Source organism: Cohnella nanjingensis, from assembly GCF_014212125.1.
GTDB classification, from domain to species: Bacteria; Bacillota; Bacilli; order Paenibacillales; family Paenibacillaceae; genus Cohnella; species Cohnella nanjingensis.
Genome location: NZ_JACJVP010000001.1, coordinates 346,029 through 461,371, shown reverse-complemented (window position 1 = coordinate 461,371; position 115,343 = coordinate 346,029). Strand labels below are relative to the sequence as shown.

Genomic DNA, 115,343 nt, shown 5'->3' with positions numbered 1-115,343 from the left:
GGTTCTGTTCTTCGCCCTCTTCCTAGAGATGCTGGCACTGCCGCTCCCCGGGGAACTTTTGATGACTTATGCGGGACTTATCATCTTCCATGGTAAATTGAATTGGCTGCTATCCGTAGTTGCCAGCGGATCGGGAGCGACGCTCGGGATGACGATCGCTTATTGGATCGGGTATCGCTTGGGCCATCCGTTCTTCGAGAAGTACGGCTCGCGGATTCACTTCGGTCCCGATCGGTTGAACCGCTTATCGAGCTGGTTCAGCCGCTACGGCAACAAGATACTCATCATCGCTTATTTCATACCGGGCGTTCGCCATCTGACCGGCTACTTCTCGGGGATGACGAGGCTTTCGTTCCGTCATTACGCGGCTTACGCGTATTCGGGCGCCTTCTTCTGGGTCTTCGTATTTCTTACGCTAGGCAAGCTTCTTGGACCCAAATGGGAGCAGTATCATCATGCCATCAATCGATATTTGATTATCTTTGGGCTCATCAGCGCAGCCGTCTACTTACTCGCAGCTCTCTATAAAAAGAAACGTGTTCAAATCCAAGCTCGAATCGGATCGTTACTGGATAGGGGCATTCGGCATTTTCACTCCATCGCCAAGGTTAAGCTTATCATTCTAGCGGCGAGCTTCTTGTTCATCGCTTTATTTTCCGTCATGATCGGTCTGATCGAAGATTACTTGGCGCACGAATTTACCCGATTCGACGAGGTATCCTCCTATGTCATCGTCAGGCTGTTCGATGCCTGTTGGCTCGATGCCATGACGTGGATGGCGCGATTCGGTTCTTATCCGCTGCTGATGCTGCCGATTATCCTAACGGGGATCTGGATCGGATTCAAGGGCAAGGACCGACTGCTCGAGTACGCATTCTTTGTCATTGTCGTTATCGGCGGCGAAGGGTTGGACGAAGGATTAAGACTGTTGTTCCATCGAATGGGCGCCGGCGGAAGCCAGTTGACCTTTCCCAGTGCGCAGGCGCTCATGGCTCTGACGATTTACGGCTTTGCGGCCTACTTGCTGGTTCGCCACCATGGCGGCCACAGACATCGCATACTAGCGGTACTTGCCGTTGCCGCATTGTGCCTCATGATCGGAATCGGCTTGATTTGCTTGGGAATAGATGATCCGAGCGATGTTGCAGCCGGATATGTATTCGGCGGCATGTGGATGACGCTGAATGTAGCGTTGCTGGAAACGTTCCGGTTCATGAGAAGCAATCGTTTATAAGCCCCGAAATAACAGACCTGCCCAAAAAACCTCGCCATTATGCCATATCCGATGGTTAGGCATTCGCGGTGACAAGCACCCGCCTCCTTTCATATGTTGTACCAAGCGAGGTGGGAGCTCTTCATGAACTATCGAAGCCGTACAATCCTAAGCAAATGGACAAAAACAAGATGGCTGATGACGCAAGGAGATTTACGCAGGCATATCCCGCATACAAGACTTTTTCGTCGAAACGACTTAACCTCGATGCTTTCCCGTCATTCGACAGTCTACTTTAAACCTACGAACGGTTCCGGCGGGGTTAACATTATTCGGATCAAGAAAAAATCGCAGGGATACCAAACGCAATTGAAAGCCGTCAAATCGTCTTACGCGTCGATGGATGCCTTGTATCGTAAGTTAAACCGATTTGCGAACGGCAGGTCCTATGTGCTGCAAAAGGGGATTCAATTGGCCCGTACCAACGGCAATCCTTTTGATATCCGCGTCATGGTCCAGAAGACAAAGGAAGGAAAGTGGATCAGCACGGCGGTGTTCACCAAGATAGGGCGGCCGGGAAAGGTAGCCACCAATTACAATCAAGGCGGGCGAATCGGATTTTTTGGACCAACGATGGCGGGCGCCGGTTATAATGATGCCGCAACGAAACGAATAGAAGCCGAGCTGAAGCGAATGGGGGTTGAAGTCGGTCGAATCTTCGATCGTCATCAAAAGGGGTTTAGAGAGTTAGGTTTGGATGTGGCTATAGATGTCTCGGGCAAGCTGTGGATCCTGGAGGTGAATACGAGGCCCCAAATCTACCCCCTGAAGAACATGAAGGATCAGACCCTATATCGGCGCATCCTAGCCTATGCCAGACCATATGGAAGAACGAGATAGTTGGCATTCGTTGCCATGAGAACAATAAGATCGCTCCGCCTCGGCGAAGAGGCGGAGCGATCTTGGCGTTGATAGCGTTATGCGCACGATGCGGAGATCTTCTATGCATTCTGGAAAAATTCTTTGGCCTTCGCTACGAATACTTTGCGTTCTTCCGTGAGGTCATCCTCGTAAAAGATCGCTCCGACAGGACAAGCGGCTTCGCACGCGCCGCAATCGATGCAAGTATCGGCATCGATGAAGAACTGGTCGGCACCCTCCTGGATGCAATCGACGGGGCATACGTCCTGACAATCGGCTGCTTTCTCATCAATACAGGCTTCAGTGATTACAAATGCCATGATATCCACTCCTCCTGTTATGAATCACGCTTGCGAAGGGTTGTTTCACTACTACATTAGCGGATTTTCGGCATACATTCAACAGATATTGATGGAAAATATTAACGCGATCTCAGGCATAATTGGATGAGTTGCGTCAACATGCGGCGGCTTGGAGCTTGATCGTCGCGATCGCGTTGCCTTCGACGATGTGTTGGGACGATGACCTAGCTGAATGAGGCTGCTACCCTATATCAGTCGGTCTCCTTCGGCTTCCGCGCGATCAAAACGATCAATTCGACGAGAAGGATCGGAAGCGTTACCCGGGCAGGGTAGGCCAGATAGCGAGGGTCCCAGACCGGCGAGAACTTCTCCTTGTAACGGCGAAGTCCTTTGAACCCGTACCAGTAGCCCCCGTATTCGTATACCCGATTCGCAAGCTTCTCCTCACGCATGGCTGAACGCGCTTCGCCCACGCTGGATAGGGGAGCCATTCCCAGATTGAAGACGGCATAGCCTTGGTCCCGCGACCATTCCAGCAAGCAGATGAACAGGAAGTCCATCGTTCCGTTAGGCGTGCCGCGCAGGTGGCGCATCAGGTCGACGGATATCGTTTGAAGTCCGTCATAGCTAGGCGCCAACGAGGCGAAGGCGACGATTCGCCCGTCCGGATCAAGGAGAACCGCAATCGGCGACGTTTGCAGATAAGCGGGATGAAACCAGCCAAGCGAAAAACCTTTTTCCCGGCGTCCGTTCAACCAGTCGTTAGAGATCAGGCGAAGCCGTTCCAGCAGAAGCGAGTCGTGGGGCGGCTGCATGACGTCCAATCGATAACCTTCGCGTTCGAACCGGTTTTTAACGGTGCGGAGATTCGCGTTTGCTTTTCCGGATAACGTGAAGGTCGACAGGTTCACCAGCGCTTCCTCGCCTAATTTGAAAAAGCGGTAGCCGTTCTCGTGGTAAATCGGCAAATTCGCCGGCATTACCTGATAGAACACCACCTCCAAATCGTATAGATCGGCGTACCGACCGCATTCTTGGATGGCTTCGCTAAGGTCGGCGGGATCGCCGATGGGGTCGCCAAGAATCACGAATTTGTTGCGGATAACCGAATAGGGGAAGAGCACCCGATTGTCGCAAGCCCAGAAGAAGCTTTTATCGCCTGCAAACAGCACATGCGTGAGCATATTGCCGTTCGTTTCGCCCAACAACATACGAAGCTTTTCCAGTTCGGCTTGGGATGCTCCTCGTTCAACCAGACGTTTGGGCCGAAGAAGGAGCGCGAGCGACAAGGCCAGCCAGGTCATGCCGAGTCCCGTGACGACGGCTATGGTCTGCTCGGTCGGTCTAAGTATCAGATGAAGCGGAAGATTCGGCGGCAGTTGGTTCACGAATCGCGGCTGCGTGCCTGAGGCGATCAGATCGTACAGGTAGGAAATGACGAGCGTCGCGATCGCCCATGCCGCCGTGCGTCCCCGGCCGATCGGAGCGGCGACCCGATAATATCGCGCTCGGGATACATACAGCAGAAAGGCGACGATCAGAAGAAAGATCGCTTCCTCATAGTCGAAAGCTTTGGCGAACGTAAACAATGCTCCGGCTCCCAGCAAGCCCAGGGTCCACTGGTAAGCCCGTCTGAGCCGTCGGGAAATGCCCCAAGAAAGAACGATCAGAATCAAACCGATAATGACGCTTAGTTGATGGGATAATCGCATGATGGGCGCGGATAACAGTTCCTCGGCGAAACGAAGCCGATAGAGGAGTCCGGGCGTCGCCGCCGAGAGCAGCAGGACGGCTCCGGAAATGAAGACCAGTTTGCCGAGCGCCCATGCGCCGAATTCGGATATCCAGGCAAGCTCGCCGGGAAATTCCCAGAACCGCTGCCAGCCGTTCAGCGCCCCTTCCACGATCGCGGAGCCTGTCTCAGACCATTTGCGCCGGTCGCTTGCAAACTCGAATACAGCCATGACCAGACCGATGAGCCATGGCACCAGATAGTACAGGATCCGGAACAAAACGACCACGGCTGCGGTTTTCTCAGGCGGATAGCCGAGCGCCTGCAATCCGAACAGCGCGACCAGATCGAAGCCGCCAATGCCGCCAGGCGCGAGGCTCACGAGCCCGGCAATGGCTGCAACCGTATAGATCCCGAGTCCCGCGCTAACGGAAAGACCCGGAAGCAACGTAAAGGCAATCATCCAGAACGCGATTCCGGAGAACAGCCACTCCGCCAAGGAGGCGCCGACGGATGCTGCAATGGTCGCCGTATTCATCCGCGGCAGGTCGCGGTTCAGCCACTTGGCGTAAAAGGGCGTGCGCTGGAACAGGAAGTAACCGGGCAAGTAGAGCGCGAGCGCCCAGACGGCATAGATCGTCCAAGGGTGCGCTCGGGTGATCGTCCCTATCGGAAGCAGACCGACGAGGTCGGCCCAAGCCAAGAGAGAAATGCCGGTTATCGTTATCGTCGAAAGAAAAGCGATGGAGGCGGTAATCGTCTGAACGGAGATCCCGCGGCTGCGGTAAAGGTACATCCGCAGAGCCGCTCCGGCTATGCCGGCGAACCCGATAACGTTATTGGACGTGTTCGCGATCCATGCGAAACGAAAAGTCGTCCAATAGCCGATCGGAAGTCGGAAATGGCGCCGAAGCACGAACTCGTAACCGCTGACCGAACCGACGGCGGCAAGCGAAGCGGCGAAAAGCAACAAAAGCCTGGACGGCTGCAGATGTCGGATCACATGCATCGTGGCCCGCCAGTCAATGCGCCGGAACTCCGCCTGACCTTCCCAAATGATGAGGCCGACGATGGCGATCGGAATCAAGATTTGTACGATTTTCAAACGATACAGCGCCGTTAGGAGCTGAATCGCCTTCAGGCTGCGAAGCGTCTTTTGCATTCCCGCCATTTCCGGTTCTCCTTGATCATCGTGACTTCATTACCAAGTATGCCCATACCAGGTCTTGATTAATAAAGAGAAACGGAGAGCGGAAGCGGACGGCAAGACCAAAGAAACGCGATGCGGGACACACGCGCGGGGCGAACTGACGGTAGGTTTCTATCTTTTTTGCAGGATTTTTCAAGACTGTCCCGAAAGAGTAAGGTGAAAGCTCATAAACATTCAAAAGCGATCAAGGAGTGAATTCATTGACTTTAAGCGTAGGCGTGATCGGTACAGGGAACATATTCAGATTCGCGCATCTGCCGGGATGGACTTCCCATCCGGAAGTAGAGATCGTCGCGTTCTGCGACGCCAATCGCGCCTCGGCCGAGAACATCGCCAGAGACTACCCCGGCACGAAGGTGTTCGAGGATTACCGCGATATGCTCGCGGATCCGTCGATCGATATCGTCGGCATCAGCACGCCGAACCTGTACCACTCGGAGATCGCCATCGAAGCCTTGCGTCATGGCAAGCACGTCTTCTGCGAGAAGCCGGATGCGATCAACCCGATTGAAGCGCAGAGGATGGCCGACGCCGCCCGCGAATCCGGCAAGCTGATGATGACGATGCGCAACAACCGATTCGCCGAATCGGCGCAATTCATCAAACGGTTGATCGAGCAGGGCCAGCTGGGCGAGCTGTACACGGGACGCTGCGGGTGGATTCGGCGCCGCGGCATCCCCGGACGAGGCGGCTGGTTCACGACGAAGGCGCTGTCCGGAGGCGGACCCCTGATCGACCTCGGCGTGCACATGATCGACATGGCGATGTGGCTGAGCGGCAATCCGAAGCCGGTGACCGTGTCGGGTTCGACGTATCGCAAGTTCGCGGATCGGCCCGATGCTTTCGGCCGCGTCCCTGAGGGAACCTTCGACGTCGAGGACTTGGCGGCCGGGTTCATCCGATTCGACAACGGGGCCTCGCTGCAGATCGAATTCAGCTGGGCTTCCCATATTCGGGAAGAGCAGAAATTCGTGGAGTGGAGAGGGACGGAGGGCGGCTTCAGCTTGGTGAACGACCAGCTTCGCCTTTTCACGGAAACCGCGGGCACGCCGATCGACCAGCAGCCTCATTTCGGAGCAAAGGAGACCGCGCAGCACACGGCGAACATCCACCACTTCATCGCGTGCGTGCTTGGACGCGAACAGCCGATCCTCACGCCGGAGCACGGCGTGGACATGATCAAGATCCTGAGCGCGATCTACGAATCCGCGGAACGCGGGCGCGAGGTCGTCCTCTAATCGGATGGCGCGAAACGCGATCAGCATTCATCGACACACCCCCGTCAGGTACGCTGCAGCGCGTACGGACGGGGGTGTGTTCGTTGGGCGCGATACCGCCTATGATCAACTCTTTCTGGCGAGCAGAGGGAAGCGCGGACCCGCGATCGGCCGATCCTTCTCCAATCCCGCGCCGTCCGTGACGACATGCGGATCGCCGCTGTACGTAACGCCGTCCGGCGCGTAAATGATCGCCAGCACGCGCCTCGGGCGGTCCGTCGCGTTGGCATGTGCGTAATGGAAGGTCAAGCCGTCGTGGAAGGTGCAGCTGCCCGCCTTGAGCGGCACGACGACCGGCTTGTGCGCATCCGTCTGACCGCCCTCAACATAATCGAATATATTTTGAGGACTCGCCAGATCGATCCCCTTCAACTTGCCCAGCCGGTTGGACTTCGGCACGAAGGCCATGCAGCCGTTGCGTTCGTCGACGTCGTCGAGCGTCAGCCAGAGCGACATCATGCCGGGATTCGCTTCGTTCACCGGCCAGTAAGGCGTATCCTGATGCCAAGGCGTCGCCTTGGAGTCGCCGGGCATCTTCCAGAGTCCATGATCGTGGAACAAACGCATGCCGGCTGCGCCGGTCAGCAGTCTCGCGGATTCCGCGAACCTGGGGTGGGCGGTATATCGGCCCAAGCCCGCATGGTCTCGCCACAGGTTGACTTTCTGGTTCAGCACCCGGTAGTACAAGCCGCCCTGCTTGTCGGTACGTACGGCGCGTTCGCCGTCGCTCTGCATCGCTTCCTCCAAATATTCGCGAAGCTCGGCCAGTTCCGGCGAAGTAATCATGTTGTCGACCTGCACGAACCCGTTCTCCCGGTAGAAGTCGATATGGGCTTGCGTGATCGGCGTTTGTACTGCGGTTTGATCCGGCATGTTGATCTGCCTCCTTGTGTTTGGCTATAAACCAAGCATAATAGGGAGGAGGGTTCCCTTGTATGGAGAGAAGTTCGGAATATTTGTAAAAAGGTCGAAAAATAAGGAGCGCTTACATGGAAGGGTCGCAGAAGATCGACTACAGGCTGATGTCGCCGTATGTTCGTTACGTGCATGAAGTGGAGATCGCCGCGGGCGCCCGTACGCCCGATCGGCATATTTACGATTACGAGTTTATATTCGTCGTCAGCGGGGAAGGACGGCTGCGGCTCGGCGAGCGCGTCCACGAGATGAAGGGCGGCGATCTGTTCTATATCCGGCCTCACCTCAGCAATGCGATGGAAGTATCGGGGGCGCGTCCGATGGACTGCTTCGCCGTCCATTTCGACTTTATGTATCTGGGGGAAGGCCATGAGTTCTCCCCTTACGCGGTCTACCTGGGGCAGGGACTCGATGAAGGCGTCGGCCGCCTTCGCGAGCGGCCTTCCGTCGAGCCGTCGGAGATGGACATTCCCGAGGCGATCGCCGTAAGCGACGTTAAGGGCTTCTACGAAGCCTTCAAACAATTGAATTCGTACTTTCGCCGGGACGGCATCGGGGCGCGGCTGCAGCTGAAGTCCGCGATGCTGCGCCTGCTATCGCTCGTCTACGAGGAGCTCATGACGCGGGAGGGCGTGCGTATCGGACACCCGCAAGCGGATACGGTGCTTGAGGCGATCCAGTATATGGAGGCGCATTACGCGGAGCGCATCGACGCGGCCCTGCTTGCGGCGCGCGCGCGATTCACGCCCAAATACTTCGGTACGCTGTTCAAGCAGGCGACGGGCACGACGATCTCGTCATATCTGCTGCGCCTGCGCATCGAGCGCGCCAAGCAATTGCTGGCGCAGCGCAAGCTGTCCGTGGAGGAGATCGGAGCTCGCGTAGGGATCGGGGACATCTATTATTTCAGTAAGCTGTTCAAGAAGTCGGAGGGCATGTCTCCAAGCCGCTACGCCGCGTCGGTCGCTTGGCCGTCGGTTTGAAACTGCCAGTCAAACTATTCCAGCAATTGGGATACCCTTGCGGGGGCGAGTATTTCACGAGAATTTAATACAATGGAGGAGTATGCCGAAAGGAGTGTGGTTTATGGGTTTCCCGCCTCAGCAACAAAGCAAACCCGGCATCGAATCAATCATGACACCCCGACCTATATTTGATAACCCCAACTACAAACCGGCCGGTAAACTTATGAATAAGGTAGCCCTCATAACTGGTGGGGATAGTGGAATTGGGAGAGCTGTCGCTGTCGCCTTCGCAAAAGAGGGCGCAGACATAGCAATCTCATACCTAGATGAACACAGCGATGCACAAGAGAAAAAGTTCTACGTCAATCAGTACGGGCGTCGGTGCATGACCATCCTAGGCGATATTGGATATGAGCAACCCTGCCAACAAGCTGTAATGCGAACGATTCACCAATTTGGCCGTATTGACATTCTCGTGAACAATGCCGGTGTATTGTACATAAGGAAAAGTCTACTAGATGTAGATTCGAAGCAGCGAGCAAATACTTTTCACACAAATGTTTTTTCGCAGTTTATTTTGACGAGAGCTGCTCTGCCATACATGAACTCAGGGAGCTCAATCATAAATACAACATCCGTTAGTGCCTATCAGGGAGAGCATGAGGCAATTGACTACTCATCATCAAACGGAGCCATTGTTTCATTTACACGTTCGCTGTCACTATCACTGGTATCGCAAGGGATTCGAGTCAATGGTGTGGCCCCAGGACCAATCTGGACTCCATTAATTCCATCTTCCCTACCTCCGGAACAGATTGTCACTTTTGGAGACAATGTTCCCATGAAACGAGCCGGTCAACCGTTCGAGGTAGCACCTGCATATGTATTCTTGGCCTCTGATGATGCATCATACATATCAGGGCAAATTCTACACGTGAATGGAGGGGAAATTGTAAACAGTTAATCCAAATTAACTTATCTCCCGCTATGAGGAATCACTTTTTTCTTGTCAAACAGGAGAGATCCTGATGAGAATACATCTGAAAAGCACACAGGACAGACCAAGAGAGCGCGATCCCAGCCTAACAACCGATGTTCCATTCGGCCATGCCTAAGGAAGCCGCGAATCGCGCGGCTTCCTTGCAGTTATAATTCGGAAGGCAAACCGTGAAGGTACATTTTCAAACCATCGGAATGTCGAAGCAATGCATCCATCGTTTTGGCGTGGGGCGTTTTGTAAATGACGGGGTAATCCATTTCTTCGTATCGTTTGCGAATGGGGAAGGCCAACTTTTCTTCTTGCAAGGAGAACTGGGCATCGACGCCACATTTATTTCCGCGCGCATCTAAGCGAATCCATTTGGAAATCGACTTGAGATAAACGGCATTTAACGCATGGATCACATAGCCGGTATCCGGCGTATCTCCCAAAGTCAGCCGTTGATAGCAGAATCCAGCCGGGATCCCTTGCCGTCTTAACAGCGCGCACAAAAGATTCGATTTGGCATAGCAAATGCCTTCCCGGAAGAACAGAACTTCGGAAGCTTTGCGCGTAATGCGCGAACTTTGAATATCCCAGGAATGAGAGATGCGGTCGCGAACATATTCGAACGCGGACTTCACATATGCCGTTTCATTTGCCGATGGGCTGTACAGCTCGGCTGCTTTGGCCGTTATCAGAGGATGGGTATAATCCACTTCTTCGCTCTCTTCCAAATAATCGCCGAAAGCTTGGGACTCGCATATCCAATTCATCTCATTTCCCCCTACGTAGCTTAACGACGGAATAGATATCGATTATTATGCATTATAATGTATATAAATACAATAGAGGATACGCGTCAGACGCCGGAGCGATCCGGCGTTTTTGACGTTCGGTCGCATGCGAGCGGGACAAGCCCGATGACCAGTGGAATCTAACTACGCGCACTGGCGCATGAATGAGAGGAGTAATGTCGCAATTTTGTAGTCCTGGATATACCATTTTTATAATGCGGATTCCACTGAGATTATGCTAAATTATTGGATACATCCGAGACGGAAACCCGGAATTCCGAACGACAAAGGGGGTGAAAATAAAGCAATCAGTCCGCCTAACTTGAAATGAAAACGCATACAAAGAAAGGGTGATCGTTTTGTTTTCCTTATTGGTCGTGGAGGACGAGCGTTGGATTCGGCGAGGAATCTGCGAAACGATCGACTGGACGACGGAAGGCATCCGATTGACGGGCGAGGCTTCGGACGGGGAAGAGGCCATGCGTATCCTAGCGCGTCATTCGCCGGATATCGTCATTACGGATATCGTCATGCCCGGGATGGACGGCATTACGTTCCTGAAAAACTTGCGGGATCAGAAGGTGGATTCGAAAGTGATCATCATGAGCGGTTACAGCGATTTCGAATATGCGAGAAACGCGCTTAAGAACGGAGCGTTCGACTATGTGCTCAAACCGATTCACGAGCATAATTTGCTGGGCGTCATTCGGCGCTGCGTGCAAGAGCTGAAGCACAAGCGGCAAGCGGAATCCGAGCTTCATGGGCTCATCCGGTCTGCGCGCGAAACGCTGTTCCTCGCCCGGCAGCGACTGTTCGAGATGATCCTGCTGAGGAAGGAGCCATACTCGCCCGGTTGGATCGCCGAGCAAATGAAAACTTTGCAAATCGACCTCCATCCGACTCGAACCCGCACGTTCGCGGTGAAGATCGTGGATTGGGGTCGGAAAGCGGAAACCGACCGGGATCGCGCGCTTATTCTGTACGCGCTCTGCAATATGCTCGAAGAAACAGGCAGGCGATTCGGGCCGGCCGTGGCATTCCCGGTTCACCATCAGACGACCGCCGGAGAAGCGGAGTTGGCGATGCTTCACTCGGAGAGCGATCCGCATGGCAGGCAGGAGCCGGCGATTGTCTCCGACCTGCCGCGGCTGATCGACCAAGCGGGTCTAATGCTCGGCGTGCGAATCAGCATCGGTTATTCCGGGGAAGCGCATCTGAACGGGCTGTCCGAGATGTTCGAGGAGGCGCTGCAGGCGGCCGCATTCTGGTTTTACGATGGAGGGGGAAGCTTGTGCGACGCCAAGCGTCTTGCGTCCGCACTGCAGGCCGATATCCCCTATTACGGTCCTGCCGCTTGGGACCGCCGGTTCGTGTCCGCGATGAACGTCGGCGATCTCAAACTGCTCGAGCAGCTGGTTCGGGAGCTTGCCGAGCATATGTACGCGCATCAAAACAAATGCCTGCCTCTGACGATCCGCAGAGGACTGAAGCTGCTCTTTGAGAACGTCAATCAAAAAAGCGATGCGTTCCATCGTCGAAAACAAACCGATTCAACCGTCACGCTGGACCTGCCGCCATGCTCCTTGGAAGCGTTCGCAGACGTTCTGCTGGAGACGGTGTCGCGCGCGCTGCAGGACGATCGTCCGTCCCGCAGCCGCAAATGGATCGTCGAGCGCGCGCTTCAGTACATCGAGAGCAATCGGGATCACACGGTGACGATGAATGACGTTGCGGCGCACCTCTATTTGAATCATTCGTACTTCAGCAAGGTTTTTCATGAGGAAATGGGAGAAACGTTCAGCAAATACGTCCTTCGTTCGCGCATCGAAGCCGCGAAAAGGCTGCTGAAGGAAACGCCGCTCAAAATCTATGAAATCGCCGGCCAAGTCGGCTATAACGATATCCGCCATTTCACGAAAATATTCAAGGAATTCGAAGGTTTGACCCCGATGCAATATCGGGATTACGGCATATGAGAAGGGGACCCGGACATGAAATGGCTGCCGAAGTTTCAATGGACCTCCGTAGGGCACCGCTTGTTTCTGCTATGCTTCGTGGGCATCTCCGTCTGTATCGCAATGATGGGTTATTATTTCTACGACAAATCGACCCGCATCATCCAGGACAAGGTCGGCTCCATCACGCAGCAGACGATTCAGCAATCTGGCGAGCGTCTCGATCTCATCATGGAGGAATACAGCACGAGATCCTTTTATCTGCTGGGGAGCAAGAAGCTCCAACAAGGCATTAAGGACGATTTCACGGACAACTACGACCGGGAGGCGACGAACAAGGACATCGGCGAGTTTATCGCCAATATGCTCAATTCCAAAAACGATCTCATCAATCTCTATCTATTCGGCGAGGAGGCGAATTCGTATAAGTACGCCACGGGTTATGCCCCGATTCCCAGCGCGACGGATGCCTTGCGTTCGACGGAGTGGTACCGCGACATCGTCCAAGGCGAAGGCAAGGTCGTCTGGTTCGGGATGCGGCATTCGCTCGTCCCGAAGCCATGGGCGGACGAGAGGTGGCAGGGACCGGTATTCTGCTTCGGCCGAGCGATCAAGGACATGAACAATTTGAACCAGATCATCGGCGTCATGCTGATCGAGATCGATCCGGCGACCATACTGTCGCAAATCAATCTCGGCGAGGTCGGCAGCTCCATGATCGTCGACGAGCGCCATCAGATTATCGGAGAGCGGGATGAAAGCCGCCTTCTGGAAACGATACCATTCACTTTGTCCGATCGGACGACCTCCTTCGAAATGAAGAAAATCGGCGAGGAACGAACGATGGTGACGCATACCCGGCTCTCGAACGGCTGGAATCTCGTCGGGCTCATTCCCGCGCATGCGCTCTTACGCGAATCGAAGGTGCTGGGCTGGTTTACGTTCTACTTGGCCGCCGGCTTCATGGCCGTCGCGCTTGGCTACGCCTTGTTCGCGGCGTGGCAAATGAACATGCCGGTGAAGCGTCTGCTTCAAGGCATGCAGGAAGCGAGAAACGGGAATTTCGATATTCAAATTCTCGCGAACCGAAAGGACGAGTTCGGCCTGTTGTCGCGCGGGTTCAATACGATGATCGCCAGAATCAAAGGGCTAATCGACGAGCTGTACATTCAGCAGCTGCTGCAAAAAGAGCTGCAGCTGAAGATGTTCGCCTCCCAAATCAATGCGCATTTCTTGTACAACACGCTTGATTCCATTCACTGGATCTCGAAGATTCATAAAGTGAATGAAATCAGCACGATGATTTTTTCGCTTTCCAGCTATTTTCGGATCAATCTGAGCGAAGGCAGGGAATTCGTGAAGGTCGGCGAGACGATCGCCATGATCGAGCACTATTTCGAGATTCAGAAGATCCGGTTCGGAGATCGCATCGCCTGGTCCTTAACCGCCGACCGCGAACTGCTGCATTGCGAAGTGCTGAAATTCGCGTTTCAACCGATCGTGGAGAATGCGATCTTCCACGGGATCGAGAAGAAGAAGGGGAGCGGACGCGTGGACGTCGCGTGGAAGCGGTCGGGGGACCGGCTGCAATTCGTCGTCACCGATGACGGCGTGGGCATGCGGCCGAATCAACTGAACGAAATTCGCGAGGTGCTGCGGGAGCACGAGTCGATTCGGGCGGGGAGTAATTTCGCGATGAAGAACATCAGCTCGCTCCTGAAACTCACCTATGGGCAAGAGTACGGTCTGGAAATCGAAAGCGAGTGGGGAGCGGGAACGCGCGTAACGATGCTGCTGCCGTTCGTAGAATCGCAAAAATAACAAAAAGGAGCATGGTAAAAACAAAATCGACCTCCCTCACATCCCAATTGAACACGCTTACTATTAAGGAGAATCAACCAATTTCAAGGGAGGCTCCCTATGACAAAACGGAATTTGATTGTTAGCCTTGCTGCCGTAACCCTGGCGTCCGTCATCGCCATGACGGGCTGCAGCAGCGGAAGCGCCGGCACCGACGCGGCGAACGGAAGCCCAACCGATTCCGGGAACGTCGTCGGCGGCGATAAGGAGGAGACCGTCAACTTTTGGGTGAACTGGGGCGGCGATTTCAAGAAAGATTTCCAGAAATACGTGATCGACGAGTTCGAAAAGAAATATCCGAACATTAAAGTGAAAATGACGTATGTCGAAGGCACGGACAAGCTTCTCACCTCGATTGCGGGAGGGAATCCGCCGGACGTGGCGCAGCTCGACCGCTTCATGGTCGGATCCTGGGCCGCGAAAGGTTCGCTCGAGGATCTAACTTCCCTGGTCGAGCGGGATAGCATCAACAAAGACGATTATTATCCCGCGGTTTGGGCGGAAGCCAACTATAACGATAAGACGTATGCCTTGCCGTGGGGGACGGACGACCGGGCGATGTATTACAATAAAACGCTGTTTAAGGAAGCGGGGCTCGATCCGAATAAGCCGCCGACCACGATCAGTGAATTGGACCGGATGGCGGAGCAAATCTTCAAAAAAGGCGGCAACGGGAAATACGATCGGGTCGGCTTTATCCCGTGGATGAGCCAAGGCTCTATATACACCTACTCCTGGAACTGGGGCGGGAAATTCGAAGACAACGGACAACTGACGCTGAACGATCCGCAGAACGTCAAAGCGTTGGAATGGATGGCCGGATACGCGAAGAAATATAATATCGCCAACCTGTCGAGCTTCTCGAACGCGATGGGCCAGACCGGGCTCAATCCGTTCTGGACGGGCAAGGTGGGCTTCATCGTCGACGGCAACTGGATCTTGAACGATCTGGCGAAAACGAAGCCCCAGTTCGAATGGGGCGTCATCCCGGTCCCCGCGCCGGACGGTCACGAGCCGACGACCTGGTCCGGCGGCTTCTCCTACGTCATGCCGAAAGGCGCGAAGCACAAGGAAGCGGCGTGGACGCTGATGAAATTCATCGCCGGCTATGACGGAACGCTGCTATGGGCCAAGCGTCCGACCGCGGGCAACGACATTACGGCGATGCCGCGGGTAAACAGCGAGCTGAAGATGGACGAAAACCCGAATTTGAAGGTGTTTCTCGACCTGATGCCGAACGCCAAGTTCCGTCCGGTTACGCCGGTCGGACAGAAGATGTGGGACGAATTGTTCCGGGTGCAGGACTTGGCCATTAACGGCAAGGGCGAGCCGCAGGCGCTGCTCGACGAAGTGAAGAAGAACATCGATAACGAACTGTCGAAAATAACGAAATAAAACGGTAAAGGCGCCTGCGGCATCAGCGGATCACAGCGTGCGAGCCTTTCGGCTTCAGCCGGAGGCGCCTTTCCAACCGGGAGGATCGATTCAAATGGCCGCGAGCGAAAATGCGGGAACGACGCTGAAGGTCTTGCCGGAAAAGAAGCCGAAGTCCTCTTCGTACAAGAAAAAAATGACGCTGTACGGCGTTTTGTTCGCTTTGCCATGGATACTGGGCATCCTGCTGTTCAGCGCTTATCCGCTCCTCATGTCCATTTATTACAGCTTCACAAGCTACAGCATTCTGGATTCGGGGCAGTGGGTCGGGCTCGGCAACTACAAAGAGTTGATGGGGGACAGCACGTTCCGAATCAGCATATACAACACGCTTTACTATACGTTTATTTCCGTGCCGCTCAACATCGCCGTCGGCGTCGGGCTCGCGCTCTTGCTGAATACGAAGATACGGGGGCAGGGCGTCTACCGGACGCTGTTTTTTATCCCCAGCCTCGTACCCGCCGTCGCGACGACGATCATCTGGCTGTGGCTCCTTAATCCGCAGTTCGGGCTCGTCAATTATTGGCTGGAGCAGATCGGGATCTCCGGTCCCCCTTGGCTGGGCGACGAGCGTTGGTCCAAACCTTCGCTGATTCTCATGAGCTTATGGGGAGTCGGCCAGGCCATCATTATCTATTTGGCCGGACTGCAGGATATTCCCCAGGATTATTACGACGCCGCGGACGTCGACGGTGCGAACACGATGCGCAAGCTCAGGCATATTACGCTGCCTCTCATGACGCCGGTTATCTTCTTCAACCTGATCATGGGCGTCATCGGCACGATGCAGAACTTCGTCCTGCCGTACACGTTGACGAACGGAACGGGCTCGCCCGCCGACTCTCTCATGTTTTACGTGATGTATCTATATCAGAATGCATTCCTGTACTTGAAGATGGGCTACGCTTCCGCAATGGCGTGGATCCTGTTCCTGATCGTGCTCGTCCTGACGATTCTGATCTTCGTCACGCAAAAACGCTGGGTGCACTACCAGGGGAAGGAATGAGGAACGATGAGAAACCGCAGTCTCCGCATGACCAAGAACGCAGCCGTTCATTTCTTTCTGCTGGTGTTCGGCATCTTTTTCCTGTCGCCGTTCCTGTGGATCCTGTCGACCTCGCTGAAGCCGGACGACGAGCTGTTCCTCTGGCCGCCGAAATGGATTCCGAGCACGCTGATGTGGAGCAACTTTCCGGATGCGATCAGCTATTTTCCGTTCTTCACCTATCTGGGCAATACAATGACCATAACGGCGCTCGCGACCATCGGCATTCTGTTCTCCTGTCCGCTAGTCGCTTATAGCTTAGCGCGCATTCCGTGGAGGGGCTCGAAGCCGCTGTTCGGCGTTACGCTGATCGTCATGATGCTCCCCTATCAGGTGACGATGATACCGATCTTCATCGTGTTCAAGCATTTGGGCTGGGTCGGGACGAACGTTCCGCTATGGCTGCCGGCCTTTTTCGGGGCGCCGTTCTATATTTTTTTGCTCCGTCAATTTTTTATGGGCTTGCCCAAGGAGCTGGAGGATGCGGGACGCATCGACGGCGCTTCGGAGCTGCGGATCTACGGGCAGATTATGCTGCCACTCTGCAAGCCCGGCCTGCTGACGGTGGCGCTGTTCCAGATTATCGGCAGCTGGACGGACTACCAGGGACCGCTCATCTATCTGTCGGACGAGGCGCAGTATACGCTCATGCTCGGGCTGTCCTCGTTCAAAACGCAGCACGGCGCGGAATGGCAGTTGATGATGGCGACCAGCGCCATGATCACGCTGCCGATTATCGTTTTGTATTTCGTCGTTCAGAAGGCGTTTATCCGGGGGATCACCTTCTCCGGAATCAAATAAGGAAGCGAAGGGGGCTTCAAGCAGGGATAGGCGTCTTATGCCGAGGATCCATGAAGTCCGCGTAAATTGCGGGCTTCTTTTCTGACGCGACGGATTGATGAAGGATCTATTTTAAATCTTGCTAGCATCAGGCTGAATCAGAAGAATGGATCCGCGGGGAGACGGGATCGGATCGGCAATAGGGGCGATAGATAGCGCGATGTCCTTTTGTTGGTTTGCCAAATGATTGGCCATGCGCTAATATTTATGCAAACGTTAATTCAGATGGAGAGAGTCCAATGCCGATTACGATAAAAGATATTGCTTCGGAATTGAACGTATCGGCCACGACTGTATCGAGAGCGCTCAAAAACGATGCGCGCATCTCTGTCGAGGTCAGGGAAAAGGTAAAGAAATCAGCGGCGAAAATGGGGTATCGGCCCAATCTGATGGCTAAAAGCCTCGTCAGCAGCCGAACGGACGCGATCGGCTTGTTGGTTGACAATCTGTCATGGTCCTTCTTCAGCGAGCTGGCCGAACGCGTCCAGAATGCGGCGGAAAAGCACGGCTATTCGGTCTTTATCTACAGCAGCCAGAAAAGCGCCGGGCTTGAGAAAGCGGGCGTCGAGCGCTTCATGTCCAGAGGCATTGACGGCCTCCTCGTTTACGCGACGGAGAAAGAGGAGAACCGCGCCTTTTATTCGGAGTTAGATAAGCTAGGGATTCCAGTGTTGTTTTTTAACCACTTCCTCCGGATGGACGTGAACTGCGTCACGACGGACGATTACGACGGCACCATTCAGGCGATTCGGCATCTGGGGAGTTTGGGGCACCGGCGGATCGCTTACGTGGGATCCGGAGAGGAGAGCTCGTTCAAGCAGCAGCGGCTTGCGGGCTACAGAGACGGTCTCAATGAGCTGGGGGTGGAAGCTTCGCCACATTGGATCGGACTGGAGGAGGATGACCCGGCATACGGCTACCGGAAGGTCAAAGCCTGGCTGGCGGCGCCTGCGGACGAGAGGCCGACAGCCGTCTTCGCGCAGAACGACATGCTTGCCTTTGGCATATACCGTGCCGCGGCGGAGGCGGGTCTTCGCGTGCCGGACGATTTGTCCGTCATCGGCTTCGACGACTTGGATGTCTGCCAGCTGATGCATCCTCCGTTGACGACCGTGAGAATCCCCCTCAAGCAGTTGGCCGAAGCGGCTATCCGTTTCATGCTGGATCGATTCGCAGCCGAGGCTGGCGGAGAAGCCGTTCGGTTGAAGACGACGCTGAGCCCAAGCCTTATCATTCGCCAATCAACAGCGCCGCTGAAGCAATAATCGTATAGCCAGAGCAGCCCTTCGGGGCTGCTTTTTTTATGGACTCAAAAAATGTTTTGACAATTATAGTCGATTAAATTATATTTTTTATGCGAACGTTCGCATTAGATTAACAAAAGGATCTCAGGTAATTATTCTTATGATTTAGAATTAACGTTTTCGCAATGGGAGGTTTGAAAATGTCTAAAAACAAGATTCGCGTCGCCGTACTGGGGCTGCACAACCACTACCACATCTACCCGATGGCTCATTATATCTCGCAGGGAGACGTCCCGGAGATCGTATGGGCCGGTATCTACGACGAGCGAACGCAGCAGGCGCATCAATTCGCCCGGCAGTATGGATTAAGAAAAGCGTACGAGACGAGAGAAGCGCTGTTCGCCGATCCCGAGGTCGACGCGGTGCTCGTGATGAGCGACACCGGCGCGCATGAGCAGGACGTCATCGACTGCGCCAGACATGGTAAGCACGTCTTGCTCGATAAGCCGATCTCGATCACGACCGATCAGGCGGAGCGGATGATCCGCGCGGCCGACGAAGCGGGCGTCGTCCTCATGATGGCCTACTTGATTCGCTACCTGCCGCCTTACATCCGCGCCCGGCAATTGATCGAAGAGGGCGTCATCGGCAAACCGCTCACGATGAAGATCTCCATCCGGTGTCCGCTCTATTTCATCACCGATTCCCCCGATACGAAGGAGCCCGGCTGGTATGTCGATCCGGCGCGCGGCGGTTACGGCGGGTTCAACGATCACGGCATTCACTATACCGACATCATGCGGTACTTGCTCGGCAGCGAACCGGTCAGCGTGTTCGGACAGGTGGCGAAGCTGAAGCACAAGGAGCTGGAGGTCGACGATTACGGCGTATGCGTCGTGAATATGGACGGCGGCGAGATCGTTACCATCGAGAGCACCTGGCACGCGCCGGGCTGGTACGCCCCGATGATCAGCCAGGAGGAATGCCTGATCGTCGGCACGGAGGGCGAGATTCAGATCCATTATCAGAAGAGCCCGCAGATGGAAGTGTCCGGCAAGGGCATCGAAGGCCGGCAGTACTTCGACTGGCAGGGAGACGATCGCTACGAGGTGTGCTACAGAGACTGCCTGAACGACTTCGTCGCAGTCGTGACCGGCGGCAAGACGGACTACGTTAGCGGCACGGACGGATGGAAGGCGCTGCGCGTCATTGAAGGCGCTTACCGCTCTTCCGAGAGCGGCAGCCTCGTCACTTTGACCGGCGAAAAAGAGGGGGAAACGGCATGAATCAAGTACGCATCGGCATTATCGGCGCGGGCAGAATCTCGCACGTCATGAGCGCGGCGCACGCGCAGGTGCCGGAGTCCAAGCTGCAGGGCGTGTTCGACGTCGCGCGCGGCGCCTCGGAGCGGCTCGCGGACAAGTTCGGCATCCCGCTCATCTTCGAAAGTTATGAGGAGATGCTCGCCTCGGACGAGATCGACGCCGTGCTCGTCTGCACGCCGACATTCCTGCACGAGCAGATCGTCATCGACGCGGCGAACGCCGGCAAGCATGTGTTCTGTCAGAAGCCGATGGCGCTCACCGTCGAGCAGTGCGAACGGATGAACGACGCGGCGCGCCGGAACGGCGTCATTCTCCAAGTCGGCTTCATGATCCGCTTCACGCCGCCGTTCGTCGAAGTCAAGGAGCGGCTGGACAGCGGCGAGATCGGAGACATCATCGCGATCCGTTCGGCTGTCTTCGGCTGGGAGCCAACGGGAGATTGGTTCTACGATCCGAACCGGGGCGGCGGGCTGCTGATCGATACGATCATCCATACGTTCGATCTGTTCCGCTGGTATGCCGGAGATGCCGCGACGGTGTACGCCGACGGGGGCGCCTACGTCTTCGAGGGCGCCCGTCGCCACGGCACGCCGGACAACATCATGTGCGCGCTGAAGTTCAAGAACGGCGCGATGGGCAGTATCTACGGCAGCTGGTCAAGCGGCTACGGCGACAAGACGCTGGAGATCTACGGCACGAAGGGCTCCTTCTTCATCGACCTGATGGAAGCGCAGGGAGGCCGCGCCTTCATCAAGAAATCGGCCGACGGCTCAGCCGGCGGAGGCGGCGCGGAAGGCTGGAGCAACCTCGGCGTGCTGTGGAAGTTCGGCTACCAGCAGGAAGCCCGGCAGTTTACGTACAGCATCTTGGGCAAGACGGAACCGTCGGCGACGGGGACCGACGCGGTCGCCGCGCAGAAGTTGGCGATGGCTGCGGACGCGTCGATCCGTTCGTCCCGGATCGTCGAGCTGTAGAGGAGGGACGGCATGATCGGAATAGGCGTAGTCGGAGCCGGCTTCTGGTCGCGGATGACCCATCTGCCGGCGTTCCGTACCATCGAAGGCTTCGAGCTCATGGCCGTGGCGTCGGCGAATCCGTCCAATGCCCGCCAGGCCGCCGAGCAGTATCATGTCCCTGCGGCGCACGATGACTACCGTACGCTCATCCGGGATCCGAACGTGCAGGTCGTCGACATCTGTACCCCCAATCATCTGCACGCGGAGATCGCGCTGGCCGCGTTCGCGGAAGGCAAGGACGTCATCTGCATCAAGCCGCTGGCAACGAACGTGAAGGACGCCTATCGCATGGTCAACGAGGCGGAGAAGCGGGGACGCAAGCTGTTCTATGCGGAAAACGTCCCCTTCATCCCGGCGCTCGTCCGGCTGAAGGAGCTGGCGGATGGCGGTCTATACGGATCTCTGTTCCGCTACAAAGCCTGCGAAGGCATCGGATCGCTGCACGCCTCCTGGTTCTCGGACCCCGAGCGCGCGGGCGGCGGCGCGATCATCGACATGGCGGTGCACGGGCTTTCCTTTCTCCAATGGATGGCGTCAGGCAAGAAAGCGGTCCGAATCCATGCCGAGGCGGGCACCTTCGTGCACGATCAACAGGCGGAGGATACGTCGGTCATCGTAATCCGGTTCGACGACGGCTCGATCGGCCAGACGGAGGACAGCTGGTCGCTCGCGGGCGGATACGATTCCCGGTTCGAGATTTTCGGCACCCGAGGCCACGCCCTGGCAGATCTGCTGTATGCCCATCCGATCCGGTCCGTCGTCGGCGGCGCGGCGGAGGGCGGGGCGACGGTGTCGCAGCTGCACCCGGTCGACGAGCACTTCGTCAAAGACGGCCACCTGAACTTGCTGACGCACTTCCGCGACTGTCTGAGAGCCGGCGCGGCCTGCCGGTCCTCGGGAGCGGACGGCTACGAGATCATGACCTGGGTCGACGCCGCTTACCGGTCGGTCAGGTCGGGGGCGCCGTCCATAATTACAACTTAATACGCCTTCATCGCGGCAAACGCATTCAAAGGGAGGACTTACCCATGAGCAAGCTTCGCATTGGCATGATCAGCTTCGAGCATGTGCACGCCGACTTCCGTTCCAAGGCGCTGAGCGAGATGGAGGACGTTGTGATCGCGGCCGTCGCGGACGACGACCGCGCCCGCGGCGAGGCCGCTTCCGCGCGCTACGGCGGCGATTACTATTCGGATTACAGACAGCTGCTCGAACGCAAGGATTTGGACTTCATTTTTATTCACTCGGCCAACGGAGATCACCTGCGGATGGTGCTCGATACGGTGTCGGCCGGCAAAAACCTGTTCTGCGAAAAGCCGATCGCCACGAGCGCGGCGGATGCCCGGAAGATGACGGAGGCGGTCGAACGCGCCGGATTGCGGGGCACGCTCGGCTTCTGCAGCCGCTTCATCCCGGAGGCGGAGCGGGCGAAGGAGGTCATCGACAGCGGTCTGATCGGCAAGATGATCGCGCTGCGGGCGGTGATCGGTCTCGCGGGCATCCGGGAGATCGGCTGTCCGGACTATATGACCGACTGGATGACCGATCCGGTCCGCGGCGGCGGCGGCGCGCTCATCGACGAGGGCGCGCATGCGATCGACCTGCTGCGCTGGTACGCCGGCGACATCGCGGCGGTGTCCGCCTTCACGGCAAACAACGCCAAGCCGCAGCTGAATGTGGAGGATAACGCGGCGACCGTGCTGCAGTTCGCGAGCGGAGCGCTCGGCACGCTGAATACGCTGTGGAGCCTGCACGTCGACGTCGGCATGCGCAATACGCTCGAGCTATACGGCACCGAGGGGACGATCTCGCTCGAGCTGACGAGCAAGCATCCGAAGCTGCAGGTGTACTCCGAGCATCTCGGCGGGCAGGCGAACGGCAGCTGGTTCGAGCCGCATATCAAGCCCAAGGATGCGGAACCGCACGACTATCAGAGCTGGCCTACGCACGCGCAGCACTACAAGCGCGAAGTAACGGATATCATCGCGTGTCTGCGGGAGGACCGTCCGTTCCGCGCGAGCTTCCGCGACGGACTTCACGTCGCGCAGGTGACCGAAGCCGGATATACGTCCGCCAAAGAGAGAAAAACGATCGCCATCGGTTAAGGGAGCAGTGGAGAGCCCAACAAAGGGAGGCTTTGTCCATGAAAAAGAAACCGCTTCAAATCGCCCTGACGCTCGCCGCCGCGGCGATGCTGGCTTCCGCTTGCAGCGGAGGCAACGAAAATGCCGGCGCGTCCGCTTCGTCCGGCTCCGGCAAGGTTACGCTGACGGTCTCCAGATGGGCCGGCCCGCATGCGGACGACCAGAAAGAGATGCTGAAACAGTTCGAGAAGGAGACCGGCATCGCCGTCAAGATGGACGACGTCGATTACGGCCAACTGCAGCAGAAGCAGACGCTCAATTTGTCCGGCAAGACCGGCGAGTACGACCTCGTCTGGGCGCAGGAGATCTGGATTCCCGAGTACGTCAAAGCCGGATACTTGCTGCCGATCGACGAATACGTCAAGGATGACAGCCTGAATCCGAAGGCATTCGACTTCGCCGACTACAACCCGAATCTGCTGAAAATCGTGACGAGCGACGGCAAGCTCTACGGTCTTCCGACCTTCGTCCAGCTGCCGCTGATGGTCTACAACAAGGAGCTGCTGACGGCGGACGGTCTGACCGCGCCGAAGACCTGGGAGGAGACGCTCGCGATCGCCAAGTACTACCACGACAAGGGTACCGGCATCGCGCTCCCGGCCAAGCAAGGACAGGCGGCGGTCGACGTGTTCGCGTCGCTGATCCGCTCGAACGGCGGAGACTATCTCGGTACCGACGGCAAGCTGAACCTGGCCAGCCCGGAGAACGTGGCGGCGGCGCAATTCTGGAAGGATCTGAACGCCGTCTCCATGAAGGGCAGCTCGACCTGGCACTTCGACGAAGTGACCAAAGCGGTGCAATCCGGCCAAGCGCCGATCGGCATCACGATCTCGGGCCAAGTAGGCGGGCTGGAAGACGAGAACGTCTCGCAAGTCGCCGGCAAGATCGGTTACGCGCCGCTCCCGTACGCCAAGCAGCCTTACGGCACGCTGTCCGTCTGGAACTGGTGCGTGGCGGCGGACAGCAAGCATCCGAAGGAAGCATACAGGCTCGCCGCTTGGCTGACGAGCAAGGAGACGGAGAAGGCGATGAGCTTGAAGGACGGGCAGGTCGCGGGACGGCAATCCTTGTTCAGCGATCCGGAGCTGGTCGCCAAGTTCCCGTTTTTCCCCGCGATCGGCGAGTCGATGAAGCAGGCCGATACGCAGCCGCTCAGCGCGAACGCGCCGAAGCTGATGGATAAGCTGCAGACGGCGCTCTCCGCCGTCGCGGTCGGCCAGTCCGATCCGAAGGCGGCGCTCGAGCGGGCCCAGCGGGAATTGGCGGACGCCTTTCAATAGTTGAGGCGGGAGGCGCAGGCTGCCCGTCGGCCTGCGCCGCATCCGCTCGACCGAACCGACATCAAGAAAGGAAGTGCTCGCATGACCTTGAAGCCGGCTCGCTCCTATTTGGCGGGATTCCTCGTGCTCCCGGCCGTTGCCGTCGTCGTGCTGGCGATGATCGTGCCGCTCGGCTACGCCCTCGTCATGAGCCTGTTCGACTTCGGGCCCGGCCAGGAGTCCTCGGGCGTCTTCGTCGGGCTTCGCAATTACGTTGCTTTCTTCCATGACCGGGTGGCGCTCGGCTCGCTCGGGATCACCCTGATCTTCACCGTGGCAGCCCTGACTCTGGAGCTCGGGATCGGCATCGGCATGGCCGTGCTGCTGTCCGGCCTGCCTGCGCGTCTGTCCAAGCTGCTCCGCGCGATCTATTCGATGCCGCTGCTCGTCTCCCCGATCATCGTCGGACTCATCTGGCGCTACCTGTACGATCCGACCTTCGGCTTGGTCTATCAATGGCTGCGGGCATTCGGTCTGGAGCACCGCTTCGGCGGCTTGTCCGAGCCGGGCTCCGCGCTATTCTCCATCATCGTGGCCGACGTCTGGCAGACCACGCCGTTCATCCTCCTCGTCATTACTTCGGGACTCGCGACGGTCCCCCACGAAGTGTACGAGTCCGCCAAGATGGACGGCGCCGGCTTCTGGCGGACGATGATTCGCATCACGCTGCCGATGATCGGCAGGGTCATCCTCCTGGTCACCTTGATCCGGGGCACGGATGCCTTCCGGGTGTTCGACATCATCTACGCGCTTACGGGCGGCGGACCCGCCAATTCGACGATGTCGCTCAGCATCTATGCCTTCAAGCAAGGCTTCCAGCAATACGAGATGGGCTACGCGATGGCCATCTCTTTGCTGACCATGCTGGTGCTGGTCATTCTGTTCGCTCCGCTCGTACGCAAGTCGACGTACATGGAGCGGAGCTAGAAAGGGGATGAACCGCATGACGACAAAGACGGCGAGGACAGGCGTCAAAGGCTTGATTCTGGTTGCGTTCGCCCTATGGACGGTCATTCCGATCCTGATGGTCGTGCTGACCTCGTTCAAGAAACAGAAAGACATTTTCACCGTGCCGGTCAAATGGCTGTTCGTTCCGACGCTGGACAACTACGGCAAGGCGTTCGCCAACGGGGACTTCGGCGCTTATTTCCTGAACAGCGCCGTCGTGGCAGCCGTTTCCTCGCTGCTGTCCGTCGGGCTCGGCGCGCTGTGCGCCTACGGCCTGACGGCGTTCGGCATCCGGAGCGCGGGTCTGCTGACGAACTTTTTCATGCTAGGCAAGCTCGTGCCGGCCGTTACGATGCTGTTGCCGCTCTTCGTCATGATTCACGCCGCCGGGTTGCTCGGCACGTACGTGGGACCGGTGCTGGCCCATACCGCGGTGAACTTGCCGTTCGTCGTCTGGCTCGCCATCAGCTTCCTGAAGGACGTGCCGCCGGAGCTGGAGCAGGCCGCGCAGATCGACGGCTGCTCCAAGATGCAGGCTTTCTGGCGGATCGTCATGCCGGTCATTCTGCCCGGACTGACGGCCGCCTTCATTCTGTCCATGCAATATTCCTGGAACGAGCTCGTCTTTTCGCTTCAACTGACCAACATGGACACCTACACGCTTCCCGTCGGCATCTCCCGGTTCGTCGGATCCGTATCGGTCGACTGGGGCAAAAGCAGCGCGGCCGCGACCATGACGATGATGCCGATCATCGTGATCGGCTTTTTTATCCAGAAGTATCTGGCAGAAGGCACGACGGGCGGCGCGGTCAAAGGCTAGAACCCATGCCGCGCGGCTTCATTACATCGCTGGGAGGAAACGAACTTGTATTTTGGCACGCAATATTATCGTCCGCCGTTCCCCGGTCCTGCCGATTGGGAACGGGACGTGAAGCATATCGCGGACACCGGCTTCAATATCGTCAAGCTGTGGGCGGTCTGGTCCTGGTCCGAGCGCCGGCCCGGCGAATTCGACTTCGACGATCTGGAACGGCTCGTCGGCCTCGCGGAGACCAAGGGCCTCAAGGTCGTCATCAATCTGATCCCGGAGGGCGCGCCGTATTGGCTGGAGCGCCTTCATCCGGATGCCTGCTACTGCGGCCACGACGGACGCAGGCTGACGTTCAGCGGCGCGGCCAACATCCCGTCCGGCGGCTGGCCGGGGCTATGCCGGGACAAGCCCGAGGTCGAGGCGCTCGCCAACCGGTTCCTGGCGGCGGCCGCCTCCCGCTTCGCGGATTCCGAGGCCGTCATCGGCTTCGACGTCTGGAACGAACCTCATATCGATCCGGCGTTCGACTATCCGGACGTCTTGTTCTGCTACTGCGAGCATTCGCGCCGCAAGTTCGCGGGATGGCTGCAACGCAAGTACGGCACCGTGGAGGCGCTGAATCGCTCCTGGCACCGCGCATACGCCGGTTGGGAGGACGTGGGGCCTCCGGTCCGGTTCGGGACGTATCCGGACATGATGGACTGGCGCCGATTCTGGCTGGACAATCACGCCGATTGGCTCTCCTCCCGCGTGCGCGCCGTCCAGGAAGCGGCGCCGGGCAAAAAGGCGATGACGCACGTCCCGTTCAGCGGCTACCTGGGTCAATGCGCCGAAGGCGGGCTCGGGCAGACGTTGACCGACGAGTTCCTGCTCGCGGACCGCGTCGAGCACTTCGGCCTGACGAGCTTCCCCAAGTGGCTGATGGATAACGATTTTGTCCAGCATCTGATGCACGTGGAGCTGGTTGCCGCCGCAGCCGACGGCAAGCCGTTCTGGCAGACGGAGCTCCAATCCGGCGGCGGGCTGTGGGGGATCGAAGGCAGTCCGGTCGCGACGCCGGAGGAGATCCGCCTCTGGAATTGGCACGCGATCGCCGGAGGCGCCACGGGCGTCCTGTATTGGCAGTGGCGGCCCGAGCCCTCGGGGCTCGAATCGCCCGGCTTCGGCCTGACGGCGCTGGACGGGGGACCGTCCGAGCGTACCGAAGCGGCGGGCGATATCGCCAGGAAGCTGCTCTCGCGCGTGGATTTCCGCGGCGCGTCGCGCGTGCCGCCGGTCAACGGCATCTACGTGTCGAGGACCGCCGACTTGTTCGCCTTCGCGGCGAACCGAGGCGAGCGGCTCTATGCGCAGGGGCTGTACGGCGCTTATACGTCCGCCTGCGAAGCCGGCCTTCCCGTCCGGTTCATCCACGGCGACCATCTGCCGCGGGCGCTCGGCGAAGGATTGAAGGTGCTGTACGTCCCGGCCGCGTTCGCGCTGGACGAGGAAGAGCGGACCTCGCTGAAGCTCTTCGCCGAAGGCGGAGGCAAGCTGGTGCTGGAAGCGTGTGCCGGCATGTACGATGAGACGGGAACGATCGTCTCGCGCTCCCTCGTCCAGGAGCTGCTCGGCCTGGCGCCGCTGGAAGTGTCGGTCTCGGACCGCGTCGCATGGGAATGGGATGCCGTCGATGGCTCTCAGGCGTCCGGCATCGGCGCCAGGTACAGACAAGATCTGACCGGCGCGTCCGCCGAAGTCGAGGTGTTCGGACATTTCGAGGACGGGTGTCCGGCCGCGGCGCGCAAGCGCTGCGGCGCGGGCGAGGTCGTCTGGGTCGGCACGCTGCCTTCCGTCGCGCGCGTCCGGTTCGGGGCCGCCGCCGCCGGATCGTTTATCGCAAGCTGCTTGGAGGCCCATGCGTATGAAGCGATCCGCGTCGACCGAACCGAAGGCCAAATGGTCTACCGATTGCTCGCGGCAGGCGAGGAGCGCTTTCTGGTCGCTGTCAATCGCGGAGAGACGCCTGCGCAGATCGCGTACCGATGGTCGGACGGACGCGTCCGTCATCGCACCGTGCCGCCGGCCGACGGCATCCTCGTCGGCCGATCCTCGGATTGAATCAAACCGCACCGGCCGCCGGCCGTTTCTCGTTTAAGGGGGGAAGCGCGCAGGCGGCCGTTTCCCGTTTTGGGAAAAAGCGTGCCGGCTGCCGTTCGTTTCTATTATAATAGGTTCCATCTGTTTCAAATGCCTGGAAGAGGGTGCGGGAAGACGATGAAGTGGAATCCGTCGCGAATGGCGTTCTTTTCGTTGCGGAAAAGTACGTATGCCAAGCTGCTATTGTCCTTTATCCTCCTCAACATCCTGAATATTTTCCTCGTATTCGGACTCTACTATTGGAACGCGGACCGGATCATGAAGGGGGAACTGGACGAGCTGTCCCATCGCATGCTCGCTCAGACGCAGAACGTCTCCAATTACTTGTATACGTCCATCATCAAAGACGGCTACGACTTGTACGACGACAAATCCGTTTACGCGGCCATGTTCTCGGACGATCCCGTGGACGTCTTCGAGCAGCATCTACTGTTCACCCGGCTGAACCGGTATATTCAGTCGAATCCAATCGTACGCTCCATCTATTTGTACAATCGACAGCTGAACATAGTGGTCTCCACCGCGTATCCCAATATGACCATCGACAGCTTCCCGGACAAGGAAATCACGGCAGTCCTGCAAGAGTACAGATACCGTTCTCCCAAGATTCCGTACTTTCTCCGTCACGATATGCCGGGGCTCCCGCCGGGCAATCCGACGCTCTCCCTCCTTATGTCCGAACCCGCTTCGGGTTCGGACCGCTTCCAGGGAGCGATGGTCATCAACATCGACAACGTCCAGCTGCACGACCTATTGGCCCATATGGCGGACAACCCGGTCAATCAGCTCTATATCTTGCAGGATGACGGGGAATTCATCACGGCGCCCGATTCCGCTCTTTTCTCCGATTCGCGCTCGCGCTTCCGATATTACGACGATATCGAACGCGGCGGGCGAACGTCGGGAACGATGGTGCGGACGGCCGACGGGCAGAAATACGTCATTGCCTATCAGAAGACCAACCTGGAGAGCACGGGCTTCGTCTATATCGGAATCTATCCGTATACGGCGCTGTTCAAGAGCCTGATCCATATCCGCAACATCACGCTGCTCAGCAGCGGCACGCTGATCGCGGCCAGCCTGCTCTTGTCGATCCTGCTGTCGCGGCGAATCTATTTTCCCATCCGTTCGCTGACCCAGTTCGCGAGAAAGCATATCCGAGGGGCGCACCATACCGCGGGCGAAGATGACCTCGAGACGATCTCGCGCGCATTCGCCAAAGTCATCGAGAATAACGAGTCGCTCGAACGATTGTCCTTCCGTTCGCGGAGGCTGCTGAGGGAGCAGTTCCTCCGCGGCCTGCTGCTGGGCTACGAAGAGAGCCGCAGCGGCTCCTTTAATGCCAGGATCGCCGAGCACGGCATGAAGCCGCGTTCGGATTCGCGAATCCTCGTCTTCCTCCTGCGCGTCGATCAATACCGCCGATTCGAAGCGGCTTACGACGCCGAGAGTCGCTTCCTCATCCGGTACGCGATGGGCAATATCGCGGGGGAGACGTTGGCCGAACAGCGCCGGCCGATACCCGTCGATATCGGAGCCGATCATGTCGCCGTTATCGTAGAGGCGCCGGCGGACCGGGACGACGAGCTCATGCAGGAGTTGGAGGCCGTACAGCGCAACATCCGCGAATACTTGAAGCTCAGCGTGACCGTGGGCGTCGGCGATGCGGTTGAGACGCTAGCCGAGGCGGCATACGCCTACGAGAGCGCGCTGGCCGCTACGCAAGGTCGCCTATTCCACGGACCCGGACGTCTGTTCGTCGGCGGCAAGAACGAGCAAGCCGGACGCTCCGAGTATGCCGCGGACAAGGAAAAGGCGATCGTGGACGTCATCCGGCTCGGCAAGCCGCACAAATTGACGGAGGCGGTCCGCCAGATGCTCGGCAGTATGGATAGCCAAGGGGGCGCCGACTTCTTCGCAGGGGCAGCCCAGGCGATGCTGAACGTTCTGAAGGCCGTTCAAGGGTTGCCGGGCCGCGCCTTCGACCGCCCCGCGATGCGCTACGACGAGATCTACGCCCATCTGACGGCGATGGAATCGTGCGAGGAGATCGCGGCTTGGATGGCGGATCGGCTGGCGGAGGCGGCAGAGCCCAAAGAAGAGGACCGCAAGTCCAAAAACGCGGGCATGATCGAAAAAGGGCTGAAGTTCATTGAGGAGCGTTACCGTTCGACGGACTTCTCGGTCACGGACGTGGCTGAGCATCTGGGCTACTCGGTCAGCTACGTCAACAAGCTGTTCAACGAACACCTCGGCACGACCGTCCACGAAACGATCAACCGCAAGCGGTTGGCCAAGGCGAGGGAGCTCGTCGAGCAATCGGACATGATCATTGGCGACATCGCCGAGATGGCCGGGTTCAGCTCCAGCAATTACTTTTATTATGTATTCAAAAAGGAGTTCGGCATGACGCCGCTCGCCTGCCGCAAATGGACCGGGACTTCCCCGGAATCGAGCTAAGACGCGAGTGCCATGATCCGTCCGTGTCCCGCCGAAGCGGCGATACGGGCGCATTTTTTTGCATTTTGCACCTATGGATACGGCTCCAATCCGCGAGATCGACTACAAAATTGGATTTATTGCCGGATTTCTGAGTCCGAAGCGATATTCAGAGTGTATTTCGGAGACCGGGATATGCCATGATGGGGGACACAAAGCCATCATCGGCAGAGGGAGGCGGTCAATTGCGACTGCAAGCACACAAAGCATCTGGCATCACGACGAGAAGCGAACGCAAAAAGCGGTTCCGCTTCTCCGGCACGGGCGCGCTTTATTGGATGGCGCTCCCCGGCATCTTGTTTTTCTTGATCTTCCATTACTTGCCGATGCTCGGGGTCATCATCGCGTTTAAGAACTACAACTTCGCGGACGGCATCTTCGGCAGTCCGTGGGCGGGCTTCGACAACTTCGAGTTTTTCTTCACTTCGCCCGATTTGTTCCGCGTGACGTACAACACGCTGTTCCTGAACGTGTTGTTCATCGGGATCGGGACGTTCGTCTCCGTGCTCACGGCGATTCTGCTCAGCGAGATCCGGAGCCGGATCGCGGCGCGGACGTTCCAGACCTTTATCTTCTTCCCTTACTTCATCTCGTGGATCGTGGTCTCGCTGTTTCTCGGCACGTTCCTGGCCACGGACAAGGGGATCATCAATCATCTCCTGGCCGCGCTCGGGTTCGCGAAGGTGGAGTTCATGAGCCGTCCAGGCTTGTGGCCGGCCATTCTCGTGATCGTCCACTTGTGGAAGTCGACCGGATACGGCGTCGTCATCTATCTCGCGGCGATCACGGGCATCAATCCCGAATATTACGAGGCGGCCCGCATCGACGGGGCGAACCGTCTGCAGCAAGTGACGCGCATCCTGCTCCCCCAGCTTCGGCCGACGATCCTTGTGCTGCTGATCCTGGCGGTCGGCCGGATCTTCTACGGAGACTTCGGGATGATCTACGCGCTTGTCGGCGACAACGGCCAGCTCTATTCGACTACGGACGTGATCGATACGTACGTATTCCGCTCGATGCGGACGTTTGGCGATATGGGAATGACGTCCGCGATCGGACTCTACCAATCGCTTATGGGCTTCATCATGATCGTGGCGGCCAATTGGGTGTCCAAGAAGCTAAGCGACGAAGACAAAGGCGTGCTGTACTGACGCAGACATCCAGGAAGGAGCGGCTCCATGATCGAGCATAAGACGGCCGGATATCGGCTATTCCAGACGTTCAACTATTTGTTTTTCGCATCGATCGGCGTATGCTGCCTCGTCCCGTTCCTCATCGTGCTGGGCAGCTCGTTCGAGTCGGAGTCGGTGTTGCGGGATCAGGGATTCTCGCTCATCCCCAGCCAATTTACGACGTTCTCTTACGAGACGGTATTCCGGCTGAACGCGATCACCCAATCGTTCCTCGTGAGCGCGGCGGTAACCGTGATCGGCACGTTGGCCGCGCTGTTCGTAACCGGGTTGCTCGCGTATCCGCTGGCGCAGCGGGAGATGAAATTCCGCGGCGCCATCCTGGGCTACGTGCTCGTCACCATGCTTTTCAGCGGCGGTCTGGTGCCCTGGTACATCTTGATCACGAAGTATTTGCATCTGAAGGACACGCTTTGGGTCCTGATCCTGCCCTATTTGGTCAATCCGTTCAATATGTTCGTGCTCAAGAGCTTCTTCGAGACGCTGCCGCGGGAGATCATCGAGTCGGCGAGAATCGACGGCGCCAGCCATATGCGCATCTTCCGCAGCATCGTGATCCCGTTGTCCGCGCCGGGTCTCGCCACGATCGCGCTGTTCTATGCGCTGTCGTACTGGAACGACTGGTGGCTGTCGCTCAACTTCATCGAATCCGACCGCCTCGTGCCCGTCCAGCTCCTGCTGAAGAAGATGATCTCCAATCTGACGTTCATCTCCAGCCAGGTCGATACCTCGCAGTTCATCCAGGTGCCCTCCAACGGCGTCCAGATGGCGACTACGATCATCTCGATCGGGCCGATTATTCTGGTCTACCCTTACGTCCAGAGGTACTTCGTCAAAGGGCTTACGATCGGCAGCGTCAAAGGCTGAGCCAGATGTTAATCCGCATCGCGGAGAAGCATATACACACGATATCGGGAGGGTCTATGGAATGAAGAAAAGCTTGAAAGCAATCATGCCCGTCATGCTGGCCGCGACGTTTGCGCTGGGCGGATGTTCGGGAGGCGGCGCTAAAGGAAACGACGGGTCCGCATCGCCGTCCGCGCCGGCGACGGGATCGGCCGCCAACGCTTCCGCGCAACCGTCCAAGCTGGACGAAGCCAAGCTGAAGCTGATTCTGCCAGGCGACAAGCCGCAGCGTTACAACGAGGTCATGAAGGTGCTGAACGCGAAGCTGGAGGACAAGATTCAAGCCACGCTCGACATCCAGTACATTCCGTGGGACAGCTACAAAGACCAGATCATGGTCAAGCTGGCCGCCGGGGAGAACTTCGACTTCTACTACAACGGCTGGTGGCAGAACTACGCGCAAGTACTCGCCAAGGGCGGCGCGAAGGACATCACGGACTTGTTCGAGCAATATGCGCCGGATTTGTATAAAGGGCTGACCGCCGAATACGTCGATACGAACAAGTACATGGGGAAAATCTACGGCATCCCGGTGCCTGGACCGCTGGAGTATCCGCAAGGCTATAACTTCCGCTCCGATATCGCGGAGAAGTACGGTTACGGCCCCGACAACCTGAAGACGGTGGCGGATGTCGAGTCGTTCCTCACCAAAGCGTTGGCCGGCGAAAAGGGCAGATCCGGCTTTCGTTATAACGGCGAGTACACGGGAGACTACCAGGGCTTGGCCTTCTACGGGACGCAGCGGGAATTCGTGCCGAGCAACGACTACAACTCGCCCGGCATGCTGCTGAACAATGAGCCGAAAGTCATCAACCAGTTCGAATCCCAGCAGTACAAGGACTTCCTGAAGCTGAAACAAAGATGGTGGAACGCCGGGCTGATCGAAAAGGACTCGCTGTTCAGCAAGTCTTCCGTCACGACGGACGCCAACTCCGACGTCAAGACGCTAGGCAGTTTCGGCAACGCGCCGGAGGGCTGGCTGGGCGACCGCATCGCGTCGCTCTCGAAGATCGAGCCGGGCGCCAAAGTCGACTTCGTCTCGATGGAAGGCGAAGGCTTCAAGATGATCAGCTCGTTCAAAGCCGGCAACTTCACCGTCATCTCCCCGGACTCCAAAAATCCGGAGCGGGTTCTCATGCTGCTGAACCTGATCTACGCCGACAAGGAAATACGCGATCTGTACCTCTACGGGATCGAAGGTGAAGACTTCATCGCGGTCGGCGACAATCAGTACAAATATCCGGAAGGCAAAGACGCGACCAAAGTGTTCGGCAACCAATGGTGGATGGTCACGCCATGGGCCAACGCCAGAATATCGGCGAACGCCACCGAGACGGACAAGAAATTCATCGCATACCTGTCCGATCCGGCGAACTTCCAGAAGTCGGTCATCGCGGGCTTCGACTTCAATCCGGACGCCGTGAAGTCCGAGATCTCCAAGGTTTCGGCGGTCGTGGGCGAGTACCGCAAAGTGCTCGAGAGCGGCTCCAGCTCGGACGCGCAGCTCGACGCGAAGTACAACGAGTTCATCGCCAAGCTGAAGAAGGCGGGGGTAGACAAAATCATCGCCGAGAAGCAAAGACAAATCGACGAATATTTGAAGAAATAAAACGGGGACGGCGCGGCAGCCTCCGGTTGCCGCCTCGTTCGTTCCGGCCTTTGATGAGGGTGGCCGTTTCTTTTTTCTCGGAATTGAAAGCGCATCCGCGAAAGGAGGTGATGGAGCGACCTTTGTATTGCACCTATGTTGAACTGAAGAGAAGGGAAGATGGCTGAAGAATCGGAATGTCAGAAGCGCCGGTAGAAAAAACGATCGATATTAAGGAGGCTATTCGATGAGATTCGGTACCAAATCCATGATGTGGGTGCTCGCAATGGCGCTAGCGCTGCCGCTATTCGCTGTCCGCGCCCCGTCCAGAGCCAACGCGTCGACGCCGGTTGCGGGGGAGTCGATCGCGCTCAAAGCGCTGTCGAACAACAACTACGTCTGCGCCGACAATTCGGGGGCCAGTCCGCTTATCGCGAACCGGACCTCTGCGGGCTCATGGGAGCAATTCGCCGTGAAAGACGCGGGCGGCGGGTTGTACGCGCTGCAGGCGAACGTCAACGGCAAATACGTCTCCAAGCAGGCCAATAATCAATTGGTCGCCAACGCGACGACGATCGGGGCGAACGAAAAGTTCCAGATCGTCGACGCCGGCGGCAATCAGATCTACATTCTGTCGAACGCGAACGGAAAATACGTCAGCGCGGACGTCTCCACGACCGTCCCGCTCCACGCGGACAGCGATTCGGCTGGTCCTGCCGAGACGTTCGAGCGGGTCGTCATATTCTCGCCCAACCCGCAGGGACCGCACTACTTGGGCGTGACGTTCGGCTTCTCGGACAGGACGTTGCACGGCGGCTCCTACGACAACCAGGGCAACCAGATTCTCAACCTGCCGCTTTTCAAGGCTACGGCCGACGAGAGCAAGTTCTGGGACAATTACGTGGAAGAACTGCTCTCCGCCGGCGTCGACTTCGTCGCGCCGACGATTCGCGGCTATCTGGACCCTCCGCTGAGCGCCAACAGCGGGGGCGATACCCGCAAGCTCAGCGGGCTCGTAGCCGCCATCAATCGCCGCGGCGCGGCCGATCGGCTGAAGATCAGCGCGCTCGACGACACGCCGGCCTCGATGACGGACAAGAAGAACGCCTTCAAGCACGGCACGGGCGGCTATAATCCGAAGTTCGACGTCGGCGATGCGGACGGCACGGGCGAAGGCGGCTACAAGTATATCTGGGACAACAACCTGAGGGCATTCTTCCAGGCGGTGCCGGACAATATGCGCTTCAAGATCGACGGCCGGCCCGTCATCTACGAATGGGGGATCGGAGACTTCGCCTTCACGAACCAGGGCAACGGCAATCTGAAGAAAATGGTGGAGTATGTTCGCCAACAGGCGCAGACCGAGTTCGGCGTCAATCCGTTTCTCATCGTCGACCAGTCGTGGCTCAGCGAGGACCCGACCGTCGCCTCCGTCGTCGACGGCGTGCACAACTGGTTCCCGGTCCCGGGGGGCAAGTCCATCAACACCTTCAACGGCAAAAACTTCGCCGTCACGGTGCCGTCCTTCCGATTCGACGTCGGTTCGACGCATATGGAGATTCAGCCGAATCACGGGCAGACGCTCAAGGACAATCTGGCGGCGACGGTGCCGATCAGTCTCGTCACGCTGGTCGAGGGTTTCTCCGACTGGGAGGAGAACGCGGCGATGTGGCGCGGCCGGGACGGCACGTACGCCCAGACCTGGTACGACTATCCGAATCAGATGATCAATATCCTGCGCCAGTTCTCCCGCGATCCGTTCCCGTCGGCGCTAAGGGTTGAAGCAGAGAGCGCCGACGCCTATAGCGACACGACGGCGGGCAATGTTTTCGGATTCTATCGCGATGGTGATCTGGATGTGGGGGAGACGGGAGATACGGGCGGCGGCTGGAACGTCGGCAACATCGCGCCGGGCGAATGGCTGGAGTGGAAGGAAGTGCCGCTGCAGGGCACCGTCACGCTGAAAGTACGCGTCGCCACGCCGAACAGCGGCAAGCGGCTGCGCTTCGTCGTGGACGGCGTCGCCGGGCCGACGACGACGCTCCCGAACACGGGGGGATGGCAGACGTACCAGACGGTGAACGCAGGCACGTTCACGTTCCCTAGCGGCTCCTACCATACCGTCCGCCTCGAGATGATCGACGGGGACTTCAACGTCAACTATTGGACGAATTAGCCGGAGATGGTGTGCGGTCGCGGCTCTTCTCGCATGAGGAGAGCCGCGGCTTGCTGCTTGCATGACGCATCCCGATATGGACCCAATCGGTTCGCTTGCATGATCGTAGGAGAACCGCGCATGACGCGGTTTTTTCCGTTTTGCCTACGCTGCGGTAAGAGGTTGCAAGAGGTGAAGCCAAAGTCTATTGTTGAGATAGACAGGGACTGTTGGAGGAAAAGAGATGGGTTCATCTAGCGCCATCAGACTCAAAGGAGGCTAGCTGGCATCATGAAGTACAAGACGGTCGGGAAAACGGGCATACAGGTATCGGAGCTCTGCTTCGGGACGATGTCTTTCGGCGGCAACGCCGATCGGGAGACGTCCAAGCAGTTGTTTCACCGCTGCTTGGACAAGGGCATTAACTTCTTCGACACCGCGAACGTCTACAGCGGCGGCGTATCGGAGGAGATCCTGGGGGAGCTGATCGCGGGCAATCGGGACGAGCTGGTCCTCACCTCGAAGGCGGGCTTCCCCTTCGGGGACGACGTGAACGCGCGTGGCTCATCGCGCAGGCATCTGTCGCTATCAGTGGAGCAGAGCCTGAAGCGGCTCCGTACGGACCGAATCGAGTTTTATTTCATCCATCGATTCGATTCGCTGACGGCGATCGAGGAGACGGTTCGCACGCTGGACGACTTGCGCCGGCAAGGGAAGATCTTGTACCCTGCGGTCAGCAACTGGGCGGCGTGGCAGATCGCCAAAGCGCTGGGCATCTCTGCGAGGGAGAGCTTGGCGAGCTTCGCCTTGGTCCAGCCGATGTACAACCTCGTCAAGCGTCAGGCCGAAGTCGAGATTCTGCCGCTCGCCGAATCGGAACAACTAGGCGTCATCAGCTACAGTCCGCTGGGCGGGGGCTTGTTGACCGGCAAGTACGGCGTCGGCAAACGACCGGAATCCGGCAGGCTTATCGAACAAGCCAATTATACGAAGCGGTACGAGGACGATATTAATTATGCGATCGCGGACCGGTTCTCCGCGTATTCCCGCGAGCAAGACATTCATCCGGCGACTTTGGCGGTGGCCTGGGTGCTCGGTCACCCGGCCATCACGGCGCCGATCATCGGCGCGCGCAGCGTGGAGCAGCTGGAGCCCTCCTTGGCGGCGGTAGACCTTGCCTTCACCGAGACGCAGCGCAAGGAGATCACCGCGCTGTCGATCGATCCGCCACCCGCGACGGATCGTAGCGAGGAAGCCTAGTCCGGAGCGCGGCGAAGGATGCGAAGGAGGTGCAGCCCTGTCAGGCTGCATCTCCTTTTTCCGAATGAAGGAAGCAAAAATGGCGTTGCGAAATCGACGACTTAGAACTATAATGGTTACAACGGTGGTGATGACATTGAAACAGCTCAGTACGCGCTTTTCCGTTGCCGTTCATGCCCTTTCTCTGATCGCCTTGTACAAGGAAGATTGCACCGGGGATTTTATCGCGGGCAGCGTGAACACCAATCCCGTTATCATCAGGAGAATCATGGGGATGCTAAAGAAGGCGGGCTTAGTCGACGTTCGTCCGGGGGTAGGAGGCGCTTCGTTGCGCAAGGATCCCAACCAGATTTCGCTTCTTGAGGTTTATCGTGCCGTGAATGTGACGGAGCGGGATCGCTTATTTCGCATCCATGAGAATTCGAATATCCATTGCTTAGTCGGAAGGAATATCGAGCATGTTCTCCAAGCGGAATTGAACGACGCGCAAACGCTCATGGAACAGAGGCTCGCACAGACGACCATAGGTCAATTGGTCGATCGATTCACAAAATAAAGCTCCTTGGTGAGCTCTTATTTTATAACTTCGTTGTAACCGCATTGGTTATGATAAAAAATGAACGCATTGGAGGCATTTTCAATGAAAATTTTAGTCACTGGGGCAACCGGCAAACTCGGAACAAAAGTGGTAGAAACCTTATTGAAATCCGTTCCCGCGGATCAGTTGGCCGTAAGCGTCCGCAATCCGGAGAAAGCGGAATCGCTGCGCACGCGCGGCGTAGAAGTTCGGCAAGGAGATTTTGACCGCCCCGAGTCCTTAGATGCAGCCTTCGCGGGGATCGACCGGTTACTGATCATCTCCGCGGACGGCGACAATGAAACCCGGATCCGGCAACACAAATATGCGGTGGATGCAGCCGCGCGCGCACAGGTGGGATTCATTGCTTATACCAGCCTAGCGAATGCAAGCGAAAGCAAGTTGTTCCTCGCGCCTACGCACCAAGAGACGGAGAAAGCGATTCTGAAAACAGGCATCCCATACTCATTCCTGCGCAATAACTGGTACTTGGAGAACGAGATTGCGAGCATCCAGGGAGTGCTGGCCGGGGCGCCTTGGGTGACGTCCGCGGAATCGGGAAAGGTCGGCTGGGCGCTTCAGCAAGAATATGCGGAAGCCGCCGCCGCAGTTCTGACGGGGAATGGGCACGAGAATACCGTCTACGAGCTGTCCGGCAAGCTGCTGACGCAAGCGGAGATCGCGTCTGCGCTCGGCAACGTACGGGGCAAGGATGTTCCGTTGCAGCAGGTCGACGATGCCGCTTATGCGGAGATCATGCAAAGCGTCGGCGTGCCGGACTTCGTCATCCCCATCCTTGTAGGCATCCAACAGGGCATTCGAGAAGGAGAGCTGGAGATTGAAAACAGCGATTTCGAAAAGCTTCTCGGAAGATCTTTGACGCCGATCGACGAGGCTCTCGGTCAACTGGTTCGCGAGATCTCCAAAACGACAAACGCATAATCAACCTTTGCGGTTCACGACGAAGACCACCTGTCTGCAGGTGGTCTTCGTGTTTTCTTCGTTGCGAGTTCGGTCAACGCCGGGCATGGACGTTTTCGCCTTGCACCCAGACCTCTCGGATATGTTCAGGCCGAATCAAATACATGATTTTTTGGAAAATGTCATACAGCGACTCGTCTTCATGGAAAAGAGGGAGCTTCGCGCCCGGTACGGAGACATCGACGATGAGGGCGTCCCAGGCGAACTCTTCCGCCAAGCGGCCGATCGGTAGGCTTAAGCTCTCGCCGCCGCCGGCCGTCGCGAGATAGAAGGCTTCGTCTATCGTGATGCGCGAATTCGGAACGCCTCGTTCCGCGGCAGGAACGGCGTGGTTCACGCCGTCTTCCAGCATGCGGGAGGAAATCACGGCTTGACGGGCATTGTCGAACAAGCTAGGGGAGAAGCCGCCCGATAGATCGGAGCCTAATCCGATCTCGATTCCTTTGGCATGCCAGCGCGCGATCGGAATGACGCTGTTCGCGAAATAGGCGTTCGAGAGGGGACAATGACTGATCGCCGTCCCCGTCTTGGCGAAGAGGTCGGCATCGTTGTCGTCCAGGAAGTTGCAGTGCGCCATGACCGACTTGTCGCCGAGGAGTCCGAAGTCGTGCAGCGCGAAGGCATCATGCTTGCCGTATCGATCGCGCACATAGCCATGCGCCCAATCGCTCTCGCTGCAGTGCGATTGGATATGCGTATCATGTTTGGCGGCGAGTTCGCCGAGCCCTCTTAACGCCTCGTCCGTGCAGCTCGGAATGAAGCGCGGGGTGACGACAGGGTAGACCCCTTGTTTGGTCGATTTCGCGAGCCGCTTGACTTCGAGAATGAATCGTTCCGTGTCCGCCAGCGCCGACGCCGTATCGGCATCGCGATAGTAGTCGGGATTCTGCTCGGGCTCGTCCATGACGACCTTGCCGACCAAGCCGCGCTGTCCTTTGGCCGCGCAGATCTCCGCTAGACGCAGACTGGCTTCGCGATGAATCGTCGCAAAGTAGAGCGCGGTCGTCGTCCCGTTGGCCAGCAGCGTGCCGACCACCTCTTCGTATACGGCCGTTGCGAAAGTTATATCGGCGAATCGGGATTCAAGCGGGAACGTGTACGTATTCAACCAATCGTACAGCGGGATATCCAGCGCCGTGCCGGACTGCGCCCATTGCGGCGCGTGAACGTGCAGATCGACAAGCCCCGGCAGCAAATATTGCCCTTTGGCCAAGCGACGGAAGATCTCCGTGTCTTGATAGGCTTGTACAATCGCCTCGTAATCGGAAGCGCCAGGGGCGACGACCTCCTCGATCATGCCATCGTCGTTAATACAGAAGAGGTGATCCTCCAGGATCGCAACCTCGTTAGGAGAGAGGCTCGTAAAAGCCGTTCCCTGAAACACGCGCGCATAGTTCTTCATCCGCTCCGACGCACCTTTCTTTTCCCGAATCGTTATTCGTTATTATAGCAAGAAGTCACCTGTCCATCCCGGCCAAAAGGCGGGAGGGCATGCGGTTGAAGATGATCCGGAGGGGTGAGCGCCGTCTATCGGGCTGATGCCGATCTGAGGTGCAATGACCATGAAAAAAGAAGGTCTCTCGCAAGAAATGCACCGTCTGCCGCGAGCTTCGTTTAGCCTTTCTGCTTCGCCGGATGGATGTCCGACGCCGGCACGAGCGAGGCCGCGACGAACAAGAGCTGGTCCGCACTGAACGGCTTGGCGGTCATGATCGACAGATACGTATCTCCTCGCTTCAAGTACCACGCCCCGGAGCCAGGGGCGGTCTCGATCCAGGAAGCCTCGCCGCCTGCCAGCTTGACCGTCTTGCGCACTTGCGCCCCTTTGCCGGGCCGCAGATCGTGCTTGGACTGCTTGATCCCAAAATGCGGATAGGACAGCTGCATGGTGCCCGCTTGCTTCTCGACTGTAGACTGAATGCCGTAGTCGGTGGCGATGCCTCTGGCGGGCGCATAAGGCGTCGCAAGGTCGATCTGAGCCACCGCTTCCTGGATCTCCTGCAGTTCGCCCGCATCATAGGGGATCGTGACGAATCGGTCCGAACGATATTCCTCCGCGTTGTATTGGGCAAATTGCCGCATCTTGCTCGGCTCGAGCCAATACAGCTTGACCAAGTCCGGGCTGAATTCGGCTACAACCGCCGACTCCGGGCTGATACTTACCGAAGGAGCTCCAAGCGCTTCGTTTAGGTCGCATCGCTCGATACGATCCTCGTTCCAACGATAGACGTACGTCTTCATGGGCGTCCCGGACGTCGCCACGATCTCCCGGACTCCGTCGAAGTCCAGATCCAGCTCGCTCGCCCGGCCGGCATCCACAGCGAGCACGGGCTTCGGAACGCCTTGATCGATGGAGAGATAGCGGGTGAGCGAGGCCGACGCTCCGAGGGTACCGGTCACCTTGACCAGCTTCTGCCGGAACGCAACCACGTCGTCTTCCACCGTTATGTCCTCGGCTTTCCCGTATGCAGCCTTGCCGATTATGCCTAGATCGTATACGACAGTCTTCGTTTTCAATGCGGCATAGAGATTATCGGCGTTTTCTTTCCAGGCGTATACGACGATCTTCATGCCCGGATGCGCCTTCAGCTTGTATTCGCGAATCGTTCGCTGCCCTTTCGACGGCCAATCGGACAGCTGCGAGATCGCCGGTGCTTCCGTCACGCGCTGCCATTGCAGGGCAACTTCGCCGGCTTGGTCTTCCGATGGTGGGACCGTTGCGGATGGAGACGGACTTGCGGTTTCCTTCGACGGAGAAGCGATTGCCGTGTGGCTTGGCGGCGCATGGGAGGCGGACGGAAGCGGTCCGATCGCCTGCGCTTCCGGCTTGCTGGCGCAGCCCGCGAGCAGTGCGGCCGTTGCTGCGATCCCCAGGACGATTCTCCTGGCGTGGCGTGTCATGCATCGTTCACCTCCAGGTAGTTGCACTTAATTGGACGTCCGTGGCGTCCGAATGGTTTACTCTTGCGAGCTTGATCGGTATCGATTTCGCGAATACAATTGCTGTATGGATATCATTCGAGATTAATCTGAGTAGGGGATGTCATGCGGTATCGATGGATAGCCTTGCTGCTTCAAATTTTGGCGATTGGATGCAGCGTGTAATCCAGGCGTCCCATTTGGCGTTGTCGGAGGCATCATTGGCGCAAAGTATGGCACGATTTGGGGAAGCGTCATGAACGTATCGGCTTCCACGATCGGATCTGCTGTGGCATATATCCTCTTTCGATATCTGTTCCACGCGTGGGGGAAGTCGTTTCTCGCCAAGTCCGCCCAGTTGCATCGGTTAAACCGGACGATAGGTCGCCATTTATTCCGGTCGATCTTGCTCGCGCGCATCATACCTGTCATTCCGGCAGCGCTTATTAACTTATACGCAGGGGTCTTCGCCATTCCGTTCTAGTCATTCATCTATGCAACCCTACTCGGCAAAATACCGCCTATGCTCGTTTACGCTTATGTAGGAGACAGCATGGCCGGCGGGAACGGAAAATGGGTTTTAACCCTCACTATTTACGCCGTGTTCCTGTTCGTCTTCTATTTCTGTTATCGTTTGTTCGATGAACCTCCCCTGCCTACGCATCGCTTAGAGGCAGAGGTTTCTTACTAGCCTTACAGTACCTTTCTACAAGCAAATAGGTTGGCTACTTGCTTTCGCTATATGCGGAAACGGAACTGCATGGTTCAGTAAGCAACACTCTTGCGAGGGGGTGGGAACTCACCATCTACTACTTCTCGCTAAGCGATCCGTAGATACTTGATCGTTTTCGTTTTCCCCAAATATCGGATATCTCCATGCAGATATTTGGACAAAATCCCTTTGCTGCCGTGAACGTCCCGGTGTTCTTCGTAGCCGCAGGGGCAGGTGTAATTTCTTGTAGAAGTTTTTTTCCTTCTACCGCAACAAGGACATTGTTGGCTGGTATAGCTTTCGTCGATCATTTTTACGCTTATTCCATGTTCTTCAAGTTTATATGTAATCTGCTTCTGAATCTTGCCAAAGCGCCAGTTGGACAGTTTTTGGTTCACGGTCTTTCTTTTTTTCTTTTTCGTGTGGCGTTGCACTCCTTCCACTTTGCCGACAACAACCTCTTTTACCTCGTTATCCGTACACCACTGTACGAATTGTCTTGTTGTTTTATGAATCACGTCATTGAGTTGACGGTCGCTTTTGCCGAGCATGTACTTTTTAGCTCTATTGTACTTTTTCCATTGTCGACTGCCTTTTTTGCAGTTGCTCATCAGCTTCTGGATTTCTGCCAGCTTTTTGTTTCGCAGTCTGTGGATGCTTCTTGCTTTTCTTCCCGTGATGATGATCGACTTGTTTTCTTCGGTCGTTGCCGCGATCGAGTGGATTTCCCCCAGATCAACACCTGCTACCTGATTTCCAGCGTTTACTGGTGCCACTTTTCCGTCCTCATAACTCATAGACACCATCAGTTTTCGGTCATAAACCAGTTCAATTTCTTTGATTTCTGCATCTGGCAAGTTAGGGACGGTGATTTTGATCGGTCGTTGCCGTTTTCCATTCTGAATACCCAGACTTAAGTATAGGGCGCTACCCTCTATTCTGAAAGATTGGTCTACCCATTTCGTGTTGAAGTGTTTCTTTTGCTTGTACGGGTATTTGGCAACCCAACCTTGGTTTTTAGCTTGTTTGGCACTGTCCCTGGCAAATAGAAATTTGTGGCACACCGCCTGCACAGACTGGGAGTGCAACGGGAATTGATTTTTCAATGCGGCTTGAAGCACCGTTTTCCCTATCCATTTGCCGTCATGCTGGACGGAATAGTTCTTAGCGATAGACAGACACCGGTTCCAAATTTCCGCTGATATCCGGTTGCACGCAAACAGCCGTTCCAGATCGGCTTTTGAAGTTTGAAACGCCGTTTTGACGCACCGAATCATCTTGTTTTCTCCTCCTTCCCTTGATTCTCGATGTACGTTTTCAATACTTCCAAAGGTGCGCCGCCCACTGTGACCAGACAGTAGCTTTTCGACCAGAAATATTCTTTCCATAGTTGCTCTGTTACAGCGGGGAAATCTTTTTTGATAAGGCGAGAGCTGGCGCTCTTATACGCATTGACGAATTTGGATAGTTCCGTGTTTGGGTGCGCCTTGAACAGCACATGGATATGATCGTTATCGTGATTCCACTCGCTCACCGTAATATGATAGTTTTCTCCAATACGTTCAAAAACGCCTTTCGCATACTCGGAGATCGTGTTCGTAATCACTTTTCTGCGGTATTTGATACAAAGTATGAGATGGTAGTTTAGCAAGAATACTGAATGGTTATTTGTGTCTAATTTCATTGATACACCAACCTTATGTCTAACTAAGACTGATTATATCAAACTGCCACAATGCAGAGCAATAAGAGCTTTCAGGCTTCGCCTGACCGATCTTCATCCCCTCCCTGTAGAGGAAGGGGACTTCTCTCGGAATGCTGTTAAACGGAAAGTCACTGATTAGCTGTTGCCTAATAGGTGTCGGAAGAGAATGGCATTTGGACGCTAGTGGACGAAAACGTAAGCGGCCTATCCTAGAACAAACATAACCCCCCATATTTGAAATGGGGGGTTTGTTGCGTTCATGATGGGAACATCTTTGGAACATCTAATACGCGGCTTTCTTTGACTTTCGAGGTCTCAGCCTTTATTGCCCCTCCTGAACGAACTTCTCGATTCGTGCTTGAATGGCGTCGCGTACGGCACGGAATTGCGCCATGATCTCCTCTTCGCTGCCCGTTGCTTTGGCCGGATCCTCAAATCCCCAATGCCATTTGATGACGTTCGGATTCCGGATGACCGGGCAATGCTCGTCCGCATGGCCGCACAACGTGATGACATAGGCGGCACGGCTCAGAATTTCCGGATCAATCACGTCCGATGTGTTGCGGCTAATATCGACGCCGGCCTCATTCATGACTTGAACGGCACGCGGATTCAGGCCGTGCGCCTCTAATCCTGCGCTTTTGACTTCGTACCGATCCCCGCCAAGCGCTTTTAAGAATCCGTCCGCGATTTGGCTTCGGCAAGAATTTCCGGTGCACAAGAAATAGACGAGGGGTTTGTTTTCCATTGTCGATTGCTCCTTTGCGTGTTTAAGTAGCGTGCGTTAACCAACGACTTTGAGCCATAAGGACAATCCCGCGAGCGTAATGAACAAGACGGGAACTGTAAGAATGATGCCTGTTTTAAAGTAAGCTCCCCAAGTGATCTTGACGCCTTTGCCGGATAGGACATGCAGCCAGAGCAAGGTAGCGAGCGAACCGATCGGCGTGATCTTCGGCCCTAGATCGGACCCGATGACATTGGCATAGACCAGCGCTTCGCGAATGATGCCGGCAGGGCGGGTACCGTCGATCGCGAGCGCGTTGATCATCACCGTCGGCATGTTGTTCATGATGGAAGAGAGGATCGCGGCGACGAATCCGGAGCCTACCGCAGCCATGAACAGACCTTGTTCCCCCAACCATTTGAATACGACCCCAAGCTCGTCTGTAAGGCCGACATTCCGAAGTCCATATACGACGACATACATGCCGATAGAGAAGGTGACGACCGCCCATGGGGCGCCTTTTACAAGCTTCCAGGTATGAATTTCTCGGCTCTGACGGGCCAGCAACAGAAACACAAGGGCTGCTGCGCCGGCGATAATGGAGACCGGCACTCGGATGAACTCGCTCAGAAGATAGGCCGCCAACAACACGCCCAACACGATCCAGGAGATCTTGAACAAACGCCTATCCTTGATGGCCGCGCTTGGCGATTGGAGCTGACTTAAGTCATACTGCTTCGGAATACTTCGCTTGAAGAACAAGAAAAGCACAAGCAAGCTCGCGGCAATCGAGAAGAGAGTAGGGATGATCATGCGGCTGGCATACGCCACGAACCCGATACCGAAGAAGTCGGACGATACGATGTTGACCAAGTTGCTGACGACCAAGGGAAGGGAGGCGGTATCCGATATGAATCCGCCGGCCATAATGAACGGAAGTATCATGCGATCATCGAATCGTAGAGCGCGAACCATCGCCAACACAATCGGCGTTAGGATCAAAGCCGCTCCGTCGTTCGCGAAGAAAGCGGCTACCGCAGCGCCGAGCAGGATGACATAGACGAACATGAGACGTCCATTTCCTCGGGCAAACCGAGCCATATGCAGCGCCGCCCATTCGAAGAATCCGATCTCGTCCAAGACCAGAGAGATGAGAATAACGGCGACGAATGCGAGCGTGGCGTTCCACACGATCCGGGTGACGTCCCATACGTCGTTAACATCGACCACGCCGCAGATCAAGGCAATGACGGCTCCCCCGCATGCAGACCAACCGATGTTCAGCCCCTTGGGCTGCCAAATGACCAATATAAGCGTTAGTATGAAGATGAGCGTAGCGACCGCGAGCATTGTTGCCTCCTAGTTAAGAGCAGCCCTTCGAATGAATCTGCTGCATTTTCTCCCGCATCGACGGAAGCTGTTCGATCATTTCTGTTAGATAAGGTTTGTCATCGAGGTTTAACGAATAATAAATCCATTGACTGCGTCGCGTTTCATGGACGAGGCCGCCGTCTTTTAGCTTTTTCAGATGCTGGCTTGCATTGGGCTGCGTCGTATCGAGGACATCGACGATATCGCAAACGCACGTTTCCTTTTCCCTTAACATTGCCATAATCGTCAGCCTCATGGGGTGGCCGAGAAGCTTTAAGGTTTCCGACATTTCGGCAATGGAAATAGGGGGTGCGCCCATGGCGTTCACTCCTTTCAGATCAGATCGATTGTTCGCATTGCTGATTATATAAGCTATTCGTTATATAAGCAACAACTTTTGATCAAATATTTTTGATTTAACCGTTGTATCCCTTCTTTCCCCATGGTAAGATCAATCCATAAAATCAAATTAATTTGATTAATGGAGCGTGTCTGCATGAACGTATTTGCCATGGAGCAGCTTATGATGGATCAAAAAGCCGAGATCGAGAACCAAGCCCGTCATGCCTGGAAATGGGCCAGTCTTCATCATGCTGTCAAAACGGTTATCCCAAATCCGAACTTCGAAGCGAAGCCAGTCGTCCTCCAAGTCAATCCAGCCGCGGCGTGCTGCGCTGCCTGCTGTTAAGGAGAATGAAAATGATCAAAGCACTTCCGGTTATCGCATCTGCTCCCGGCTCCGTCGACTTCTCGAAGTATGAGGCCAAGTTTAAAGCCCTCGCCGATCAAAAGCGGCTGCAGATCATGTACGAACTCACCCAAAGAGGCAGTGTATGCGTGTGCGATCTGACCGATGTGGTCGAGATGACTCAGTCCAAGCTGTCGTACCATTTGAAGATCTTGCTCGAGGCCGGCTTGATCGCGCGAGAAACGAGAGGAACCTGGAGCTATTACGAATTGAACCACGATGAAGTGAACGGCTTGCTGTCCCCCGAACTATGCTGCATCTTCCGTAAAGTCGACGATCGCCCAACGACGGGTTGTTGCTAAAAAGGAGATCGATATGAGTCAAGTGCAGAACGATGAGGTACGTCAACACGTGCGCAATCGCTACAAGCAAATCGCGCTTCAGAGCACCGCTATCGCAAGCTGTTGCTCGCCGTCTCCGTCAGCGTCAAGTTGCTGCGGGACGCCAGATGAGGTTTCCTCCAAACTGGGGTATTCGAATGAAGAATTAACAGCCGTTCCGGAGGGGGCTAATCTCGGCCTTGGTTGCGGCAATCCGCAAGCCATTGCAGCGCTCAAGCCAGGGGAGGTTGTTCTCGACTTGGGGAGCGGAGCGGGATTCGATTGCTTCCTCGCTTCCAAGCAAGTGGGGGAGACGGGAAGCGTCTACGGCGTCGATATGACGCCGGAGATGGTAAGCAAGGCACGTATCCATGCTTTGAAGAACGGATACGAGAACGTTGAATTCCGGCTTGGCGAGATCGAACATCTGCCTATTCAGGATCGCATCGTCGATGTGATCATCTCCAACTGCGTGATCAATCTGTCTCCGGATAAGGAACAAGTATTTCGCGAAGCGTTCCGCGTATTGAAGCCGGGCGGCAGGTTGGCCATTTCGGACGTGGTGACAACAGCTGAGCTTCCGGTTGCGATTAGGGCGGATATGGATTCTTTAGCAAGCTGAGATCTCGCGGACCGATAAAGAAGCCTTCAACCATTTCAGCAAAGGTGAAGGCTTCTTCGGTTAAGTCGCTCACGGTCGGCAATAATAGGAACGGCCCCCGGTTCGACGAGGGGCCGTTCACTTGTATATATCCTTAAGTTTCGTTAACTTTGACCTTCATCTCCGTCAACGCGCTTTTCCCTTCTTCATGGGGCTGTTGCGTACGCTTGATAAAGAAAGAGAGCAGCAGGCCGACGATACCGATCCCGATAATCACCAGATAAGCGTCATTGATCCCCTGGATGGTCGCTTCCTTGATCATATGCTCTTTCGAGGTCGCCGCGCCTCCGGCAATCATATCCTGAAGATGCGTTTTCGTACGACTCGTCATGACGGTTACCAGCAGGGACGTGCCAACGGCACCCGCCACTTGCCGAATGGTGTTGGATATCGCGGTGCCGTGCGCGTTTAGCCTGGACGGCAACTGATTCAAGCCGGCAGTCTGAATGGGCATAAGCAGCAAGGCCATCCCAATACGGCGGCCCGTCGACATGAGGACCAGGTACGTATAGCTGGTCGAATCCGTCAAGTCGACAAACCCGATGGTCGTGACGAGCGTAATGAGCAATCCGATGACGGCCAGCCATTTCGCCCCGAATCGGTCGAAGAGCCTGCCGGCAACCGGCATGAGGAAGCCCATCACGAGCGCGCCGGGAAGCAGCAGCAAGCCGGACTCCATGGCGGTATAACCCCTAATATTCTGCAGGTATAGCGGCAACAGCATCATGTCCGCGTACATCACCATCGTCACCGCAATATTTATTAGGGTAGTCAAGGTGAACATGTTGTACTTGAATGACCGAAGATCGAGAAGCGGATTCCGAGAAGCCAGCTGCCGCCAAGTGAATAAGCCAAGGCCCACGGCTCCCGAGATCAGGGACACGATGACCTCCGTACTCGACCATCCCTGACTGCCGGCGCGGCTGAAGCCGTATAACAGCATGCCGAACCCGACGGTTGACAGAACGACGCTGAGCACATCGATCTTCGGATATTCTTTTTCCGATACATTCTTCAGATAAATAAAGGCCAAGACGATAACGATCACGACGAAAGGAAGCATGCCGTAAAACATCGATTGCCAAGCAAAGTTCTCCATGATGTAACCGGCAAGCGTCGGTCCGATCGCAGGGGCGAAAATGATGGCGAATCCGACCATGCCCATCGCGGCCCCGCGCTTGTTCGGAGGAAAGAGCGTCAGAATGACGTTCATCAGCAAAGGCATGATAATCCCTGCACCGGCCGCTTGAATGAGTCGTCCGGTCAGCAATACCGGGAAGCCCGTTGCGATCGCCGAAGTGAGGGTTCCGGCCAGAAAAATAATCATGGAAGTCTGGAACAGCTCGCGCGTGGTAAATCGCCGCATTAAAAATGCCGTAATCGGAATCAAAACGCCATTCACCAACATATAGCCGGTCGTCAACCATTGGGCCGTCGTCGCCGAAATATCAAAATCAATCATGAGTTCCGGAACGGCAACGGTCATCACCGTCTGATTCAGGGTCGCGAGGAACGCCCCTAAAATCATGATGAATAGAATCGGGCCCTTCTTGATGGAACTGCTGCTGTCTTCGGTCAAGCTTTTACTCAACATGCTTCATCCTTTCAACGTCCGAACGTGGACTAAATTTACACAGTGTAATATAATTAACACGGCATAAATTAGATTTTATCCAGATTGGCGAGGTTTGCAATTGACACTTTTTTACGAAATGTCAATTAGTAGGCACATGCAAACTGATCCGTAAATTAATTTGAAGAAGTTCGACTCTTTCCGGAAATGTGTAGCTGAATATGGAAATAGAAAGGATTCGATCGGATGGATCAAGCAAACCCGCGCACTGATCTTCGTATTGTCCGCACGCGCCGGATGCTTCGGGATGCCTTCGTGGAGCTGTTGGAGGAAATGGAGGTCGAAAAAATAACGGTGAATCGACTCGCCGAACGCGCCACCATTAACCGAGTCACGTTCTATCTGCATTATCGGGACATCCCGGACATGATGGAGAAGATGGCGGATGAAATGATCGAGGACATATCTTCGATCATCGGCTCGCCCGAATCGCAATCGGCCGCCTCTCCGGATGTAGAGTGGCCATTGATGGTGAATCTGCTCGAATATATCGCCAAGCACTCCCGATTCTATAAAGTCATTCTCGCCACGAAGCGAACGACGGTCTTTACGGAACGTCTGTTAAAGCTGTTAACGAGCCTTGTAACCGAGAGACTGGAGCGCTCGGATACTGAATCCGCCATCGCAGCCATGGGAATTAAGAGAGATATCGCCATCTGGTACGGTTCCTCCGCATTGATCGGCACGATCATCACTTGGCTGCGCAACGATATGCCGTATACTCCGCTTTTTCTCGCCAAACAGTTTGCCTTGCTGCGTCATTATCATCAGATGAAGTCGTAAAAGACGGTCGATCAAGGATGATGCCCATCGCAGAGACGATGGAAGCCTTGCATGATGTGGTGAAAGCTGGAAAGGCTAGGTATATTGGCGCGCTTAAGCGATGTACACATAAGGAAGGTGACCCAAATGAAAATATCAGAAGTACGCTTACGCACGCATCGATTCGATGCAATGAAAGCCTTCTACGGTTCCCTGCTAGGGCTGGAGGTTCTTGCCGATCAACCGTCGCAGCTGTCGTTCCAAGCGGGGGAATCCGTCCTTGCCTTCCGGGAGATCACCTCCGCAGAGAACCCGTTTTATCACGTTGCGTTCACGATTCCAACGAATAAGTTCGTTGAAGCAAAGCAATGGGCGAAGGACCGGGGCATCCCGCTATTCTCCAAGGATGGACAGGATGAGTTTCCGTTCGAGAGCTGGAATGCAACGGCACTTTACTTCTACGACCCAGACGACAACTTGATCGAGTTCATCGCACACCACACACTCGACAATGCGACTACCGAAGCTTTCGGGACGAAGCATCTGCTGCGTATCAGCGAGATCGGCCTACCCGTGGACGATGTCCCGGCAGCCGTCAGGAATCTCACCGATGCGTTCCAACTTAACCAGTGGGGCGGGGACGGGCAGCAATTCGCACCGCTCGGGGACGCGGAAGGGGTGCTGATCGTGGTGAATAAACAACGGCCCTGGTTCCCGGACGGTCGGGTACCGGACGCTTTCGATACCAGTGTCTCGATGAAAGGTGCAGATTCCTCCAGCGTTTGGCTTCAGGGCGGTCTATACGAATTAAGAAGTTATTCTGAATGATGAAGGGCTGAAAACCGAAATCAATGTTCGAGGAAATCATATATTCGCGGGGTAATCACCTCATTTTTTTGAAAGTACTTCTGTAAAAAATGCGAGAAATATTATAATCTATAATAATAGTGATATACTAAGATCAGGTTATAATTGATCCAGCAAAGGTGCGTGCCTAGGTCGCGCCTTGGCTTGCTATGGCGTTTAGGCAGGAGCGCCTACATCCCTTCTGCAAATATTAGGGTATAAGGACGGTAAAGATGAGCAACAAACAAACGAAATCAGACGTTATCTTAATTGGTGCCGGAATCATGAGTGCGACTTTGGGGTCGCTGCTAAAAGAATTAGTGCCGGATTGGGAAATTACCGTGTTTGAGAGACGTGCAATCGCAGGAGAAGAAAGCTCGAACGAATGGAATAATGCGGGAACGGGGCACTCTGCATTATGCGAACTTAACTATACCGTCGAAAAGCCAGACGGATCCATAGATATTAGCAAAGCTATAAAGGTTAATGAAGAGTATCAAGTTTCAAGGCAGTTTTGGTCTTATCTTGTTAACAGCAATCTGATCCGGAATCCGCGGGACTTTATCGTACCCGTGCCTCATATGAGTTTTGTCCATGGGGAAAAAGATGTAACCTTTTTAAGAAAACGTTTTGAAGCGTTGTCTAACAATCCGCTATTCCATGGCATGGAATATTCCGAAGATCCGGCCAAACTAGCGGAATGGGTTCCGCTTATGATGAAAGACCGGGTACTGAATGAACCTATAGCGGCAACAAGAAGCGAATCCGGAACGGATGTCAACTTTGGCGCCTTAACGCGCACATTGTTAGCCCACTTAAAGAGTAAGAACGTCGACATCCAATTCAATCGTCATGTGGATGATATCAAGCGTACGAGCGACGGCTCGTGGGAATTGAAAGTGCGGAATGCCGATCGCGGCACCGTCGAACGCCATACTGCCAAATTCGTCTTTATCGGCGGCGGGGGCGGAAGCCTCCATTTGCTGCAAAAATCCGGTATCCCGGAAGGAAAAGCGATCGGAGGATTTCCGGTAAGCGGACTATTTATGGTCTGTCAAAACCCGGATATTGTCGCGAAGCATCATGCAAAAGTATACGGCCAAGCTCCGGTCGGAGCACCTCCGATGTCCGTACCGCATCTGGACACCAGAGTGATCGACAATAAAGAATCGTTGTTATTTGGACCGTTCGCCGGCTTCTCGCCCAAGTTTTTGAAGTTCGGTTCCATGTTCGATTTGATCACTTCCGTCAAACCGCATAATCTCGTAACGATGATGGCGGCAGGCGTAAAAAACGCTTCATTGACAACGTACCTGATCAAACAAGTGATGTTATCGAAAGAAAAGCGTATGGAAGCTTTGCGGGAATTTGTCCCGAACGCCAAAAGCGAGGATTGGGATGTGCTTGTAGCGGGCCAACGCGTGCAAATTATCAAAGATACGGCTGCCGGCAAAGGAACGCTTCAATTCGGTACGGAAGTGATTAGTGCCGCCGACGGCTCGATCGCCGCACTGCTCGGCGCTTCTCCGGGTGCTTCAACCGCCGTTTCCGTCATGCTTGAAGTCATCAATAAATGCTTCCCGCAACAAATAAAAACGTGGGAGCCGAAAATCAAAGAAATGATTCCTTCCTATGGCGTAGCGCTATTGAAGAACCCAGAGCTCATCCGCGATATTCATACTTCGACAGCGCGGACGCTTGGTCTAACTCATGACGTTTGGGAACATGAGGAAAAGACGCCTGCATTTACGCAATAAAGAAACATGCGATTCTAACCCATCCGTCCGTTTTTGGAGGGAATAAAGGAATTCGATTGCTGAGGAGCCGAATGGGGCTCCTCAGTTCTCTTAAAGCACATATCGTATGGCAGATAACAAAAGCAAAACAGCGATTCCGAAACAAAGACGCATTAGCCATGTATCCTGACGATCAAAGACATTCATGACGTTTCCCCCTTCACATACTTGGCATTAAATAAAAACAGTCTGAGCAGCAGCACAAGCGCCGGTATCAGAAGAACGAGTCCAGCCACAAACGATACGACTAACGCCTGTCCCATGGCCGGGTTCGTGACGCTGCTCGAAAGCGTTAAATAGGGATAAAGCAAATAAGGAAGATGGGAAGTCCCATAACCGAAGAATGCAAATGCAAATTGCAGCATCACCATCACAAATGCCGTGCCATAGTTTTTCCGATACCCAATCAGCCCAATGGCAATTAAAAAACTTACAAGCGACAAGCCGAACATCCACCATAGCTCAAGCGTATTTTGGAAATGCGCCCGATTATGATTGCGAAGGGCAATAAAGACGAAGAGACTGGAGATAATCGTAGGTATGCCTCCCCATAACGCAAAAGAGCGAAGCCATTCACGTGCCTTCCTGTCTCCCGCATGATCAGCGTAATACGTCAAAAAAGTCGAGCTGATAAATAGAACGCTCGAAACGGCAAGAAGGACGACAGCCCAAGAATAGGCGCTAAAGAACAGTTCCTCCATCAGCAGCGTGACGGTGTTTCCGCGAACGGACAAAAACCCGCCTTCCGAAATCGTAAACACGGTAGATAAAGCCGCAGGTATGAGCAGCCCCGTCGATCCATAGGCGAGCAGATAAAGATTATTTTTCTTCGCGCCATAATTAGCAAATGCATAGAAGGATCCCCGGACGGCGAGCAGAATGAGTGCGATGCTTCCGGGGATCAGCAATGCGGTTCCGTAATAATAGGCGGTTTCCGGAAAAAACCCGACGATACCAACGAAAAAGAATACGAGAAAAACATTCGTAACTTCCCATACCGGCGACAAATATCTGGAGATGACAGGTCCAATAACGGTTTCGATTCCGATTACCTTGCCGTAATAAGCGTAAAACCCCGCACCGAAATCGATGGACGCAACGATCAAGTAACCGTAAAGGAATACCCAAAGAACGGTAATCCCAATTTGATCAAGAGACATTCGCATGCCCTCCTACAAGATGATTCGACGTTCTTCTAGCTCAAGCTCCGCCGATTTATTCCGGAACAACCGACTCAGTACGAGCAGGCAAACAATACCCAACAAGAGGTACAAAGCGGCGAAAAGCCAAAACGTGACTCCGACATTGGGGTTCGTTGTCGCCGCATCGGATACACGCATATATCCCCTTAAAATCCATGGTTGTCTGCCAACTTCCGCATAAAACCAACCAAGCTCGATGGCAAGCAAAGAAAACGGCCCCCCCGCAAGGATTGCCCCAAGCATCCAGCGATTGAATGCGTTCCATCGCTTCATTCGGGTCATGATGAGGAACAAAACGGGAATAGCCAACAAGTAAAATCCGATGCCTACCATAGCATCAAACAAATAATGCACATACAACGGAGGCCACTCGTCTTTCGGAAATTCGTTCAACCCGATAACTGTTCCGTTTGGATCGCGTGTTGCGAGAAGGCTAAGCGCCCAAGGAATTTTTATCGCCCCCGTGATCTCCTTCGTGACCGGATCCAATCGACCGCCAACAATAAGCGATGCTCGATTACCGGTCTCGAAATGCCACTCGGCCGCCGCCAATTTCTCAGGCTGCTTCTCAACCAAAAATTGGGCTGAAACATCTCCGATCCAGATCGTAGCCACTGCTAAGATCAGTCCAATCAGCATGTTGAGTCGAATCGACTTTTTGTAGTATTCATGGTTGCGTCCTCTCAGCATGGAGAATGAGGCAATCATGGAAAGCAGAAATGCCGAGGTTAAGTAAGCGGAAGACAGGACATGAGCCACTTTGGAAGGCGTTGCCGGATTGAACATTGCAGCGAGCGGATCAAGATTTGTCAACTTCCCATTTTCGAGGGTAAACCCTTGCGGAGTATTCATAAAAGCATTAACCATCGTAATAAACAACGCGGAGGCGGATGATCCGATGATGATCGGAAGGGTCAATAACCAGTGAACATATGGATTAGAGAAACGGTTCCATGTATAAAGATAAATACCAAGAAAAATGGCTTCGAAGAAGAACGCAAAGGTTTCCAAAAAGAGCGGCAAGCTGACCACATTGCCTGCAAATCTCATGAATTCCGGCCATAACAGGCTGAGCTGAAGACCTATACACGTTCCGGTAACCACACCTACTGCTACGGTAATGACAAAGCCGCGTGTCCAACGTCGTGCCATGAGTGTATAATGAGGGTCTTTTTTTCTTATCCCTATCCATTCGGCGATGGATATGAAAAGAGGTATGCCAACCCCAACCGTGGCGAACAAGATATGAAAAGCAAGCGTCATTTCCGTCAAGCCGCGGCTCCAATCAAGAGCACTCACGTTAACCCTCCTGTCTCTACATGATGAATCTACAACAAATGATGCCTCCGTCTTCCAACGCTAATATTCCTTGCTTTTCCATAAAGTATACATGGGTGGAACTGGTTCGAGCCTTTTTGCTCAACGTCTCCATTTGATGACGGTAGCCCCATTATCCATTTCAATTACGTTCAACCGCCGTTTCCATTGAGGCGGTTTTTCTTTTGTTCTAAAATTTTACGGATTCGCCCTATTTTTTAACACAATGTCCTATCGGCTTTGATGCTGCGAAAACAGTCAACACCTAAAGTTTAAGAGGGGAGCAACCAACAAGAGTCTGTCAGAAACCCACAACAGATCACATGGGGAGGACAAGAGCATTCATGAAACCGGGTAGGAAAAAGGGATGGATCGTCGCGCTGACGCTGTCGATGGTAATGGTATTGGGCGCCTGCGGCACGAACAAAGGTAACGACGCAAACGGCAGCGGCGCAGACGGGGCGGCTTCGCTTGCCGACATCGAAGCGAAAGCCAAAGAGGAAGGCTCCGTCGTCAGCGTCGGCATGCCGGACGATTGGGCGAACTGGAAAGACACCTGGAACGACATTCAGACGAAATATGCGATTTCGCATTCCGATACCGATATGTCCAGCGCCGAAGAAATCGCCAAATTCGACGCCGAGAAGAAGAAGCCTACCGCCGACATCGGCGACGTCGGCATCGCATTCGGCAACGTGGCGATCGACAAAGGCGTTACTCAGCCGTACAAGCCGTCCCATTGGGATGAAGTGCCGGATTGGGCGAAGGACAAGGACGGCCACTGGGTGGTCGGCTACCAAGGTACGATCTCTTTCCTGACCAACAAGAACCTAGTCAAGAACCCTCCGAAGAGCTGGGAAGACCTGAAGAACGGCGATTACAAAATCGTCGTGGGCGACGTAACGAAGGCCGCTCAAGCGCAAATGGCGGTCCTGGCCGCCGCGATCGCGTTCGGCGGCGACGAGAAAAACATCGAGCCGGGCATCGCGTTCTTCGAAGACCTGGCCAAGAAAGGCCGTCTGTCCAACGCGGACGCGAAAGTCGCCAACATCGAGAAAGGCGAAGTGCCGGTTACGCTGCTGTGGGATTTCAACGCGCTGAACTACCGCGACCAAATCAACAAAGACCAATTCGAAGTGGCGGTTCCTCAGGAAGGCAGCGTCGTCAGCGGCTATGCGACGATCATCAACAAGTACGTCCCGCACCCGAACGCGGCCAAGCTGACGCGCGAATACATCTTCAGCGACGAAGGCCAAATCAATCTCGCGAAAGGCTATGCCCGTCCGATCCGCGACAGCGTGAAGCTGCCGGACGACGTCGCCGCCAAGCTGCTTCCGAAGGAAGAATACAAGAACGCGAAGCCGGTCGACGACTATAAAGTGTGGGACGAGACTTCCAAATCGCTTCCGCAGCAATGGCAGGACCGCATTCTCGTCCACATGAACTAATTCGCCGGGAAGAACCGAATATCGTATGAAGTGCCACAAGCGCCTTCGTCCCCGCGGCGAAGGCGCTCCTTAATATAAGCGCGATGGAGAGTGAACACGTGAATAGCAAGGATAAACCGCGGCGGAAGCGCCGCAACCGATGGGTGTTCGTCGGCCTCGTCCCGTTCGCGATCATGGTGCTCGCCTTTCAGCTGGCTCCCGTCTTGTCGATGATCTCGGGAAGCTTTCGGCCGGATGTCGGCTCCGGCTTTACGCTGCACAACTATTACACCGCTCTTCACAGCCCCTTCTATCTAAAAGCGATCAAGAACAGCCTGCTGATCTCGGCCTATTCCAGTCTGATCGGAATCGTCGTCGGGCTCGTCTGCGCCTATTCCGTTACCCGCTTCTCGCCGGCCATTCGCGATCGGCTGCTCATGCTGTCCAACATGACTTCGAACTTTGCCGGCGTCCCGCTTGCCTTCGCCTATATTATCCTGCTCGGCGCCAACGGCGTGTTCACGCTACTGTTCCGTCAGTGGGGCTGGAGCGCGTTCGCCGATTTTAATCTATACAGCTGGTCGGGTCTTATTCTCGTCTATGTTTACTTTCAGATTCCGCTATCGATGCTGCTGCTGTATCCAGCTTACTACGGCATCCGCGAGCAGTGGAAGGAGGCCGCGTCGCTGCTCGGGGCGAGCTCCTGGCAGTTCTGGCGTACGGTCGGCCTGCCGATCCTCGCGCCGTCCGCTTTCGGGACGCTCGGCATTCTGTTCGCCAATGCCATGGGGGCTTATGCGACGGCCTACGCGTTGGTCGGCGGCAACTACAACCTGCTCGTCATCCGGATCGGCTCGCTCGTGGCGGGCGACGTGACGAACCAGCCGAATCTCGGAAGCGCCTTGGCGGTGCTGCTCGCCGTGTCGACGCTGCTCGCCGTATTCCTGAACCATTGGATGACGAAGCGCGCCGCGAAATATTTGACGTCCGGGGAGGGAGTCGGATGACGGAAAAACCGAGAGCCGGCTGGGGCCATGTTTCGCTCCAGGTTCTGCTGCTCGTCTACTTGCTGCTGCCGCTTGCGGCCACCGGTCTATACGCGTTCGCGAAAAACTGGCAAAATACCTTGCTGCCCAAGCAATGGACGCTCGAGTGGTTCAACGCCATGTTTACGGATATGCGATTTTTTATCGCGCTGTGGAATTCGTTTTATCTGTGCGCGATTAGCGTGGCGCTGAGCCTCGTCGTCATGCTGCCCGCCGTATTCGTGCTGACGGTTTACTTCCCGAAGTGGGAATCGTTCATGAAAGGCATCGTCGTGCTGCCCTACGCGGTTCCCGGCGTCGTAGCGGCGGTAGGCCTGATCCGCACGTATTCCTCCGGACCGATCGAGATCGCGGGCACCGCCTACCTTCTGATCGGAGCCTACTTCGTAGCCGTTCTCCCTTATATGTATCAGGGACTTCGCAACAGCATGCTGACCGTCTCCGCGCCGGAGCTAATGCAAGCCGCCGAGCTTCTCGGAGCCAAGCCGATCAAGGCCTTCTTGACCGTCGTGTTTCCGAATATTTTGCCCGGGGTCATGATCTCGACGCTGCTGTCCTTCTCGGTGCTGTTCGGCGAGTTCGTGCTGACCAACATGCTGGTCGGCGCGCACATCCCGACGATTCAGGTGTATTTGTACCAGCGGTCCGGAGAAAGCGGGCATCTGTCCAGCGCGATCGGAATCACTTATTTTGTCTTTATTCTGCTGTTGTCCATGGTTTTGTTGAAGTTAGGCAGACGTTTGAACAGGGGGACCCGGCCATGAGTGCCTATCTGGATTTGCGCCATATCAGCAAAACGTACGCGCAGACGCGCGTGCTCGACGACGTGAACTTGCAGGCTGCCGAAGGGGAGCTCGTCACGCTGCTCGGCCCTTCCGGCTGCGGCAAAAGTACGCTGCTTCGCTGCATCGCCGGTCTAACCGATTTGGACGGCGGGAGCATCACGCTGCGGCAAAAGGATCTGACCCAACTTCCGCCGCGCGCGCGCGAAGTCGGAATGGTGTTCCAATCGTATGCGCTATTTCCGAATTTGACGGCGGGCGAGAACGTTGAGTATGGCCTGAGAATGAACGGACAATCGAAACGGGAGAGAGCCAAGCGGGCGGAGGCGCTGCTCGCCTTGGTCGATCTGGAGGCGAAGCGCGACGCTTACCCGCACCAGCTCTCCGGCGGGCAGCAGCAGCGGATCGCGCTAGCCCGTTCGCTCGCGGTCGAGCCGAAGCTGTTGCTGCTGGACGAGCCGCTTAGCGCTTTGGACGCGCAAATTCGCAAAAACCTACGGACGGAAATTCGCGAAATTCAAAAACGTCTGAACATGACGACGCTGTTCGTGACGCATGACCAAGAAGAGGCGCTCACGATGTCGGACCGGGTCTGCATTATGAACCGCGGTAAAATCGTGCAGCAAGGCGATCCCGAAACGATCTATACGAAGCCCGAAACCGAGTTCGTGGCCCGGTTCATGGGGAGCTATAACGTGCTGACCCGCCAGGAAGCGCTTCGTCTGTTCGAGCGGGTAGACGGTACGGCCGACAGCTTCGCGCTTCGTCCCGAGTCCGTCAAGCTGCTGGAAGCGGACGACGACCGCATCGACGGAAATAGCGGACGCAAAGTGGCGGAAGGAACCGTTCACGCCGTCTCCATCCTCGGAACGATCGTGCGGTACGCGATCGACGTGTCCGGCGTCCGGCTGACGGTCGATCGGCTGAACGACGGAAGGCTCATCGGCATGAACGTTGGAAGGAGCGTCCGTCTCTCGGTAGACCCCGCGCAATTGCTGTCTCTGGATAAGGAAGGGGCTTAAGCGGATGTCGATATCGTCCGAGGAACGGAAGCGGATTATTTCGGAGCAGCTCAAAATGTTCGGTCAGGTCAAGGTGCTCGACCTGTCGGTTCAATGTTCGGTGTCCGAGGAGACGATCCGTCGGGATCTCGTCCTGCTCGAAAGGGAAGGGCTGGCCAGGCGCGTCTACGGCGGCGCGGTGCAGGTGAAACCCGAAGGCTTCGAACCGCCCTACTTGCAGCGGCAGCAGTTCCACGCCGAAGCCAAGGAGAAGATCGGCCGGGCGGCGGCCGGGCTGATCGCGTCCGGCGACACGATCGCCATCGACGTCGGCACGACGGCGCTGCAGCTGGCCCAGTCGATCGTCGGGCGCGAGCGGCTGACGGTGCTGACCAACTCGATCGCGGTCGCTTATTACTTGATGGAATCGCTCAATTCGGGCAAGTTCTCCGGCAAGATCATCGTCATCGGCGGAGAATTGAACCCGGAGCAGCAGTCATTGTCCGGCACCGCCGGGGAGCGAATGCTTTCGCAGTTTCGCGTAGACAAGGCGTTTATTTCGATCGGCGGCATTTCGCTCGCGAGAGGCATCAGCGACTTCGATCTGAACGAAGCGGAGATGTCGCGCCGCTTCATCGAAGCGGCGGATCAAGCGATCGTGCTGACGGACGATTCGAAGCTCGGCAAGGAGACGTTCGCGGAGATCGCTCCCCTCAAGCAGCTTCATACGATCGTCTGCAACGTCGCCCCGCCCAAGGAATGGGGCGCCGCTCTGAAGGCTCATTCGATTCGCTGGCTGGAAGCCAGATAAGCTGAAACCAGCGCCGGAGCAGCTGTTTGGGTTTGGTGCGTGGGCTGATTGGTTTTAAAAAGGTCACGGATTTTCGGAAGTGCCGGGTATAGACCAGTCGTTAAGAAAACCTCTGCAAATGACCGCCATTATTTGGTACAATTTATGTGGTCGAATCGTTTCTGGAGGTGAGTGAAATGGATCAAATTCAAAAACGGCGGGGAGACTACGGCCTTGACGCTCCTATCGTCGTACGCAACCTGTTGCTGATGGGAGCCGGGTTTCTTCTTCTCGGCGTAGTGTTTTTTTTCATTTTCCAGGAACGGCTGCATTGGTTGGGGGTGATGATTAGCCTCGTTTTCCTGGTCTCCTTTCTGGTCGTTTCGGCCGAAGCACTTTATATGATATGGAGCAGCAAAGTAGGGAAGTTTCGCGAGCGGGAGAGGCTGCTTGATCTTGTCGCGCTGCAGGGCAAGGAGAAGGTGCTCGATGTCGGCTGCGGCCGGGGCTTTGTACTGAATGCAGCGGCCCGCAGGCTAACCGTGGGAAAGGCAGTCGGCATCGATATTTGGAACAAGCAGGATCAGTCAGGGAACGACCCCGATGCGACGAGAGCAAATTCCCGGACGGAAGGGGTGGCCGAGCGAGTGGAGATTGTGGATGGCGATGCACGGAGAATGCCGTTCTCGGACAACGACTTCGATGTCGTCGTTTCCAGTCTGGTCATTCATAACATCCCTAACTCTGAAGAGCGGTGTCGGGCTTTAAGCGAGATTATGCGCGTACTGAAGCCCGGCGGCCGTTTCGCAGTCCTCGATTTCCAACATGTGAAGGAGTATTCGGATGCATTCGAACGACTCGGCGCTATCGAGGTGCGGATCGTCGGGCCGCACTGGCTAATGTTTCCTCCGGTACGGATCATAACGGGACGAAAAGCGATGGATTCACCTTCGATCCTGGAACCCCATCTTTGATGAACGTCCTCGATTCCTCTTTCGGCTCGACCACCACTTAAATCCACTTCGCTACTCCTTGATTTGCTTCAAATTCCGCACCGCATGGATGGCAACCCGGATGAACAGGACCGCGCTGATCACTATGCCGGCATATCCGAAAAGGCCCACGATATTGAACTGGTCCCAAGCGTAATGGCCGCTCAAACTAAGCAATCCGATGGAGATGCCTCCGAACGCCGTCCCGACGAAAGCAAGCAAAGCTTGTGAAATCCATTTCGTCACGAATGAGGTGTTGGCCTTGTCGGAGAAAAAGCCGATCTTAACGGAAATCTCGCCCTTCTCCAGCATGGACCCGAGATGATCGAGTCGCCGCGGCAGTCTGCGAATGACGGGGAGCAGCTCCAGCAATTCGTTCGTTGCCGTTTTCCTCAGATCGGTGAATTCACTGATCGGGACGAAATCCGCCGTGTGCCCCCTTGCGAATCGGCGGGATTCGTCCATTAAGCTGAACGAAGGATTCAATTGCATCATGGTGCCCTCAAGCGTTATCAGTGAACGAAACGCGCCCGCGACATTCGAGTAGAACGAAAATCCGAACTCCCCCATCATGCGAAACAGTCCTTGTATGAACGCATCCGAGCTTCCGGTCGCGTTATAAGCCGAAGCCGACTGAACCAACAACTGGCTGAGCGATTGTTCCAAGCTTTCTTTTTCGATCTCCTGCTTCGGCTCGACCAGTTGCAACAGCGCATCCATGATGACATGCGTATTGCGCTGTTCGAATCCGATAAGCAGCCTCTTCAGGGCGTCCTGCTGCAGCGTTCCGAGCCTTCCGTCATTCAAAATATAGACGTTGCCGGGGTGAGGGTCGGCATGGAAAATGCCCCAGATGAAAATTTGCTCCAACATGCAATCGAAGATTTGTCGCTGAACCTCCAGCCGATCGATACCGCGTTCATCCAGAATCGCCGTGCCGCTCTTGACGCTTACGCCCTCCATGTACGCGATGACGAGTATTTTCGCGTTGCTGAGTTCTCGGTAGATGTGGGGGATCTTCACCTGAACAGGTATATGACCAAGCAACATCTACATACGGTATCAACAGTAGAAGACACTAAGGGAGGAGTTGCCATTGTCAGATGCTTTTGTCGCACGTTCGTTAGAAGAAATAAGATTTTGGTCGAGGATCATGAAGGAGCACTCATTGTTTCTTCGGTTGGGTTTTCGATGTGATGATACGCAATTGATTAATGAGGCTAATCAATTTTATTCGATCTTTGAGAATATCGAGAATAGAGCTAACGCCTATACGTTTGGAACTGACCCAGCCGTGATCAAAAGATTCAATCAAGAAGTCCATAACGCGGTGTCCTATATATGGGCCTTCAAGAGAAAAGTACTTGGGTTGATACTCACATGCCAGCTTCCCGGCGCCAATAATTTCCCCTTACTGGTTGATCATGTGAGCAGGGAGGCAAACTATTTCAGAAATCGATTGACAGAGTTGAATCTGGGCACATTAGAGCCATTACCCGATGCCATCATTGACGAGAATGTATTTTTCCTAAGAATCATGGCTGACCATGCTAAATTTATTAGTCATTTGCTTGATCCATCAGAACGGAAGCTAGTAGAACAAGCTAATAACTTCAGTCAAGAATTCGACCAGTTATTGTTCCAAGCGAAGGACTTAGATTCAATGCGACCGCAATCGCAAACGAAACCGTTACTAGGCCAATTTTTGGATCAGAATAGAGTATCCGTAAAATCGCTTCGCGATTTCAAGAAAACGGCTCGTGAATTAATCGAAGCGTGCAAAATTAAAAGCATTATTCATCCGTTATTGGCGGATCATGTGTTCCGCGAAGCAGAACACTTCTTGGTAATCATAGATATGTTCGAAAACAGTTTGTCAGGCAAACCTATCCAAGCTTCGAATCATTTTTAGTGAATACAAACTACGGGGCTGTCCGCCGTGGAAAACCTCCGTGGATTATTCCGATAATCCGCTTAAATAGCGGATTTTTGTTTTCTCGATACATATTGTTTTCCAACCCTGGGGCAGGGCCCGATGGCCTGGAAATACGCCGTCCCCGGCGGGAAGGTTGGTAACGGACAATGCCAAGGCTTCAGCGCAGCTGCGGCGGGGCACTGCAAGAGGGTGCGATTATAATATGCATTGACAAGTATATTCCATGTCGGGTATATTAAAGTCATGCAGTTGAGACGTGTCGGCTGCACTCAAAAAAATAGGATGAGGAGACCCAATCGATGGCTTACAAAGCGAACCATGTGTACGTAAACTTGCCGGTGAAAGATTTGAACAGGACGAAGGAATTTTTCAGCAGCATCGGTTTCGAGTTCAACCCCCAATTCTCCGACGACAAATCGGCCTGCATGGTGATTAACGACAATACGTTCGTTCAGATGCTCGCGGAATCGTACTTCCGGACGTTCGTCGACAAGCCTGTGGCCGATGTCGCCAGCGCCGCCGGAGGGATTATCGCGCTCTCCGCCGACAGCAGGGAGCACGTGGATGAACTGGCGGACAAGGCGTTGACCGCGGGAGGCAAGCAGTTCAAAGAACCGGCGGACCATGGCTTCATGTACGTCAGAAGCTTCGAGGACCTGGACGGGCATCTGTGGGAAATTGCCTATATGGACATGAGCGCTATGTCTCAGGCGTAAGAACGTACCCGACTATGTTTAAAGGCTAAGCGAAACAATCGCTTAGCCTTTTTGAATACCGGATTTTCGGTTATCAGAATATCTTGATGCAGCTGTCGCTCGATTCCGGATTTACGACGACGCTTACGCAGCAATCTCTGTCATGAAATCGTTTAACCAGAATTGATACTTAAAGTCCGTCGACTTTTAAAAACGGCATAGATTAAAATGAAACGGAGAAGCGATCGGAGGGATCGGCGTGGATATCTTGGGCGACTTCGGAAGACGGGTGAAGGAGCTTCGCAACCGTTCCGGCATGACGCAAGAAATGCTCGCTCTCCGCAGCGGATTGGATCGTTCTTACATTGGAAGCGTGGAACGCGGGGAACGCAACATCGCGTTTCTTAATATCGTGGCGATCTGCAACGCGTTCGACGTCAACCTCGCTTATTTTTTCGAAGATGAACGGTTTCCGATCGCCCCTGCCTCCCTGAAGCGAACGTACCTCAATCCTCTATCCGAAAAATTCGCGTACGAATCGGACGAAGAACAGCGGGTACTCGCTTGGCAGATCAAAGGCGGCATTACCGTCCGGGAACTATCGGATATTGGAAGTACGCTCAAGAAAGCCTGTCTGCGCTTATCCCGGGAGGGAAAAGTCAAGCTGCTGATCGATTTCCGTGACATGTTGGCGGACGGTCAGCCCTTCGTCAACCGACCGGACGTCATGGATCGGTGGGAGAATCTTCAGCATTGGGCGGTGCCTTATTGCGAGAAAGTCGTCGTTCTCTGCAACAGTAAGCTCATGCAGAATCAGTTCGATCGCCAAGGGAGGCGAAGCGGAATCTTCGATCGAAAAAATTGCTTATTCGAACCGGATCGGCAGCTTCTGATCGAACAATCCTATCATCTGCTCGGCATTCACGGCAACAAGCTTGTGGAGAAAGGATAGAGGCAAGATGCGTGCAATCGGACGAAAGGGCGCCTTCCTCGCGTTTCCCTCGGTTTGCTCGATCGCCAGTATTCTTCCCGTCCCCGTACAAGCCGCTTCTCCTGATTGGATTCTCAAAGATCCTCTAATCGTCCAACCTCCCTCGATAGATCCGGGAATCATTCATCCCGTAACCGATGCTCCCCAACCTCCGCTTGCCATCCACTTTTGGCCGAGCCAGCGGAACCTTCTATTTTATCGGGCAGACTGCGATATGGGCGTTTAATCTGACCGTAGAAAAGTCGTACGAGTCTCCCGGCGACGCCTTGGTCGTTATCGTCTACCGGAAGCTGTAACGTCATTGGATATTGGCGCGTTAGCGTGATGCCGGCTCGAATGGATCTGCATGTTAATGGGGCCGAAGGGGGACTTTTTCTGAAGCGTATTTTCATGAACAAATTCGCCAAAACTTTATTGCTTATGGTCGCTTTATTTCCAGTGGTTGTTCTATTTACGACGCAGCGATCGGAAGCCGTGCAAATTAATCGCTTCGGGATTATCGATCCGATGACCAACGCCGATGCAACCTACCTGGTAGCGGGTAAAACGTATAACATTTATTTCGATACCGATAAGGCGGGAACAACGAGCTTCGAGAACCGGAAGCTGGAGTATTCGACCGACAACGGGGCTACATGGGTCACGCTTTACGGCGATTCCGGGAAGCGGTTCTGGACTCCGTTCATCAACATGCCCATTGACCCGCGTCTGGTCTCCGCCAAGTTCCGTCTCAGTTCCTACTTCGACCCGATCATTGGATCCAAGAGCTACTCGGAAAAGATTATCGGTCCCTACAAAATTCTTCAACCTGCATCCATAACGGATGCGATCGCGACCCCGAACGAAGACGGAAAGGTAACGCTCGCGTGGAACGATAATTCAAACATGGAAACGAATTATATCATTACCCGCTATGGGCCCGATGGAACCAAAACGTTTTATAAAAACAACACGACGGATCATATCGGCCCGCTCAGTTACGTCGACGATCAGACCGATCCGAACAAGAGTTCGGTCTATATTTACAAGTTGTCCATGGTTATCGACCGGTATGGCCCCGATTATGGTACGGAAGACGTATTTTTGAGCGTTAAAACCAAAGTGCCCCCTAAAATTATCGATAAAATAACGAACATTCCCATCATCCAAACGAATCCCATCGACAGTAAAGTAAGCAAATATCTCGTGGATTTTAACCTTTATCTTGGCGATCTCAATAAAGTGGCCGTGAGCGGCGTGAAACTGAATGCCAATGCAATCACATTAAATATCGGGGAGACTCAGACGTTGACAGCAGACGTCATCCCTTCGAATGCGGCGAATAGGGAAGTGACTTGGAGCATTCAACCCGAAATCGCGGAAGTGGACAGCGCCGGCAAAGTAACGGGCAGATCGCAGGGTTCGGCAATCCTAAAAGTAAAGTCCGTGAGCGGCGGGTTTACCGATGCTTGCGTCGTTACCGTAATCGGGACTCCGGAACCTTCAGACAAGGAACCCCCGTCACCGATGACGCCTAAATTTACGGATATCGCGGGAAATCCAGCAAGCGCAGAGATTGAGGAAGCGGTAGCTTTAGGCGTCGTATTCGGTTATCCGGACGGAACGTTCCGACCTGATGAGAAAGTGACTCGCGCCGAGTTTGCGAACATGATCATTAGAGGCTTGAAGCCAGCCGACGAAGGGAAGCCGCTTCCTTTCACGGACAAAAACGAAGTCGGGGCATGGGCGCTGCCGGCGCTGCAGCAGGCATATAAGCTCGACATTATCCACGGGTACTCGGACAAGTCGATTCGGCCTAATCATAACATCACCCATGCGGAAATGATCGTCATGGTAATCAGCGCATCCAAGCTCCCCTTGAACGACAAGCCGACTAGCCTCACGGACGACGGAGACATTCCGAAATGGGCGAAACCTTCCGTTTCCAAAGCCGAAGAGACCGGCATCATTATTGTCGGCGGACTCCCGGATGGCAAATTTATGCCGCAGGCGATAACCACCCGTGCGGAAGCCGCGTCTGCTATCGTTCGGATGTTGAAAATGATATGACGCGCTTCATGCGTATCGGATCCGCGAATATCGCGGATTTTTCTTTTTATGGAACAGTGTCCGAGAGAAGTCCGCGGAAATCGCGGGCTTCTTTCTTATTGTCGGATGAAACCCATATCCAACGGACTATGACAGCAGAAAATAGGGTTCCGGAATTCGGTCCCGATCGCATTGGTTTCTGTCCCGATCCGCCATGAATCCGCTTTCTTCATTGACTATGATGGAGACAGGAATCGATAAACGAAAGGATGCTGGTTATGACTGTCAAGATCGGAATCGTAGGCATGAACGGGATCGGCAACAACCACGCGAACTGTTACAAGGAAGACGAACTCGCCGATGTCGTCGCGGTATGCGACGTCGTCAAGGAACGCGCGGACGCGGCGGCGGAGAGGCTTGGCGTCAAGGCGTATTGCAGTCTCAAGGACATGATCGAGAACGAGCCGGATCTTCAGATCGTCGACGTCGCGACCGGCGGGATCGATAATGGGAGCTGGCACTTCGAGCCTGCGATGGAAGCCATCTCGTACGGCAAGCACGTGCTCGTCGAAAAGCCGCTTTGCAACGACGTACGCGAAGGGCGCGAGCTTGTCACCTATGCCGAGAAGAGGAAGGTGTACCTCGGCTGCAATCTCAACCATTACTTCACGCCTCCCGCAGAGAAGGCAAAGCAGTATATGGATAGCGGCGAGATCGGCGAGCTGGTCTACTGCCTGGCGAAGATGGGATTCAACGGCGGGGAGACGAACTACGGTCCGGCTGGCTCGCCGAAGATCAAAGGTCACCCGTACTTCCACATGCGGGCCTTCCTGACGCATCCGTTCAGCGTCATGCGCCACTTCTGCGGGGACATCACGCATATCCAGACGTTCTCCGACCGTCCGGGCTTCCGCCGCAGCGCCGGCGACGTCATGGTCTCGATCAACAGTATTCACGTCAAGTTCGCCAATGGCGGCGTAGGCTACCTTCTGAGCCAACGCGGGGACGCCGTATACGGCCTCGGCGGCTGGTGGAGCCTGGAGGTCGCGGGTTCGAAAGGCACGTTTTGCATCGAGAATTGCGTGGAGAAGGTGTCGTTCTGGAAGGCGGAGAAGGGGATCGCCCCGATCAGCGTTCAGCCGGAGCCGGAAGTGACCGACTTCGGAACAAACGATTTCAACCGGACGTTCAACAATCGGCTGCACGCTTTTCTGGAGGACGTCGACAACAAGGTGTCCCAGGATCAGCTCCGCGCCAGCGGACGGGACGCGCTAGCCGTGCTGGAATACGTGCACGCCGTACAGGAGTCGTACGAACGGGGAGGCGAAGTCGTTCGGCCGCATCCGCTGCCGCCGCTTCACGGAGACCCGCTTTTCATGAAGTAGATCACGCAGTCTAGTCTTCCTGGCCGCTTAAATCCCCTCATTCAAGGAGGAGCTTTCCTATGATCAAGTTAGGCGTGAATTCGGTCTTGTTCAAGCAGTTTGATTTTGCCGAGGCGGCGAAGCATATCGCGCTCGCCGGTTACGACGGCGTGGAGATCGCCGCGATCCAGGGCATGTGCGAGCATCTGGACCTGAGCCGCTGGAAGGAGCAGAAAGGCGAGCTGCAGGCGATTGTGCAGGAACACGGGTTGTCGTTCCTGTCTACCGAAGTGGCTTCGCTGAAGGAGGAGCGGCTGCTGCCTGCATTCGAAGCCGCTGCCGAGATCGGCATTCCGATCGTCAACGTCGGTCCCGGCGGCAAACTGGGCGTAGAGGAGGACCTGAGGGCCTCGATCGACGAGCTGGCACGCATGGCGGAGAAGGCGGCTTCATTCGGCGTCACGCTCTGCGTCAAGGCGCATGTCGGCAATGCCATCCACGACACGCCGACGACGCTGCGCGCGATGGCAGCGATCTCCTCGCCGTCCTTCGGGATCGACATGGATCCCAGCCATATTCACCGTGCCGGGGAAAATGCCGAGCAGGCGCTCCCCGCCGTGCTTAGCCGCGTGAAGCACGTTCATATCCGCGATTGCAAGGGGCGCGAGCAGGGACCGGGACCGATCGAGCAGCAGGCCTGCGGACGCGGAGACATCGACCTGTTCGGCTACTGCCGAGCGATGGTCGACGGCAAGTACGACGGTCCCGTCGTCTTGGAAGTGATCGGAGCCGCGCCGGAGCATTCGCTTGCGCAGGTATCCATCGTAGCGGCCGAATCGTACGGATACCTTAACGCCATTCTCAAGCAATTGAACGCAAGATAAACAGTGCCAAAATTAAATGGGAGGGACCTTCACATGGCAGACAAGAAACCGAACGTCATTATTTTCGGCATCGACAGCCTGCGCCGCGACCATATGAGCAGTTACGGCTACACTCGTCTCACGACGCCCCACCTCGACAGGATCGCTTCCGAAGGCGTGCTGTTCGAGAAGCATTTCAGTCCCAGCATTCCGACGACGCCCGCATACGCCTCCATGCTGACCGGCATGGACGTCTTCGGTACCGATGTTGTCGCCCTCCGCCATCAAGGTCCGCTCGGCGGCCATGTCCGCACCCTGGCGGAGACGCTGGAGGAGAGCGGCTACAACACGACGTGCATCGGCTTCACCGGCAATCCGTCGTCCCGCGGATTCCAGACTTATCTGGATTATGAATCCTGGATGCCGGACGAGACGGGCCGCACTCCGAAGGCGCAGAACCTCAACGACGTCGCCGTGCCGGAGCTTGCGCGGCTGGCCGCGGAAGACAAACCGTTCTTCCTGTTCCTGCGCCATATGGACCCGCATTCGCCGTATTTGCCTCCAGCGCCGTACGAACGGATTTTCTACGGCGACGACGAGACGGATCCCGCCAACGATTCCATGGAGCCCGTATACGGCTTCAAACCGTTCGCCGATTTCCTGAAGTCGTGGATACCCGAGGGCGTGACGGACCAGGAATACGTTACCGCGCAGTATGACGGCGCGATCGCGTACATGGACGCGTGTATCCAGGCGATATTTGCGAAGCTGAGCGCGTTGGGGATCGAAGAGGAGACGCTAGTCGTCATCACCTCGGATCATGGAGAGACGCTCTACGAGCACGAATGCTACTTCGACCATCACGGTCTGTACGACTGTACGCTTGTCGTGCCGCTCATTCTCAGGTTCCCGGGCCGCGTGCCCGCCGGCAAACGGATTGAGGACGTAACGGTCATCTCGGATATCATGCCGACGGTACTTGAGCTGCTGGGTATCGAGAGCGGCGCCGCGTTCGACGGGCGCAGTCTGACGAACCTGATTGCAGGCAAAGAGACGGAGAGGATCAGCGAGTTCTATATGACGGAATGCACGTGGATGCGCAAGCACGGCTGGCGGACGCCGGAGTGGAAGCTGATCCGCGCGCTGGAGCCGGACTTCCACTTCAAGCCGGAGTTGGAACTGTACAACCTGATCCGGGATCCCGAGGAGAACGTCAATCTGGCGGAATCCGAGCCGGACATCGTGGAGCTGCTCACGAGCCGGATGGAAGCCTACATCGCCAAGCGGGAAAGTCAGGTGGGACGCACCAATCCGATCTATACGAACCTGAACTGGCACGGCAAAGACCTAACTTTCGCCTCCTCGCAAGAGGCGTACGATTCCCTGCATATCGGCAGCATCGTCAATGCCCGTTCGCTTCAGGCAAAGGAGAAGGCGGGTTCGAAATGATCCGGGTCGCGGTTGTCGGCGTCAATCACATCGGGAAAATCCACTGCAACGCCTACAAGCGTCATCCGGACACCGAGCTTGCGGCCGTCTGCGATCTGATGCCGGAGCGTGCGGAGGCGGCGGGACGCGAGCATGGCGTCCCCGCGTATACCGACCTTCGCGAGCTGCTCGACAGGGAGCGGGTCGATTTGGTGGCCGTGGCGACGGCAGGCATCGAGAAGGGCAGCCACCACTTCGAGCCGGCCATGATCGCGATCGATGCGGGCAAGGACGTTCACGTGGAGAAGCCGATCTCCAATTCGGTGGAAGAAGCCCGACGCATGGTGGCCGCTGCACGCGAGAAGGGAGTTCGGCTGGCCTGCAACCTGAATCACAGGTTCACGCCTGCCGCGTATAAGGCGAAGGAGCTTGTGGAGCAGGGCAAACTCGGCTCGATGCTGTTCCTTAACATGCGGCTCACGATCCAGAACCCGCAGGAGGATACGGAGTGGCTTCACATGCGAGCGCTGCATCCCCATTCCATCGATGTCATGCGCTATTTTGCCGGCGATGTGAAGCGGGTGCAGGCTTTTATGACGAAGGCTCCGGGAAGGCGGTCCTGGTCTACCGTTTCCATCAATATGCAGTTTGCGTCCGGCGCCGTCGGTCATCTGACCGGCAGCTACGATATGTCGATGCGCCATCCGATCGAATATTGCGAAGCGGCCGGCACCGAAGGCCGACTCATCATTGACAACGTATACGAGAGCATGACCTATTATCCGCACAAGTCCGACGAACTGACCGTCGTCCGCAATCCGCTGTTCGGAGGGATGCAGGGCTTCGACGATACGTTTGCGCACCGGATCAACCGCTTCATCGCACAGATCAAGTCAGGCGACGCGCCGGCGCTTATCGAGGCTTCCGGGGCCGATGCGCTTGCCGCGCAGGAAGTTATAGAAGCCGCGATCCGGTCGCACCGGGAGAACGGGATACCCGTCGACGTGACGACGCACGGATAAGGCAGGAGGTCGAAATGGACAGACAACGAGGATCGGTACTATGGTTTACGGGATTATCGGGAGCCGGCAAGACGACAACTGCCCGCCAAGTCGCCACCGCGCTCATGGATGCCGGCCGTCGTGTCGAGATGCTGGACGGCGACGATCTGCGGGAGACGATCTGTAAAGGCCTCGGTTTCAGCAGGGAGGAGCGGATCGAGAATATCAAGCGGATTGTATACGTCGCCAAGCTGCTGTCGCGCAACGGCGTAGATGTGCTTGTCTCCGCCATTACGCCTTACCGGGAGATGAGGGACTATGCGCGGAGCCACCTCCCCACATTCGTGGAAATATACGTGCAATGTCCGCTAGGCGAATGCGAGCGACGGGACGTCAAAGGTCTCTATGCGAAGGCTAGACGGGGCGAGTTGGCGCACTTCACCGGTATATCCGATCCGTTCGAGGAGCCCGAACATCCTGATATAACGATCTGTACGTCCGGCTTCACGATCCAGCGGAACTGCGAGACCGTTCTATCCTGGCTGCAAGGCCAATCACAGCTCATGAACGCGGCGCCTTAGGAGGACACGATCCCATGAAGATCATCCTGATCTCGCTCGATACGCTTCGCGCATCCCGGTTAGGCGGGTATGGATACGCGAAGCCGACGAGTCCGCATTTGGACCGGATCGCCGGACAGGGCGTACTCTTCGAGCGCGCGTACGCCGCCGATATTCCGACCGAGGTTGCGCATACCGGGGTTTTTACGGGCAAAATCGGACTGACTACCGGCGTCGTCTCGCACGGCTCGGAGTTGACTCAACTTCCGAAATCCGTGCCCTGGCTTCCGACCCTGCTCCGCTCTGCCGGCTTCACCACGTCGGCCGTCGACAATCTGTATCAGCTGAAGGAATGGTTCGCGCGCGGGTACAACACCTATATGAACAGCGTGGGCGGCAACCGCTGGATCGACGGCCGTACCGTCAACGAGCTGGCCATGCCGTGGATCGAGCAGCACAAGGATGCATCGTTCTTCCTGTTCCTTCATTATTGGGATGCCCACACGCCGTATCTGCCGCCGGCATCGTATATTCCGGCATTCTACGAACCGGGGCGGGATCCATACGATCCCGCGAACGACAGTATGGAGGCCGCCTATAACCATCCCGCCTATCCTTTCTTCAAGCACCATCACTACGATCTGGTCGGGCCCGTCACGGATAGCGCGTATTACGACGCGCTATACGACGCGGAAATTCGGTATTTGGACGACCGGTTACAGGAACTGGACGCGCATTTGGAGAAATTAGGTATTCAGGAAGAAACGTTGCTGGTTCTGTTCGGCGACCATGGGGAAAGCCTGACGGAGCATGACATTTATTGGGATCACTGCGGCTTGTACGAGCCGACCGTTCACGTGCCTATGATGATGCGCTGGCCGGGACGCATTCCCGCAGGACGGCGCGTTTCGGGCTTTGTCCAGCAGGTCGATATGATGCCGACCATTCTGGAAGCCGTCCGTCGGGAGGCCATGCCCGGCATCGACGCTGCCAAGCTAGCGGAACCGGCCGGCATGGACGGTCGAAGCCTATGGCCGTCCATCGATGGGACGGCGGATGGGACGCACGATTGCGTCTATTTGAGCGAATGCGCCTGGCAGGCGGCCCGAGGCATCCGGACGGACCGGTACAAGTTCATCCGTACCTATGATTCCGGTCCGTTCACCCGGCCGCCGACCGAGCTGTACGACCTGGACGCCGACCCAGGGGAGACCGTCAACCTCGCACAGACGGAGCCCGAGCTGGCCGACCGATTGGAGAGGCAGCTGGACGCGTGGGTAGCTTCCAAGCTGAACGGCAGGGAGGATCCGAAGGAACGGCAGCTGAGGGAAGCCGGACTGCCGTTCCGCAAGCGGATCGAACAGATCCTCGCTTCCGCGGGCATGACTTGGGACGACTGGTGCCGCGATCCCCGGCGCGAAAGGTTCGATTCGGCCGCAGGCAGTCTTCAACGAAGCTAGGGGGGAACAGGGATGAAGGAAATTCTGGGCAGCAACCGCTTCATGAAAGACGAATTTCCTTTCTGGATCAGCCGAACGGAGCAGGGTTCTATCCCCGAGCACGGCCACGAATTCGTCGAGCTGGTGTACGTCGTGCGCGGAAAGGGCGTCCACATCTTCCATGGGTCCGATTACAACATTCATGCCGGCGATGTATTCATCATCAATCCCGGGGAAACGCATGCCTATTTCGTCGAGCCCGGCTGCCGCATGGAAATCATCAACTGCCTGTTTATGCCGTCCTTCATTCTCGACGCCCTGCTCAGCGAACTCGAAATTACGACGTCGATGGATTACTTCTATGTCCATCCTTTCCTGAAGCACGATGTTCGGTTCAATCATCACTTGAATCTTCTCGGTCAGGACGCGTCAACCGTCCTAACGCTGCTGGAAAGCATGATCCGGGAGCTTGGCAGCCGCGGTCTCGGACACACGACGCTGATTCGCCTCCAGATGATAGAGCTGCTTGTGCTGCTGTCCCGGTATTACGCGAATATGCAGAGCCACCGCAGTCATCCGACCCCGCGTCAGATGGATCGCGTATTGACCGCGAGGCGAATCTACGGGTATTTGGAACGCAATTACGACAAGAAAATTACGCTGCAATCGCTGTCCGGCCTCTTCAACGTAAGCACGCGACAGCTAAACCGTCTGGTGCGCGAGGAATTCGGCAAAAGCGTATTCGATCTGCTGCACGATATTCGGATCGAACGGGCAAAGCGCATGCTGCTGGAGTCGGACGAGAAGGTCATCGCCGTGGCGACTATGGTCGGCTATGACGATCCGTCGTTCTTCAGCCGGCTATTCTTACGCTACACCGGTTGTTCTCCCCGCGAATACCGGAGCGGGACGCACGTCTGACGAAGAAGGAAGTGGGCGTCATGAGCAAGCGGCCCAACTTGCTGCTGATCACGGCCGATCAGTTGAGGCACGATTGTGTCGGCTACAGCGGGGCCTACCCCGTGCGGACGCCGAATCTGGATTCGCTGGCGGCGACGAGCACCGCGTTCGAGCATGCCTACTCGGTGCTTCCGGTATGCGCGCCATCCAGACAATCGCTCCTGCATGGCAGGAGGCCGGAGACGTTCGGCGCTCTATGGAATTACAGCGGCGCCCTCCCGATTGCCGCTTTATCCCCGAACGATTACGCCTGGACGCGAACGCTCGCGAATAACGGGTATGCCATGGCGTATCTGGGCAAATGGGGCGTCAACCCCGAACACGGTCCGACTGAATACGGCTACGAATCGTACGTTTCGGAGAAAGATTACGAGTCGTTCGCGGCCGAGCGGTATCCAGGCGTCGCGATCGCGAACGGCTACTTTGGCGAGCGCAATACAGTTCCGCTGGAGGATTCGGAGACGCATTGGTTCGCCGCTCGGGCGATCGAGACGCTGGGCCGACTGCAAGAGGACGGCCGGCCCTGGCATATGGCGCTTCACTTCTCCCAGCCGCACCTGCCCTGCCGTCCGTCGGATCCTTACGCAGGCATGTACGATCCAGCCGAAATTCCGGAATGGGAGGGCTTTCGGGAGACGTTCCGGAACAAGCCCTATATCCAGCGGCAGCAGCTGCTGAGCTGGGGTGTCGAAGACTTCGGATGGGCAGAGTGGGCGCCTATTGTCGCCCGGTATTACGGAATCATCAGCCAGCTTGACGATGCGATCGGCCGGGTGCTGCAGGCGGTTGGGCAGCTGGGCGCCGACCGAGACACGATTGTCGTGTTTACGGCGGATCACGGCGACATGTGCGGCTCGCACGGGATGATGGATAAACATTACATTCTGTACGACGACGTGGTACGAGTGCCGCTGCTGATCCGGCTGCCGGGTACTTCGCAGGGACAGGTTCGCCAAGAGTTCGTCTACAACTTTCTTGACTTGGCGCCTACGCTGCTGGATGTCCTCAGTCTTCGGGCTTTCGATCCGGGCAATCTGCAGGGCGTTTCACTGGTCCCGCTGCTGGCGGACGGTCAACCGAACGAGTGGAGGGACGCAGTCGTGTCCACGTACAACGGACAGCAATTCGGCCTGTATACCCAGCGGATGATACGTACGGCGCAGTGGAAGTACATCTGGAATCCAACCGATGTCGACGAGCTGTACGAATTGCGTACCGACCCCGGCGAACTGGTGAATCGGATGGGGGAGCCCGGACTGAACGATCTGGTCATAGATCTGCGCCGCCGTCTCTACGAACGATTGTCCGATGACGGCGACGCGATCGTCGCCAACGAGTGGATGCGGCACCAACTGTTGGACGGCGCCAAACTATCATCGTGTAAACCGAAAGACTTTCAAGGCTGATTCAGCCCCTGAAGGTCTCTCTTTTTTTATCTGAAGGGAACGCGCGTTCGCGCTCGTGATTAAATGGAGCCAGGTTGTAAATAATGATTCTATTCTCACGGATCAAAAGTCGAAAATATTGCGGCGGAGGGAATTCGAGCGTGGATTTTTTCAAAGGCCAAGATTCATTGACGGCAATAGAATGGATTATGAGAAGCGTTGTAGGATTTGGATTTCTGATCATCGCCGCCAAAATGATGGGGCAGCGTTCCATCTCTCAACTTCGATTTCTTGATTTCATTATCGCGCTTACGCTCGGCAATATTATTGCCCATCCGCTCTCAGACGAGCATCTTGGGTTAAAAGGTTCCATCATTTCGACCTTTTCGCTTGTTTTTCTGTACATTGCCGCAATCTGGCTCAGCCTGAAGTTCCCGCTGCTCAAACAATTTTTTGACCCGCCGGCGATTCCCCTTGTTCTGGACGGGAAGCTTGATTATCGGAACCTATCGAAAGCCAAGCTGCCAATTGAATTCTTGTACACCGAGCTGCGAAAATCGAACGTAGAGGACATCTCGAAGGTTGCCTTTGCTGCATGGGAGCCAGGCGGTAAACTATCTGTTTTCCTAAATACAGCTTATCAGCCCGTAACTCCGGCTGACTTAAAGCTGGCCACTCAACCCTTCAATCTAACCAAACCGATCATAACGGAAGGCCACATGGAACATGCGCTGCTGCGCGAGATCGGCAAGGACCGCACATGGCTGGAAACGGAAATTCGACCCCATGACTTAAATAACGTAATCTTGGCTACGGTAGACAGCAAGCTAACTGTACAGGTCCATGTGGTTCGGGAACCAAGAATCACCTAATTTTAGCTCTCCACAATTTTATTATTTGTGTCACATTACGCAGCCCTTTCCCGTCATACAGGTACAAAATGGAAAGGGATGATTCCGATGCTAAAATATGATGTAGCAGTTGTGGGTGGAGGAGTAGCGGGGTTAACGGCAGCAATCTATGCAGCAAAAGCGGGAAAACAAACGATTGTGATTGAAAAACAGGATCGCATGGGAGTGCAGGGCCGTTTCCAATAAGATAAATGGGGCTTTCTTTAACTTAGGCGGGCATGCCTTATATTATGGAGATGCGCTTGCAACGTTCCGTGAATTGGGTCTGCGTCTGCAAGGCAATCAACCTTCGATCGACGGGTACGGGATATGGAAGGGGAAGTTGCTTACGATGCCTATGGGCGTTAAATCTCTGCTCACCACCCCTCTCTTATCTTGGAAAGGCAAGATAGAGCTTGCCTCTTGGCTTGCGAAACTTGGAAAACTGGACACCCATCGCTACGATCAAATCAGTCTGCGCGATTGGATTGAAGGCAATTTGCATGATCCCATGTTACGGAATTTATTCTACGCTCTGCTGCGTACGGCAAGCTATGTGGTAGCTCCAGACATTCAGGCTGCGGGTCCGGTATTGCAGCAACTCCAACATTCTCTTCAAGGCGTATTGTACCTGGATCGAGGATGGGGGGCCATAATTGATGAACTTAAAGAAATTGCAGCCAAACATGGGGTAAGGATGTTGACGAGCAGCAAAGTCGTTGCCATCGAGCACCAAGATGGAGCTGTTCAGCATATCAGATGCGAAGATGATACGCGGGTAGAGGCGAAACATATCATCCTCACCGCTCCTCCTGCCGTCGCCCATCAACATACATCTATTCGTTTGATTTCAACAAGGATCAAATCCGGACCATTTATTCCGTAGCCAATCCTGAGAAGCTAAGACATCTATAGAATGGAGCGGTTTAATGGACCTATGAAGTTTTCGTGTTTTTACAATACCGGTTTCCATGATTCTGTTAAATTAGGCAAAGGAGACCTTTGTACTTTCAGGTTAACCATAATTTGTAGAGAAGGGTAGTGGAACAATGAAACTGTCGCAAACCAGACTGTTGGTTAAAGATTTTCATCAAAGTGTAGCGTTCTATAGAGACGTGATGGAGCTTCCAATGGGATTTTCCGCAGAGGAGATGCAGTTCGCATCCTTTAATACAGGCGAAACCAAAATCGAAATTTTTTCCCGTCAAAATATGGCTGAAGTGATCGATGAAAACAATCTTTCACCCAGCACAGAACTACAATCGAAATTCTTACTCACATTTGAAGTGGATCAAGTCGATGAGGTTTGCGCCCGTTTGAAAGATAAAGGGGTGGTGTTCCTTAACGAACCTCATGATCGGCAGGCTTGGAATGCCAGGGTTGCCCATTTGCGCGATCCCGATGGTAATGTAATCGAACTATATAAACACCCGCTTTAACTGCCTTTGTCCTGCTTTAGTTCACTTAACAATTTGGAGTAGATTTCTGGGGATTTTCCTACGATTGATTTGAAATCTTTAATGAAATGAGCTTGATCGTAATAGCCGAGATCCAAAGCGAGATTTGACCAGTCGAGAATATCACCGTCGGCCATTTTTTCTACCGCTTCGTGAAGTCGGTAGCGTTGAATGATCCATTTGGGACTGACCCCCACATACTGACGGAATAATATTTGAAACTGCCTTTTGTGAATTTGATAGCGAGCCAAAATGTCATCAACTTTAACGATACTTCTATCGGAGATGATACTTTGAACGATGGTATTAATGAAATCGACATTGGTGTCTGGTTCAGGGAGCCGTTCCCGAATAAAAGATTCTGCAAGAGGAATCATCTGTTCTGCGGTTTCCTGGGCAAAAAGCCGTTGTTCCAACGCTTGGCTGCTCATTCCGAAAGCTTCCTGAAAAGGCACCATGCGGTCTGTTAGGGTTGAAACGGGTTTATGCAGAAAGAGATAAAAAGCTCCGGGCCGGAATTTAACGCCGAAGACTGCTCCTTGTTCCTTGAGAAGCACAGAAAATCTCCCTTTAAAAACGCCCACAATTCGCGAATTGTCTCTTTCAAACACAAGATGAACAGAAGGATGAGGCAAGGTTTCTTGAAGGTGCGGTTCCTGCCCCCGAAGATCCCAGCGGACAACCCAGTAATGCTCAATGAAATGGATGAGATCGGCGGAAGGTGAGTAACGGGAAACTGAAAATTTGGAATTTTCCTTATTTACATTTAACAATCCAATGGGCTTGCCGAGTTTCAATTGCATCAGAGTTCTCTCCAGTATAGAACAGTTTAGGAGTATTATTACGAATATAATAACATAGCTACAGTAAGATGCTCTCCTGGGCAATATCCACGCCGACAACGAAGTTGTCCAAGCAAAAAAAGACTAGGGACGGAAGTGTTATCGTTCGAACCTCAGCGATTGGATGATTGGATCGATTTAGGAAGATAGAATAGCTCATGAGGAGGGTATGATGGACAAAGAGAAACTCATCCGCAAGTTCGATAATCAATCCAAAATTTACGAAATGAGAAGGAAGAAGCAATCGGAACGGAAATGGCGGGAAAAATTGATAGGGAGTGCACAGGGGAAGGTTCTTGAGGTAGCTGTTGGTGCCGGAGCGAATTTTTACTATTATCCCAAAGATGTGGATGTGACTGCTGTCGATTTCAGCGGTGCTATGTTATGCAAGGCAAAAGAGTCCGCCACGGCTAGCAATGTTCGGGCCACATTCATTCAATCCGATATTGAATCTATTTCGTTTCCTGAAAACGCATTTGATACCATCGTCTCGACATTATCCTTTTGCGGTTACGAATATCCTGTTAGCGTGTTGGAATCTTTTAGCAGGTGGTGTAAGCCGGGCGGTCAAATTTTGTTAATGGAGCATGGTCTCAGTTCAAACCGATTGATTGGCAGCACCCAAAAGATCATCGAGCCGGTTTTCCTACGCGTTGTCGGCTGCCATCTGGATCGTAATATGATCAAAATTTTTCAGCAGTCCCCGATTCATGTACACCATATGGAACGCTACAAGTTTAATACCGTTCATTTGGTGTGGGCGTCGCCAAACAAAGCCCTAAACCGATCGAAATGAGGAGGTTAGTTAAATGAATGTTGTGGTTACGGAATACAACGATAATTGGAAACAAAAGTTCAGCGAGGAATCTCAAAAAATAAAAGACATTTTTGGGAATGAGTTAATCGACATTCATCATATAGGCAGCACTTCTGTTCCAGGGTTAAAAGCCAAATCAATCATTGATATCATGCCAATCGTAAAAGATATCAAAAAAATCGATTCGTTTAATGAACAAATGACAGGTCTTGGTTACGAATGTATGGGTGAGCTCGGTATGAAAGGAAGAAGGTATTTCAGAAAAGGCGGAGATAATAGAACGCATCAGGTACATGTATTCCAGGTAGATAACAAGGAAGATATGAAAAGAAAACCTTGCAAAACAATTCCCGAAGGACATTGAAGCTTATATGGACGGTAAAGATGCGTTTGTTATAGAGCTAGAAAGAAAAGCGCTGCAATGGTACAAAATGGTCAAGGAACGTTAAGCTAATACTGCTGATCGGAGGATCCGTAGAATACAGTTGTGTCTCGATCCTTTTAGCCTCCAAAATCAAATTATCGCTGTTGGGACATGCAAATTGGCGAAGTTAACCAAATATATTCAATGGTATAACAAAGTGAAGCGGAGGGTAAAAGGATGTTTAACTGTTTTCTTGTCGAGGTCTCGGGAAACACCATTTTCGTGCGCCGTTATGGACAAGGACCGGCAATTCTATTGGTGCACGGCTTCCCGCGCACAAGCCTGATGTGGCGACTCCTCGCGCCGAAGCTTGCGGAAAATCATACAGTGATTTGCGTAGACTTGCGCGCCTACGGCCGCAGCGGGATACCCGCCTCCAGCCACGATCACTTTCCTTATTCAAAGCGCGCGATGGCGAAGGAATTGGTTGAGGTGATGAGCAAACTTGGCTTTCCGACCTTCATCGTGATCGGTCACGACCGCGGAGGACGCGTCAGCTACCGTATGGCCTTGGATCATCCGAAGAATGTGGAGCGTCTGGCCGTGTTTGACGTCATTCCGATTTTGGAAGCGTGGAAACGGGCAGATGCGCGCTTCGCTCAAACCTACTGGCCTTGGAGTTTACTGTCGCAGAAACAACCGCTGCCGGAGAGTTATCTGCTCGGTGCTCCCGAGGCCGTCTTCCATAACCCCTTCGGTGAAGGTTCCTTCGGCCGCGAAGTCTTGCAAGAGTACGTTTCGACCTATTACAATCCGGCCCGCGTGCATGGTATTTGCGAGGAATATCGAGCTGCAGCGACGATCGATGTCGAACACGACCGCGCGGACAAAGAAGCGTCGAAAAAAATCGAATGTCCGATGCTGCACCTGTGGGCGGAGGGCGGTTGGCTTGACACTTACTATGCAAAAGACGGCGGTCCGCTCGGCATATGGCGGCAATGGGCTCCGAAGGTGCAAGGGCAGGCGATAAAGGGTGGCCACTTCTTCCCGGAAGAGAATCCTAACGACACGGCGGTTCTCGTGAAGCTGTTCCTTTCCGCTTCATGAAAGTATCATTGAGGCATTGAAGGTGTGCAAGGTTTGACGCTTACAAAAAAACTTTAGGCAAGCCGGTCTTAACCGGCTTGCCTAAAGTTCTTCATTGCCCCTTTAACGGTCAGCCCTTCATTCGAGCGAAAGGTCTTTTAATGAACATCATCAAATATCCTATTTTGATTCGGAGCGCCAACTTTTTCTAAAGCTCATTTCCTGTCCTTCCTTGATAGGCATGAGCGTGCGGGTGTCTTCCATTAACCGTTGTGTAACCTTCAAAATAGTGAAAATGACCACCGCCCGGAAGGTCGACGCATCCACTGGTGGTACCATGGATGAAATGCGTATGTCCGTCATTAAAAGTGGTTTCGGCCCGATATTCATGTACATGCGGAACGCCTGAAGGTGCTGGCGCGGTAACCCCGGCATATTCATGGGAATGACCAACATCAAAAGAAGTGATTCCTGAGAATGAGTGCTCGTGAACAGCTCTGCCATCCCATGATGTAATGTACAACATATGAGAGTGACGGCCGTCTTGATCGTCAGATTCATAGAGAAGACCTTTGATTGGTATATCCATAAGCATCTCCCTCAACGAATGTGTGAAAGGCAGAGGTGAACTGCTGCCACCTTCGCGCTTTAATTTATAGTGTATGGTCAAGGTGATATTTGTGTGCTTGGTCACTTCACTTTAACGATTTTCCACAGGCCGCCCGTATTAGGCTGAGGCTTCTTTCCCGTATGCGTGCTACCTAAGATTCCCAGATCGACCACATAGAGCACATTTCCGTCGGGGCTGAATTTGACGTCAATGGGGCGAATCGGACCTTCAGCAGCAGACTCTCCCTGTGGATTCACAAGAAAGTTTGCGATTTGACCTGTATCCGGCTTCACCCTGACGACTTTGTATCCAGGCAGTTCTTCCGTTTTCTCGAATCCGGATTCTCCGAATTGAGCGACGAATATTTCTCCGGCATGACCGAAATCGGTATTCGTACAGAAATCGAACTTCATCGAAGCGCTGTGCGGTTGAAAGCGAACAATCGGCTGACAGGCGAGAGGGGGATGCTCCTTCAAAATAAAGGTTGGCTTCGCTTGTTCTGACGCATGAAAATGGGGAAGGGTAACGGGCAAGCCGCTGAAAATTTCCGGAAAACCATACCAACCGCCTGGTGTCACTTCCCACATTTTATCCCAATCCAGCCGGATTTGTCGGCTTCCTCGCGGGTCTGCTCCATGATCGATCACGACCAACTTCCCGTTGAACGGCGAGAATCTTAAGCCGAACGTATTCCGGAATCCGTCGGCGACGATTTGCAGATGAGATCCGTCTGGATCGCAACAATAAACGACACCGTTGGCCGACAGTCGACCGCGAACGATCTCGCCGTCATGACTTGCCGTTCCATACGGTTTGTAAGCGCCGGTAACCGCCACATCCGATGGTTCGGCCGAAGGATTCCGTGTGATAAAGTTCGTACCTGCCAGTACCAAATCACGAGCTGGGGTTTCGTGGAATTTCGGATGGTATTTCAAAATTAGCTTATTATCAAGACCTACGACAGCCGAATTGGTCGCCGTTCCAACTGAGAAATACAGTTTGCCGTCCGACCCGAATAAGATATCGCCGGTATAGTGATCTCCACATGTTCGAAGTCCGGTTACAATCGTTTCTCTTTTTCCGTCTTCCGATATTCGTATGATTTGTCCGCATCCGGATCCGTGCTCTTCGCCAATGGCTCCTGCCGCGACATATAGATGCCCCTCATGCCAAGCAATGCCCGTTACGGGTCCGCCGAAGCCACCGGCAAATTCGGTTAACGAACCATCCTTCTCCAGCCGCAGTATGCGGCCTTTTCCCGGTTCGGTTCCGTAAGCGAAGCCTGCCTCCGCGATATAGATCATTCCGTTCGAATCGAATGTCATAACGGTGGGAAAAGTTAACCCCGTTGCAACGCGCTCTAAACGATAACCTTTTTCCAATACGTAATTAGATCTTTCCTTCCGGTCCTCTTCCGGAGACAATTCGGAGAAGGCTTGTTTGAACTCCGCAAGCATATTCACCTGATCGATTTGACTGTCCACAAGGTTTTTGATCCCCAGCTGCCGAGAAGAGGCAGCCAAAAAATATTCCGCGTAGCTCCTATACTCCTGAAGCAATTGATATTCCCGGTCATACAGATCCTTGATGCAGCCAAGAATGTTCTTGATTTCCAATTTAATGGTTGTCGGTGGAATACGGATCCCTTGAGACGCGGCAAGTTTCTGCAAAGATGACAATTGCTTCTCTTGCTCATTCAGCAGACCGGCAATCGCATCTCGTAATTTTGGAAATGGATTGTTCCGCTGAAGGTACTGATAGAGGAAATGATTTGCCCACTCCCAACGATATTGTTTTTGAACCATTCCGTTCGGAATATAATCCTTCATACCCACTGCCTCCTCTTTCCTGGTTCCTTTACGGTCATCCCGATCAACGAAATAACGAGATCCGTCTTTCCTCCTGCTTGCTGCACAATATTTGTAAGTATTATTCAATAATAGCGTTCAATATAACGCGGAAGGCAGGCATTCCTCCTATGAGAAATGGAAGACCATTGGAATCGGAAGATCTCTTCAACCTGAAGGCCGTGAGCGATCCGCAAATTTCACCTGATGGCTCATGCATTGCCTATGTAGAAACGATCATGGATCGGAACACGAACCAATATCAAAGTCGAATTAAGCTCGCAACCGTCTCCGGACAAGATGGACCACGGCCCCTAACTTCCGGTTCGGAGTTAAACTTTGCGCCGCGCTGGTCGCCCGATGGACGATGGATTGCGTTCATTTCCACCCGGTCGGGATCGCGCCAGCTGTGGATCATGCCGGGCACCGGAGGGGAGCCGCAGCTGCTGTCTCGTATCCGAAACATAACCGGCGCTCCGGTATGGAGTCCTGACGGCCGGACACTCGCATGTATCGTTCGACTAAGTGCGGACAACAACGAATGGGATTCGGAACAAGAGCTAAGTCCCCGGGAACGATTCTCCGGAGATGTGCTGGTTATCGACCAACTCCGGTACAAGTTGGATAGTGTAGGATTTCTCGTGAATAAAAATTGGCATTTGTTCACCGTTCAGGTCATTGGTCCGGAGAGAGGCGCGGTTCGCCAATTGACTTTCGGTAACTACAATTTCTCTTCCCCCGCATGGTCGCCAACCGGTCAGTTTATCGCGGTTGCCGGAAACCGGGTCGCGGAGAGGCCGGACTTGGAATGGGTTAACGATATTTGGGTCGTTCCTTCCGTCGGAGGGGCACCACGTCCATTGACCCGAAGTACCGGGCCTGCCGACAATCCGTCCTGGTCGCCGGATGGGCGCTTCATTGCGTATACGGGTCACGATCGACGGTCGGGCTATTATACCAATCAGGGGATATGGATCGTTCCGTCGGAAGGGGGGGAGCCACGGGAACTGACGGCCGGGTTCAAGTATCCAGTGGGCGATTGTGCGATCAAAGATTTCCTCGGGATCGAGCAGCCGGACGTAACGCCATACTGGTCCCTAGACGGGAGATCGCTCTATATGCATGTCAGCGCAATGGGGGCGGTTCATCTCTGGCGTTTTTCGGTCCCGGACGGGCGTGCGATCCAATTAACATACGGTACAATGGTCATCTACAACTTGAGCTTCCACCCCGAGTCCCGTTTGATAGCTATGGCCGTGACCAGCCCAACGCTGCCTAATGATATTTGGGTGGGCGAGATCAACGGCGAGACTGTTCGCGAGCGACGTCTAACGAACGTGAATCGCGATTGGCTGGGTCAAATCGCGCTCGCACGGCCTACTCGATTTACCTTTCGATCTTCCGGCGGCCCGGAAGAGGAAGGTTGGGTTCTCTATCCAACTTATTCACCGGCAGAGAAACCTCCAGCCGTCTTGCAAATTCATGGGGGTCCGACCGTTATGTATGGTTACGTATTTTTCTATGAATTTCAATTGCTCGCGGCAAACGGTTTCGCCGTCATTTTTGCGAATCCTCGCGGGAGCATGGGTTATGGCCAGGAATTTGCCGAAGCGATTCGCGGGGATTGGGGGAATCATGACTACTCCGATCTTATGGCGGCCGTAGACGCCGCTTTGTCACAGGGAACTCTGGATCCGGAACGTTTAGGCGTGGCAGGCGGAAGTTATGGCGGGTACATGACCAATTGGATCGTAACCCAGACCAACAGGTTCAAGGCAGCGGTTTCTATGCGGGGCATCAGTAATCTATACAGCTTCTTCGGTACCTCTGATGGAGGATTTTTACATGCGGAAGAATACGGAGGTCCGCCTTGGGAACTCCCGAAGAACTATCTGAAGCGATCTCCGATCAGCTTCGTTGACAAGGTTAAAGCTCCGTTACTACTCATTCATAGCGACCGTGACTTCCGGGTTCCCATCGAGCAAGGGGAACAATTCTACACGGCTTTAAAGTTTCTACGGCGCACGGTGCGCATGGTTCGATTTCTTACGGAAACACACGAACTATCGCGCGAAGGGAAACCTTGGCATCGGGTGATCCGGTACGACCATATTTTGCACTGGTTCCGTGAGCATTTGAATAACAAGTAAACATGCCCAGCTAAGATGATGCGTCCCGACTCCTGAAGTTCATATTACGCACTAAACATACATAATTATTTACAAAGTGTATTTACTGGCGCTATAATAAGAAAATAAGGATTTTTGGCAGACTGGCTGACGGTAAAAAGGAGGGGATCCGCTCTGGGCACCGATTTTTACAAGAAATGGGCATGCCAAAAAATGATTGAGTCATCGCAGACGAACATTTGGGAAGGCCATTGGGCGTGCGCGGTTTTAGCCTTGATTGGCGTTTTGGAAGATAACCTGGTACCGGGAACGCTGGAAGCCGCGATTCGCAAAAATCTCGAAAAAACGGTGGAGGAACACCCAAACGATAAGCTGTATCGGGTTGACAAGGAATACGCAGACTTTCGTAATGGTATTTTGAGCTTGCTTGTCAAAAAAGATCAATCTTGCCATGCATTGGGTCATGATGTGATCTATGCGTATTACATGCTGGCTATGCTCTCTCGTTCTGAAATTCCGGCAACGGCCGAATTGTATAATGCCATGACAAAATTGCTGGAAGGATTTGCGGCGTCCGGTCCAGGTTATGTAACGATAAACGGAAACAACACCGTCATTGATCCTGAAGGCATTCCCGTAACGGCAACAAGGGTTCCACTGACTCCCGCTGTTGTGCTTGATCTTTTCCATAACTTTCAGAGGCCCTACCCAATGGAAAAAGGCGATATGCAGCTCGGACACCTCCTTACTCATGGCCATTCCATCTTAGAGCTGAAGCAAGCATTCCACGATCATGGGCTTGTTCAGTCGGAGACTTCCTTATTCACAAGACTGGACATTCTGATCTACGCAAACGGGCTGGAAAAAAATCCGACGGAATACGATCTACCATTTACAACAACCATGAGCAGTCCGTTGGAACAGCCATTCTGGGAGCAGGCATTCGCGGACAGCAGGCACGGCCATTATTATAAATACGCGTACAGTTACCTAAAGCTGAACCGGATGGCCGGCCGCAATCCTTCCGATTTCGGATCGTTCGGCCGGATTTTGTAGTTGTCCGTTTTCCTGTAGCGTTCTCTGACAATATTGTGGCCCGCTATGGATATCACGCATTTACCGAGTGTCAAAGAATGCCCCGCTTCCTTTCTAAATCGGAAAGGAGTCGGGGTTTTGTGTTTTATTAAAACAGCGGTAGAAACTATGCCCTAGCGGAAAAAGGAGATACCTGTGTTAATGCACTGGCGGCATGATTATCCGCGCATAAACTAACGTTGTGATCCAATGATCACAATAAAACAATGGTGGTGATAAATGTGGGCTATGGAGGCTCTTGCGGCGGTTACGGCGGAATGGGAACAGCTGCATTTGTACTTGTTCTCTTCATTCTGTTGGTCATTATCTTGCGCGCTGGATTCTATTAAGCAACATTCAATCTCGCGCAGGTAGATGAGTGACCTCCTGATGGTGAGATTTAAGGGCTGTAGACCCGACTAGGCTTACAAAAACAATAGTAGAGGAGCTTGCTTCTGGGCAGTTCCTCTTTTTTATGGACTAAAACTTCCTTTACCAGAACCGGATATCCTTATTGGGTCTTTTTCTATTCACCATCCTATTCGCCTCATTTTTTAAAATACGCTTTATGTCTAGTCCATAAATTTCCATTCCGCATAGAATACAAAAAAACTATGAAAGGAGTGTGTAAATGAGAGCTATGGTTACCGGAGGAGCCGGTTTCATCGGTTCCCATCTTGTAGAAGCTCTTGTCAATCAAGGCGCTAAGGTTTCCCTGCTAGATAATTTGGTATTCGGCCAGCTGAACCGCATCCATCCGCAGGCTGTATTTCACAATGTGGATATACGAAGCAAAAAAGCCAAGAAGCTTATAGAACAGGAGAAGCCCGACGTTTTCTTTCACTTGGCTGCCCAAACCGATGTCCAACAGTCCATTCTCGACCCCGGATATGATGGCGATGTAAACATTCTCGGGACGATCAACCTGTTAGAGGCTTGCCGGGAAGCCCATGTCGGTAAAGTCATCTTCGCCTCCACCTCGGCTGTTTATGGAAATTTGCAAAAGATGAGCTTATCGGAGTCGGACCCTACCGCCCCGATCTCCTACTATGGGCTATCGAAATGTACCGCTGAATCGTATTTCCGCCTCTTCCACCGGCTATATGGCATCCCTTATACGATTCTGCGCTTCAGCAACGTCTATGGGCCAGGACAAACGGCCAAGGGAGAAGGCGGGGTCGTTGCCGTTTTTTGCGACCGGATCCAAGCCGATCGACCCATTACCGTACATGGCGATGGCGAACAGACGAGAGATTTTATTTATGTCAAGGATGTCGTAGGGGCTCTTCTTGCGGCCGTGAAGCGAGGAGATCAGGAGACCATTCAGGTCAGCTCCTCCAGTAAAACGTCCGTTAACGATCTGGCGGCCACCCTCAGCCGGATTCACGGATCTCCCATCGATATCGTCCATACCCCTTCCCGAAAAGGCGATATTAAACACAGCTGCCTGAACAACGGCAAAGCACGTCATGACCTGCACTGGCAGCCGCTTGTCGGCCTTCTCGAAGGATTGACGGAAACCTATAACCATTCGAAAAAAACAGAATAGGAGACAAAGCGAAATGAAACTGCATGAGATCAAAGGAACATACGATGCCATTTTCAGTCTAGGCGATCTTTGTCTCGCCTCTATTCAATTAAGACAAAACAACCTTAGACCCTTCGCCGGTGTCTTGGACTGGATGGGCTCCCCTTTGCTATCCAACGTCAACCGCCTCTTGAAGTATCGGTTTTACGGATTCATGGATTCTTCCCACTTAAGCATCCTCGGTTATGCAGGCGATAAGATCGTCGTATCAGAAGATGCTTACCATATCGTGTCCAACCATGATTTTGAGAGTGGAAAAAACACGCTGTCCCATTTGGCCACTTATCCGCAAGTGAAGGACAAATTCGATCGCCGCATCCAACGGTTCCTGAAGAAAATGGATACCTGCGAACGCATCCTATTTGTCCGGACAGAGGGGGATATGGAGGACGCGGAAGCTCTTCAGAAGATCCTGTCCGGCTTAGTCCGAAACGATTTTCGCGTGCTCATTGTCAATCACGCGGACGTTCGGGATTTGGTCGAAGACGATTGGCCGCTGAAAAAGGTGTGCGCGGTTCGGTTGCCGGCCGTGGACAAATGGACCGGAAACGATCATCTGTGGAGAAAGCTGTTCGAAGGCATTGAATTGAAGTAATAAGCATCAGGAGGGGTAGAAATGTTCGAAAATACAGTAATCCTCGTTACAGGCGGGACAGGCTCCTGGGGACAGGAGCTGGTAAAGGAGCTGCTGCTGCAAAATCCGCAAAAGCTCATCATCTTTTCGCGTAACGAGACCAGCCAAGTGATGATGAAACGGGAAATGAAGGATCCGAGAATCAGCTACTGCATCGGCGATGTCCGGGAACGGGAAGCATTGGTCAAGGCGTGCGAAGGGGTCGATTACATCTTCCATCTAGCCGCGCTGAAACACGTAACCATCTGTGAGAGACAACCTCTTGAGGCTTTAAAAACCAATGTGACGGGTACAAAAAATGTCATCGAAGCAGCCATCGAAAACCGCGTCAAAAAAGTGATTAACATCTCAACCGACAAGGCGGCAGACCCGGTTAATATTTACGGGTTTACGAAGGCCATCGGCGAGAAGCTGATCGTTGAAGCGAACATGCACAAGGCGGAGACGCGGTTCGTCAATGTCAGAGGAGGCAATATTCTCGGCTCGAACGGCAGCGTCCTTAGACTGTTTATCAAACAATTAGAAGAACAACGTCAACTCAGTATCACCGACAAGAAGATGGTTCGATATTTTATGACCCTGCAGTCCGCTACAGAGCTTCTCCTTACAGCGGCCAAGGAAGGGAAGGGAGGAGAAACCTTCATCCCGATGATGCCGTCATGCAAAATATTGGATCTAGCCGAGGTGCTGAAGGAAGCGTACGGAATGAAGGATGCAGAGATTGCAGAGATCGGATGCGGGCCGGGTGAAAAAATAAAGGAGGTACTTCTCTCTCCTTTTGAAGCCCAAAATTCCGTCATCTTAAACAATCGATATGTAGTCGTGCTTCCGACGCTTGAGATCCCGGCTTTAAAGGGGGCATACTCCGCTTGCCCTTCCGTGCCACCGGAGATCTCCCACTCTGAATCCCTCATGGCTAAAACGGAAATTAAACAGATGCTGATCGATGGCGGCTTCTGGCCGGAGGAGACGGATCAATGAAAATATTGCTTGCAACTTACTGGCATGTCCCGCATTTAGGCGGTGTGTGGGGTTATATGGTACAACTTAGAGAAAAGCTGGAGTCTTTAGGACATGAGGTGGATTTACTTGGATATGGTGATGAAGCCGGAAGCTTTGTACACATCGTCAATAAAAATAAAAAGCTTCAATCCGACAAGCTGCTTCCCCTGCTTCAAGCCATGTTGAATCCATCGAACTACCCTGCCATCTATCATAACGAACTTGTAAAATATACGGAATTCCGTCGTTATGTATTCGAACTGTCGGTCGCTTATTTCGGTCTCGATTCCTATGACGTGGTTCACACCCAGGATGTGATCTCCACCGCAGCCATTCAGCGAATCAGGCCCGAACGAACCGCCCTCGTCGCTTCCCTGCACGGCTGCGTTGCCCATGAGATTCGGATGCAGCTGAAAACCGTGCACAAATCCGCCACCTCTGAAATCGCAAGAGAATATTATAACCAATTGGAGTATATCGGTGCCACTTCGGCTGAAATTACGGTTGTTGCGAATCAGTGGCTGAAAAATATTTTAACCGATGAATTCCGCGTGCCTAGTGATAGGATGAAGGTCATTCACTATGGATACGATATCGGATCGTTTTTGAAGCAATTGAAAACCAAATCCACAGTTACGCGTCCTCCCAACAAGAAAGTGATCCTCTATTCCGGGCGGTTGGTTGAGCTGAAAGGCGTGCAGCATCTGCTTGACGCACTCGGAAAATTGAAGGATAAGCGTAAGGATTGGATTTGCTGGATCGTCGGGGATGGCGATATGAGATTGGAGCTCGATCTCCAGTGCAAGGTTCTTCGTCTTGAAAAAGATGTTGTGTTTCTCGGGAAACGGGATGATGTTCCTAGTCTGATGGCGCAAGCCGATATCTTCGTACTGCCCAGCATGATTGAGAACCAGCCTTTGTCCGTTATCGAAGCGCAGCTCGCCGGAAAAGCGATTATTGCCAGTAACGTAGGGGGATTGCCTGAAATCATCAAACACAAGGATACAGGTCTATTGGTTCCTCCAGGAGATGTAGATAAACTATACAAATATTTGGATCGGCTGCTAGCGGACGACGCCCTTCGAAGAAATCTTGGTTCCCGGGCTAATCAATGGGCCAAGTCCTATTGGTCACTCGACGTCATGGCGGATCAGATCGTAGGGGTTTACCAAAGCGCAATCGAGAAAAGGAGACTTCTTAGCGATGATCGACATGAGCAAGAGATGGGCCAAGTATAGCCATATCTATGCAACGATGAAGAAACGGTTTCTAGCATGGGCAAAACAGTGGCTGGGGCTAAAGGACGCGACAGAGCCCCCTGGCAGTCTGACACAGCTGCATGAGAGTAGACCTATCTCCTATCAGGCGAACAGTGACGTGAATATCGATTTGTCGAGCACCTCCTTCTCTCCCTTCGGAATCATTCGGATTATCGCAACTTCGCTCCCGTACGACTACGAGATTCCTAATCCTGAATCACTGCGCGTTATACTGCCTATGACAGCCGATCACTACCGCAGCCTGTTCTCAGTGCCCACTAGCCAGCCTAACATGCTGGTCGATGATCAAGTATGGCTTCGGATCAAGGCCGCTTTGCCAAAAGGTTATCTGCTGCCCGGATCTGAATTTCCCGTGAATAAAAAATAATAGTGTCATCATCCAGGCTGCGCTTGACGAGCATCCGTGCAATCGTCAACCCGCGACGTGAAAAAGAAAAGGACTTGGCCGACGAGCCAGGTCCTTTTTTTGGACGAGAAGGGCAGAAAGATGACGTTCTTATCTGGGGAGGATTGCGATTGATTTTATTAACAAGTTGGCTATAATGTCAATACGATAGCGGACCAAATCAATTTGTCCAGGCTTGACCGGCATAAAGAGAATCGATTTTTTTGAACAATAAGTTTATATGTATAAACTAATAATCATCATTGGAGTGATAGGAATGAAGGCCATGATTATTGAGAAATACGGTAAAAATGTTCCCTTGCTTATGACAGAAAGACCAACGCCCGACATCGGAGAACATGATGTGCTGGTGGAAATTTATGCAGCCAGCTTAAATCCTATCGACTTTAAAGTGAAAGAAGGAAAAGCAAAATTTCTGCTAAATTATAAGATGCCTTTAATCTTAGGAAATGATTTTTCTGGAGTTGTAGTTAAGGTTGGCGGCCAGGTGAACGCATTTAAACCCGGAGATGAAGTTTACGGAAGACCCCGCAAAGGCAGGATCGGGACATTAGCCGAATATATCGCTATTCATGAGGAAGATATATCTCTGAAGCCGCGGAACCTAAACTTTGAAGAAGCGGCATCCATACCATTGGTCGGACTTACCACTTACCAAGCCTTTTCCGATATTTTGAATCTTCAAGAAGGCCAAAAAATTCTGATTCACGCAGGATCAGGCGGCGTAGGCACCTTCGCCATTCAACTGGCCAAATTGATGGGAGCATATGTCGCCACTACAGCAAGCGATAAAGGTTACGATTTGGTCAAATCTCTGGGCGCCGATCTAATTATTAATTATAAAAAAGAGAATTTTGAAGAACTGCTTATGGAATATGATGCGGTGTACGATACTTTAGGAGGACAAGCGTTGGAAAAATCCTTCCAGGTGCTGAAGCCAAATGGAAAAATAGTATCCATCTCCGGCCTGCCAAATGCAAAATTCGGAAAAGAAGCAAAATTAGGTTGGTTGAAGACGGTCATTTTATCCATCGTGAGCCGTAAAATCACGGCTCTTGAGAAGAAAAGCCGCTCGAGCTATCATTTCCTTTTTATGAAACCAAGCGGAGCGCAATTAAAGGTAATAAAAGAATTTATTGAAGAAGGTCGCATTAAGCCCGTTATTGATAAGGTATTCCAATTCAAAGATGCTGGGCTGGCGCTTCAGTACCTTGAAAGCGGAAGTGCCAAAGGAAAGGTCGTAGTTAAAATAAAAGGCGAGAAGTATTCCTTGACATGAATATTCCCCATGGGGTATATTAAATCCAGACGGCCATCTGGCTTGGAAAGCCTGAGTTTGGTCAATACTCAATACAAAGGAGAATAAAAACGATGATTAGCAAACTCGGTCAAGTTATGTTGTATGTCAATAACCAAGATGAGGCACGGAATTTTTGGACGGAAAAATTAGGGTTTAGCGTAATTGCTGAAGAAAATAGTCAAGGAATCAGATGGATTGAAGTTGCTCCCAAGGGTGCAGCAACAAGCATCGTTCTCCAAAACAAGGAATTCGTCGCTAAAATGGAGCCTGAAATGAATCTCGGCACACCTTCTTTAATGTTTTTCACGGATCATGTCGATCAATTGCATGCCGATTTATCCAATAAAAATGTCAAAGTCGGAGAAATTGTAAGCATGCCTTCCGGGGAAAAAGTATTTAACTTTGCAGACGATGAGGAAAATTACTTTGCCGTAATGGAAAAAAAGTAAACATTTGCTTCCATGATTTGTAATCCAACATAATGTCGCAACAACCGAATAATTGAATTCTACAGGAGAAGCACTCCTCTGACGGCCATGAAGGCCTGCAGGAGATGCTTCTTTATTGTTCGGAATTCATCATTGGGGAGGACAGGCAATGCTGAACTGTATCACTTGCCCTCGTCGTTGTGATCGTGCTAATTGTCAGTTCCGGTAGGAGAAATGAAGTGAATCCAAAATAAGTTTTATTGCCTGGTATTGACTTGGAGTTAACTCCAGAGGGTAGACTTCTCTATGAACAGCGTGTACTTCGCAGCATGTAACTTTTAAAGGTGTATGAGGTTGGGATGGGTCAATAATCGATTAATACGGGAGGATCTCGATGCAAAAAGTCATGTTGAACAATGGGGTAGAAATGCCCATCCTCGGCTTCGGCGTTTATCAAATTCCGGATGCCAAAGAATGCGAGCAGAGCGTATATGATGCGCTGGTGACAGGCTATCGCCTGATCGATACTGCAGCAGCGTACCAGAATGAAGAAGCGGTTGGCCGAGCGATCAAACGGAGCGGCGTGCCGAGAGATGATGTTTTCATTACAACAAAGCTGTGGGTTCAGGACTCCGGTTATGAACGCACCAAAAAAGCATTTGAAAAGTCACTTGCCAAACTGCAACTGGATTATATCGATCTGTATTTGATCCACCAGCCCTTTGGCGATGTGTATGGCTCGTGGCGCGCGATGGAGGAATTGTATCTGGAAGGAAAGATTCGGGCTATTGGCGTCAGCAACTTCCAGATGGATCGTCTGATCGATCTGATCATCCATAATGAAGTCGTTCCAGCCGTCAACCAAATCGAAACGCATCCGTTCTGCCAGCAAATCGAAAGCGCGAAATTCATGAAGGAAAACAACGTTCAGATCGAGTCCTGGGGACCTTTTGCAGAAGGACGAAATAACCTGTTCCAGAATGAAGTTTTAGTTGCCATCGCCGGGAAGTACAACAAATCCGTTGCGCAGGTGGTATTACGTTGGTTGACGCAAAGAGGCGTAGTCGCGATACCGAAGTCCGTTCATAAGGAACGAATCATTGAAAACTTCAATATCTTCGACTTTGAACTAAGTCAAGCGGATATGGAGACGATCGGTACGATGGATACGAAGAACAGCTTGTTCTTCTCCCATAACGATCCGGAGATTGTGAAATGGATCGGTAGCCGTAAACTTGAAAGTTAATCAATAGAACAAGGTGCTGATCCTGCATGCCATTCGCACCTCATTAACGTATTGACTTGGAGTTAACTCCAGGAGGTATACTCTAATATGTATCGTGATCCTCTAAAAGCAAAGGAGTGTAGCGGTAAATGGAATATGTGAAACTCGGAAATACCGGCCTGGACGTGTCACGGCTATGCCTCGGCTGTATGGGTTTTGGCGTAGCGGAGCGGGGTCATCATCAATGGGTACTTGATGAAGAGAGCAGTCGTCCGGTTATTAAAAAAGCTTTGGAACTCGGTATCAATTTTTTTGATACGGCAAACATATACTCGGGCGGCACAAGCGAAGAAATTGTCGGGCGGGCGCTGAAGGATTATGCGAATCGGGATGAGATCGTTCTCGCGACGAAGGTTCGCTTCCAGTTGCGTCAAGGTCCGAACGCTGCGGGCCTATCCCGTAAAGCGATAATGACGGAAATCGATAACAGTCTTAAACGTCTGGGAACGGATTATGTGGATCTATACCAAATCCATCGCTGGGATTATCAAACACCGATCGAAGAAACGATGGAGGCGCTCCACGATGTGGTAAGGGCAGGCAAAGCGCGTTATATCGGCGCTTCTGCCATGTATGCTTGGCAGTTCCTGAAGGCGCTTCATGTAGCGGAGAAAAACGGTTGGACCCGATTCGTATCCATGCAGAATCATTACAACCTCATCTATCGTGAAGAAGAGAGAGAGATGCTGCCGCTGTGTAAGGCAGAGAAGATCGGTGTCATTCCCTATAGCCCGCTTGCGTCTGGACGGCTGACACGCGATGGGTCGGAAAAAACGCATCGTTCCGAAACCGATCAAGTTCAGAAGTCGAAATACGATGCTACTGCGGATGCCGATCGTTTGGTTGTGGAGCGGGTTTCCGCGATTGCGGAAAAACGCGGCGTTCCGCGCGTACAAATTGCCATTGCCTGGCTGCTGCAGAAAGAGCCGGTCACCGCTCCAATTATCGGAGCTACAAAACTCTCTCATCTCGAAGATTCAGCAGCAGCTCTTTCGATCACGTTAACGCCGGAAGAAATGGCGTCGCTGGAAGATCCGTATGTTCCTCATCGGATTGTCGGATTTGAATAACCGGATTTGAAATGGGAAAGATGGTGAACGGCATGTCGATGAGCATTGCGGAAGTGAGCGAAAAGTTTGATCTTTCCCAGGACACTCTCCGCTACTACGAACGCATTGGACTTATTCCTCCCGTTAACCGCAATAAAAGCGGAATCAGGTCCTACACGGAAGAAGACTGCAAGTGGGTCGATTTTATCAAATGCATGCGTCAAAGCGCAGGACTTCCGGTTGAAGCTTTGATCGAGTATGTTGCGTTGTTTCGGCAAGGGGACGACACTCTCGAGACAAGAAAAGAGCTCTTAATCGAGCAGCGCAATCGGCTTGCGGACAAAATCGAAGAGATGACGAAGACGTTGACACGCCTCGATGATAAAATCGAACGGTACGAACAGACAATCGTGAAAAAAGAAAAAATGTTAAGAACCGGGGCAAATCGTGCTTTTTAATGCTGCGTGCATCAGACGTCATTTGGAAGCGTACCTAAGGAGTGGTTAAAATGGCGCGTGTATTATTTATGAATGCCGGATCAGAGGGACATATCAATCCAACGATCGGAGTTGTGCAAGAGCTTATTTCGCGTGGAGAAGAGGTCGTGTACTTCTCTATAGAAGCTTTTCGGGAACGTTTGGAGAAGACGGGAGCTTCGGTACGAACATTTGACGATCAAAAATTTATTAAAGCCTTTATCTCAGGCGGAAGAGATTATGTGCTCGAAAGGATCAACGGTCTTTTACTTACTTCAGATATCGTCATACCAAGCGTTCTTGAACAGATCAAAGATGAGCATTTTGATTACATCATCCATGATTCCATGTTCGGTTGCGGACGTTTACTTGCTCAAATTCTTAAGCTTCCTGCCATCAACTCTTGTACATCATTTGCGCAGACAGAAGAATCATTCGATAACATGTTGGAACAATTCTATTCAAAAGTTCCTTCAGCAATAGTTAAACCAATATACGATAAATTTCAAAACCTGACGGTAATGGTGAAGGAAAAATATGATGTGGAGATCCATACTCCTTACGAAGCGTTTTGTAATCCTGCACCGCTTACAATCGTTTATACAACAAAGGCGTTTCAACCTGATGGAGAAGCATTCGACCATACCTATAAATTTGTAGGTCCATCCATCTCTTCGCGATTCACTCCGGAAGACTTCGACTTTACTGCGATCAAGGGGAAAAAACCCATTTACATTTCACTGGGTACCGTCTTTAACCAAGCCGTTGATTTCTATAAACTTTGTTTTGAGGCATTAGGGAACACCGATCATACGATCGTCATGTCAATTGGAAATAGGACCCGAATTTCGGATTTAGGGGAAATCCCCAAAAACTTCATCGTAAAAAATTATGTTCCGCAAACGGATATCCTGCAATACGCGAAATTATTTATTACGCATGGTGGGATGAACAGCACCCAAGAAGGCCTCTATTATGGGGTTCCGCTAATTGTAATCCCACAAAGCGCGGATCAGCCGATCATTGCGGGGCAAGTCGCCGATCTCGGGGCAGGCATTGAATTACAAATGCAAAGTTTGACGGCAGATCAACTGCGCGAAACCATAGATCATGTATTAAGCTCCTCATCTTTCAAGAAAGCTGTTTCAAATATTAGGGAATCTTTTCGAAAATCAGGCGGGTATCAGCAAGCCGTCGATGAGATTTTCGAATTTAGTCGATAGAGCTTGCTCGGTTCGTATGGTCAATGGAATGATAATGGACGCCTACTTGATTATTAAGATGAGCAAATCGGATCCCTTGCCGGCGATATTGACACGACACCAAACGGTGTCTTATAATAAAAGAGTCACTGAATGGTGTCCAATTAGAAGTTAGATTTTACTACAGTAAATCATATATTGGAGAGGGTGTTGTGAGCGAGAACAACCAGTTGCGGGATGTATTTGACGCGATTGCAGATCCAACTAGGCGTCGACTGATTCGTCTGTTGGCAGAGGCAGAGGAGATACCGCTTCATGAATTGACGGCACAGTTTCAAATGGGCCGCACGGCGGTATCCAAGCATTTGACGATTCTCAAAGAGGCCGGACTGGTCGTTGACCGAAAAGTCGGCAGAGAAACGCGATTTAGGCTAAACGCCTCTCCGCTTAGAGAAATTCAAGATTGGGTGGCTTTCTACAGCAAGTTCTGGAGTATGAATATGTTGCGCTTAAGCCAACTATTAGAGGAGGAAGAAGATTGAGTTTAACCTTATCTCTGGATTTTCAGTACGCGACATCGATCGAGAAGCTTTGGTCCGCCTTAACCGATTCAAGCAAGCTTGCCAAGTGGGTGGTCGACATCCACTCCGGTCAAGCGCTGGAAAATGATTTCAAGGCCGTCGTAGGACACCGTTTTCAGTTTCGCGCGCAGCCGACCGAATGGTGGAATGGAATTATTGACGGCGAAGTGCTTATCGTGGAGGAACCAAACCGGTTGTCCTATACTTGGGCTAGCGGAGAGCAGCACACGGTCACCTGGACGCTGCAAGATTTAGGGGACGGAAAGGTGAACCTTCATCTCGAACAAACCGGTATCTCCAATGAACAAGCGCTCGGAGGAGCTAAGTATGGCTGGACCAAATGGTGCGGCGAGCTTGAAAAGGCGTTGGAACAATAACCTCATAAGTTAGTTGAATTCTGTTTGTCCCGAATCCGCATAAACCGGCTGCATGTCGTTTGCAGCCGGTTTATATCTGCTATCGCACTCCTTCCCGGTTAGAACAATAACAGCGCAAGTCGAGCTGCACGATGAATGGTACAATGCAAATAGGAGTAGAATTTACACGATCGGAAGGGTGTTAAGCATGAGCGCATCGAATCAGGAGTATATCGTAATCTCGGGTGCGAGGGAAAACAATCTCAAGAACGTATCCTTGCGCATTCCCAAGCGGAAGATCACGATCTTCACCGGGGTATCCGGATCCGGCAAGTCATCGATCGTTTTCGATACCATCGCCTCCGAATCCCAGCGTCTGCTGAACGAAAACTTCAGTATGTTCGTCCGTAACTTTCTGCCGCGGTTTCCGCAACCGGACGCAGACGCGATCGAGAACCTGAGCATGGCTGTTATCGTGGATCAGAAGCGACTGGGCGGCGGTTCGCACTCCACGATGGGCACGATTACCGATATTTCTCCCATCCTCCGTCTGCTCTTCTCCCGAGTGGGTCAGCCCCATATCGGACAAGCCCACATGTTCTCGTTTAACGATCCCCAAGGCATGTGCCCCGAGTGCAACGGGATCGGGCGCAGCCTGGGCGTCGACATGAGCAAGGCGGTGGACTTGTCGAAGTCGTTGAACGATGGAGCCATCCTGCTGCCGGGCTACGGCGTGGACGGCTTCGATTGGACGATGATCGTGCAGTCGGGGCCTTTCGATCCCGACAAGAAGCTGAGCGATTATTCGGAGGAAGAACTGGAACAGCTGCTGTACGGAAAAGCGAAGAAAGTGGGGACGCAGTTCGGCGGGAAAACCGTGAACATTACGGTGGAAGGCTTCATCGAAAAGTTCACCAATAAATATATCAAGCGGGATTTGAAAACGATGTCCGAGCGCACGCAGCAAACCGTTGCGCCATACATCACCGAGGGCCCCTGCTCCAGCTGCCGCGGCGCGAGACTCAGCCAAGCTGCGCTCCATTGCAAAATCCAGGGGCGCAACATTGCTGAGCTGTCCTCCATGGAGGTCGGACAACTGATCCGGGTCATTCGGGAGATCGACGACCCGATCGCCGATCCGATCGTCAGGGCGCTGACGGAACGGTTGCAGCATCTAGTGGACATTGGACTCGATTATTTGACGCTGGATCGCGAAACGGATACGTTGTCCGGCGGCGAGTCGCAGCGCGTCAAGATGGTCAAGCACCTAAGCGGCAGTCTGGTGGATGTCACGTATATCTTCGACGAGCCTAGCGTCGGCTTGCATCCCCGAGATGTGCACCGGTTAAACGAATTGCTGCAGAAGCTACGCGACAAAGGCAACACCGTCATTGTCGTCGAGCATGATCCCGATGTGATCAAGGTAGCGGACCATATCGTCGATGTCGGTCCTTACGCCGGCAGCCGCGGCGGTAACATCGTGTTCGAAGGAAGCTTCCAAGGTCTGCTTGCGGCCGATACGCTGACCGGCACCCACATGAAGCGGCCGCTCGAATTGAAGCACGATTGCAGGCAGCCATCCGGCAAGCTGCCCATACGGGATGCCACGCTGCACAACTTGCGGAACGTGAGCGTAGATCTTCCGACCGGCGTGCTTACGGCCGTTACCGGAGTCGCCGGCTCGGGCAAGAGTACGCTGATCAACGAAGTTTTCCTCCGCCAGCATCCGGATGCGATCGTCATCGACCAATCGGCGGTAGGCGTATCAACGCGCTCGAATCCCGCGACCTATACGGGCATCATGGACGATGTGCGCAAGGCTTTTGCTACAGCGAACAAGGTGAACCAAGGCTTGTTCAGCTTCAACTCCAAAGGAGCTTGCGAGAACTGCCAAGGACTGGGCGTCGTGTATACGGATCTTGCGTACCTCGACAGCGTGAAGCTGCCCTGCGAAGTCTGCGGAGGCAAACGGTTCAAGGAAGAGGTGCTCGCGTACAAGCTCAACGGCAAGTCCATTGCCGAGGTGCTGGAGATGACGGTGGAGCAGGCATTGGAATTTTTCGAGCTCAAAGAAGTCGTGCGCAAGCTCCAGGCGATGAGCGACGTTGGATTGAACTATATTACGCTCGGCCAGCCGCTCAGCACGCTCTCGGGCGGGGAATGCCAGCGCATCAAACTGGCTAGCGAACTGCACAAGAACGGCAGCATCTACGTGATGGACGAACCGACGACCGGGCTGCATATGTCGGATATCGGCCACCTTCTTGCGATCATGAACCGCCTCGTAGACGCCGGCAATACGGTGATCGTCATCGAGCACAACCTCGAAGTGATCAGCCAAGCGGATTGGATCGTCGATATGGGGCCGGATGGCGGCAGCAAGGGCGGCCAGGTCGTGTTCGAAGGCACGCCGGCGCAGATTATTCATGCCGAGCAATCGATTACGGGGAAATATTTGAGGTAAGAAGAAAGATAATTCCGCGTTGCGCACGCTGTTTTTTTAGAAGAGCCCTTTGTGCAGGGCTCTTTTTCATGTTCGAATGGGAGGCGTCCACATGGCAACTTCATATTAACGCTTGTACAAGACGTGGCGTCATGTTTTATAGTAGAGGTATCGGCAGCAAAAGCTTTAAGGGCTGCTGACTTGGCGACAGCGCTTCGAATCGGCCGCCGTGTTCAACGCCGTCCGGAAATTCGCGACTCCGGCCAACGAGCAAAATCTGGACCGGCTCGAAGCGCAATTGCAGAAGATGTCCGTCTAAGCGAAGGAGGTCGTCTCGATGACACGGCAGGGCAGAAAGCGAATGGACTGGAACGCAGGCATATGGCTCAACCCACCCCAGTCTTCCCGGGTGGAAGGCGATGCGCTGAAGGTGGTGCCCGAGAAAGGCAGAGACTTCTGGAAAAAGACGTTATACGGTTTTGAATTCGAAGACGGACCGGCGTTGCTGGCGCAGTGGGACCGCGACACGGCTGTCGAAGTGTCTTTCCGCCTCGGATCCTTTACAGAGCTGTACGATCAGGCAGGCTTGCTGTTGTATCACGGTCCGGAGCAATGGATTAAAACCGGCATCGAAATCAACGACGGCATTCCTCAGCTTGCCGCGGTCGTGACGGACGGTTATTCCGACTGGTCGCTTGCGGCCGTGCCGGAGTGGGCGGGCGAGGAAGTCACCCTGCGCGCTTCGATCATGAAGGATGCCGTCATTATTCGAGCCCGGAGCGAGCGCCATCCGTGGCGGACGATTCGGGTCGCGCGGTTTCCGTACCCATCGGGCAATCAAGCCGGTCCTTATGCTTGCTCGCCCACCCGGGAGGGCTTTGAGGTGATCTTTACCCGCTGGGACTTGACCGCGCCGGACCAAGACCTGCATCTCGATCCTCCAGCAGAATAAACGCGCGGGTAGGAACGGCTCGATTGCGGTCACGATGGAGGGCCTGAGCTATCGCCTGCAGCTGACGGAGAAACGGCGCTAGGCGTAATACGACGTATGAAAATGTCGGACGACAAAAGAATGTACCGAATCCAACCCGCGTTCATCGCGGGTTTTCATGATTCCGAAAAGGTGCATAACGTGAAAAGGTAGCGGTTCATTTTAGGAATATTTCTCCACCATTTTATTTAAATACATTCGAAAGTCCTCAACATATGTTTTGGGCTCTACAATTTCTAGATTTGTACCGAAACTTGCTAAAAATTGAAATCCCGTACTGTTCTGAGGAACATAGATTGTGGCTAAGAAAAATTCAGAACTATAGTTTTCAATACTCTTTCGACCGTACCTTTCAATGAATTGATCTTTTATGCTAGGTGAAATCAACGCCTTAATAGTAACTAGTTGCGGTTGATAACTTGCTTCACGTTCTTGTTCTAATAAATAATCTCTAGGGTTATATGTTTTTTGATCCATATTAAGATTATCGATCCTAGATAATTTAAATGTTCGATATCTCATTCGATGTAAACAGAATCCTTTCAAATACCAACTCGCTTCGCTAAAATGAAGCTGATAGGGCTCGACAATTCTATTTGTTTTAATGCCATCTTTATCAATATAATCAAATGAAACTAACCTTCTCTTTAATATTGATTCTTGACATGTCTTTAAAGTTTGAAGAATCTCAGACCGACCCTCCCAATCATAAAATGACAGTTGAATTGAACCTTTCAGAGACAATGGGCTAACCATTGCTTCTATTTTTTTTATAGTCACTTCAACTTCTTCGCTAATTAGAATTTGTTCCAAACCGCTCAACGCAGTTAATATATTCTCTAAGTCGGAGCTACTTAAAAGACGTTTATCAAACTTGTATTCATCCATAATACCGTAGCCACCATTAACTCCGCTGATCGAATAGATTGGGATGTTTGATAAACTCAGTGTTTCCATATCACGAAGAATTGTTCTTTTGGAAACGTTAAATAATTGCGTGAATTCTTTTGTTGAAACGACATCTTTTTTCAGCAATATCATTATTATAGATATTAATCTCTCAACCTTTTCCATATTTTCTCCTCTTTTTTCTACTTCACCTATAAAAGGTGACAGATAGCTGTCACCTTTTATAGATTATACTACATTTATCACAAGAAGGAGGTATTACTTTATGTCGGCTATTGCATATTTAAACTTTGATGGAATTGCAGAACAAGTGATTGAATTTTATTCGGAGGCTTTAAATGCAAAAGAAGTGAAAAAAGTTAAATTTAAGGATTTGCCACAAGATCCAAACTATCCATTGCCAGAAAATGAGTTAAATATGATCATGGAGTCTTCAATAGAATTCGCAGGTGGGAAAATAATGATGTCGGATATTTTGCCTTCAATGAAGATGGTAACAGGCGAGTTGGTGAAAGGAAATAATGTACTAATTAGTCTAGTCATTGATGATAAACAAACACTGGGAGAATACTTTAATAATTTGTCTGACGGTGGCAATGTGATGATGCCGTTATCAAATACGCCTTGGTCTTCTTGCTTTGGAATGCTAGTTGATAAGTTTGGAGTTTCCTGGAAATTTAATAGCGATGCAGATAAGTTTCTTGATAGAGTAATTTCCAACAAACAGTAACTTCTTCTATAAAATGGCCTTGCAGTTGGAGGCCATTTTTTAATGTCATTTTTTGAAAAAGTACATTTGGATATATTCAGGACGATCGGCTTGTGGCGAGTGGCAAGGCATACTATGGTAAAGCTATTATGGAAATATGAATCAATTTAGAAAGGAGAATATCTTATCTATGGAAATTGAAAATCTAATTCCAGTCAAATCGAGAGAAGATTTAAGGATTTGGATACAGGAAAATGGTAAGACTGAAAAATCTTGTTGGGTCTTGGTTAGCATGACGTCCAACCCAGATACGTTGCTATATTTGGACGCGGTCGAGGAAGCTTTGTGCTTTGGGTGGATCGACGGAGTTAAAAAGAAAATATCTGAAACTGAGCTAGCGCAGAGACTGTCTCCTAGAAGTAAAAAAAGTTCATGGACTGAATTGAATAAAGAGCGTGTCCGTCGCCTCGAAAAGTTGGGGTTAATGAGAGACGAAGGAAGAAAGGTTCTTCCTGATATGGACCACGATTCTTTTACAATAGATAGGGAAATAAAGCAAAGGCTAAAAGAGGAAAAACAAGTATATGAGAATTTGATGGCTTTTCCAGATCTCTATAAAAGAGTTCGGATCGATACGATACAAAGCAATAAGAATCAGCCAGAATTATTTAGGAGTAGATTAGACAAATTCATAATAAACACGAGAGAAAACATTATGTACGGTCAATGGAACGATAATGGACGTCTACTAGATTATTAATATTCTCTGGGGTTGATGTCATGAAACTTTATCCTGAATCCGGATAAATTGAAGCTGTTTCAACCTACGCCATTGCGGTTAATTGAAGGGTAAGCACGTCAATTCTGTCCCCTCAATGGGGATAATCAAAGGAGGACATTCATTTATGCCAAGAGCGGTGGATGTCAACTTGGATGCGACAGAAATGATGCTCACGCTTGAGAAGGAGAAATCGCCCAGAAAGATCGAGTACATGAAGATCGATCGGTTGGAGAAGGTGAAGGAACCGGTAAGAAAGCTGCTGCGGACGGTCGAGGTAGAAGGGATCAAGGTGTCCGTCAGAGGAATGGAGGAGCCGATCGTCATCACCAGCGACAAGCTTGGGGATTACGAGAATATCGAGAATTACCTCCTTAATACCGTTGCCGAGAAATACGATGTCGTCGTCGAGCAATAACCGTTTCTGGATTCGAAGGCGTCTTCAGTCCAAGCCATTCCCGGCTGGATCGCAGATGACATAACCGATCACTGATTCCCCGAAGGCGATCCCATTAATACCAAAGAACTATCGTTCGATGCCCTGCAATACAAGCGACACCGTCCATAAGGGCGGTGTTTTTTGCGCTTGCTGCAACGGTTTGTTTATGATACAGTTGTGCTAAATAAAATGAGCGCGACTGTCCTCATTAATAAGGCATTCTTATGTTGCAGAGCGGAGGAAGGGCGATGCCTATGAAAAAAAGAACAAGAAAGCATGTGTTGTATGCGATTGCCGGCTACATCGGGGTATCTGCGGTGATCTACTTCATTTTCATGAAATTCGGCGTGCCTTTTGTCGCCCACCAGCCTCTTGTCGAATACGCATCGGCCACGGAGCGATATTGGGATTTTCAGGCCGCTTCCTTGTGGGGATTCCTTCTCATCTGCCTAATCGTCTTGATTACACGCGGCTACCGAGACAAGCAGCTGCAGTCGCCCGGCAGGGAAACGTCCAAGAAAGAGCTCCCCCTTCTGCTGGGGTATATGGTGTTTGCCCAGTTGTTGGGTCTTGGACTTGGCAAGTTGTTCGGCTTTCACGCGATCAGCTTTCACTTGGCGGGAAGCATCTATGGCAATCACGAGCATCTGGAGCTGACTGAAATGCTCGTATGGGCATTCTTCAATTTTATTGTTTATGCTGTCCTGCCCATAGTATACTTGGTGCTCAAAAAAGGCTACACGCTCTCGCAGCTTAACATCATCTCGAACAAAAACGTGCTTCGCGACACGATCATCATTCTCGTTATTCTAATCATCGAATCCATTGTGCAGTTGGAAGGGCTGTCCGATGCCCTGCTCCATCTGTCGGCCAAGCAAATTCTCCTTGGAGGCTTTGCAGCCTTTAGCTTTAATTTGTTTGGAACGGCTATCCCGACCGCCGTTTTTCTATTCGCCATCCTTTACCCGCGATTTAAAGCAGTCACGAATAACGCGATCGTCCCGATCGTACTCGGAGGACTCGCCTACACCGCGTTGCATTTTTTTGACAGTTGGATGGTCTTTCGCAGTCCCGGAGCTTTTCTCGCATCGCTTAGCGCTTTATTCCTGCAATATTTCATGCCCGGCGTCGTGAAGTCGGTGCTCACGGATCGAACCGGCAATCCGTGGGTGCATATGTGGGCTTATCATGTGATTGTCCCGCATGTAATGATCGATACCCCACATTTTGTAGATACTTTTGATATTAAGAAATGAATAAAATTTAGAACCTGTGGTATGTACAATCAGCTTTATTATTCTCCTTCAGCCGCCGACGTCACAATTCAGAGCCTTACATCGTTCTATGTGCAAAACGTAAAAGGAGCTGAGGGACGATGAACGACTTGACATGTGTCATCATAGGAGGCGGCTATGCAGGGCTACAAGCGCTCAAAGCAATAAAAGAAAAGAGCCGGGGCATAGCGAACGGACGACGGATTCGGTTTGTTCTGATCGACAAGCAGCCCGGTCATTTGCGCAAATTGAGAATGTTCCGTCCGACCGCGGTCGAGGAAGAGATTATGATTCCCTGGAATCGTTTAGCTCTAAAAGATTTCGAATTCGTACAAGGTGAGGTTGCGTCCGTGGATAGTGGGGAACAACGGCTTCGATATACGGATGTGCAAGGAAATGATGCCCGAATTCGTTACGACCTTCTAGTCGTGGCGGTCGGCAGCATTGTTCGGCGACCGGATCCCGATCAAGGCGGCATCGCCTTGACCGACCCGCAAGCCGCGGCAGGCATCCGGGAACATTGGCGTGCCAACCTGCGGAAAGCTGCAGACGAGACGAATCCTGAGGAACGCAAGAGACTGATGACCATCGCGGTTGCGGGAGCGGGCATCAGCGGCATTGAGACGTCCGCCGAGCTGGCGCTCGCCATGAGGAAGGAAGCAACGGTGCTAGGGCTGAATCCGTCCGATGCCTCCGTCTATTTGCTGAATGCACAGGAACGACTGCTCCCGGAAGTGTCGGAGAAATTTAGACGGAAGTTGGATCAGCAGCTCATCGAGTGTGGAGTGACAGTGCTTCACAATTGTAAGGCGCTACGAGAGGAATCAGGAGCGATGATGCTCAGCAATGGCGATTGTCTGGCGGTTAGCCTATGTATATGGACATTGGGTTTGATACCCAATCCGGACCTTCGTGGTATGGGCTTGCCGCTTACTCCTGATGGGAAGGTACTGGTGGATGAATGTTATCGCGTCCAAGGGATGTCGAACGTTTACAGTATTGGCGACTGTACGAGAATCGTCGATCCGAGAGACGGGAGAGCAACTCAGATGACGTGCTTTGAAGCTGGGGAGCAAGGGGTTCGACTGGGGAAAATCGTGATGGCAGATTTGGAGGGCATTCCGGCTCCAAGTCATCATTCAGCCAAATCGAATATGGATGCTTTCACCATCGCACTGGGGCAAAAAGGGGTGTTCTGGATACGCACATGGGGACTCGATATGGTCATGTCAGGAAAGATTCCGGGGAGAATCAAGAAGCTGGTAGAGGATACCGCCAGTATGCTTAGATAGAAATGAAAGGAGGGACAGCGATTGGAAGAGCTGTACGATCAATATAAAGCGCTGTTGTTCACGCTGGCTTATCAGATGACTGGCTCCGCGGCAGACGCGGAAGATGCGGTACAGGACGTATTTGCTAAGGCGTACGATGTACATCCTGAACGATTGGAGGAGCCGAAGGCGTATTTGTGCAAAATGCTAACCAATCGCTGTCTCGATCTGCAGAAGTCGGCGCGGAGGAGGAGGGAAGTGTATGTCGGTCCGTGGCTCCCCGAGCCGATTCGTACGCGGGAGGCGGATACGCTCGAGACGACGGTCGTCCGCCGCGATCTGCTGTCTTATGCCATGCTCGTCCTGTTGGAGAGTCTGACGCCGACAGAGCGGGCGATATTCGTCCTGCGTGAGGCGCTGGGCTTCAATTATTCCGAAATAGCCGAGCTGCTCGACAAGAAAGAGGCGAATTGCCGCAAGCTGATGAGTCGGGCAAGAAGCAAAATGGGCATATCAGAGAAGGAGGTCGTCGCAGCCGATGCGGTCGAATTGGCATGGGTCAGCCGGTTCCTCACATCCCTCGAGCAAGGTAACGTCGATCAGATGCTGTCGCTGCTGACCGAAGATGTCATGCTTGTCTCCGACGGGGGCGGAAAAGTACTCGCCTTTACGCGTCCGATACAATCGCGCGATCAAGTGGCCCGAATCCTTGCCGGCGCGATCGAGGGCATAAAACCCTATTATCAAGGAAGTCTTCACTCCGAGTTTGCTCCTCTGAACGGTGAGACCGGTATAGTACTCCGTTCGGGGGACGAAACCGTGGCCGCCATATTTTTACAACGCCGACACGGAAAGCTTGCCGGAATCTACATCGTACGAAACCCGGATAAGCTTACCCGTGTTTAGGTAGTCGACTGCAGATTTTTTCATAATGATAAGGAACCGGGCCGCGAGCACGAGATCGAACGTCTCATACGTCCCAATTTCCTTCGGGTCTTGGTGCGAATTCAAATAAGATTGTGGGCAGATTAACCTTCTGCGTAAAACAAGTCGATTTTAATAAGGTACGATTGGATGATTGTCAAAAAGCAGAGGTGTGTACCTTAATGATAAAAGGTAAAAGGAATCCGAAGATTGATCCGTTTTTTAGCAAGGCCAAAAAGTGGAAGGGTGAATTCGAGAAGTTGAGAGATATTGTTCTTGACTGCGAGTTGACCGAAGAATTTAAGTGGATGCACCCTTGTTACACGTTTCAGAATAAAAACATCGTACTCATCCATGGATTTAAAGAATACTGTGCGCTTCTGTTTCACAAAGGCGCCTTGTTAAAAGATCCCCATGGGATCCTAATCCAACAAACGGAGAATGTACAGGCGGCGCGCCAGATTCGGTTCACCCATGTTCAAGAAATTGATGAGATGCAGCTTATCTTGAAAACATATATTGATGAAGCCATTGAAGTCGAAAAAGCCGGTTTGCAAGTGAACTATAACAAGAATACGGAAAACATCATTCCTGAAGAATTGCAAAATAAATTCATTGAAATCCCTGACTTGAAAATGGCATTCGAAGCATTGACGCCTGGACGGCAAAGAGCGTACATTCTTCATTTTTCTGCACCCAAGCAATCCAAAACCCGAGAGTCCAGAGTTGAAAAATATTTGCCGCATATTCTCAATGGAAAGGGATTAGATGATAGGATATTTGATGTGAAAAGAAATGAAATCGAAGTCTAACGACAAAAAGCGGGGGCATCATTGAATTGGCGAAAGCTTGAGAAATCAAGCTTTTTTGTTTTATATCCCAACATGGATGTGAAAACGCAAAGGACCTCTAAAGATAAGCAGAAAGTAACGATTTCCTCCAGTACGAGTGAGCTCGTAATTTGCGGGGAAATAAAAAAAGCTTGGCAAACAAGCCAAGGGACAAAAAATATTTGAAAGCAAAAAGAGCGCTATGCTATAATGAGTAGCGCATTGAAAAATCGAGTTAAAACGGAAATATCCACTTTTCCTAAATTTATTTTACACCAGTGACCTCTGATTTGTCAATGCTCTTTTAATCCAAACTGGACTGAAAAGGAGTGTGTTCAGAAAAACATGGAAGCGAAGGAATGGCGGACAGAACAAGAACGGCTGGATCAGGTTAGGGAAAAGCTGAAAGCGAGGATCGACGAGTTGGAACCGGCGGTTACCGGGCTGCGCGATCAGGCTGCGGAGATGCGTAAGCGGTTTTGGGAAGAAGTGTCGATCAACACGAGCACGACCGAAGAATTCGAAGAGACCTTTTACTCGGTTCAGCAGCAGTCCGCGATGTTGGCCGAACGAGAGCGCGGCCACAACCGGTTGGTGCATCAATGGAACGGCATGAAACGGTTGCTCCCGTCGCCTTATTTTGGGCGCGTTGACTTTCAGGAGGATGGCTTGAACGCAAGCGAGCAGATCTATATCGGGGTGTCTTCCTTCGTCGACAATGACGGACTGAATTTTCTGATCTATGACTGGCGTTCCCCCATCGCGAGCCTATACTACGACTATCCTCCGGGTCGAGCCTCTTATGACACGCCGGCAGGTCGGATCGAAGGGACGATGACGCTCAAACGGCAGTTTCAGATTCAGAACGGACAGATCCGCACCATGTTCGATGCGAGCGAAACGATTGGAGACGAATTGCTACAGCAAGTGCTCGGCAAGGACGCGGACTCGCAAATGAAGAGTATCGTGGCCACCATCCAGAAGGAGCAGAACGCCATCATCCGGAACGACAAAAGCCGGATGCTAATTGTTCAGGGGGCGGCTGGCAGCGGGAAAACTTCCGCGGCCTTGCAGCGTGTGGCGTATTTGCTTTACAAACACCGCCAGACGATCAGGGCCGATCAGATCGTGCTTTTCTCGCCCAATTCGATGTTTGGCAGTTATATTTCCACCGTCCTTCCGGAGCTCGGCGAAGAGAATATGCAGCAGACGACTTTTCAAGAATATCTCGACTATTGGCTAGGTCCCTCGTTACGGCCGGAGGATCCCTTTGATCAGATCGAATATGTACTGACCGCACAAGGAACGCCGGGGTATGAGGCTCGCCTCCAGGGGATCGCGTACAAAACCTCCGATACTTTTCTGAAAGCCCTGCAGAACTACGGGAAGTGGTTGGGGCGGGAAGGTATGCGGTTCAAAGACATATGGTTTCGAAATCGCGTTTTGATTACTGCGGAACGAATGAGCGCGAAAATGTACGATTTCGACAGTTCCATGCCGTTGTTCAGTCGTGTCGCTCTCTTGCAGGAATGGCTGTTGAATGAACTGGCTTCGCTCGAACGCGAGGAACGGGAAGCGTCCTGGGTGCAGGAGGAGTTAAATTATCTCGATAACGATCAGTACGCTGAGGTTTTCGACAAGCTGCACAAAGAGAGAGAACTACTCGACCTTTCGGAGCAATACGCTATGGCTCGAGAGGTAATGAATAACAAGCGTCGCGGAGATGAAAGCGACGTATACTTCGCCCAGCGGGAGGAGGAACTGATCCTTCGATCAATCGTGAAAAAAAGCTTTAAGCCGCTAAGGAAAAGCGTGAAGAAGTTTTCGTTTGTCGATGTCAACGGTATATATGGACAATTATTCGGCGACGAAGCCTCGTATCGAGAGAAAACAAATGAGAACGTCATTCCCCCGCATTGGGCTGAAATTTGCAGACAAACCAAGGATATGCTGAGCCGGAACGAATTGTTCCACGAGGATGCGACTCCCTATTTGTTTGTAAAAGAACTGGTCGAAGGCGTCCGAACGAACACGGAGATCCGGCATGTCTTTGTCGACGAAGGCCAGGATTATTCGGCGTTTCAATATGAATATATTAAAAAGTTGTTTCCACGTGCCCGGATGACGGTACTCGGCGATTTCGGGCAAGCGATCTTCACGCAGGCTACTAAGCTGCAGGGGGCCGATTCGCCGCTGGTTCGGCTTTATGGCGAAGCCGAAACAAGCTTGATCCGCCTTGTGCGCAGTTATCGTTCTACTCGGGAGATTGTGGAATTTACGAAATCGATGCTTCCAGACGGGGAAGAAATTGTACCGTTTGAAAGGGGAGGCCAAAAGCCCCTTCTGACGAGACTGGACGGCGGGGAGAAGCGAGATGCGCAAATTCTGGCAGACATCGCGGCGCTCAGGGCCGAGGGCTTCGATTCCATCGCCGTCATTACGAAGACCGCAGCCGAAAGCCAGGAGGCCTATGAATCGTTGCGAATTCAAGGGGGCGTAGGGCTGCAGCGTATTACGAAGGAGACGCTCGCTTTTGAAAAGGGAGTAATGGTTGTTCCCGTATATCTCGCCAAGGGTCTTGAGTTCGATGCGGTCCTGATATATGAGGCTTCGCCTCAAGCTTACAGTCGGGAAAACGAACGCAAGCTTCTGTATACCGCATGTACGCGGGCCATGCACCGGCTTCGTCTTTACACGACGGGCGATTGGTCGCCGTTCGTGCAGGCATTGCCTGCGAATTTGTATGAGAAAGCAATATATTGACGGATCGGGGGTGACGTCGGCCGCGATATGCTGCTGTTCATGATTCAGCAAATCTTCGGCGCCCCCGAATTCCTCGACCCTTTTTTTCATCCATACACAGCTCATTGAGCAGAAAGCAGGGACCTATGTCAAGTCCTACGCAAACAATTCGACACCGATCTGAAGACGATCCAATGTACCGTCACCGGCTATATGCTGGCCTTATCCGCCGTTATCCCGCTTGCAGGCTGGATGACCGATAAATTCGGCTCCAACGGCCGTGTTGATACTCAGAATGATCGAGATCCGTAACAACGATTGCGACAGCGAGCGGATTCTGCGCAGGACGCAAAATCCGCTTTTTGTCGGACGACAAGAATAATTGTCCATTCGAACCCACACAAATCACGTGTTTTATTTCTTTCTGAAAGAGGACGATGAAATTCGTTTCCCCCAGCTTGGACTTATGGACAATTACTAGCGGATTGGCGGGAGACAATCCGAACGGAAGGTGTGGTGCAAAAAAAGGACAACCCTCACGCTCACGTTGGGTTGTCTTTTTCAAGCATCGCTCGATGTACGTACGCTCGATTTATGCGAGCAGCCTCGCTGTCCGCTCAGGCAAGAGCTGCCGCTTGACCGCGGATCGTCAACACCCGACCGGGCTCCCATGCGACATTGGCCGAGAACTGCAGCTCGAGCGCTTCCCCGTCCAACCGGCAGACAAAATCATAGGTGAAGGGCGTTTCCACCAGCATCAGCCGGACAAGGAGCTTATCGCGTTCCTTCCACGTAAAGCAGCCTTCCAAGCGCTGTGCATTGCCTTCCTTGATGCTCTCAATGCGTATCCGATCGGCTTTCCACGCGCCGCGACCCAATTGCACGACTTGATCTCCGAGGCGGTCGTTGCCGAGCACCAGCTCGGCGCTCCGGTCCGCGAAGCGTACCGCAAACGTCGAGAGATCTAGTTCATTAGGCTCCATGCGGAAGATCCTTCCTTCCAGCTTCGCCTCGTTCGGAGAGGAGGGATCATCTTGCGGCGGATCGATCCGAAGATCATCCAGTCGCTCGGCAAGCTTCGCCCTGGCCGCCTCGTCCGGATCCAAGGCGCCGGTCGAAAAGGCCGGCAGCAGCTTGCTCCATACGATGTCCAGCACGGCTTGCATGTCGGCTACGCCGGAAGTGATGGCCAGCACCGCCTCCTGCTCCGGCATGACGATGCAATACTGGCCGAATGCCCCGTCGCCCCGGTACGCGCCGTGACGGCAGCGCCAGAATTGGTAGCCGTAGCCCTGCGTCCAATCGTTCGCCCTGCCGTCGTCGTTGTCGATCTGGAAGCTCGTTGCCTCATCCACCCACGCGGCCGGCAGAATCTGCACGCCTTCCCATTTTCCGCGCTGCAAGTACAGCTGGCCAAACTTGGCGATGTCCTCGGTCGTCAAATTCAGACCCCAGCCGCCGGTCGCGATCCCACGCGGACACGTTTCCCATGTGGCTTCCGACAGACCGAGCGGCGCGAACAGACGCGGCTTCAGAAACGCAAGCAGGGACTCGCCGGTGACCCGCTGTAGAATGGCGGCAAGCATATACGTCGCAGCGCTGTTATAGGCAAAGTGCGTGCCCGGCGCATGCTCGACCGGCTCATTCAGAAACCCCTTGACCCAATTGTCGTCCTTCTGCACGCTGCCAGTCACGTCGGCGGCATGCCCGGTTCCCATCATCAGCAGATGCCGGACCTGCATCGCGGCCAGGTTGTCGGATATCGTCTCGGGGATTTCCTCCGGAAAGAAGCCGACGACCGGATCATTCACGGACAGCAGCCCTTCCGCCGCCGCGAAGCCGATCGCGGTCGACGTGAAGCTTTTGCTTAACGAGAACAGCATATGCTGGTATTCCGGGCGATAAGGCGCCCACCAGCCTTCCGCGGCAACCTGCCCGAACCGCAGCAGCATAAAGCTGTGCAGTTCCAATTGTTGCTCCCGGACGGCGTCCAGGAATTCGATGACAGCATTTGACGAAATCCCTTGCGCCTCTGGTGTCGTTCTTGGCAGACGTACCTGATTTTCCATTGCCCGATTCCTCCCCAAACGAGATTGAAGAACGAATGACACAGAATGAATGCGTTCTCAATGCGGCGATTAGCGATTATGGAAAGCTTCATGTTGGGCAGGATGACTCGCATTTGCTGGTCCTAGCAAGAATGTTATAGGAATTGGATAATCGTGTAAAGCGGATCGCCCATCCTATTTATGAGAAACGTGAACATCCTCTCATTTAAGCTTCCTTTAAGGTTTTTTTAAGCTAATGTTCAGCCTCGATGCGTAATTTAGGAACCTAAGAAGGGAGGGAGAGAGACCCTGCAAGGGGAGAACATTA

General features: G+C 53.4%; 104 protein-coding genes and 3 pseudogenes (1 of these 107 only partly in view). 86 read left to right on the top strand and 21 right to left on the bottom strand.

What is annotated here, in order from left to right; all coding sequences use genetic code 11:
- Both H7C19_RS02120 and H7C19_RS02115 read left to right on the top strand, forming a co-directional pair.
- Nucleotides 1–1,234: the 3' portion of a VTT domain-containing protein gene (locus H7C19_RS02120; RefSeq protein WP_313731271.1), read on the top strand. It extends 53 nt beyond the left edge of the window; 1,234 of the gene's 1,287 nt are visible here — the last part of the coding sequence; its start codon lies beyond the left edge, outside the window; its stop codon occupies nt 1,232–1,234.
- Between the two features lie 123 nt (nt 1,235–1,357).
- Entirely contained in the window at nt 1,358–2,113 is a 756-nt protein-coding gene (locus tag H7C19_RS02115; protein WP_185140881.1) for a YheC/YheD family protein, read from the top strand.
- 101 nt (nt 2,114–2,214) lie between these two features.
- Here the strand turns inward: H7C19_RS02115 and fdxA are convergent, their stop codons facing one another.
- Both fdxA and mprF read right to left on the bottom strand, forming a co-directional pair.
- Complete coding sequence (gene fdxA, locus H7C19_RS02110) at nt 2,215–2,454, bottom strand: 4Fe-4S ferredoxin (RefSeq protein ID WP_185140880.1); 240 nt, start codon at nt 2,452–2,454, stop codon at nt 2,215–2,217.
- A 233-nt stretch (nt 2,455–2,687) separates the two neighbouring features.
- On the bottom strand, nt 2,688–5,339 hold the full coding sequence (mprF, locus tag H7C19_RS02105) for a bifunctional lysylphosphatidylglycerol flippase/synthetase MprF (RefSeq protein ID WP_185140879.1): 2,652 nt from the start codon (nt 5,337–5,339) through the stop codon (nt 2,688–2,690).
- A 230-nt stretch (nt 5,340–5,569) separates the two neighbouring features.
- Here mprF and H7C19_RS02100 point away from each other — a divergent pair, with 230 nt between their 5' ends.
- Nucleotides 5,570–6,616: a Gfo/Idh/MocA family protein gene (locus H7C19_RS02100; RefSeq protein ID WP_376775302.1), complete on the top strand. Its 1,047-nt coding sequence runs from the start codon at nt 5,570–5,572 to the stop codon at nt 6,614–6,616.
- Between the two features lie 105 nt (nt 6,617–6,721).
- Here the strand turns inward: H7C19_RS02100 and H7C19_RS02095 are convergent, their stop codons facing one another.
- Nucleotides 6,722–7,528 carry a phytanoyl-CoA dioxygenase family protein gene (locus tag H7C19_RS02095; RefSeq protein ID WP_185140877.1) on the bottom strand — a complete coding sequence of 269 codons (807 nt, stop codon included), beginning with the start codon at nt 7,526–7,528 and terminating at the stop codon, nt 6,722–6,724.
- Between the two features lie 116 nt (nt 7,529–7,644).
- Here H7C19_RS02095 and H7C19_RS02090 point away from each other — a divergent pair, with 116 nt between their 5' ends.
- Both H7C19_RS02090 and H7C19_RS02085 read left to right on the top strand, forming a co-directional pair.
- Complete coding sequence (locus H7C19_RS02090; protein ID WP_185140876.1) at nt 7,645–8,553, top strand: helix-turn-helix domain-containing protein; 909 nt, start codon at nt 7,645–7,647, stop codon at nt 8,551–8,553.
- A gap of 103 nt (nt 8,554–8,656) precedes the next feature.
- Nucleotides 8,657–9,499: an SDR family oxidoreductase gene (locus tag H7C19_RS02085; protein WP_185140875.1), complete on the top strand. Its 843-nt coding sequence runs from the start codon at nt 8,657–8,659 to the stop codon at nt 9,497–9,499.
- A 182-nt stretch (nt 9,500–9,681) separates the two neighbouring features.
- Here H7C19_RS02085 and H7C19_RS02080 read toward each other — a convergent pair whose 3' ends face one another.
- Nucleotides 9,682–10,290, bottom strand: coding sequence for a transglutaminase-like domain-containing protein (locus H7C19_RS02080; protein ID WP_185140874.1), 609 nt, complete (start codon nt 10,288–10,290; stop codon nt 9,682–9,684).
- Nucleotides 10,291–10,661: 371 nt separating this feature from the next.
- On the opposite strand from H7C19_RS02080, the gene H7C19_RS02075 reads away from it, so the two are divergent.
- The 23 genes and pseudogenes from H7C19_RS02075 (at nt 10,662) to H7C19_RS01970 (ending at nt 39,508) form a co-directional block, all read left to right on the top strand.
- Entirely contained in the window at nt 10,662–12,287 is a 1,626-nt protein-coding gene (locus H7C19_RS02075; protein WP_221468988.1) for a response regulator, read from the top strand.
- A gap of 15 nt (nt 12,288–12,302) precedes the next feature.
- A complete protein-coding gene (locus H7C19_RS02070; RefSeq protein ID WP_185140872.1) occupies nt 12,303–14,087 on the top strand; it encodes a cache domain-containing sensor histidine kinase in 1,785 nt (594 codons plus the stop codon).
- A 99-nt stretch (nt 14,088–14,186) separates the two neighbouring features.
- A complete protein-coding gene (locus H7C19_RS02065) occupies nt 14,187–15,521 on the top strand; it encodes an ABC transporter substrate-binding protein (protein ID WP_185140871.1) in 1,335 nt (444 codons plus the stop codon).
- Nucleotides 15,522–15,615: 94 nt separating this feature from the next.
- A complete protein-coding gene (locus H7C19_RS02060; RefSeq protein WP_185140870.1) occupies nt 15,616–16,566 on the top strand; it encodes a carbohydrate ABC transporter permease in 951 nt (316 codons plus the stop codon).
- Between the two features lie 6 nt (nt 16,567–16,572).
- Complete coding sequence (locus H7C19_RS02055) at nt 16,573–17,406, top strand: carbohydrate ABC transporter permease (RefSeq protein ID WP_185140869.1); 834 nt, start codon at nt 16,573–16,575, stop codon at nt 17,404–17,406.
- A 278-nt stretch (nt 17,407–17,684) separates the two neighbouring features.
- A pseudogene (locus tag H7C19_RS35620) lies at nt 17,685–17,819 on the top strand (LacI family DNA-binding transcriptional regulator); the annotation flags it as partial.
- A gap of 15 nt (nt 17,820–17,834) precedes the next feature.
- Nucleotides 17,835–18,710 (top strand): LacI family DNA-binding transcriptional regulator, encoded by an 876-nt coding sequence (locus tag H7C19_RS02050; protein WP_246469243.1) that lies wholly within the window; start codon nt 17,835–17,837, stop codon nt 18,708–18,710.
- Between the two features lie 179 nt (nt 18,711–18,889).
- Nucleotides 18,890–19,975: a Gfo/Idh/MocA family protein gene (locus tag H7C19_RS02045; RefSeq protein ID WP_185140867.1), complete on the top strand. Its 1,086-nt coding sequence runs from the start codon at nt 18,890–18,892 to the stop codon at nt 19,973–19,975.
- Nucleotides 19,972–20,988 carry a Gfo/Idh/MocA family protein gene (locus H7C19_RS02040; RefSeq protein WP_185140866.1) on the top strand — a complete coding sequence of 339 codons (1,017 nt, stop codon included), beginning with the start codon at nt 19,972–19,974 and terminating at the stop codon, nt 20,986–20,988. The genes H7C19_RS02045 and H7C19_RS02040 overlap by 4 nt, the downstream gene beginning before the upstream one ends.
- Nucleotides 20,989–21,000: 12 nt before the next feature.
- The gene (locus H7C19_RS02035) at nt 21,001–22,014 is read left to right on the top strand and encodes a Gfo/Idh/MocA family protein (protein ID WP_185140865.1); all 1,014 of its coding nucleotides are present in this window, start codon (nt 21,001–21,003) and stop codon (nt 22,012–22,014) included.
- A gap of 44 nt (nt 22,015–22,058) precedes the next feature.
- On the top strand, nt 22,059–23,135 hold the full coding sequence (locus H7C19_RS02030) for a Gfo/Idh/MocA family protein (RefSeq protein WP_185140864.1): 1,077 nt from the start codon (nt 22,059–22,061) through the stop codon (nt 23,133–23,135).
- A gap of 38 nt (nt 23,136–23,173) precedes the next feature.
- Nucleotides 23,174–24,454 (top strand): ABC transporter substrate-binding protein, encoded by a 1,281-nt coding sequence (locus H7C19_RS02025; RefSeq protein ID WP_185140863.1) that lies wholly within the window; start codon nt 23,174–23,176, stop codon nt 24,452–24,454.
- Nucleotides 24,455–24,535: 81 nt separating this feature from the next.
- Complete coding sequence (locus H7C19_RS02020) at nt 24,536–25,420, top strand: carbohydrate ABC transporter permease (protein ID WP_185140862.1); 885 nt, start codon at nt 24,536–24,538, stop codon at nt 25,418–25,420.
- Between the two features lie 16 nt (nt 25,421–25,436).
- Nucleotides 25,437–26,261, top strand: a complete 825-nt coding sequence (locus H7C19_RS02015; protein WP_185140861.1) for a carbohydrate ABC transporter permease — start codon at nt 25,437–25,439, stop codon at nt 26,259–26,261.
- A 45-nt stretch (nt 26,262–26,306) separates the two neighbouring features.
- A complete protein-coding gene (locus H7C19_RS02010) occupies nt 26,307–28,352 on the top strand; it encodes a beta-galactosidase (RefSeq protein WP_185140860.1) in 2,046 nt (681 codons plus the stop codon).
- A 177-nt stretch (nt 28,353–28,529) separates the two neighbouring features.
- Complete coding sequence (locus tag H7C19_RS02005; protein WP_221468987.1) at nt 28,530–30,851, top strand: AraC family transcriptional regulator; 2,322 nt, start codon at nt 28,530–28,532, stop codon at nt 30,849–30,851.
- A 224-nt stretch (nt 30,852–31,075) separates the two neighbouring features.
- Entirely contained in the window at nt 31,076–32,041 is a 966-nt protein-coding gene (locus H7C19_RS02000) for an ABC transporter permease (protein ID WP_246469242.1), read from the top strand.
- Between the two features lie 27 nt (nt 32,042–32,068).
- Nucleotides 32,069–32,947: a carbohydrate ABC transporter permease gene (locus H7C19_RS01995; RefSeq protein ID WP_185140857.1), complete on the top strand. Its 879-nt coding sequence runs from the start codon at nt 32,069–32,071 to the stop codon at nt 32,945–32,947.
- Between the two features lie 61 nt (nt 32,948–33,008).
- Complete coding sequence (locus H7C19_RS01990; protein WP_185140856.1) at nt 33,009–34,595, top strand: ABC transporter substrate-binding protein; 1,587 nt, start codon at nt 33,009–33,011, stop codon at nt 34,593–34,595.
- Between the two features lie 226 nt (nt 34,596–34,821).
- Complete coding sequence (locus H7C19_RS01985; RefSeq protein ID WP_185140855.1) at nt 34,822–36,750, top strand: DUF5010 domain-containing protein; 1,929 nt, start codon at nt 34,822–34,824, stop codon at nt 36,748–36,750.
- A gap of 270 nt (nt 36,751–37,020) precedes the next feature.
- Nucleotides 37,021–37,989, top strand: coding sequence for an aldo/keto reductase (locus tag H7C19_RS01980; protein ID WP_185140854.1), 969 nt, complete (start codon nt 37,021–37,023; stop codon nt 37,987–37,989).
- Between the two features lie 136 nt (nt 37,990–38,125).
- Nucleotides 38,126–38,545: an Rrf2 family transcriptional regulator gene (locus H7C19_RS01975; protein WP_185140853.1), complete on the top strand. Its 420-nt coding sequence runs from the start codon at nt 38,126–38,128 to the stop codon at nt 38,543–38,545.
- 84 nt (nt 38,546–38,629) lie between these two features.
- Entirely contained in the window at nt 38,630–39,508 is an 879-nt protein-coding gene (locus tag H7C19_RS01970) for an SDR family oxidoreductase (protein WP_185141001.1), read from the top strand.
- A 73-nt stretch (nt 39,509–39,581) separates the two neighbouring features.
- On the opposite strand, the gene guaD is transcribed toward H7C19_RS01970, so the two are convergent.
- Entirely contained in the window at nt 39,582–40,949 is a 1,368-nt protein-coding gene (gene guaD, locus H7C19_RS01965) for a guanine deaminase (RefSeq protein ID WP_185140852.1), read from the bottom strand.
- A 212-nt stretch (nt 40,950–41,161) separates the two neighbouring features.
- A complete protein-coding gene (locus tag H7C19_RS01960) occupies nt 41,162–42,448 on the bottom strand; it encodes a hypothetical protein (RefSeq protein WP_185140851.1) in 1,287 nt (428 codons plus the stop codon).
- Between the two features lie 187 nt (nt 42,449–42,635).
- On the opposite strand from H7C19_RS01960, the gene H7C19_RS35615 reads away from it, so the two are divergent.
- The gene (locus H7C19_RS35615; RefSeq protein ID WP_185140850.1) at nt 42,636–42,950 is read left to right on the top strand and encodes a TVP38/TMEM64 family protein; all 315 of its coding nucleotides are present in this window, start codon (nt 42,636–42,638) and stop codon (nt 42,948–42,950) included.
- Between the two features lie 335 nt (nt 42,951–43,285).
- On the opposite strand, the gene H7C19_RS01950 is transcribed toward H7C19_RS35615, so the two are convergent.
- The 5 genes from H7C19_RS01950 to H7C19_RS01930 form a co-directional block, all read right to left on the bottom strand.
- Nucleotides 43,286–44,455 carry an RNA-guided endonuclease InsQ/TnpB family protein gene (locus H7C19_RS01950; RefSeq protein ID WP_185140849.1) on the bottom strand — a complete coding sequence of 390 codons (1,170 nt, stop codon included), beginning with the start codon at nt 44,453–44,455 and terminating at the stop codon, nt 43,286–43,288.
- Complete coding sequence (gene tnpA / locus H7C19_RS01945) at nt 44,452–44,862, bottom strand: IS200/IS605 family transposase (protein ID WP_185140848.1); 411 nt, start codon at nt 44,860–44,862, stop codon at nt 44,452–44,454. Before tnpA ends, H7C19_RS01950 begins: the two co-directional genes overlap by 4 nt.
- A 343-nt stretch (nt 44,863–45,205) precedes the next feature.
- Nucleotides 45,206–45,631 (bottom strand): arsenate reductase (thioredoxin), encoded by a 426-nt coding sequence (gene arsC / locus H7C19_RS01940; protein WP_185140847.1) that lies wholly within the window; start codon nt 45,629–45,631, stop codon nt 45,206–45,208.
- Between the two features lie 36 nt (nt 45,632–45,667).
- Nucleotides 45,668–46,960, bottom strand: a complete 1,293-nt coding sequence (locus H7C19_RS01935; protein ID WP_185140846.1) for an arsenic transporter — start codon at nt 46,958–46,960, stop codon at nt 45,668–45,670.
- A gap of 13 nt (nt 46,961–46,973) precedes the next feature.
- Nucleotides 46,974–47,300, bottom strand: a complete 327-nt coding sequence (locus tag H7C19_RS01930; protein WP_185140845.1) for an ArsR/SmtB family transcription factor — start codon at nt 47,298–47,300, stop codon at nt 46,974–46,976.
- 177 nt (nt 47,301–47,477) lie between these two features.
- Between H7C19_RS01930 and H7C19_RS01925 the strand changes: the two genes are divergently transcribed.
- From H7C19_RS01925 to arsM, 3 genes and pseudogenes are all read left to right on the top strand, one after another.
- Nucleotides 47,478–47,669: a hypothetical protein gene (locus tag H7C19_RS01925; protein ID WP_185140844.1), complete on the top strand. Its 192-nt coding sequence runs from the start codon at nt 47,478–47,480 to the stop codon at nt 47,667–47,669.
- Nucleotides 47,670–47,680: 11 nt separating this feature from the next.
- Nucleotides 47,681–48,031, top strand: a complete 351-nt coding sequence (locus tag H7C19_RS01920) for an ArsR/SmtB family transcription factor (RefSeq protein WP_185140843.1) — start codon at nt 47,681–47,683, stop codon at nt 48,029–48,031.
- A 13-nt stretch (nt 48,032–48,044) separates the two neighbouring features.
- Nucleotides 48,045–48,668: pseudogene (gene arsM, locus H7C19_RS01915) on the top strand (arsenite methyltransferase); the annotation flags it as partial.
- Nucleotides 48,669–48,804: 136 nt separating this feature from the next.
- Here arsM and H7C19_RS01910 read toward each other — a convergent pair.
- The gene (locus tag H7C19_RS01910; protein ID WP_185140841.1) at nt 48,805–50,304 is read right to left on the bottom strand and encodes a DHA2 family efflux MFS transporter permease subunit; all 1,500 of its coding nucleotides are present in this window, start codon (nt 50,302–50,304) and stop codon (nt 48,805–48,807) included.
- Between the two features lie 225 nt (nt 50,305–50,529).
- Here H7C19_RS01910 and H7C19_RS01905 point away from each other — a divergent pair, with 225 nt between their 5' ends.
- The 3 genes from H7C19_RS01905 to H7C19_RS01895 all read left to right on the top strand — a co-directional run bounded on the left by H7C19_RS01905 (nt 50,530) and on the right by H7C19_RS01895 (nt 53,708).
- Nucleotides 50,530–51,126, top strand: coding sequence for a TetR/AcrR family transcriptional regulator (locus tag H7C19_RS01905; RefSeq protein ID WP_185140840.1), 597 nt, complete (start codon nt 50,530–50,532; stop codon nt 51,124–51,126).
- Nucleotides 51,127–51,252: 126 nt separating this feature from the next.
- Nucleotides 51,253–51,933, top strand: a complete 681-nt coding sequence (locus H7C19_RS01900; RefSeq protein ID WP_185140839.1) for a VOC family protein — start codon at nt 51,253–51,255, stop codon at nt 51,931–51,933.
- Nucleotides 51,934–52,184: 251 nt separating this feature from the next.
- Nucleotides 52,185–53,708, top strand: a complete 1,524-nt coding sequence (locus tag H7C19_RS01895) for a malate:quinone oxidoreductase (protein WP_185140838.1) — start codon at nt 52,185–52,187, stop codon at nt 53,706–53,708.
- Between the two features lie 182 nt (nt 53,709–53,890).
- Here H7C19_RS01895 and H7C19_RS01890 read toward each other — a convergent pair whose 3' ends face one another.
- Complete coding sequence (locus H7C19_RS01890) at nt 53,891–54,907, bottom strand: cytochrome d ubiquinol oxidase subunit II (RefSeq protein ID WP_185140837.1); 1,017 nt, start codon at nt 54,905–54,907, stop codon at nt 53,891–53,893.
- Nucleotides 54,908–54,919: 12 nt separating this feature from the next.
- A complete protein-coding gene (locus H7C19_RS01885; protein WP_185140836.1) occupies nt 54,920–56,248 on the bottom strand; it encodes a cytochrome ubiquinol oxidase subunit I in 1,329 nt (442 codons plus the stop codon).
- A gap of 362 nt (nt 56,249–56,610) precedes the next feature.
- Between H7C19_RS01885 and H7C19_RS01880 the strand changes: the two genes are divergently transcribed.
- From H7C19_RS01880 to H7C19_RS01855, 6 genes are all read left to right on the top strand, one after another.
- A complete protein-coding gene (locus H7C19_RS01880; protein WP_185140835.1) occupies nt 56,611–57,714 on the top strand; it encodes an ABC transporter substrate-binding protein in 1,104 nt (367 codons plus the stop codon).
- A 173-nt stretch (nt 57,715–57,887) separates the two neighbouring features.
- Nucleotides 57,888–58,700 carry an ABC transporter permease gene (locus tag H7C19_RS01875; protein ID WP_246469266.1) on the top strand — a complete coding sequence of 271 codons (813 nt, stop codon included), beginning with the start codon at nt 57,888–57,890 and terminating at the stop codon, nt 58,698–58,700.
- Nucleotides 58,697–59,503, top strand: a complete 807-nt coding sequence (locus H7C19_RS01870) for an ABC transporter permease (RefSeq protein ID WP_185140833.1) — start codon at nt 58,697–58,699, stop codon at nt 59,501–59,503. The genes H7C19_RS01875 and H7C19_RS01870 overlap by 4 nt, the downstream gene beginning before the upstream one ends.
- Nucleotides 59,500–60,543 carry an ABC transporter ATP-binding protein gene (locus H7C19_RS01865; RefSeq protein ID WP_185140832.1) on the top strand — a complete coding sequence of 348 codons (1,044 nt, stop codon included), beginning with the start codon at nt 59,500–59,502 and terminating at the stop codon, nt 60,541–60,543. The genes H7C19_RS01870 and H7C19_RS01865 overlap by 4 nt, the downstream gene beginning before the upstream one ends.
- A 4-nt stretch (nt 60,544–60,547) precedes the next feature.
- A complete protein-coding gene (locus H7C19_RS01860) occupies nt 60,548–61,333 on the top strand; it encodes a DeoR/GlpR family DNA-binding transcription regulator (RefSeq protein ID WP_185140831.1) in 786 nt (261 codons plus the stop codon).
- A gap of 176 nt (nt 61,334–61,509) precedes the next feature.
- Nucleotides 61,510–62,286, top strand: a complete 777-nt coding sequence (locus H7C19_RS01855; RefSeq protein ID WP_185140830.1) for a class I SAM-dependent methyltransferase — start codon at nt 61,510–61,512, stop codon at nt 62,284–62,286.
- A 51-nt stretch (nt 62,287–62,337) separates the two neighbouring features.
- Here H7C19_RS01855 and H7C19_RS01850 read toward each other — a convergent pair whose 3' ends face one another.
- Complete coding sequence (locus H7C19_RS01850) at nt 62,338–63,327, bottom strand: AarF/UbiB family protein (protein WP_313731266.1); 990 nt, start codon at nt 63,325–63,327, stop codon at nt 62,338–62,340.
- 73 nt (nt 63,328–63,400) lie between these two features.
- Between H7C19_RS01850 and H7C19_RS01845 the strand changes: the two genes are divergently transcribed.
- From H7C19_RS01845 to H7C19_RS01775, 17 genes are all read left to right on the top strand, one after another.
- Entirely contained in the window at nt 63,401–64,216 is an 816-nt protein-coding gene (locus H7C19_RS01845) for a DUF2935 domain-containing protein (protein WP_185140828.1), read from the top strand.
- A gap of 323 nt (nt 64,217–64,539) precedes the next feature.
- Nucleotides 64,540–64,956 (top strand): VOC family protein, encoded by a 417-nt coding sequence (locus H7C19_RS01840; protein WP_185140827.1) that lies wholly within the window; start codon nt 64,540–64,542, stop codon nt 64,954–64,956.
- Between the two features lie 238 nt (nt 64,957–65,194).
- Nucleotides 65,195–65,887 (top strand): helix-turn-helix domain-containing protein, encoded by a 693-nt coding sequence (locus H7C19_RS01835; protein WP_221468986.1) that lies wholly within the window; start codon nt 65,195–65,197, stop codon nt 65,885–65,887.
- A 194-nt stretch (nt 65,888–66,081) separates the two neighbouring features.
- A complete protein-coding gene (locus tag H7C19_RS34125; RefSeq protein ID WP_221468985.1) occupies nt 66,082–66,222 on the top strand; it encodes a hypothetical protein in 141 nt (46 codons plus the stop codon).
- A 94-nt stretch (nt 66,223–66,316) separates the two neighbouring features.
- Nucleotides 66,317–67,975: an S-layer homology domain-containing protein gene (locus H7C19_RS01830; protein ID WP_185140826.1), complete on the top strand. Its 1,659-nt coding sequence runs from the start codon at nt 66,317–66,319 to the stop codon at nt 67,973–67,975.
- A gap of 257 nt (nt 67,976–68,232) precedes the next feature.
- Nucleotides 68,233–69,339, top strand: a complete 1,107-nt coding sequence (locus H7C19_RS01825; RefSeq protein WP_185140825.1) for a Gfo/Idh/MocA family protein — start codon at nt 68,233–68,235, stop codon at nt 69,337–69,339.
- A 59-nt stretch (nt 69,340–69,398) separates the two neighbouring features.
- Nucleotides 69,399–70,202, top strand: coding sequence for a sugar phosphate isomerase/epimerase family protein (locus H7C19_RS01820; RefSeq protein WP_185140824.1), 804 nt, complete (start codon nt 69,399–69,401; stop codon nt 70,200–70,202).
- Between the two features lie 33 nt (nt 70,203–70,235).
- Nucleotides 70,236–71,630, top strand: coding sequence for a sulfatase family protein (locus H7C19_RS01815; RefSeq protein WP_185140823.1), 1,395 nt, complete (start codon nt 70,236–70,238; stop codon nt 71,628–71,630).
- Nucleotides 71,627–72,631 carry a Gfo/Idh/MocA family protein gene (locus tag H7C19_RS01810; protein WP_185140822.1) on the top strand — a complete coding sequence of 335 codons (1,005 nt, stop codon included), beginning with the start codon at nt 71,627–71,629 and terminating at the stop codon, nt 72,629–72,631. Before H7C19_RS01815 ends, H7C19_RS01810 begins: the two co-directional genes overlap by 4 nt.
- A 14-nt stretch (nt 72,632–72,645) precedes the next feature.
- Nucleotides 72,646–73,191 carry an adenylyl-sulfate kinase gene (cysC, locus tag H7C19_RS01805; RefSeq protein WP_185140821.1) on the top strand — a complete coding sequence of 182 codons (546 nt, stop codon included), beginning with the start codon at nt 72,646–72,648 and terminating at the stop codon, nt 73,189–73,191.
- 14 nt (nt 73,192–73,205) lie between these two features.
- Nucleotides 73,206–74,630: a sulfatase family protein gene (locus H7C19_RS01800; RefSeq protein ID WP_185140820.1), complete on the top strand. Its 1,425-nt coding sequence runs from the start codon at nt 73,206–73,208 to the stop codon at nt 74,628–74,630.
- Nucleotides 74,631–74,642: 12 nt separating this feature from the next.
- Complete coding sequence (locus tag H7C19_RS01795; RefSeq protein WP_185140819.1) at nt 74,643–75,530, top strand: AraC family transcriptional regulator; 888 nt, start codon at nt 74,643–74,645, stop codon at nt 75,528–75,530.
- A gap of 20 nt (nt 75,531–75,550) precedes the next feature.
- Nucleotides 75,551–76,975, top strand: coding sequence for a sulfatase family protein (locus H7C19_RS01790; protein WP_185140818.1), 1,425 nt, complete (start codon nt 75,551–75,553; stop codon nt 76,973–76,975).
- A gap of 140 nt (nt 76,976–77,115) precedes the next feature.
- Nucleotides 77,116–77,826: a DUF421 domain-containing protein gene (locus H7C19_RS01785; RefSeq protein ID WP_185140817.1), complete on the top strand. Its 711-nt coding sequence runs from the start codon at nt 77,116–77,118 to the stop codon at nt 77,824–77,826.
- Between the two features lie 87 nt (nt 77,827–77,913).
- Entirely contained in the window at nt 77,914–78,051 is a 138-nt protein-coding gene (locus tag H7C19_RS34570; protein WP_246469240.1) for an FAD-dependent oxidoreductase, read from the top strand.
- Nucleotides 78,008–78,730: an FAD-dependent oxidoreductase gene (locus tag H7C19_RS01780; protein ID WP_246469239.1), complete on the top strand. Its 723-nt coding sequence runs from the start codon at nt 78,008–78,010 to the stop codon at nt 78,728–78,730. Before H7C19_RS34570 ends, H7C19_RS01780 begins: the two co-directional genes overlap by 44 nt.
- A 163-nt stretch (nt 78,731–78,893) precedes the next feature.
- Nucleotides 78,894–79,283: a VOC family protein gene (locus H7C19_RS01775; RefSeq protein WP_185140816.1), complete on the top strand. Its 390-nt coding sequence runs from the start codon at nt 78,894–78,896 to the stop codon at nt 79,281–79,283.
- On the opposite strand, the gene H7C19_RS01770 is transcribed toward H7C19_RS01775, so the two are convergent.
- Nucleotides 79,280–80,104, bottom strand: coding sequence for a helix-turn-helix domain-containing protein (locus tag H7C19_RS01770; protein WP_185140815.1), 825 nt, complete (start codon nt 80,102–80,104; stop codon nt 79,280–79,282). The two genes, H7C19_RS01775 and H7C19_RS01770, sit on opposite strands and share 4 nt — an antisense overlap.
- A 211-nt stretch (nt 80,105–80,315) precedes the next feature.
- On the opposite strand from H7C19_RS01770, the gene H7C19_RS01765 reads away from it, so the two are divergent.
- From H7C19_RS01765 to H7C19_RS01755, 3 genes and pseudogenes are all read left to right on the top strand, one after another.
- The gene (locus H7C19_RS01765) at nt 80,316–80,939 is read left to right on the top strand and encodes a class I SAM-dependent methyltransferase (protein WP_185140814.1); all 624 of its coding nucleotides are present in this window, start codon (nt 80,316–80,318) and stop codon (nt 80,937–80,939) included.
- Nucleotides 80,940–80,952: 13 nt separating this feature from the next.
- Nucleotides 80,953–81,409 (top strand): annotated as a pseudogene (locus tag H7C19_RS01760) (GrpB family protein).
- A 152-nt stretch (nt 81,410–81,561) separates the two neighbouring features.
- The gene (locus H7C19_RS01755; protein ID WP_185140813.1) at nt 81,562–82,431 is read left to right on the top strand and encodes an alpha/beta fold hydrolase; all 870 of its coding nucleotides are present in this window, start codon (nt 81,562–81,564) and stop codon (nt 82,429–82,431) included.
- Between the two features lie 187 nt (nt 82,432–82,618).
- Here H7C19_RS01755 and H7C19_RS01750 read toward each other — a convergent pair whose 3' ends face one another.
- Both H7C19_RS01750 and H7C19_RS01745 read right to left on the bottom strand, forming a co-directional pair.
- Nucleotides 82,619–82,936 carry a YmaF family protein gene (locus H7C19_RS01750; RefSeq protein WP_313731285.1) on the bottom strand — a complete coding sequence of 106 codons (318 nt, stop codon included), beginning with the start codon at nt 82,934–82,936 and terminating at the stop codon, nt 82,619–82,621.
- 164 nt (nt 82,937–83,100) lie between these two features.
- A complete protein-coding gene (locus H7C19_RS01745; RefSeq protein WP_185140811.1) occupies nt 83,101–84,849 on the bottom strand; it encodes a PQQ-dependent sugar dehydrogenase in 1,749 nt (582 codons plus the stop codon).
- Between the two features lie 167 nt (nt 84,850–85,016).
- Here H7C19_RS01745 and H7C19_RS01740 point away from each other — a divergent pair, with 167 nt between their 5' ends.
- From H7C19_RS01740 to H7C19_RS01660, 17 genes are all read left to right on the top strand, one after another.
- Nucleotides 85,017–87,017 (top strand): S9 family peptidase, encoded by a 2,001-nt coding sequence (locus tag H7C19_RS01740; RefSeq protein WP_185140810.1) that lies wholly within the window; start codon nt 85,017–85,019, stop codon nt 87,015–87,017.
- A 114-nt stretch (nt 87,018–87,131) separates the two neighbouring features.
- Complete coding sequence (locus tag H7C19_RS01735; RefSeq protein WP_246469238.1) at nt 87,132–88,052, top strand: hypothetical protein; 921 nt, start codon at nt 87,132–87,134, stop codon at nt 88,050–88,052.
- Nucleotides 88,053–88,701: 649 nt separating this feature from the next.
- The gene (locus H7C19_RS01730) at nt 88,702–89,619 is read left to right on the top strand and encodes an NAD-dependent epimerase/dehydratase family protein (protein ID WP_185140809.1); all 918 of its coding nucleotides are present in this window, start codon (nt 88,702–88,704) and stop codon (nt 89,617–89,619) included.
- Between the two features lie 13 nt (nt 89,620–89,632).
- Nucleotides 89,633–90,253 (top strand): DUF1796 family putative cysteine peptidase, encoded by a 621-nt coding sequence (locus H7C19_RS01725; protein ID WP_185140808.1) that lies wholly within the window; start codon nt 89,633–89,635, stop codon nt 90,251–90,253.
- Between the two features lie 21 nt (nt 90,254–90,274).
- A complete protein-coding gene (locus H7C19_RS01720; protein ID WP_185140807.1) occupies nt 90,275–91,273 on the top strand; it encodes an SDR family NAD(P)-dependent oxidoreductase in 999 nt (332 codons plus the stop codon).
- The gene (locus H7C19_RS01715; protein WP_185140806.1) at nt 91,270–92,532 is read left to right on the top strand and encodes a glycosyltransferase family 4 protein; all 1,263 of its coding nucleotides are present in this window, start codon (nt 91,270–91,272) and stop codon (nt 92,530–92,532) included. Before H7C19_RS01720 ends, H7C19_RS01715 begins: the two co-directional genes overlap by 4 nt.
- A complete protein-coding gene (locus tag H7C19_RS01710) occupies nt 92,498–92,941 on the top strand; it encodes a hypothetical protein (RefSeq protein WP_185141009.1) in 444 nt (147 codons plus the stop codon). Before H7C19_RS01715 ends, H7C19_RS01710 begins: the two co-directional genes overlap by 35 nt.
- A gap of 295 nt (nt 92,942–93,236) precedes the next feature.
- Complete coding sequence (locus tag H7C19_RS01705) at nt 93,237–94,259, top strand: NADP-dependent oxidoreductase (RefSeq protein ID WP_185140805.1); 1,023 nt, start codon at nt 93,237–93,239, stop codon at nt 94,257–94,259.
- A gap of 92 nt (nt 94,260–94,351) precedes the next feature.
- Nucleotides 94,352–94,729 carry a VOC family protein gene (locus H7C19_RS01700; RefSeq protein ID WP_185140804.1) on the top strand — a complete coding sequence of 126 codons (378 nt, stop codon included), beginning with the start codon at nt 94,352–94,354 and terminating at the stop codon, nt 94,727–94,729.
- Between the two features lie 373 nt (nt 94,730–95,102).
- Complete coding sequence (locus H7C19_RS01695) at nt 95,103–95,954, top strand: aldo/keto reductase (RefSeq protein WP_185140803.1); 852 nt, start codon at nt 95,103–95,105, stop codon at nt 95,952–95,954.
- Nucleotides 95,955–96,082: 128 nt separating this feature from the next.
- Nucleotides 96,083–97,063, top strand: a complete 981-nt coding sequence (locus H7C19_RS01690; RefSeq protein WP_185140802.1) for an aldo/keto reductase — start codon at nt 96,083–96,085, stop codon at nt 97,061–97,063.
- A gap of 38 nt (nt 97,064–97,101) precedes the next feature.
- The gene (locus H7C19_RS01685; RefSeq protein ID WP_185140998.1) at nt 97,102–97,500 is read left to right on the top strand and encodes a MerR family transcriptional regulator; all 399 of its coding nucleotides are present in this window, start codon (nt 97,102–97,104) and stop codon (nt 97,498–97,500) included.
- Between the two features lie 50 nt (nt 97,501–97,550).
- Nucleotides 97,551–98,741 (top strand): macrolide family glycosyltransferase, encoded by a 1,191-nt coding sequence (locus tag H7C19_RS01680; protein WP_185140801.1) that lies wholly within the window; start codon nt 97,551–97,553, stop codon nt 98,739–98,741.
- 191 nt (nt 98,742–98,932) lie between these two features.
- A complete protein-coding gene (locus H7C19_RS01675) occupies nt 98,933–99,262 on the top strand; it encodes an ArsR/SmtB family transcription factor (protein ID WP_185140800.1) in 330 nt (109 codons plus the stop codon).
- Nucleotides 99,259–99,678, top strand: a complete 420-nt coding sequence (locus H7C19_RS01670; RefSeq protein ID WP_185140799.1) for an SRPBCC family protein — start codon at nt 99,259–99,261, stop codon at nt 99,676–99,678. Before H7C19_RS01675 ends, H7C19_RS01670 begins: the two co-directional genes overlap by 4 nt.
- A gap of 187 nt (nt 99,679–99,865) precedes the next feature.
- Nucleotides 99,866–102,121 (top strand): ATP-binding cassette domain-containing protein, encoded by a 2,256-nt coding sequence (locus tag H7C19_RS01665; RefSeq protein WP_185140798.1) that lies wholly within the window; start codon nt 99,866–99,868, stop codon nt 102,119–102,121.
- Between the two features lie 316 nt (nt 102,122–102,437).
- Entirely contained in the window at nt 102,438–103,052 is a 615-nt protein-coding gene (locus H7C19_RS01660) for a DUF1349 domain-containing protein (protein WP_185140797.1), read from the top strand.
- 201 nt (nt 103,053–103,253) lie between these two features.
- Here H7C19_RS01660 and H7C19_RS01655 read toward each other — a convergent pair whose 3' ends face one another.
- The gene (locus H7C19_RS01655) at nt 103,254–104,165 is read right to left on the bottom strand and encodes a helix-turn-helix transcriptional regulator (protein ID WP_185140796.1); all 912 of its coding nucleotides are present in this window, start codon (nt 104,163–104,165) and stop codon (nt 103,254–103,256) included.
- A 100-nt stretch (nt 104,166–104,265) separates the two neighbouring features.
- On the opposite strand from H7C19_RS01655, the gene H7C19_RS01650 reads away from it, so the two are divergent.
- The 8 genes from H7C19_RS01650 to helD all read left to right on the top strand — a co-directional run bounded on the left by H7C19_RS01650 (nt 104,266) and on the right by helD (nt 112,988).
- Nucleotides 104,266–104,730 (top strand): VOC family protein, encoded by a 465-nt coding sequence (locus H7C19_RS01650; protein WP_185140795.1) that lies wholly within the window; start codon nt 104,266–104,268, stop codon nt 104,728–104,730.
- 169 nt (nt 104,731–104,899) lie between these two features.
- The gene (locus H7C19_RS01645; protein WP_185140794.1) at nt 104,900–105,469 is read left to right on the top strand and encodes a YdeI/OmpD-associated family protein; all 570 of its coding nucleotides are present in this window, start codon (nt 104,900–104,902) and stop codon (nt 105,467–105,469) included.
- Nucleotides 105,470–105,614: 145 nt separating this feature from the next.
- Nucleotides 105,615–105,905 carry a hypothetical protein gene (locus H7C19_RS01640; protein WP_185140793.1) on the top strand — a complete coding sequence of 97 codons (291 nt, stop codon included), beginning with the start codon at nt 105,615–105,617 and terminating at the stop codon, nt 105,903–105,905.
- Nucleotides 105,906–106,180: 275 nt separating this feature from the next.
- Nucleotides 106,181–107,182: a hypothetical protein gene (locus H7C19_RS01635; protein ID WP_185140792.1), complete on the top strand. Its 1,002-nt coding sequence runs from the start codon at nt 106,181–106,183 to the stop codon at nt 107,180–107,182.
- A 119-nt stretch (nt 107,183–107,301) separates the two neighbouring features.
- The gene (locus tag H7C19_RS01630) at nt 107,302–108,492 is read left to right on the top strand and encodes an NAD(P)/FAD-dependent oxidoreductase (RefSeq protein WP_185140791.1); all 1,191 of its coding nucleotides are present in this window, start codon (nt 107,302–107,304) and stop codon (nt 108,490–108,492) included.
- Nucleotides 108,493–108,513: 21 nt separating this feature from the next.
- Nucleotides 108,514–109,377 (top strand): RNA polymerase sigma factor SigJ, encoded by an 864-nt coding sequence (gene sigJ / locus H7C19_RS01625; protein WP_185140790.1) that lies wholly within the window; start codon nt 108,514–108,516, stop codon nt 109,375–109,377.
- A 200-nt stretch (nt 109,378–109,577) separates the two neighbouring features.
- Nucleotides 109,578–110,207, top strand: coding sequence for a YdeI/OmpD-associated family protein (locus H7C19_RS01620; RefSeq protein WP_185140789.1), 630 nt, complete (start codon nt 109,578–109,580; stop codon nt 110,205–110,207).
- Nucleotides 110,208–110,570: 363 nt separating this feature from the next.
- Nucleotides 110,571–112,988, top strand: coding sequence for an RNA polymerase recycling motor HelD (gene helD / locus H7C19_RS01615; protein WP_185140788.1), 2,418 nt, complete (start codon nt 110,571–110,573; stop codon nt 112,986–112,988).
- A 211-nt stretch (nt 112,989–113,199) separates the two neighbouring features.
- Here the strand turns inward: helD and H7C19_RS34120 are convergent, their stop codons facing one another.
- Nucleotides 113,200–113,532 carry a hypothetical protein gene (locus tag H7C19_RS34120; protein ID WP_221468983.1) on the bottom strand — a complete coding sequence of 111 codons (333 nt, stop codon included), beginning with the start codon at nt 113,530–113,532 and terminating at the stop codon, nt 113,200–113,202.
- A 52-nt stretch (nt 113,533–113,584) separates the two neighbouring features.
- Nucleotides 113,585–115,036 carry a serine hydrolase domain-containing protein gene (locus H7C19_RS01610; RefSeq protein WP_185140787.1) on the bottom strand — a complete coding sequence of 484 codons (1,452 nt, stop codon included), beginning with the start codon at nt 115,034–115,036 and terminating at the stop codon, nt 113,585–113,587.
- Nucleotides 115,037–115,343 lie beyond the last annotated feature (307 nt).

Coding starts and splice junctions, on each gene's coding strand:
- H7C19_RS02115 (WP_185140881.1), top strand. CDS start 1,358: ATGAACTATCGAAGCCGTACAATCCTAAGCAAATGGACAAAAACAAGA.
- fdxA (WP_185140880.1), bottom strand. CDS start 2,454: ATGGCATTTGTAATCACTGAAGCCTGTATTGATGAGAAAGCAGCCGAT.
- mprF (WP_185140879.1), bottom strand. CDS start 5,339: ATGGCGGGAATGCAAAAGACGCTTCGCAGCCTGAAGGCGATTCAGCTC.
- H7C19_RS02095 (WP_185140877.1), bottom strand. CDS start 7,528: ATGCCGGATCAAACCGCAGTACAAACGCCGATCACGCAAGCCCATATC.
- H7C19_RS02090 (WP_185140876.1), top strand. CDS start 7,645: ATGGAAGGGTCGCAGAAGATCGACTACAGGCTGATGTCGCCGTATGTT.
- H7C19_RS02085 (WP_185140875.1), top strand. CDS start 8,657: ATGGGTTTCCCGCCTCAGCAACAAAGCAAACCCGGCATCGAATCAATC.
- H7C19_RS02080 (WP_185140874.1), bottom strand. CDS start 10,290: ATGAATTGGATATGCGAGTCCCAAGCTTTCGGCGATTATTTGGAAGAG.
- H7C19_RS02070 (WP_185140872.1), top strand. CDS start 12,303: ATGAAATGGCTGCCGAAGTTTCAATGGACCTCCGTAGGGCACCGCTTG.
- H7C19_RS02065 (WP_185140871.1), top strand. CDS start 14,187: ATGACAAAACGGAATTTGATTGTTAGCCTTGCTGCCGTAACCCTGGCG.
- H7C19_RS02060 (WP_185140870.1), top strand. CDS start 15,616: ATGGCCGCGAGCGAAAATGCGGGAACGACGCTGAAGGTCTTGCCGGAA.
- H7C19_RS02055 (WP_185140869.1), top strand. CDS start 16,573: ATGAGAAACCGCAGTCTCCGCATGACCAAGAACGCAGCCGTTCATTTC.
- H7C19_RS02050 (WP_246469243.1), top strand. CDS start 17,835: ATGGCTAAAAGCCTCGTCAGCAGCCGAACGGACGCGATCGGCTTGTTG.
- H7C19_RS02045 (WP_185140867.1), top strand. CDS start 18,890: ATGTCTAAAAACAAGATTCGCGTCGCCGTACTGGGGCTGCACAACCAC.
- H7C19_RS02040 (WP_185140866.1), top strand. CDS start 19,972: ATGAATCAAGTACGCATCGGCATTATCGGCGCGGGCAGAATCTCGCAC.
- H7C19_RS02035 (WP_185140865.1), top strand. CDS start 21,001: ATGATCGGAATAGGCGTAGTCGGAGCCGGCTTCTGGTCGCGGATGACC.
- H7C19_RS02030 (WP_185140864.1), top strand. CDS start 22,059: ATGAGCAAGCTTCGCATTGGCATGATCAGCTTCGAGCATGTGCACGCC.
- H7C19_RS02025 (WP_185140863.1), top strand. CDS start 23,174: ATGAAAAAGAAACCGCTTCAAATCGCCCTGACGCTCGCCGCCGCGGCG.
- H7C19_RS02020 (WP_185140862.1), top strand. CDS start 24,536: ATGACCTTGAAGCCGGCTCGCTCCTATTTGGCGGGATTCCTCGTGCTC.
- H7C19_RS02015 (WP_185140861.1), top strand. CDS start 25,437: ATGACGACAAAGACGGCGAGGACAGGCGTCAAAGGCTTGATTCTGGTT.
- H7C19_RS02005 (WP_221468987.1), top strand. CDS start 28,530: ATGGCGTTCTTTTCGTTGCGGAAAAGTACGTATGCCAAGCTGCTATTG.
- H7C19_RS01995 (WP_185140857.1), top strand. CDS start 32,069: ATGATCGAGCATAAGACGGCCGGATATCGGCTATTCCAGACGTTCAAC.
- H7C19_RS01990 (WP_185140856.1), top strand. CDS start 33,009: ATGAAGAAAAGCTTGAAAGCAATCATGCCCGTCATGCTGGCCGCGACG.
- H7C19_RS01985 (WP_185140855.1), top strand. CDS start 34,822: ATGAGATTCGGTACCAAATCCATGATGTGGGTGCTCGCAATGGCGCTA.
- H7C19_RS01980 (WP_185140854.1), top strand. CDS start 37,021: ATGAAGTACAAGACGGTCGGGAAAACGGGCATACAGGTATCGGAGCTC.
- H7C19_RS01970 (WP_185141001.1), top strand. CDS start 38,630: ATGAAAATTTTAGTCACTGGGGCAACCGGCAAACTCGGAACAAAAGTG.
- guaD (WP_185140852.1), bottom strand. CDS start 40,949: ATGAAGAACTATGCGCGCGTGTTTCAGGGAACGGCTTTTACGAGCCTC.
- H7C19_RS01960 (WP_185140851.1), bottom strand. CDS start 42,448: ATGACACGCCACGCCAGGAGAATCGTCCTGGGGATCGCAGCAACGGCC.
- H7C19_RS01950 (WP_185140849.1), bottom strand. CDS start 44,455: ATGATTCGGTGCGTCAAAACGGCGTTTCAAACTTCAAAAGCCGATCTG.
- tnpA (WP_185140848.1), bottom strand. CDS start 44,862: ATGAAATTAGACACAAATAACCATTCAGTATTCTTGCTAAACTACCAT.
- arsC (WP_185140847.1), bottom strand. CDS start 45,631: ATGGAAAACAAACCCCTCGTCTATTTCTTGTGCACCGGAAATTCTTGC.
- H7C19_RS01935 (WP_185140846.1), bottom strand. CDS start 46,960: ATGCTCGCGGTCGCTACGCTCATCTTCATACTAACGCTTATATTGGTC.
- H7C19_RS01930 (WP_185140845.1), bottom strand. CDS start 47,300: ATGGGCGCACCCCCTATTTCCATTGCCGAAATGTCGGAAACCTTAAAG.
- H7C19_RS01925 (WP_185140844.1), top strand. CDS start 47,478: ATGAACGTATTTGCCATGGAGCAGCTTATGATGGATCAAAAAGCCGAG.
- H7C19_RS01920 (WP_185140843.1), top strand. CDS start 47,681: ATGATCAAAGCACTTCCGGTTATCGCATCTGCTCCCGGCTCCGTCGAC.
- H7C19_RS01910 (WP_185140841.1), bottom strand. CDS start 50,304: ATGTTGAGTAAAAGCTTGACCGAAGACAGCAGCAGTTCCATCAAGAAG.
- H7C19_RS01905 (WP_185140840.1), top strand. CDS start 50,530: ATGGATCAAGCAAACCCGCGCACTGATCTTCGTATTGTCCGCACGCGC.
- H7C19_RS01900 (WP_185140839.1), top strand. CDS start 51,253: ATGAAAATATCAGAAGTACGCTTACGCACGCATCGATTCGATGCAATG.
- H7C19_RS01895 (WP_185140838.1), top strand. CDS start 52,185: ATGAGCAACAAACAAACGAAATCAGACGTTATCTTAATTGGTGCCGGA.
- H7C19_RS01890 (WP_185140837.1), bottom strand. CDS start 54,907: ATGTCTCTTGATCAAATTGGGATTACCGTTCTTTGGGTATTCCTTTAC.
- H7C19_RS01880 (WP_185140835.1), top strand. CDS start 56,611: ATGAAACCGGGTAGGAAAAAGGGATGGATCGTCGCGCTGACGCTGTCG.
- H7C19_RS01875 (WP_246469266.1), top strand. CDS start 57,888: ATGGTGCTCGCCTTTCAGCTGGCTCCCGTCTTGTCGATGATCTCGGGA.
- H7C19_RS01870 (WP_185140833.1), top strand. CDS start 58,697: ATGACGGAAAAACCGAGAGCCGGCTGGGGCCATGTTTCGCTCCAGGTT.
- H7C19_RS01865 (WP_185140832.1), top strand. CDS start 59,500: ATGAGTGCCTATCTGGATTTGCGCCATATCAGCAAAACGTACGCGCAG.
- H7C19_RS01860 (WP_185140831.1), top strand. CDS start 60,548: ATGTCGATATCGTCCGAGGAACGGAAGCGGATTATTTCGGAGCAGCTC.
- H7C19_RS01855 (WP_185140830.1), top strand. CDS start 61,510: ATGGATCAAATTCAAAAACGGCGGGGAGACTACGGCCTTGACGCTCCT.
- H7C19_RS01840 (WP_185140827.1), top strand. CDS start 64,540: ATGGCTTACAAAGCGAACCATGTGTACGTAAACTTGCCGGTGAAAGAT.
- H7C19_RS01830 (WP_185140826.1), top strand. CDS start 66,317: ATGAACAAATTCGCCAAAACTTTATTGCTTATGGTCGCTTTATTTCCA.
- H7C19_RS01825 (WP_185140825.1), top strand. CDS start 68,233: ATGACTGTCAAGATCGGAATCGTAGGCATGAACGGGATCGGCAACAAC.
- H7C19_RS01820 (WP_185140824.1), top strand. CDS start 69,399: ATGATCAAGTTAGGCGTGAATTCGGTCTTGTTCAAGCAGTTTGATTTT.
- H7C19_RS01815 (WP_185140823.1), top strand. CDS start 70,236: ATGGCAGACAAGAAACCGAACGTCATTATTTTCGGCATCGACAGCCTG.
- H7C19_RS01810 (WP_185140822.1), top strand. CDS start 71,627: ATGATCCGGGTCGCGGTTGTCGGCGTCAATCACATCGGGAAAATCCAC.
- cysC (WP_185140821.1), top strand. CDS start 72,646: ATGGACAGACAACGAGGATCGGTACTATGGTTTACGGGATTATCGGGA.
- H7C19_RS01800 (WP_185140820.1), top strand. CDS start 73,206: ATGAAGATCATCCTGATCTCGCTCGATACGCTTCGCGCATCCCGGTTA.
- H7C19_RS01795 (WP_185140819.1), top strand. CDS start 74,643: ATGAAGGAAATTCTGGGCAGCAACCGCTTCATGAAAGACGAATTTCCT.
- H7C19_RS01790 (WP_185140818.1), top strand. CDS start 75,551: ATGAGCAAGCGGCCCAACTTGCTGCTGATCACGGCCGATCAGTTGAGG.
- H7C19_RS34570 (WP_246469240.1), top strand. CDS start 77,914: ATGCTAAAATATGATGTAGCAGTTGTGGGTGGAGGAGTAGCGGGGTTA.
- H7C19_RS01775 (WP_185140816.1), top strand. CDS start 78,894: ATGAAACTGTCGCAAACCAGACTGTTGGTTAAAGATTTTCATCAAAGT.
- H7C19_RS01770 (WP_185140815.1), bottom strand. CDS start 80,104: ATGCAATTGAAACTCGGCAAGCCCATTGGATTGTTAAATGTAAATAAG.
- H7C19_RS01765 (WP_185140814.1), top strand. CDS start 80,316: ATGGACAAAGAGAAACTCATCCGCAAGTTCGATAATCAATCCAAAATT.
- H7C19_RS01755 (WP_185140813.1), top strand. CDS start 81,562: ATGTTTAACTGTTTTCTTGTCGAGGTCTCGGGAAACACCATTTTCGTG.
- H7C19_RS01750 (WP_313731285.1), bottom strand. CDS start 82,936: ATGTTGTACATTACATCATGGGATGGCAGAGCTGTTCACGAGCACTCA.
- H7C19_RS01745 (WP_185140811.1), bottom strand. CDS start 84,849: ATGAAGGATTATATTCCGAACGGAATGGTTCAAAAACAATATCGTTGG.
- H7C19_RS01730 (WP_185140809.1), top strand. CDS start 88,702: ATGAGAGCTATGGTTACCGGAGGAGCCGGTTTCATCGGTTCCCATCTT.
- H7C19_RS01725 (WP_185140808.1), top strand. CDS start 89,633: ATGAAACTGCATGAGATCAAAGGAACATACGATGCCATTTTCAGTCTA.
- H7C19_RS01720 (WP_185140807.1), top strand. CDS start 90,275: ATGTTCGAAAATACAGTAATCCTCGTTACAGGCGGGACAGGCTCCTGG.
- H7C19_RS01715 (WP_185140806.1), top strand. CDS start 91,270: ATGAAAATATTGCTTGCAACTTACTGGCATGTCCCGCATTTAGGCGGT.
- H7C19_RS01710 (WP_185141009.1), top strand. CDS start 92,498: ATGATCGACATGAGCAAGAGATGGGCCAAGTATAGCCATATCTATGCA.
- H7C19_RS01705 (WP_185140805.1), top strand. CDS start 93,237: ATGAAGGCCATGATTATTGAGAAATACGGTAAAAATGTTCCCTTGCTT.
- H7C19_RS01700 (WP_185140804.1), top strand. CDS start 94,352: ATGATTAGCAAACTCGGTCAAGTTATGTTGTATGTCAATAACCAAGAT.
- H7C19_RS01695 (WP_185140803.1), top strand. CDS start 95,103: ATGCAAAAAGTCATGTTGAACAATGGGGTAGAAATGCCCATCCTCGGC.
- H7C19_RS01690 (WP_185140802.1), top strand. CDS start 96,083: ATGGAATATGTGAAACTCGGAAATACCGGCCTGGACGTGTCACGGCTA.
- H7C19_RS01685 (WP_185140998.1), top strand. CDS start 97,102: ATGAGCATTGCGGAAGTGAGCGAAAAGTTTGATCTTTCCCAGGACACT.
- H7C19_RS01680 (WP_185140801.1), top strand. CDS start 97,551: ATGGCGCGTGTATTATTTATGAATGCCGGATCAGAGGGACATATCAAT.
- H7C19_RS01665 (WP_185140798.1), top strand. CDS start 99,866: ATGAGCGCATCGAATCAGGAGTATATCGTAATCTCGGGTGCGAGGGAA.
- H7C19_RS01660 (WP_185140797.1), top strand. CDS start 102,438: ATGACACGGCAGGGCAGAAAGCGAATGGACTGGAACGCAGGCATATGG.
- H7C19_RS01655 (WP_185140796.1), bottom strand. CDS start 104,165: ATGGAAAAGGTTGAGAGATTAATATCTATAATAATGATATTGCTGAAA.
- H7C19_RS01650 (WP_185140795.1), top strand. CDS start 104,266: ATGTCGGCTATTGCATATTTAAACTTTGATGGAATTGCAGAACAAGTG.
- H7C19_RS01645 (WP_185140794.1), top strand. CDS start 104,900: ATGGAAATTGAAAATCTAATTCCAGTCAAATCGAGAGAAGATTTAAGG.
- H7C19_RS01640 (WP_185140793.1), top strand. CDS start 105,615: ATGCCAAGAGCGGTGGATGTCAACTTGGATGCGACAGAAATGATGCTC.
- H7C19_RS01635 (WP_185140792.1), top strand. CDS start 106,181: ATGAAAAAAAGAACAAGAAAGCATGTGTTGTATGCGATTGCCGGCTAC.
- H7C19_RS01630 (WP_185140791.1), top strand. CDS start 107,302: ATGAACGACTTGACATGTGTCATCATAGGAGGCGGCTATGCAGGGCTA.
- H7C19_RS01620 (WP_185140789.1), top strand. CDS start 109,578: ATGATAAAAGGTAAAAGGAATCCGAAGATTGATCCGTTTTTTAGCAAG.
- helD (WP_185140788.1), top strand. CDS start 110,571: ATGGAAGCGAAGGAATGGCGGACAGAACAAGAACGGCTGGATCAGGTT.
- H7C19_RS01610 (WP_185140787.1), bottom strand. CDS start 115,036: ATGGAAAATCAGGTACGTCTGCCAAGAACGACACCAGAGGCGCAAGGG.